This window comes from Marinomonas sp. UCMA 3892 (assembly GCF_012726345.1).
In the GTDB taxonomy this organism is placed as follows: Bacteria; Pseudomonadota; Gammaproteobacteria; order Pseudomonadales; family Marinomonadaceae; genus Marinomonas.
The window spans coordinates 57,672-173,014 of the sequence record NZ_PTXN01000002.1; the positions used below are offsets into that span (position 1 = coordinate 57,672).

The 115,343-nt window shown below is 42.5% G+C and carries 95 protein-coding genes and 1 pseudogene (2 of these 96 cut by a window edge); 39 read left to right on the top strand and 57 right to left on the bottom strand.

Going from position 1 to position 115,343, the window contains the following annotated elements:
- On the top strand, positions 1-15 hold the end of the coding sequence (locus tag B6N13_RS03240) for an isopenicillin N synthase family oxygenase (protein WP_169458480.1). The gene continues 972 nt to the left of window position 1, outside the view; 15 of the gene's 987 nt are visible here — the last part of the coding sequence; its start codon lies beyond the left edge, outside the window; its stop codon occupies positions 13-15.
- A gap of 68 nt (positions 16-83) precedes the next feature.
- Here B6N13_RS03240 and B6N13_RS03245 read toward each other — a convergent pair whose 3' ends face one another.
- Positions 84-1,484, bottom strand: a complete 1,401-nt coding sequence (locus B6N13_RS03245; protein WP_169458481.1) for a PLP-dependent aminotransferase family protein — start codon at positions 1,482-1,484, stop codon at positions 84-86.
- Between the two features lie 112 nt (positions 1,485-1,596).
- On the opposite strand from B6N13_RS03245, the gene B6N13_RS03250 reads away from it, so the two are divergent.
- Positions 1,597-2,202 (top strand): LysE family translocator, encoded by a 606-nt coding sequence (locus B6N13_RS03250; RefSeq protein WP_211172763.1) that lies wholly within the window; start codon positions 1,597-1,599, stop codon positions 2,200-2,202.
- On the opposite strand, the gene uraD is transcribed toward B6N13_RS03250, so the two are convergent.
- Entirely contained in the window at positions 2,199-2,720 is a 522-nt protein-coding gene (gene uraD, locus B6N13_RS03255; RefSeq protein WP_169458482.1) for a 2-oxo-4-hydroxy-4-carboxy-5-ureidoimidazoline decarboxylase, read from the bottom strand. The two genes, B6N13_RS03250 and uraD, sit on opposite strands and share 4 nt — an antisense overlap.
- A 194-nt stretch (positions 2,721-2,914) precedes the next feature.
- Between uraD and uraH the strand changes: the two genes are divergently transcribed.
- The 9 genes from uraH to B6N13_RS03300 all read left to right on the top strand — a co-directional run bounded on the left by uraH (position 2,915) and on the right by B6N13_RS03300 (position 12,967).
- Complete coding sequence (gene uraH, locus B6N13_RS03260; RefSeq protein WP_169458483.1) at positions 2,915-3,286, top strand: hydroxyisourate hydrolase; 372 nt, start codon at positions 2,915-2,917, stop codon at positions 3,284-3,286.
- Between the two features lie 293 nt (positions 3,287-3,579).
- On the top strand, positions 3,580-4,758 hold the full coding sequence (gene hpxO, locus B6N13_RS03265; RefSeq protein WP_169458484.1) for an FAD-dependent urate hydroxylase HpxO: 1,179 nt from the start codon (positions 3,580-3,582) through the stop codon (positions 4,756-4,758).
- Between the two features lie 185 nt (positions 4,759-4,943).
- The gene (locus B6N13_RS03270; protein ID WP_169458485.1) at positions 4,944-5,864 is read left to right on the top strand and encodes a metalloregulator ArsR/SmtB family transcription factor; all 921 of its coding nucleotides are present in this window, start codon (positions 4,944-4,946) and stop codon (positions 5,862-5,864) included.
- 299 nt (positions 5,865-6,163) lie between these two features.
- A complete protein-coding gene (locus B6N13_RS03275; protein ID WP_169458486.1) occupies positions 6,164-7,672 on the top strand; it encodes an alpha-N-arabinofuranosidase in 1,509 nt (502 codons plus the stop codon).
- Between the two features lie 43 nt (positions 7,673-7,715).
- Positions 7,716-8,816, top strand: coding sequence for a sn-glycerol-3-phosphate ABC transporter ATP-binding protein UgpC (ugpC, locus tag B6N13_RS03280; protein WP_169458487.1), 1,101 nt, complete (start codon positions 7,716-7,718; stop codon positions 8,814-8,816).
- A 1-nt stretch (position 8,817) separates the two neighbouring features.
- Positions 8,818-9,699, top strand: coding sequence for a sugar ABC transporter permease (locus B6N13_RS03285; protein WP_169458488.1), 882 nt, complete (start codon positions 8,818-8,820; stop codon positions 9,697-9,699).
- On the top strand, positions 9,696-10,541 hold the full coding sequence (locus tag B6N13_RS03290; RefSeq protein ID WP_012070404.1) for a carbohydrate ABC transporter permease: 846 nt from the start codon (positions 9,696-9,698) through the stop codon (positions 10,539-10,541). Before B6N13_RS03285 ends, B6N13_RS03290 begins: the two co-directional genes overlap by 4 nt.
- 78 nt (positions 10,542-10,619) lie before the next feature.
- Positions 10,620-11,921, top strand: a complete 1,302-nt coding sequence (locus B6N13_RS03295) for an extracellular solute-binding protein (RefSeq protein ID WP_012070405.1) — start codon at positions 10,620-10,622, stop codon at positions 11,919-11,921.
- Positions 11,922-11,983: 62 nt separating this feature from the next.
- Positions 11,984-12,967, top strand: a complete 984-nt coding sequence (locus tag B6N13_RS03300) for an aldose epimerase family protein (protein WP_169458489.1) — start codon at positions 11,984-11,986, stop codon at positions 12,965-12,967.
- Positions 12,968-13,057: 90 nt separating this feature from the next.
- On the opposite strand, the gene B6N13_RS03305 is transcribed toward B6N13_RS03300, so the two are convergent.
- From B6N13_RS03305 to B6N13_RS03360, 12 genes are all read right to left on the bottom strand, one after another.
- Positions 13,058-14,140: an ABC transporter substrate-binding protein gene (locus tag B6N13_RS03305; RefSeq protein WP_169458490.1), complete on the bottom strand. Its 1,083-nt coding sequence runs from the start codon at positions 14,138-14,140 to the stop codon at positions 13,058-13,060.
- A 214-nt stretch (positions 14,141-14,354) separates the two neighbouring features.
- The gene (locus tag B6N13_RS03310) at positions 14,355-16,322 is read right to left on the bottom strand and encodes a methyl-accepting chemotaxis protein (RefSeq protein ID WP_012070408.1); all 1,968 of its coding nucleotides are present in this window, start codon (positions 16,320-16,322) and stop codon (positions 14,355-14,357) included.
- A gap of 414 nt (positions 16,323-16,736) precedes the next feature.
- Positions 16,737-16,967, bottom strand: a complete 231-nt coding sequence (locus tag B6N13_RS03315; protein WP_012070409.1) for a hypothetical protein — start codon at positions 16,965-16,967, stop codon at positions 16,737-16,739.
- Positions 16,968-17,041: 74 nt separating this feature from the next.
- Positions 17,042-17,818, bottom strand: coding sequence for an electron transfer flavoprotein subunit beta (locus B6N13_RS03320; RefSeq protein ID WP_012070410.1), 777 nt, complete (start codon positions 17,816-17,818; stop codon positions 17,042-17,044).
- Positions 17,808-19,082, bottom strand: coding sequence for an electron transfer flavoprotein subunit alpha/FixB family protein (locus tag B6N13_RS03325; RefSeq protein WP_012070411.1), 1,275 nt, complete (start codon positions 19,080-19,082; stop codon positions 17,808-17,810). Before B6N13_RS03325 ends, B6N13_RS03320 begins: the two co-directional genes overlap by 11 nt.
- Complete coding sequence (locus B6N13_RS03330) at positions 19,082-21,007, bottom strand: (Fe-S)-binding protein (protein WP_012070412.1); 1,926 nt, start codon at positions 21,005-21,007, stop codon at positions 19,082-19,084. The genes B6N13_RS03325 and B6N13_RS03330 overlap by 1 nt, the downstream gene beginning before the upstream one ends.
- Before the next feature lie 182 nt (positions 21,008-21,189).
- Positions 21,190-23,256 carry an NADH:flavin oxidoreductase gene (locus B6N13_RS03335; RefSeq protein ID WP_012070413.1) on the bottom strand — a complete coding sequence of 689 codons (2,067 nt, stop codon included), beginning with the start codon at positions 23,254-23,256 and terminating at the stop codon, positions 21,190-21,192.
- Between the two features lie 96 nt (positions 23,257-23,352).
- Positions 23,353-23,898, bottom strand: a complete 546-nt coding sequence (locus tag B6N13_RS03340) for a DUF5943 domain-containing protein (protein WP_012070414.1) — start codon at positions 23,896-23,898, stop codon at positions 23,353-23,355.
- A gap of 65 nt (positions 23,899-23,963) precedes the next feature.
- Positions 23,964-24,941 carry a dipeptidase gene (locus tag B6N13_RS03345; protein WP_012070415.1) on the bottom strand — a complete coding sequence of 326 codons (978 nt, stop codon included), beginning with the start codon at positions 24,939-24,941 and terminating at the stop codon, positions 23,964-23,966.
- A gap of 654 nt (positions 24,942-25,595) precedes the next feature.
- Complete coding sequence (locus B6N13_RS03350) at positions 25,596-26,291, bottom strand: VC0807 family protein (RefSeq protein ID WP_012070416.1); 696 nt, start codon at positions 26,289-26,291, stop codon at positions 25,596-25,598.
- 589 nt (positions 26,292-26,880) lie between these two features.
- Complete coding sequence (gene thrS / locus B6N13_RS03355) at positions 26,881-28,068, bottom strand: threonine--tRNA ligase (RefSeq protein ID WP_169458491.1); 1,188 nt, start codon at positions 28,066-28,068, stop codon at positions 26,881-26,883.
- 274 nt (positions 28,069-28,342) lie between these two features.
- Positions 28,343-30,547: a GGDEF domain-containing protein gene (locus tag B6N13_RS03360; protein ID WP_169458492.1), complete on the bottom strand. Its 2,205-nt coding sequence runs from the start codon at positions 30,545-30,547 to the stop codon at positions 28,343-28,345.
- A 379-nt stretch (positions 30,548-30,926) separates the two neighbouring features.
- On the opposite strand from B6N13_RS03360, the gene B6N13_RS03365 reads away from it, so the two are divergent.
- From B6N13_RS03365 to B6N13_RS23290, 4 genes and pseudogenes are all read left to right on the top strand, one after another.
- Positions 30,927-31,724 carry a M48 family metallopeptidase gene (locus B6N13_RS03365; RefSeq protein WP_169458729.1) on the top strand — a complete coding sequence of 266 codons (798 nt, stop codon included), beginning with the start codon at positions 30,927-30,929 and terminating at the stop codon, positions 31,722-31,724.
- 485 nt (positions 31,725-32,209) lie between these two features.
- Positions 32,210-34,270 carry a two-component regulator propeller domain-containing protein gene (locus B6N13_RS03370; RefSeq protein WP_169458493.1) on the top strand — a complete coding sequence of 687 codons (2,061 nt, stop codon included), beginning with the start codon at positions 32,210-32,212 and terminating at the stop codon, positions 34,268-34,270.
- 12 nt (positions 34,271-34,282) lie between these two features.
- Positions 34,283-34,426: pseudogene (locus tag B6N13_RS23510) on the top strand (triple tyrosine motif-containing protein); the annotation flags it as partial.
- Between the two features lie 105 nt (positions 34,427-34,531).
- Positions 34,532-35,107, top strand: a complete 576-nt coding sequence (locus B6N13_RS23290) for a GGDEF domain-containing protein (protein WP_282434064.1) — start codon at positions 34,532-34,534, stop codon at positions 35,105-35,107.
- Between the two features lie 65 nt (positions 35,108-35,172).
- Here the strand turns inward: B6N13_RS23290 and B6N13_RS03380 are convergent, their stop codons facing one another.
- The 5 genes from B6N13_RS03380 to hmgA all read right to left on the bottom strand — a co-directional run bounded on the left by B6N13_RS03380 (position 35,173) and on the right by hmgA (position 42,963).
- The gene (locus B6N13_RS03380) at positions 35,173-37,875 is read right to left on the bottom strand and encodes a glycoside hydrolase family 2 TIM barrel-domain containing protein (protein WP_169458495.1); all 2,703 of its coding nucleotides are present in this window, start codon (positions 37,873-37,875) and stop codon (positions 35,173-35,175) included.
- A 536-nt stretch (positions 37,876-38,411) separates the two neighbouring features.
- On the bottom strand, positions 38,412-39,701 hold the full coding sequence (gene fahA / locus B6N13_RS03385; RefSeq protein ID WP_169458496.1) for a fumarylacetoacetase: 1,290 nt from the start codon (positions 39,699-39,701) through the stop codon (positions 38,412-38,414).
- 51 nt (positions 39,702-39,752) lie between these two features.
- The gene (gene maiA / locus B6N13_RS03390) at positions 39,753-40,400 is read right to left on the bottom strand and encodes a maleylacetoacetate isomerase (protein WP_169458497.1); all 648 of its coding nucleotides are present in this window, start codon (positions 40,398-40,400) and stop codon (positions 39,753-39,755) included.
- Positions 40,401-40,411: 11 nt separating this feature from the next.
- Positions 40,412-41,488 carry a 4-hydroxyphenylpyruvate dioxygenase gene (gene hppD / locus B6N13_RS03395; RefSeq protein ID WP_169458498.1) on the bottom strand — a complete coding sequence of 359 codons (1,077 nt, stop codon included), beginning with the start codon at positions 41,486-41,488 and terminating at the stop codon, positions 40,412-40,414.
- A gap of 149 nt (positions 41,489-41,637) precedes the next feature.
- Positions 41,638-42,963, bottom strand: coding sequence for a homogentisate 1,2-dioxygenase (hmgA, locus tag B6N13_RS03400; protein ID WP_169458499.1), 1,326 nt, complete (start codon positions 42,961-42,963; stop codon positions 41,638-41,640).
- Between the two features lie 211 nt (positions 42,964-43,174).
- On the opposite strand from hmgA, the gene B6N13_RS03405 reads away from it, so the two are divergent.
- Positions 43,175-43,609, top strand: a complete 435-nt coding sequence (locus B6N13_RS03405; RefSeq protein WP_169458500.1) for a MarR family winged helix-turn-helix transcriptional regulator — start codon at positions 43,175-43,177, stop codon at positions 43,607-43,609.
- An 81-nt stretch (positions 43,610-43,690) separates the two neighbouring features.
- Here B6N13_RS03405 and B6N13_RS03410 read toward each other — a convergent pair whose 3' ends face one another.
- The gene (locus B6N13_RS03410; protein WP_169458501.1) at positions 43,691-44,890 is read right to left on the bottom strand and encodes an NADH:flavin oxidoreductase/NADH oxidase family protein; all 1,200 of its coding nucleotides are present in this window, start codon (positions 44,888-44,890) and stop codon (positions 43,691-43,693) included.
- Between the two features lie 125 nt (positions 44,891-45,015).
- Between B6N13_RS03410 and B6N13_RS03415 the strand changes: the two genes are divergently transcribed.
- Positions 45,016-45,921 (top strand): LysR family transcriptional regulator, encoded by a 906-nt coding sequence (locus tag B6N13_RS03415; RefSeq protein ID WP_169458502.1) that lies wholly within the window; start codon positions 45,016-45,018, stop codon positions 45,919-45,921.
- Between the two features lie 143 nt (positions 45,922-46,064).
- Here the strand turns inward: B6N13_RS03415 and B6N13_RS03420 are convergent, their stop codons facing one another.
- A complete protein-coding gene (locus B6N13_RS03420) occupies positions 46,065-46,916 on the bottom strand; it encodes a mechanosensitive ion channel family protein (protein WP_169458503.1) in 852 nt (283 codons plus the stop codon).
- Positions 46,917-47,330: 414 nt separating this feature from the next.
- Between B6N13_RS03420 and B6N13_RS03425 the strand changes: the two genes are divergently transcribed.
- A complete protein-coding gene (locus B6N13_RS03425) occupies positions 47,331-48,206 on the top strand; it encodes an MYG1 family protein (RefSeq protein WP_169458504.1) in 876 nt (291 codons plus the stop codon).
- 134 nt (positions 48,207-48,340) lie between these two features.
- On the opposite strand, the gene B6N13_RS23515 is transcribed toward B6N13_RS03425, so the two are convergent.
- The 6 genes from B6N13_RS23515 to B6N13_RS03455 form a co-directional block, all read right to left on the bottom strand.
- Positions 48,341-49,669 (bottom strand): methyl-accepting chemotaxis protein, encoded by a 1,329-nt coding sequence (locus B6N13_RS23515; RefSeq protein ID WP_169458505.1) that lies wholly within the window; start codon positions 49,667-49,669, stop codon positions 48,341-48,343.
- A 329-nt stretch (positions 49,670-49,998) separates the two neighbouring features.
- A complete protein-coding gene (locus B6N13_RS03435; protein WP_169458506.1) occupies positions 49,999-50,151 on the bottom strand; it encodes a hypothetical protein in 153 nt (50 codons plus the stop codon).
- 81 nt (positions 50,152-50,232) lie between these two features.
- Complete coding sequence (locus B6N13_RS03440; RefSeq protein ID WP_169458507.1) at positions 50,233-50,778, bottom strand: nucleotidyltransferase family protein; 546 nt, start codon at positions 50,776-50,778, stop codon at positions 50,233-50,235.
- Positions 50,775-51,263 carry a DUF523 domain-containing protein gene (locus tag B6N13_RS03445; RefSeq protein WP_169458508.1) on the bottom strand — a complete coding sequence of 163 codons (489 nt, stop codon included), beginning with the start codon at positions 51,261-51,263 and terminating at the stop codon, positions 50,775-50,777. Before B6N13_RS03445 ends, B6N13_RS03440 begins: the two co-directional genes overlap by 4 nt.
- Before the next feature lie 61 nt (positions 51,264-51,324).
- Complete coding sequence (locus B6N13_RS03450) at positions 51,325-51,930, bottom strand: pyridoxamine 5'-phosphate oxidase family protein (protein ID WP_169458509.1); 606 nt, start codon at positions 51,928-51,930, stop codon at positions 51,325-51,327.
- Positions 51,931-52,218: 288 nt separating this feature from the next.
- Positions 52,219-55,899: a hypothetical protein gene (locus B6N13_RS03455; protein ID WP_169458510.1), complete on the bottom strand. Its 3,681-nt coding sequence runs from the start codon at positions 55,897-55,899 to the stop codon at positions 52,219-52,221.
- Between the two features lie 218 nt (positions 55,900-56,117).
- Here B6N13_RS03455 and B6N13_RS03460 point away from each other — a divergent pair, with 218 nt between their 5' ends.
- On the top strand, positions 56,118-56,330 hold the full coding sequence (locus tag B6N13_RS03460; RefSeq protein WP_169458511.1) for a hypothetical protein: 213 nt from the start codon (positions 56,118-56,120) through the stop codon (positions 56,328-56,330).
- 29 nt (positions 56,331-56,359) lie between these two features.
- Here B6N13_RS03460 and B6N13_RS03465 read toward each other — a convergent pair whose 3' ends face one another.
- Complete coding sequence (locus B6N13_RS03465) at positions 56,360-57,841, bottom strand: carboxypeptidase M32 (protein ID WP_169458512.1); 1,482 nt, start codon at positions 57,839-57,841, stop codon at positions 56,360-56,362.
- Between the two features lie 142 nt (positions 57,842-57,983).
- Between B6N13_RS03465 and B6N13_RS03470 the strand changes: the two genes are divergently transcribed.
- Complete coding sequence (locus B6N13_RS03470) at positions 57,984-58,184, top strand: addiction module protein (protein WP_169458513.1); 201 nt, start codon at positions 57,984-57,986, stop codon at positions 58,182-58,184.
- Positions 58,184-58,480 (top strand): type II toxin-antitoxin system RelE/ParE family toxin, encoded by a 297-nt coding sequence (locus B6N13_RS03475; RefSeq protein WP_169458514.1) that lies wholly within the window; start codon positions 58,184-58,186, stop codon positions 58,478-58,480. Before B6N13_RS03470 ends, B6N13_RS03475 begins: the two co-directional genes overlap by 1 nt.
- Before the next feature lie 94 nt (positions 58,481-58,574).
- Here the strand turns inward: B6N13_RS03475 and dld are convergent, their stop codons facing one another.
- From dld to B6N13_RS03490, 3 genes are all read right to left on the bottom strand, one after another.
- Positions 58,575-60,314 (bottom strand): D-lactate dehydrogenase, encoded by a 1,740-nt coding sequence (gene dld, locus B6N13_RS03480; protein WP_169458515.1) that lies wholly within the window; start codon positions 60,312-60,314, stop codon positions 58,575-58,577.
- Between the two features lie 160 nt (positions 60,315-60,474).
- Complete coding sequence (locus B6N13_RS03485; protein ID WP_012070442.1) at positions 60,475-60,903, bottom strand: BLUF domain-containing protein; 429 nt, start codon at positions 60,901-60,903, stop codon at positions 60,475-60,477.
- Positions 60,904-61,074: 171 nt separating this feature from the next.
- Entirely contained in the window at positions 61,075-61,947 is an 873-nt protein-coding gene (locus B6N13_RS03490; RefSeq protein WP_169458516.1) for an alpha/beta hydrolase, read from the bottom strand.
- Positions 61,948-62,202: 255 nt separating this feature from the next.
- On the opposite strand from B6N13_RS03490, the gene B6N13_RS03495 reads away from it, so the two are divergent.
- Positions 62,203-63,579 carry an FAD-binding oxidoreductase gene (locus B6N13_RS03495; RefSeq protein ID WP_169458517.1) on the top strand — a complete coding sequence of 459 codons (1,377 nt, stop codon included), beginning with the start codon at positions 62,203-62,205 and terminating at the stop codon, positions 63,577-63,579.
- Between the two features lie 114 nt (positions 63,580-63,693).
- Here the strand turns inward: B6N13_RS03495 and purU are convergent, their stop codons facing one another.
- From purU to B6N13_RS03525, 6 genes are all read right to left on the bottom strand, one after another.
- Positions 63,694-64,560: a formyltetrahydrofolate deformylase gene (gene purU, locus B6N13_RS03500; protein WP_012070445.1), complete on the bottom strand. Its 867-nt coding sequence runs from the start codon at positions 64,558-64,560 to the stop codon at positions 63,694-63,696.
- A gap of 107 nt (positions 64,561-64,667) precedes the next feature.
- The gene (locus B6N13_RS03505) at positions 64,668-65,321 is read right to left on the bottom strand and encodes a sarcosine oxidase subunit gamma family protein (RefSeq protein WP_012070446.1); all 654 of its coding nucleotides are present in this window, start codon (positions 65,319-65,321) and stop codon (positions 64,668-64,670) included.
- A complete protein-coding gene (locus B6N13_RS03510) occupies positions 65,314-68,331 on the bottom strand; it encodes a sarcosine oxidase subunit alpha family protein (protein WP_048814346.1) in 3,018 nt (1,005 codons plus the stop codon). The genes B6N13_RS03505 and B6N13_RS03510 overlap by 8 nt, the downstream gene beginning before the upstream one ends.
- 26 nt (positions 68,332-68,357) lie before the next feature.
- Complete coding sequence (locus B6N13_RS03515; RefSeq protein ID WP_012070448.1) at positions 68,358-68,657, bottom strand: sarcosine oxidase subunit delta; 300 nt, start codon at positions 68,655-68,657, stop codon at positions 68,358-68,360.
- A 32-nt stretch (positions 68,658-68,689) separates the two neighbouring features.
- Positions 68,690-69,943, bottom strand: a complete 1,254-nt coding sequence (locus B6N13_RS03520; RefSeq protein ID WP_012070449.1) for a sarcosine oxidase subunit beta family protein — start codon at positions 69,941-69,943, stop codon at positions 68,690-68,692.
- A 350-nt stretch (positions 69,944-70,293) separates the two neighbouring features.
- Positions 70,294-72,660: a glycoside hydrolase family 3 N-terminal domain-containing protein gene (locus tag B6N13_RS03525; RefSeq protein WP_169458518.1), complete on the bottom strand. Its 2,367-nt coding sequence runs from the start codon at positions 72,658-72,660 to the stop codon at positions 70,294-70,296.
- 633 nt (positions 72,661-73,293) lie between these two features.
- Here B6N13_RS03525 and B6N13_RS03530 point away from each other — a divergent pair.
- The 4 genes from B6N13_RS03530 (at position 73,294) to ugpC (B6N13_RS03545) (ending at position 77,601) form a co-directional block, all read left to right on the top strand.
- Complete coding sequence (locus B6N13_RS03530; protein WP_169458519.1) at positions 73,294-74,589, top strand: extracellular solute-binding protein; 1,296 nt, start codon at positions 73,294-73,296, stop codon at positions 74,587-74,589.
- 70 nt (positions 74,590-74,659) lie between these two features.
- Positions 74,660-75,607: a sugar ABC transporter permease gene (locus B6N13_RS03535; protein ID WP_012070452.1), complete on the top strand. Its 948-nt coding sequence runs from the start codon at positions 74,660-74,662 to the stop codon at positions 75,605-75,607.
- Between the two features lie 12 nt (positions 75,608-75,619).
- Positions 75,620-76,447 (top strand): carbohydrate ABC transporter permease, encoded by an 828-nt coding sequence (locus B6N13_RS03540; RefSeq protein ID WP_169458520.1) that lies wholly within the window; start codon positions 75,620-75,622, stop codon positions 76,445-76,447.
- A gap of 32 nt (positions 76,448-76,479) precedes the next feature.
- Positions 76,480-77,601: a sn-glycerol-3-phosphate ABC transporter ATP-binding protein UgpC gene (gene ugpC / locus B6N13_RS03545; protein ID WP_169458521.1), complete on the top strand. Its 1,122-nt coding sequence runs from the start codon at positions 76,480-76,482 to the stop codon at positions 77,599-77,601.
- A gap of 48 nt (positions 77,602-77,649) precedes the next feature.
- On the opposite strand, the gene B6N13_RS03550 is transcribed toward ugpC (B6N13_RS03545), so the two are convergent.
- Positions 77,650-78,072 (bottom strand): gamma-glutamylcyclotransferase family protein, encoded by a 423-nt coding sequence (locus B6N13_RS03550; RefSeq protein WP_169458522.1) that lies wholly within the window; start codon positions 78,070-78,072, stop codon positions 77,650-77,652.
- 15 nt (positions 78,073-78,087) lie between these two features.
- Positions 78,088-78,978 carry a LysR substrate-binding domain-containing protein gene (locus B6N13_RS03555; RefSeq protein ID WP_169458523.1) on the bottom strand — a complete coding sequence of 297 codons (891 nt, stop codon included), beginning with the start codon at positions 78,976-78,978 and terminating at the stop codon, positions 78,088-78,090.
- Between the two features lie 81 nt (positions 78,979-79,059).
- Here B6N13_RS03555 and B6N13_RS03560 point away from each other — a divergent pair, with 81 nt between their 5' ends.
- Entirely contained in the window at positions 79,060-79,725 is a 666-nt protein-coding gene (locus B6N13_RS03560; protein ID WP_169458524.1) for a LysE family translocator, read from the top strand.
- A gap of 104 nt (positions 79,726-79,829) precedes the next feature.
- On the opposite strand, the gene B6N13_RS03565 is transcribed toward B6N13_RS03560, so the two are convergent.
- Positions 79,830-81,035 carry an MFS transporter gene (locus tag B6N13_RS03565; RefSeq protein ID WP_169458525.1) on the bottom strand — a complete coding sequence of 402 codons (1,206 nt, stop codon included), beginning with the start codon at positions 81,033-81,035 and terminating at the stop codon, positions 79,830-79,832.
- A 110-nt stretch (positions 81,036-81,145) separates the two neighbouring features.
- Here B6N13_RS03565 and B6N13_RS03570 point away from each other — a divergent pair, with 110 nt between their 5' ends.
- The 3 genes from B6N13_RS03570 (at position 81,146) to B6N13_RS03580 (ending at position 85,279) form a co-directional block, all read left to right on the top strand.
- On the top strand, positions 81,146-82,132 hold the full coding sequence (locus B6N13_RS03570; RefSeq protein WP_012070459.1) for an AraC family transcriptional regulator: 987 nt from the start codon (positions 81,146-81,148) through the stop codon (positions 82,130-82,132).
- 143 nt (positions 82,133-82,275) lie between these two features.
- A complete protein-coding gene (locus B6N13_RS03575; protein WP_012070460.1) occupies positions 82,276-83,340 on the top strand; it encodes an FAD:protein FMN transferase in 1,065 nt (354 codons plus the stop codon).
- A 379-nt stretch (positions 83,341-83,719) separates the two neighbouring features.
- Positions 83,720-85,279 (top strand): ATP-binding cassette domain-containing protein, encoded by a 1,560-nt coding sequence (locus B6N13_RS03580; RefSeq protein ID WP_169458526.1) that lies wholly within the window; start codon positions 83,720-83,722, stop codon positions 85,277-85,279.
- A gap of 57 nt (positions 85,280-85,336) precedes the next feature.
- On the opposite strand, the gene B6N13_RS03585 is transcribed toward B6N13_RS03580, so the two are convergent.
- The 11 genes from B6N13_RS03585 to B6N13_RS03635 form a co-directional block, all read right to left on the bottom strand.
- The gene (locus B6N13_RS03585) at positions 85,337-86,959 is read right to left on the bottom strand and encodes a methyl-accepting chemotaxis protein (RefSeq protein WP_012070462.1); all 1,623 of its coding nucleotides are present in this window, start codon (positions 86,957-86,959) and stop codon (positions 85,337-85,339) included.
- Positions 86,960-87,599: 640 nt separating this feature from the next.
- Entirely contained in the window at positions 87,600-87,920 is a 321-nt protein-coding gene (locus B6N13_RS03590; RefSeq protein WP_012070463.1) for a hypothetical protein, read from the bottom strand.
- A 61-nt stretch (positions 87,921-87,981) separates the two neighbouring features.
- On the bottom strand, positions 87,982-88,671 hold the full coding sequence (locus B6N13_RS03595; protein ID WP_012070464.1) for a YafY family protein: 690 nt from the start codon (positions 88,669-88,671) through the stop codon (positions 87,982-87,984).
- A 147-nt stretch (positions 88,672-88,818) separates the two neighbouring features.
- Positions 88,819-89,166, bottom strand: a complete 348-nt coding sequence (locus B6N13_RS03600) for a DUF3024 domain-containing protein (RefSeq protein ID WP_248280220.1) — start codon at positions 89,164-89,166, stop codon at positions 88,819-88,821.
- Between the two features lie 290 nt (positions 89,167-89,456).
- On the bottom strand, positions 89,457-89,831 hold the full coding sequence (locus B6N13_RS03605; protein WP_169458528.1) for a pentapeptide repeat-containing protein: 375 nt from the start codon (positions 89,829-89,831) through the stop codon (positions 89,457-89,459).
- Positions 89,832-90,082: 251 nt separating this feature from the next.
- On the bottom strand, positions 90,083-91,258 hold the full coding sequence (gene uxuA / locus B6N13_RS03610) for a mannonate dehydratase (RefSeq protein ID WP_169458529.1): 1,176 nt from the start codon (positions 91,256-91,258) through the stop codon (positions 90,083-90,085).
- A gap of 1 nt (position 91,259) precedes the next feature.
- Positions 91,260-92,753 (bottom strand): mannitol dehydrogenase family protein, encoded by a 1,494-nt coding sequence (locus tag B6N13_RS03615; RefSeq protein WP_169458530.1) that lies wholly within the window; start codon positions 92,751-92,753, stop codon positions 91,260-91,262.
- A gap of 32 nt (positions 92,754-92,785) precedes the next feature.
- Entirely contained in the window at positions 92,786-94,192 is a 1,407-nt protein-coding gene (gene uxaC / locus B6N13_RS03620) for a glucuronate isomerase (RefSeq protein ID WP_169458531.1), read from the bottom strand.
- Between the two features lie 14 nt (positions 94,193-94,206).
- The gene (locus B6N13_RS03625; RefSeq protein WP_169458532.1) at positions 94,207-96,606 is read right to left on the bottom strand and encodes a glycoside hydrolase family 31 protein; all 2,400 of its coding nucleotides are present in this window, start codon (positions 96,604-96,606) and stop codon (positions 94,207-94,209) included.
- Between the two features lie 45 nt (positions 96,607-96,651).
- Entirely contained in the window at positions 96,652-97,950 is a 1,299-nt protein-coding gene (locus tag B6N13_RS03630; RefSeq protein ID WP_012070471.1) for a TRAP transporter large permease, read from the bottom strand.
- A gap of 80 nt (positions 97,951-98,030) precedes the next feature.
- On the bottom strand, positions 98,031-98,501 hold the full coding sequence (locus tag B6N13_RS03635; RefSeq protein ID WP_012070472.1) for a TRAP transporter small permease: 471 nt from the start codon (positions 98,499-98,501) through the stop codon (positions 98,031-98,033).
- A 208-nt stretch (positions 98,502-98,709) separates the two neighbouring features.
- On the opposite strand from B6N13_RS03635, the gene B6N13_RS03640 reads away from it, so the two are divergent.
- The 9 genes from B6N13_RS03640 to B6N13_RS03680 all read left to right on the top strand — a co-directional run bounded on the left by B6N13_RS03640 (position 98,710) and on the right by B6N13_RS03680 (position 108,887).
- Complete coding sequence (locus B6N13_RS03640) at positions 98,710-99,702, top strand: TRAP transporter substrate-binding protein (protein WP_012070473.1); 993 nt, start codon at positions 98,710-98,712, stop codon at positions 99,700-99,702.
- A gap of 135 nt (positions 99,703-99,837) precedes the next feature.
- Positions 99,838-100,614, top strand: a complete 777-nt coding sequence (locus B6N13_RS03645) for an FCD domain-containing protein (RefSeq protein ID WP_012070474.1) — start codon at positions 99,838-99,840, stop codon at positions 100,612-100,614.
- 197 nt (positions 100,615-100,811) lie between these two features.
- Positions 100,812-102,305, top strand: a complete 1,494-nt coding sequence (locus B6N13_RS03650; RefSeq protein ID WP_169458533.1) for a PAS domain S-box protein — start codon at positions 100,812-100,814, stop codon at positions 102,303-102,305.
- A gap of 14 nt (positions 102,306-102,319) precedes the next feature.
- Complete coding sequence (locus tag B6N13_RS03655; RefSeq protein ID WP_169458534.1) at positions 102,320-102,745, top strand: response regulator; 426 nt, start codon at positions 102,320-102,322, stop codon at positions 102,743-102,745.
- A gap of 13 nt (positions 102,746-102,758) precedes the next feature.
- Entirely contained in the window at positions 102,759-104,477 is a 1,719-nt protein-coding gene (locus tag B6N13_RS03660) for a GGDEF domain-containing response regulator (protein WP_012070477.1), read from the top strand.
- A 267-nt stretch (positions 104,478-104,744) separates the two neighbouring features.
- Positions 104,745-106,028: a 2-hydroxycarboxylate transporter family protein gene (locus tag B6N13_RS03665; protein ID WP_012070478.1), complete on the top strand. Its 1,284-nt coding sequence runs from the start codon at positions 104,745-104,747 to the stop codon at positions 106,026-106,028.
- Between the two features lie 139 nt (positions 106,029-106,167).
- Positions 106,168-107,766 carry a sensor histidine kinase gene (locus tag B6N13_RS03670; RefSeq protein ID WP_248280221.1) on the top strand — a complete coding sequence of 533 codons (1,599 nt, stop codon included), beginning with the start codon at positions 106,168-106,170 and terminating at the stop codon, positions 107,764-107,766.
- On the top strand, positions 107,763-108,449 hold the full coding sequence (locus tag B6N13_RS03675; protein WP_012070480.1) for a response regulator: 687 nt from the start codon (positions 107,763-107,765) through the stop codon (positions 108,447-108,449). Before B6N13_RS03670 ends, B6N13_RS03675 begins: the two co-directional genes overlap by 4 nt.
- A gap of 54 nt (positions 108,450-108,503) precedes the next feature.
- Positions 108,504-108,887 (top strand): hypothetical protein, encoded by a 384-nt coding sequence (locus tag B6N13_RS03680; protein ID WP_348981520.1) that lies wholly within the window; start codon positions 108,504-108,506, stop codon positions 108,885-108,887.
- A gap of 30 nt (positions 108,888-108,917) precedes the next feature.
- Here the strand turns inward: B6N13_RS03680 and B6N13_RS23165 are convergent, their stop codons facing one another.
- The 6 genes from B6N13_RS23165 to odhB all read right to left on the bottom strand — a co-directional run.
- Positions 108,918-109,382, bottom strand: a complete 465-nt coding sequence (locus tag B6N13_RS23165) for a hypothetical protein (RefSeq protein WP_211172764.1) — start codon at positions 109,380-109,382, stop codon at positions 108,918-108,920.
- Between the two features lie 96 nt (positions 109,383-109,478).
- A complete protein-coding gene (gene lhgO, locus B6N13_RS03690; RefSeq protein ID WP_169458536.1) occupies positions 109,479-110,702 on the bottom strand; it encodes an L-2-hydroxyglutarate oxidase in 1,224 nt (407 codons plus the stop codon).
- Between the two features lie 353 nt (positions 110,703-111,055).
- Positions 111,056-111,928 carry a succinate--CoA ligase subunit alpha gene (gene sucD, locus B6N13_RS03700; protein WP_012070484.1) on the bottom strand — a complete coding sequence of 291 codons (873 nt, stop codon included), beginning with the start codon at positions 111,926-111,928 and terminating at the stop codon, positions 111,056-111,058.
- Positions 111,929-111,930: 2 nt separating this feature from the next.
- Positions 111,931-113,097 carry an ADP-forming succinate--CoA ligase subunit beta gene (gene sucC, locus B6N13_RS03705; RefSeq protein ID WP_012070485.1) on the bottom strand — a complete coding sequence of 389 codons (1,167 nt, stop codon included), beginning with the start codon at positions 113,095-113,097 and terminating at the stop codon, positions 111,931-111,933.
- Between the two features lie 87 nt (positions 113,098-113,184).
- Positions 113,185-114,624: a dihydrolipoyl dehydrogenase gene (gene lpdA, locus B6N13_RS03710; protein ID WP_012070486.1), complete on the bottom strand. Its 1,440-nt coding sequence runs from the start codon at positions 114,622-114,624 to the stop codon at positions 113,185-113,187.
- An 85-nt stretch (positions 114,625-114,709) separates the two neighbouring features.
- On the bottom strand, positions 114,710-115,343 hold the 3' end of the coding sequence (gene odhB, locus B6N13_RS03715) for a 2-oxoglutarate dehydrogenase complex dihydrolipoyllysine-residue succinyltransferase (protein WP_169458538.1). The gene runs 893 nt beyond the window's last position; 634 of the gene's 1,527 nt are visible here — the last part of the coding sequence; the start codon falls outside the window, past its right edge; its stop codon occupies positions 114,710-114,712.

The window sequence follows — 115,343 nt, forward strand, 5'->3', positions numbered from 1 at the left end:
TTCGTCGATAAATAAGTAGAAAATATAAAAACCATCATAGTCATCCTATGATGGTTTTTTCATGTAAGTCTTGATTCAAAATATCAAATAACAATATCTTCTTGGCTGTTGAATTGTATTAAGGCATTTTCAAACTCAGAAAGCGCATTTTCAAAATCGACTCTTGAATTAAAGCCACCTAAAGACACTCTAAAAGAATTAACCGAAGGTAAGGACGCAGTAGGACAACGAAACAAATCGGCGGTTCTGACTTTGATATTTTTGGATGCCAAAAAATTATTCAGTTGGTTCACATTAATATGACTTGGTAATGTCAACCAAGCATTCAAACCGCCAGTCCGAGAGCGGAAACCATGCTTTTCAACCAATGCATGAAACGCGTCTTGCCGATAACGCATCTCACCTTCTAGAAGGGACTGATTATGTTGAAAATTTTCACTTCTTAAGAAACGAGTGGCCAATTCGAAGTTTAGCGTCGATACCATCCAACACTGACTATGAATGCTCATATTAAAGGCTTGTTGCCATTGTTTAGGAACCAAACAGAAAGCAATTCTTAAACCTCCCGCCACATATTTAGAGAGACTTGAAAGATAGAATATTCGATCTGGGGCTTGCTGCTGCGACGGCACTTTCCAATTTTCTGGTAGGCAATAATTCACATCATCTTCAATAATATAAAACTGATATTTCTCGCTTAACTTAACTATTTCCCTTAGCTGCGTTTCTGAGTACTGAATATTAGTCGGATTTTGAATATTAGGCGTAATGTACAGTACTTTTGGGCGAAACTTCTGACAGTATTCTTCTAATACCGCCAAATCCAGCCCTTCCGCCGTTAGCGGCACACTTAACGGATTAACGCCGCTGGCTTCTGCTGCTCGAAATACCCCAGGGTATGCTAGCTCTTCATGAAGAATGTAGTCATTTTCTTTGGTAAGAATTTGTAGGCAAGTATAAATCCCTTGTTGGGCACCTTGGGTGAAAGCAATGTCATCTTTATCAATTTGAATCTGCTTAGAAGCAAGCCAATCACTGAATATTTGCCGATGCTTTCGTAAGCCATTTGGCGAATAAGTCATCACCTCTTCTATTGAAACAAGATCTTGAGCTAATTCATTTAGCGCATTTTTCACCAACATTTGCTGGCCTAACATAGGCTGCATACTGGAGGCGAAATCGTATTCCTTAATGGCTGACACATCACTAGTCACAAAGGAGCTTGGAAGGTTTACATAAGTGCCTGCTCCCAACTTTGCGTTCACTAAACCTTTCTTTTCCAGCAAATCATACGCTCTGGTCACCGTACCATGAGTAATCTCAAGTTTGTCAGCTAACAACCTTTGCGCAGGCAGCTTTTGTTTATCAGGTAATTCGCCTGATTGTATGGCCTGCTCAATTATATGAGCCAATGCCTTGTATTTTGGATGCACCAAACAGGCTTGATCAAATGTATCTTTGCTAATGCCCACAATTGTACTCATAACAATAAATAAATTGCCCAAAATTGTATTCTATGTAAATCTAATTAAAGACAATACAACATAAATTGTATCAATACAATTTAAATCTAAAACTTTCTTTAAAGGAATGGAAATGATCAATAATGCCCTATTGGAAATCACCCCTGCGCTCATTCTTTTTTGCTTAATAAGCACCATAACACCAGGACCCAATAACATCCTATTAGCCAATTCAGGGGCCAATTTTGGTATTAAAAGAACACTACCTCACGTGCTTGGTATTCGCTTTGGCATGACAATACTGCATATAATGATTTTATTTGGCTTGGGTGAAATGTTTAAGCATTGGCCTTACCTTCATAAGGTGTTCACCTTTATTGCAACAAGTTACATTGTTTATATGTCTATAAAAATCGCTTGTGCAAAAATGCCTTCAGACAAAAAGAGCCTTCAACCAATGAGCATTTTACAAGCCGCATCATTTCAGGCAATTAACCCTAAGTCGTGGGCCAGCTTAATGACAGCAAGCTCTGTCTTCACATTGACTGGAGAGCTTTATTGGTCATCGGCTTTGCTATGCATCATGATGTTTAATATCGCGACGTTACCCGGCACATTCATGTGGATCACTATAGGCAAGCTTGTCTCTAAAAGACTTCAAGAACCTAAATTCCACCGTTACTTTAGTGTATCAATGGGATTATTACTGCTTGCGACCTTACCTATGATATTTATCTAAAGATCCGCCAATCTAAACCCAGCAATCTTATGCACTTCGCTCATGGCTCGGTCAAACTCAGTTTGCCAGTCATTGGGCGTTCTAGATTCAAATCCTGCAAGTATCTGCTCCTTGGTAGCGCCTTTTACGGCCATGATGAAGGGAAAACCAAACTTCTCCCGATAGGTATCGTTCAGCTGTAGAAAATGAGCTAGCTCTTCTTCAGAGCATTGATCCAACCCTGCTCCTGACTGTTCTGAGGTTGACGCATGAGTGAGTTCACCCGCTAAAGCAGCTTTGCCGGCTAGATCTGGATGAGCCCGTAGCAGTATGAGTTTTTGTTCGTCAGTACTTTGCTCTACGATGTCAGCCATGGTGGCTTTGATTTTGTCGATGCTGTCGAAATACTCGCTTGGATGCTCGACTTTTTGTCGCCACAATTCTTCTGCAACCCAAGTGGAATGCTCATAAATACTGCTAAATAAAGCGATAAAATCCGCTTCTTCCATCTGACTAATCGCAGCTAACGGATCGTGCATAATAGGACTCCAAATTCTGACGGCTCTAAAAAATTCTTATAAAAAAGATCTCTATGAATAACAAAATACGCTATACAGAAACACATGGCACAAATATTGATCTCTATGAAACAATATTTTCAGATCCATTTCACTTATAAAAAACGCTTACTGCAAAAATCAGGCAAGCTTTTACATTAGATTGAGGTAAAACAATGGGATACTTAACCACTCACATTTTAGATACAACAAAAGGCGTTGCTGCGGCTGGCGTAAAAATACACCTTTATCAGCATTCTGCAGAAGGCCAACGACAGCTCATTCATAGCACAGTGTCTAATAACGATGGCCGCTGTGATCAACCCTTGCTGCAAGCTGATAGCTTCTCTGTGGGCGTGTACGAACTGGAGTTTGCCATTGACGAGTACTTCTCTGGCTCTCTCGAAGACTCAGACAATAACAAACCTACCGCACCTAGTTTCTTAAACACGGTCGTCATTCGTTTCGGTATCAATGATGAAAACGCCCATTATCACATTCCACTACTTGTCTCGCCTTATTCTTACAGCACTTATCGTGGCAGCTAGTCTTATGTAATTAGGCTTCAGCCCAAGGCTTAATGAGCTAGAATGAAGCAAATATTACAAAATCCGCACCAAGATAAATCATTTTCTGCCCTATTGGTCAAAGAAGAAAATAAGCCTCTTTCTTCTTTGACCTATCCCCACTGATTACGTATCGCCCTAAAACAAAGGTTTCACAAACTAAAATATAGGTTCATTTGTTTCATGGCATATTTATTGCCATTTACTCCTTTAACAAGAAATTAAAAGTTCGCTAAGACAACGCGAAAACGAGCGATAGATTAAAGGGGAATCATATGAAAGCACTTATTATAGGCGCTGGTATCGGTGGCATGTCAGCGGCAGCAGCATTAAAACAACAAGGCATCGAATGTGATATTTTTGAAGCGGTAAAAGAAATCAAACCAGTTGGTGCGGCGCTTTCTATTTGGTCTAACGGCGTAAAATGCATGAACCATTTAGGTATGGGCAGCATTATGGATGAACTCGGCGGCCCGATGCACAACATGGCGTACCACGACGGTATAACCGGAAGCGTGATGACGCAGTTCAGTCTTGCCCCATTAGTTGACGCTGTTGGCGAACGCCCTTGTCCAGTGTCTCGTGCCGACCTACAAAGCCAAATGATCGATTGGTGGGGACGTGATAAAGTTCAGTTTGGCAAACGCATTGAAAAAGTCGAGCAAAGTGACACAAGTGTAACCGCGTATTTTACCGATGGTACCAGTGCTGTAGGTGATTTTATGATTGCGGCCGACGGCACACATTCTGCCGTACGTGCTGATGTCATTGGTTATCAAACCGAACGCCGCTACGCTAATTATGTGAACTGGAATGGCTTGGTAGAAATCGATGAAAGTATTGCTCCTGCCAATCAATGGACAACCTTTGTTGGCGAAGGCAAACGCGTTTCTATCATGCCTATTGCCGGTGGTCGTTTTTACTTCTTCTTTGATGTGCCATTACCAAAAGGCCTAGCAGAAGACAGAACAACGGTGATTGCCGATCTAACAGGTTATTTTGCAGGTTGGGCTGAACCCGTTCAAAAACTGATTGCAGCCATTGATCCAGAAACCACAAACCGTATCGAAATTCACGACATCGAACCATTCGATACCTTAGTAAAAGGCAATATCGCCCTACTCGGCGATGCGGCTCACAGCACAACCCCAGACATTGGCCAAGGCGGTTGCTCTGCACTCGAAGACGCCGTTGTACTTGGTCAGTGTTTCGCGGATCAATTCAAAGAGAAAGGCAAAACGGTTTCTGGTGTTATCGCTGCATTAAAAAACTACGAAGAAGCTCGTCGCTTCCGCGTCAAAGACCTAGTATTAAAAGCTCGTAAACGTTGCGATGTCACCCATGGTAAAGACATGCAAGAAACCCAAGCTTGGTACGACGAACTAAGACACGAAACAGGCGAAAACATCATTGCAGGATTGCGTACTACTATTATTGGTGGACCGTTGGCTTAATTCAAAAACTCTTTAGAAATCACTAAAAAAACATTTAAAAAAGCTATTTAAAGCTAAGGGGTGATGATCGTTTTCATGTATTAATAAAACGATCATCACTTACTTTTAGTAACAATTAATCGACAACTAAAACTTGATAAGAATCATAAATCTCGATATAAAGTCACCTTCAACTGGAGATGACGATGAGTAAAAAGTTCTTATTGCTAACCCCCGAAGATGGAGCAGATGTTCTAAAAAGCCTAGCAGCGCCTGCACGATTGGCAATATTGTCCTTGTTACATGAAAAAGGGCCGATGAATGTCAATGATATTGCCGACCTTCTTGAACTGCCCCAATCATCAACCTCCAGTCATATTAATTCCCTTGAAAGTGCCGGTTTAATTACCACCGAAAGCCAAAAAGGCCGTAAAGGCAGCCAGAAAATTTGCCGCGCGACACACGAAGAAATCGTCTTATCTTTCTGTAACACCAAACAAAATCAAAACAACGTCATCGAAGTCGCTATGCCTGTGGGCCTATATTCTGAGTTTGATGTGATGGCGCCTTGTGGTTTGTGTTCGGAATCTGGCATTGTTGGCTTCTTAGACAGTCCAGATACTTATCTTTCTCCTGATCGTATGCGTGCCAGTTTGTTGTGGTTTACCAAAGGCTATGTGGAATATCAGTTCCCCAACAATGCTCGTATTGCCGGTCAGACAGTGAAAGAGCTAGAGCTGGTAATGGAGCTGTCATCCGAAGTGCCTGGCACATCCGAAAATTGGCCTTCTGATATCCATATCTCTATCAACGGAAAAACGGCTGCGATCTGGACTGCTCCTGGCGATTACGGCGATCGTCGTGGTAAACATACACCCGATTGGTGGAAGCTTGCTGGCAGCCAATACGGCCATTTAAAAAGCTTTCGTGTCACAAAAGATGGCACTTACGTCGATGGTGTACGGGTTTCTGATATCTCTTTGAAGGATCTTGCACTGGAAGACCATAGATCCATTCGTGTGCGAATCTCTGTTCCCGATGATGCTGAACACCCTGGCGGCATCAATATTTTTGGCAAGCAATTTGGCAATTACGACCAAGATATTGTATTACGCCTTCAATCTTAATCTCACACAGCATCTTATTTTCTGATGTAAATATCAGTAAGCCTGCTCTAATAAATCAAAATTTAAAAAATCTATAATTTTCATTATCTTAGTAACTTTCCAAATACCTACCCCTTTCTTTTTTCGTTACAAATCACACTTATACATACCAATTTTGGTATTTGGTTGCACAAAAAATAAACGTCTTATTGATTGACCTCAGGTCAAACATGCTTTTAATATCCACTTATCAGATAAGAAACAAAAATTCAGATACTTAATATATCTTAATATCCTACAAAAATAAGAAAGGAGTAAGCATGCGCGCTAACGTAACCGCACATAAAGATTATGTGATTGCCAAAATAGACCCTCGCCTTTATGGCTCTTTCATCGAGCATTTAGGACGCGCTGTTTACAGCGGTATCTACGAACCAGGTCATGCAACTGCTGATGAACATGGTTTCCGTCAAGATGTTATCGAACTCATCAAAGATATCGATGTGCCCGTTACTCGCTACCCCGGTGGTAACTTCGTTTCTGCTTATAACTGGGAAGATGGCATTGGGCCAAAAGAAGATCGCCCAACTCGCCTAGATCTTGCTTGGCACACATCAGAAAGTAATGAAATTGGTATTCATGAATTCGCTGAATGGGCAGAACAAGCCGGTACAGAAATGATGCTAGCGGTGAATCTTGGCTCACGAGGTTTAGACGAAGCACGTGCTTTTCTTGAATATGTGAACCACCCTGGCGGCTCATATTGGTCTGACCTTCGCAAGCAAAACGGTCGTGAAGAACCTTGGGACGTTAAACTTTGGTGTCTGGGTAATGAAATGGATGGACCTTGGCAAATCGGACAAAAAACCGCCGCTGAATATGGTCGAGTAGCATTCGAAACCGCTAAAGCCATGCGCGCTTTCGACAAAAACATCGAGCTGGTTGTTTGTGGCTCTTCTTCCCCTAAAATGCCGACCTACCCTGAATGGGAAAGCACTGTACTAGATTACACCTACGACACAGTCGACTACATTTCACTGCATATGTATTTCGATAATCACGAAAAAAACACCGCCAATTACTTAGCCAAAGTCAGCTTGCTTGATAACTATATCGACACCATCGCAGCGGTCATTAAAGCCACTAAAGCCAAAAAACGCTCCAAACACGATGTGTATATTTCCTTTGATGAATGGAACGTCTGGTATCACTCTAATGAACAAGACAAAAAAATTCTCGGTGGCAATGACGGCTGGCCACATGCTCCAGCTTTGTTAGAAGACATTTACGACTTTGCCGATACACTACAAGTTGGCTGTATTCTGAACACCTTTATTCGCCACAGTGATGTGGTCAAAATTGGTTGTTTGGCGCAATTGGTCAACGTTATCGCGCCGATTATGACAGTCAAAGATGGACCAGCGTGGCGTCAGTCGACTTACTATCCATATTTGTATGCGTCCCAATACGGTCGTGGCACAGCACTCAACCTTGCGGTGCAATGCCAAGGCTACGATACAGAGTTCGCCAGTGATGTCTCCTATCTAGATATTTCTGCCGTGGAATCTGATAAAGATGGCGCGCTAACTTTCTTTATTGTTAACCGTCACCCAGACGAAAGCATTGAATTGGATCTGTCTCTGCAAGGATTTACACATCAGAAAGTCATTATGGATAAAGTCATGGCGGGCCATGCACTTGACGCAAAAAATGGTCCAGATGCAGAGCAAGTAGCCCCAAAAGACGGCCAAGGCGCAACAGTCAAACAGCAACAATTAACGGCAAGCATTGCTCCTATGAGCTATCGCATGATTCGACTTGGGGTGTAATACCCCAAGATTTTCCGTTTAAAACTTGCTGAGAGAGGAAACCATGTCCGCATCTATCTCTATAAAAAATATAACAAAGCGATATGACAGCGTTACCGTATTAGACGACATCAACTTACACATCGAAGACGGTGAATTTGTTGTATTCCTTGGCCCTTCTGGCTGCGGAAAATCCACCTTATTACGCATGATTGCGGGGCTGGAATCCATTACAGAAGGTTCTATCGATATTGGCGAAAAACGCATTGATACCTTACCTCCAGGTCAACGCGGCGTCGCCATGGTATTTCAGTCCTATGCGCTCTACCCTCACATGACGACTCGCCAAAACATGGCGTTTGGTCTAGAAAATGTGAAAGTCGCACAAGACGAAATTGATCGTCGTGTTAATGATGCGGCGAAAATTCTCGAAATAGATCATTTACTGGATCGTAAACCGGGACGACTTTCTGGCGGCCAGCGTCAGCGCGTCGCCATAGGTCGCGCCATTGTCAAAGAACCTAAAGCCTTCCTATTTGATGAGCCACTATCCAATTTAGACGCAGCGTTACGCGGCAGAACGCGATTGGAACTGGCACAACTCCACCAGCGTCTTGGTTCGACAATGATCTTTGTTACTCACGATCAAGTAGAAGCTATGACGCTGGCTGATCGCATTGTCATCATGCACAACCAAAAGATCGAGCAGATCGGCACACCAATGGAGATTTACCAATATCCGGCGAGTCGTTTTGTCGCGGAGTTTGTTGGCTCTCCGCCAATGTCTATGTTGCCGATTAATAGTATTGAAAATACGCCTGATGGTGTGACGGTCGAAGTCAGCGGTGCTGGCAAAGTCGTTACTGCGATTGTCCTTCCACCAGAGTTCAACGCCACAAATGCGGTTATCGGTATTCGAGCGGAAGACACCGCGGTAGTTGCCGCTGAAGAAGATGGCCTTGATCTGACCATAAAAGTGATTGAGCGTCTCGGTGATCGTACGCTTCTTTACGGTACTTTAATCGATGGCACTGACCTGATTGCTGAGGACTCAGGGCGATCAAAAGTAAAAGCTGGTGATATGGTTCGCGTATCAATTTCGCCTCAAGCTGCACATATTTTTGACGGTGATGGCCTTGCTTATCACAGTCAAATGGAGGTGTAAGATGGCAGAAAGTTATCGTCGTTCCCGTTGGACAAATGGTCTATTTGTCGTTCCCTATCTCAGTGTTTTTTTAACCTTGTTGGTCTTTCCTCTTGGTTGGGGAATTTGGCTGTCGCTCAATAAAGTTGATCTTTTTGGCGGCGAGCGCTTCATCGGCTTAAAAAACTATGCACGAGTATTAAGCGACCCAATTTTTGGCCAAGCGGTCAAAAACACGCTAATTTTCGTTGGCGTGTCCGTCCCTACCTTGGTCATTCTTGGCTTGTTTCTAGCGTTAGCCTTGAATAAAACCAGCAAAGGGTCGTCGTTCTTGAGAGGTTTGTTTTTTGCCTCTTCTATTTTGTCCGTCACCATAGTGACGCTCATCTGGCGAATCGTCTTCATTCCCAATGACGGTTTGATGTCGTTGATTTTTGAGTTTTTCGGCTGGCAACCAATTGGCTTTCTTTCAACTACAGGATGGTCGTTGTTTTCAGTGGGCGTAGCAACCGTTTGGTGGTGCATTGGTTTGCCCATGATGCTTTTCTTAGCGGCCTTACAACAGATACCGAAAGACCTTTATGAAGCAGCAGCGTTAGATAACGCTTCCCGCTGGCGAGTGCTCACTCGTATCACTCTGCCATCCATTAAGTCCACTATTATGTTGGTTGCCATCATTCAGGTAGTGATGCAATTCCAGTTGTTTGGTCAGGCACAATTGATGACCAATGGCGGTCCCGCTGGCTCATCTCGGCCAATTGTGATGTACATCTATGAAGTTGGCTTCTTACGTTGGGATATTGGTATGGGAGCTGCAGCATCACAAATCCTATTCTTAATCATTCTATGTGCCGCCATGCTTCAGTACTGGGTCAGCACTCGTAAAGAGGAGGTAGACGCATGAAAGCATTCAACTATTCGCCTGAACATTTGACCTCTAACCGTCGGCTGTTTTGGATAGCTGCTGTGCTTGGTGTGATCATGATGGCGCCAGTAGCATGGATCATAGGTTTATCTCTAAAGGACAACGCTGAATTACTCAGAGGTACTGAGGCGGTTTTTAATATGCCTTATACCTTGGTCAATTATGCCAATATTCTAGAATCCTCCAGCGTATTTGGTTGGTTTATGAACTCTATGATAGTGGCTGTTGGTCAAACGTTTGGAGTCTTGTTGCTGTCGTCGCTTGCCGGATACGCCTTTGCCAGACTTGAGTTTCCATTTCGCAAAACGCTATTCATCATTGTGTTATTCGGCCTCGCTGTACCAGAACAAGCGGTAATCATTGCTCGTCACCAGATGTTTAATTGGTTTGACCTGCATAACACCCATATTGGCTTAATATTGCCAAACTTATCATCAGCATTTGGCGTTTTCTTGATGACACAATTCTTTCGGGCCATCCCAAAAGAAATTGATGAAGCTGCCATGCTGGATAACACCTCAACCTTTCGTATCTTCTGGAAAGTATTGCTACCGCTGACGCTACCGGCACAAGCAACCTTGGGAATCTTCACTTTCTTGCAAGCTTGGAATGATTATTGGTGGCCGCTTATTTCTGCGACCAAATCCGACATGTACACACTCACCATAGGCATAGCATCGTCGCAAACGAACTTTGCACAATCCGAAGGCTTAGGTTTTCTGGGCGCACAAGCGGTGTTTGCCTCGTTGCCTGTGGTAATTGTCTACATCTTTTTTCAACGCCATATAGTTACCGCGGTATCAGGAGGAGCCGTGAAATAGCCTTCATTGAATTATTAAAAGCGTAAAAGTAGAACGAGATAGACAACAAAAATAAAAACGAACAAGGAGAAAAATATAATGAAACAGTTACTTCTCGGAACAGCAACAGCAGGTCTTTTGGCTTTATCACCGCTTGCCAGCGCTACCACGATAGAACTACAGCGCTTCTTTGGTGCTTGTGAAGCCGAATATGGTAATAACACAGATGTGTCTGCAGCGGTTGGCGAATGTGGCATCATCACCTCTCTGGTTAACAAATTCGAGGCAGACAATCCCGATATTGACGTCAATGTCACCACAGTCGAATGGCCTGGCTATGATCAACTTAATGCCCAACTAGCCTCACGATCTGCGCCAGATGTTGTCTCTATGCATTACTCGGCCATATCAGATTATCAATCCCGTGGTCTGTTAGTTCCCCTCGATAAGCTTTTAAAAGATCAGAACATTAAACCTTCAGACTTTACCGAGGCCGGCATTTCCAGTGTCACCAAGGAAGATGGCATATACGCCCTGCCCTTTGATAACTGGACTATGCTGTTTCATGTTAACAACAACCTTATGAGACAAGCAGGCTTACTCAAAAAAGATGGCACGCCTATTTTACCGACCAGCCGAGAAGAGCTATTTTCTCAAGGCAAACAGTTTCAAGAAGCAACAGGGAAACCCTATCTAATTCAGGTATCAGCTAATGAAACTGCCAGCTTTGCACGCATGTTTTATACTTTGATGATGCAACAAAACAGCACTTTTTTTGATGACCCTAGAAAAATTGACTTAACTGGCGAAGACGCCAAGAAAACACTCACCTTCATGAAAGATATGTTAAATGTCACCGCAAAAAATCTAGACTATGCCGCCGCCGTTTCAGGCTTTTCCAGTGGTGACGCAGGTATTTCTGTCAATGGAACATGGTTAATTGGGTCATATGATAACCAATCCAAAGAGAGTAATAATGCCTTGTCAGGTGGTTACAGTGTTTATCCTATCCCTCAGTTTTTTGATAAGAAAGATGTAACCTATACAGATGGGCATGGTTGGGCCGTTCCTCGCGGCAAGCGTAGTGATGAAAAAATGGCAGCCATTGGTAAATTGTTCAAATTCTTTTATGACAACAACTATCAATGGGCAAGAACGGGTCACTTACCCGTCGTAAAAGCCGTCATAAATAGCGAGCAATTCAAATCACTTCCTCATCGTAGTGATATCGCTAAAATAGCTAAAACAGGTCAAGCTTTGCCTTCAGCCGTGTTACGACAATTCGCCATCCAAGATATTCTTGGCGAAGAGTTAAGCTCTGCGGTTAATGGCGACAAATCGATAGACGATGCACTAAAAACAGCGCAATATCGGGTTAACGACTTATTAGAAAATATCTAATCTATCTATATTTCTATACTTTCGGGAGCTTCGGCTCCCGTTTATTTGAAAAGGATACCTCCGTGAATCTCGTTCCAAATTTAAACCAAGTTCAATATGTCACGCTACAAAACGCTCAACTCAAAGTGTCTATTTTGACACTGGGCGCTAGCATTCAATCCGTTTATCTAAATGGCTATGAGCATTCTTTAGTATTAGGATCGCCAAAGCTGACCGATTATCTTCAAGGAGCAAAATACTTTGGTGCGGTAGTCGGGCGAGTGGCAAACCGAACTAATAAAGGCCATGCCGTGATTGGCGGTAAAGCATATCAATTACCACCTACTCTGCCTGAAGTTCACCATTTACACGGCGGCCCAGATGGAACAGGCAGCAAAAACTGGTCAATCATCAAACAAACTAACGACATGGTTCAGCTACAAACTACACTTGCTGACGGTGAGATGGGCTATCCAGGTAACATGGTTGTGGATGTATTGTATCGTTTGCTCGATAGCACATTAGAAATGGAAATCACCGCCACCACAGACAAATTAACGATTTGCAATTTTGCGGGGCACAGCTACGTAAATCTTGACGGCAAAGGCTCTATTTTAGATCACCAACTGAGCATCCAAGCCGATCATTATTTACCTGTTGACGCTGGATTGATTCCAACAGGCGAAGTCTCACCTACGGCTGGCAGCCCGTTTGATTTTCATCAGCTTCGCACCATAGGCCGTGAAGATTATCCTGATCTAGACACCAACTTCTGCCTTTCTCTTGCCAGTAACCGCCCACTACAAACAGTCGCTACACTCAAAGCGCCAATCACTGGACTCACTCTGAATTACCAAACAACAGAACCTGGCTTACAGGTTTATGATGGACGCCACATAAATCTCGCCGCAGAATCAAATATCAACCAAGGCGCATTAACTGCCTATGCAGGTCTTGCTCTTGAAGCTCAACATTGGCCGGATGCGATTAACCAATCTCACTTCCCACCAATATTACTTGCACCAGAAGATACTTACCGACAAGTCACGCGCTATGAGTTCGTGTAATTGGTAGAAAATTAAAGGCTTACCCAAAACAAAAAGGGGGGTTCTACCTTAGATGTAGACCCCCCTTTTTCTATAGATTTGAACCCATTTTTACAACGCCAGAGTAAAAGTCCCCTCAGGAGTTACAGGTAAATACTTTTTATAAAAATCTAAATAGGCTTGTTCAGGATTCAAATCCGAGAACAAATCTGGGTACATGGCTTTTGCATAGAACTCAATCATTGCCGCATCAAAAATAGTACGACAAGCGCCATGATAAGCACCGTATAAACGATTGTTCTTTACTGCCGCAATAGAGGACCAACCTAAGCGTTTTTTATAGCCTTCCAAACGTTTACGGGCCTCTGCTCTATCAACACCCTGCCCCATCAGCATGGAGTCAGGAGTTGCGCCTGTTTCATAACCCGTAATAACTATAACATCAGGGTTAGAGGCTATCACTTGCTCTGGATTCAATTTCCCCCACCATTCAACAAATGGCGCAGAGATATTATCGCCACCAGCCATAGTGGAAATCGCGCCCCACATATTTTTGCCGAAAGTAAAGCCAAGCTCTTGCACACCAGAAGCGCCAAATTCAGTATAAACCTTAGGCACTGGCAAATTCGCATCAGCAAGACGCTTACCGATAGTTTCAACCGTTTTTCTATACTCAGCAGCAATTTGAGCAGCACGTTTTTCTTGTCCTGTAATCACACCTATTAACTCAGTGCTTTTTATATGACGTTCTAAAGTTTGTGCGTTGTAATCTACCACAATGATTTTTATGCCAGCATTTTCAAGACGCTCGATATCTGTACCTAACCCCTTATATTGCCAATCGGCCAACATTAAGACATCAGGATTCAAACTGATCACTTTTTCGACCGAAAAAGTCTGCGTATCTACTCGACCGATTGCTGGAATATCTTGTAATGATGGGCGATGTTTCACATACATTTCCCAATTAGCTGAACGAGCTTGCCAAATGTATTTAGACAGACCGACAACCTTGTCGTAGGCGGCTTCTGTACCAATTGCCATATAATCTTCAGGATAAAACCCGACAATGACTCGTTGCGCAGGCGCATTAAATGTAACTTCACGATCAAGGACATCTTTCACCGTAACTTGACCAGCCCAGCTTGCACTCACACAAAAAGTGAACAGAAGCATTACAAACGACTTAACCATACTTACACCTTAATTAGTAAACCTGTTAGTTATGATAATCGTTATCACTATATTTTAAAAACAAATTCTTAAGAATTTTCTCTTATAAGTCCAATGCATTAGTTAACAGATAAGTTGGCATCTATAGGAATCATTCAAAAAGCCTAAAAGACGAATAAAAAAGACCACTAAAAAGTGGCCTTTTATCACTAACTATATATTCATAATTTTCGGTTTATTCTGTACGGAATCGAACAACCATCGAATGCAGTTCTTTACTCAACTGATCCTGTTTCTTACAAAGATCAGCAACATCCACAGATATGCTTGAAACACGATGCGCTGCATCACTAATAGCACCAATGTTTTCGTTTACACCCTCTGTTACCGCACGTTGTTCTTCAGCAGAAGCCGCCGTTTGCATCGTCATATCACGCATTTGCTTCACAACTTCTTCAATTTGTTCAAAGGAAATAAGCGCCTTATCTGACAGACTGATAGCATTTTCAGATTCAGCTAAACTCGTCACCATAGACTCTGATGCTTGCTTGGTTCTACTAGCAAGCAGCCCCAAGATATTGCTAATTTGTTCAGTAGATTCTTGTGTACGCCCCGCAAGAGTTCGTACTTCGTCAGCAACAACAGCAAAACCTCGACCTTGTTCACCGGCGCGAGCCGCTTCAATCGCCGCGTTCAAGGCTAACAAATTAGTCTGCTCAGCAATTGCCTGTATAGTCGATAGAATCTGATTAATATTCGTGGTTTCTTTTTGCAACTCAGTAATGATTTGATTCGAATCTTTTAAACGAGCACCTAAACGATTAACACCTTCCGCACTACTTTTAAGAAGATTTTTACCCGCGATAGTAGTCTCTAAACCTTTCTCAGAAAACTGAGCAGAATTAGCGCAACTTTCTGCCGCTTCATTAGACGCAATCAACATTTGCTGTCCAGCTTCTGCGATTAGCTCAATAGACTGCAATTGATCCGTTGCGGACTGCGCCACTTCACTCGCTTTCGCTGAAGTTTCAGCGGCTATTTTATCGATCTGTATGCCTGAATGCTTAATACCAAGAATCAGTTTACGAGTCGATTCGATAAACTGATTAAACCAGTTAGATAAAACACTTGTCTCATCGTTAGTTTTAATATCAATTTTGGAGGTTAAATCCCCTTCGCCTTCAGCAAGAATACGCAAATGATCAGAAACAGACTCAATCGGGGTAATTAAACTTTTTGCCATGAAGTAAGCAACAAGACCAAAAACCACTAATAACAAGATACAAACAATGGCAGTAGTTTTTATTAATTCAACGGTACTAGAGTAAATTTCGGCTGCTGGCATTAGACCAACAAACTTCCATTTTAAGTTAGGAGAGGTATAAACATCGGCGTAATAATCTGCACCATCTAGTTTAAAGTTAATCAACCCAGAGGACGTTTGAGCAATTTTTTGATACGCATCACCCGTTACCTCACTGATTTTCTTAAAGTTATTATCTGTATGAAGCGCATCGACCAAAATAGTACCGGTATTTTCAATGACCATGATGCTGCCAGAATTACCAAGTTTTGTATTATTCGCCATCTCAGTTAGAGTTTTGATCGAAACATCAACCGCAACGACACCACCGATAGCATTACCTTTTTTATAAGTCCGTACCGCTGAAACATAAACAGCATCATCAGCTGCCCAGTAATAGGCATCACGTAAAGCAACCTTTCCAGGGGTTTCTATAGCTCTTGTATACCAAGCTCGTTGCTTAGGATGCCATTCAGCATATTCATAGGTTCCCGGCCATTCAACATAACCGTCGCTTTCATCACCCATATAAACATAAACATAATTTGAGTTGTTTTTAGCAATCGCCTCAAACATGTTAAAAACATCTGCTTCATGACCGCCATTTTGTTCAGCAATTTTACTTGGTGCCTTTCCTTGAGCTTCAAAATAGGTTGTCAATGGTTTTGCATCGGGATCAGTAATAACGGCACTGTCCGCAATAAAGCCAACAACAGATTTAATATCACTCATAAATTGATCAAAGGATTGCTCAACAGCACCTAAGGTTTGTTCACTATTTTGTGAAAAGCTTTTCAATGCTTGATTCGATGCGAGATAGGCGGTAATTGAACTGACCACTAAGACGGGTAACACGGTGGCAATTGAAAAAGCAATCAACAACTTCGTTTTGATTTTCATAGAATTTACCCAAATATTATAATAGCCATATGGAGCCAAGAAGGAATTTTTATAAATTCACCAGCTGGTCATCAACATTAACTTATATATTGAAAATGATTATTAACAACCCAAAATATCATCATTAATGACATTATTAAAAAGCCTTAACGAAATATTTTTATTTCCTTACCACTACTTTATTATCCATATAGCTAGATAAAGTACTGCATAAGAAGCGTATAAACCATAGCAAGTTTCAAAACGTAACAATTATGGAAAGAATACAGCGTAAGTCTAATTTAAAGAGATTAAACTCATGAAGAATACGGGAAATGAAAATCTCATTATGAAGTAATACAACTTAGACAAGCTTATTACTTCATAACTGAGATTTATTGATAGACATGAAGCTTATATTTCAAAAAGCCAATGTTAACTGAACGCAGCCATAACTGTAGAAACTTCGGGCAAAACAGTTGTGTTGTCCTTTTGCATTTCAATACAAAGGTCTTTTACGAACGGAGTTTGCTCAGGATACGCCTGCAACCAAGACAACACAGCAGACTGTACTTGTGCCAAACTTTGCTCTTGAGTAACAGGCGCTCCAAGCGCGATGAGTCTTTCTTTAAAATCGACTTCGTCGACCAAATCTACAATCATCATATTGCATACCTATAAACAAACAATTTGTTCTATCAACAACCAATGGGACATATAGCTTATACCTAAACGAGTACTTAGCGAACCACTTTTTCTTCTAATAAAAGATCAAAAATAGCTTGCGCTTTTTCAGCCGCTGTTTCGTCTTTCATTACTTTACCGCCACCACCAACAGGTTTTGCTGTTGCTGCCTTCATACGATCTGCAGCCGTTTTTGCTTTTACCACCTTGATGCGCTTAGGACGAGGTTTAGCGGCGCTGATTTGCCAGTGACTCGCGGCTTCATCAACTACGCTCGCTACATCCAATACTTTCAGTTGCGCTCTCAAGCCTGGTCCAAAAGCACTTTGTCGCGCTTCTTGGGCGGCATTATCGACACTTGCAATAAATGGTAGCTTTACCTTCACTGCTCGACGCTGACCACGCGGCAAAGCCAATAAAACTTCCGCTTCACCACCCTGAATACTGATAATATCAGCCACTCTTGGTACTAAAGGCCAACCCAATTGCTCAGCCAACAGATATGGCAACATACCAGACGACTCACCACCTTCGGCACGAACACCAGTTAAAACCACATCAAACTTATTTTCGTGCAAAAATGTTGTCAATACAGACAATGCATCACAATTACTCTCTTGCTCAAGCACTGTCAGAGAAGACAACCCCATACCAGCGTACTGACGCAGCACTGGCTCTTGAGCATTACCAGCATGAACCACTTTCAGCTCGTTACTCGCCAATTTAAGGCCCAACTCTACAGCTCGACCATCTTGTTCTGCTCGACGAGCACGACCGGATTGAGGATGACGTCCAACAGACACTAATGAAACAACTTTGACATTAGGCAGCATCACTCTTCTCCTCTTGATTTTTAGATAATGAATGCTCTTGAGCAAGTCTAGTCAGCTCTGCCAATATCTCTTCGCTATCAGCAATAACAGCCAAATCAGCTCGTTTCACCATGTCACAGCCTGCATCGGTATTAATAGCAATTACCTTGTCACATTGACCAATACCTTGCATATGCTGAATCGCACCAGAAATACCAACAGCAAGGTAAACCCTAGCAGTAACCCAAGTTCCCGATGCTCCCACTTGGCGCTCACGCGGCATAAAGCCATCGTCCACCGCAACACGACTTGCACCTTCAGTGGCACCAAGTGCCGCTGCAGTCGAGTGGAACTGATCCCAATTATGAATACCGTTACCCGCTGACAAAATGAACTCAGCTTCAGCCAATGGCACCGCATTTGAATCAACAGCAATTAACCCTTTATCAATAACATTAGGCGATACTTGCTTGATGCTATCAACAGAGATTGGCAATACCTGATGACGTGTTTCATCTATAGCATCACCACATTCTTCCAACAAAGTTAAAATACGCGGTGTATCACGCAAAATATCATGACTTGCAGACGCTCCTCGGCACACGGTTTGCTCAGCATTTACTTGCCAAGCTTGAGCGGCAAGACGCTCGCCCAAACGCGCGGATAAACGACAAGCCAAATCTGTTCCACCGTGAACACTGTCAGGAAACAACCAATGAACAGGTTTATATTGAGCCTCTATTTCCTGCAACGCAGTTAACCTAGCTTCAGGTGCAAAGCCGTCATATTCATCACCTTCAAGATGAATAAGGCGATCTACACCAGCTAAATCACATTGTGTTTCTTTATTTTCACCAAAGCACACCAGAGTTACTGCACCATTTTGCTTAGCAACCAGTTTATGCGCCAAGCCAAGAATATCTTTATCATGGCCAGTCAAACGACCGCCCACCATATCCGCCACGACCATAATATAAAAATCTGGATTCTCGACGATATGCAAAGGCAACAATACTTCTTTTGCTTCATTTGAGCGTTTTTTACCACCAATGGCAGCAGAAGATATGTTCGCCCTATCGATACGCTTAATACCATTTGGACCAATAAAACCAATTACATGAGGATTCTTGCGCAATAATCCAGATGGTCCTCGCACTTCAGCACTTCCTGCTTGCATCATCTCGCCGTGCAAAGGATGCAAACGGTTACGCGCTATCCATTCAGCTCTTGGGTCTCGTCGAAACAGGTTGTCTAAAGAGCTATCGTTTGATGATAAATGACTCATCAGTGTGCCTCCTCAATTAGCTGCCCCGCTAGAATTTCAGCGATGTCTTTTACGACTGGTCTAGGCTCTACAACCCCTTCCAGCATAGCAGTACATTGTTGGCAACCTACAGCGACCATATTCGCACCCGTACTCGTAACATCTTCCATACGCATATCAGCAATACGACGCTCGCCTGGAATATCGGTAATTGGTGCACCGCCACCACCGCCACAACAACGTGAGCGATAACGAGAGCGTTCCATTTCGGCTACTTCAATGCCTAAGCTAGCAAGCAATTCTCGTGGCGCTTCGTATTCACCATTGTAGCGACCAAGATAACAAGGATCATGGTACGTTACCTTGCTGCCTTGAAGAGGTTTTAAGTTAAAACGATCTTCTTTTATCAAGCGATTCAAGAATGTCGTATGGTGTAATACCTCGACCCCCTTCAGAGCATCTGAGCCAAAGTCACCGTATTCATTTTTCAGACAATGGAACGCATGTGGATCTGTCGTCACAATTGTCTTGAAGTTATATTTCGATAACGTTGCTAAATTACGTTTCGCCAAACTTTGGAAAGCCGCATCATCACCCAAACGACGAGCAACATCACCGCTATCAAGTTCTTCATCGCCTAAGATGGCTACATCCACATTGGCAGCTTTAAGTAACTTAACAAAAGAACGTAGAATCCGCTGACTGCGCATATCAAAGGCACCATCAGAGACCCAAAACAACACATCAGCCTGCTTAACATCTTTCATGACATTTAAGTTCTGATCTGCTGCCCAGTGAGTACGACTCGCTGGTGAATAACCATTTGGATTATCTGTGGCAATAATATTTTCGAGTACTTGCGCGCCCTTATTCGGTGTTTCACCTTTTTCTAGCGTCAAGAAACGGCGCATATCGACAATAGCATCAACATGTTCGATCATCATCGGGCATTCTTCTACGCAAGCACGACATGTTGTACATGACCAAAGCGTATCAGGGTTCACCAAACCATTAGTAATAATTTGATTTGGTGCGCCTTTAGCATTACCTACTTCAACGCCTGGGTAAGGACTACCAGCGTACTTTTCATCTGTGCCGCCCGCAAAACCCACTACCATATCTTGAATAAGCTTTTTAGGGTTCAATGGCTGACCCGCTGCGAAAGCAGGGCAAACAGCTTCACAACGACCACATTGTACGCAGGCATCAAAACCTAATAATTGATTCCATTTGAAATCAGTTGGTTTCGCTACACCATGCACTTCTTTGACACTCACCCCATCACCAAAGTCGACTGGCTTTAAGCCCGTTGAACGACCACCGCCAAAACGTTCAGAGCGACGGTGAAAAGCAAGGTGCAATGCTCCTGCGAAAGCATGCTTCATTGGTCCGCCCCATGTCATGCCAAATAGCATTTCACTGAGGCTCATTAAAATTAGAACAGACAATACAAGTGTAAGTACCCAACCACCCGTTCCTTCAGGAAGAATTCCTGCAGCAGGTAAAGTCAGTACAAAAAAGGTAATCGAAAACGTCAGCAAGCTTTTTGGCAAACGCATCCACGGACCTTTGGAAAGGCGTGAAGGTGGATTCAAACGACGCTTGGCTACGAATAGAGCGCCACAAAACATCATCACCAAAGCACCTAATAACGCCCAAGCAAGAATTTCACTTTTAACGCCAAATAAGTGAATAAACAGCACTAGTACCATAGCTAAGACAAAACCGCCGCCTGTTGCTACGTGAGTACGAGACATATATTTATCACGCTCTACCACATGGTGAAGATCGTGCAGATAGCGCTTTGGCATCGCCAGCAAACCAGCTAGAAAATCTACTTTTTCAGCCTGTCCTGCACGCCATAGATTAATACGACGAACCGCACCAATTGCTGCAAGCGCAAGCAAAACACCAATCAAAGTTGGAGGTAACCAATCAAGAATCATGATGAGTCCTCATCATTATAAATACATAAGGCACATAACAATATTTACAAATATATGCATTAGCGATTTCATGAGCGACATAGAGACAAGGTAAAAATGAACAAGAAAGCACAACTTAACGCTATAAATAGGCATTTCAAGTTCATTTTTAACAATGTATTTACATGCTCAGTAATCGTTCCCTACAAATCTTTGCAAAGGCGAAGGGCATCATACATGGCCGCATGAACGTTACGCTGAGACACACAGTCTCCCAAACGCCACAAGATCATGCCTTCATCAGATCCACCCGCAAGCACAGGTTGAGGCTTGATATCAAACAAGGCTTCGTTATCAATTTGACCTTTATTGCGTGAGCTTGGTTTTAACGCGTAATACAATTCCTCGTTTGGACGAATACCGTTTTCAATCACTACTTGATCTATAACGCGCTCTTCTTTCTGCGCGGTATACTCATTCTCAAGCACTGCTACCATGCTATTGCCTTCACGATACACTTTGTCTAGTAGCATATCGGATGTCATGATCACTTCTCGCTGATACAAAGAACGATAATAAGGTGGGAACGTTGTTCCACCCACACCGACGCCCGGTTTAATATCGTCAGTTACCAACTCCACTAAACAACCTTTAGAAGCTAAATAGTCAGCTACTGACATGCCAGAGAATTCACAAATTGTGTCGTAAACCAAAACATTTTTACCGGGTTCTACAGCTCCACTCAGAATATCCCAAGAAGAAACAACCAAACCTTCCGCTGCGCCCCACTCCTCGTTCTGATCGATAAATGGACGCCCACCAGTTGCCAAAATACATACATCTGGGTTGAACTCTTTAACCATCTCTTCGTTAGCTGCCGTATTTAAACGCACATCTACACCCAAGCGCTCCAATTCCATAACCAACCAACGAGTAATACCCGCTATTTGATCACGTTGAGGTGCTTTGGCAGCAATCACTAGCTGGCCACCTAGTTCTGCGGCTTTCTCAATCAAGGTCACTTTATGACCGCGTTCAGCAGCAACACGAGCCGCTTCTAATCCACCAGGACCACCACCAACAACAAGTACATTACGAATAACACCTGTGGTTTTTTCAATAATGTGAGGCAAGCCCATGTATTCACGAGATGTCGCTGCGTTCTGAATACACAACACATCCAAGCCTTGGTACTGACGGTCGATACAATAGTTTGCACCTACACATTGACGAATCTGATCAACCTGATCCATCTTGATTTTGGCAATAAAATGCGGGTCAGCCATGTGAGCACGAGTCATGCCGACAAAATCTACATAACCTGCTTCAATAATACGTTTAGCCTGGTTTGGATCTTTAATGTTTTGTGCGTGAATAACCGGCACTTTAACTACTTCTTTGATACCCGCAGCCAAATACAAGAAAGGCTCAGGCGGATAGCTCATGTTCGGAATAACGTTAGCCAAGGTATTGTGAGTATCACAACCAGAACCAACCACACCAAAGTAATCCACCATGCCAGTCGCATCGTAGTATTGAGCAATTTTCTTCATTTCTTCGTGGCCCAAGCCATCAGGATGAAATTCGTCACCCGTGATACGCATGCCCACAACAAAATCAGGTCCCACTTCAGCACGGACAGCCTTTAATACTTCCATACCAAATTTCATGCGACCTTCAAACGTTCCGCCCCATTCGTCAGTACGTTTGTTTACTCGTGGCGACCAAAACTGATCAATCATATGCTGGTGAACTGCAGAAAGTTCCACACCATCCAAACCACCTTCTTTCGCACGACGCGCAGCTTTAGCAAAGTCGCCGATAATGCGCCACATTTCTTCTACTTCAATGGTTTTACACGTTGCACGGTGAACAGGCTCACGAATACCGGAAGGAGACATTAGGTTAGGCCAGTTTTCACCATCCCAACGAGAACGACGGCCCATGTGAGAAATTTGAATCATGATCTTGCCGCCATGCTTATGAACCGCATCGGCAAGATTTTGGAAATGGGGAATAATACGATCAGTTGATAGGTTAACCGAACTCCACCAGCTTTGTGGACTATCGATAGACACTACACTGGAACCACCACAAATACACAAGCCACATCCGCCTTTGGCTTTTTCTTCGTAATATTTTACATAGCGGTCTGTTGTCATGCCGCCATCAGTGGCATACACCTCAGCGTGAGCCGTACTGACGATACGATTGCGGATAGTTAATTTATTAATATTTAGTGGCTCGAACAACGCATCATATTGGGACATAACATCCTGCCTTCTTGGAAACGACGTTTAACTTTTACTGTTGTGGTCACCACCTGCCCGTGGTGACCTCATGCATTTAAGTTTTGATTAAAAAAACTAAAGTGGAGAAACCTGGAAATACCCTACATCACAACCTTCTTCGGCTGCGCTCTGGGTTTGAATTGCCTTAGTACGAGTTGCCAATCCTTTGCTTTCTAGGATCTGATCCAACGCACCAGCAAACCAACCAGTGAACATGTAATCCACTTTACGGTTCACTTTCTTACCATGGATTTTTTCGTAGTGATAAACAAATGCAGAGTTTTCCAAACGTACTTTTGCAGTACCCTTTTCAATGTCTAACTCTTCGGTAATGAAAAAGCCCCAACCGCGTTGAGATAGGCGTTTCAAATAATGGTGCCAAATCTCCTCACCATAAATACCATGGCATTCAGACTCTTGTTCACACCAAAAATACGCTGATTTATAACCCGCTTTGTAAAGGATCTCGGCGTAACGTTCGTCACCAATCTCGTCCTCAATCCCCATGTGATTATTCACAAAGAAGTGACGAGGCACATACAACATAGGCAACGCATCCGTTGTCCAAACACCGGTTTCATCATCAACAACTATTGGCATTTCTGGTGCATGAGAACTCATATCTAATTCCTTAAATTCTTTTTAGTTAAGATCAAAGCCTGTAAATCATTACGAGCGCAGATAATTTATTCGCCCCAAACTTCTTTCAATAGGTTCACCCAATTCTCACCCATAATCTTCACTACCTGACGCTCACTAAAACCATGCTTTAGCAAAGCTTCAGTCAAGTTCGGGAAGTCGCCAACGGTACGCATACCAAGCGGATTGATAATCTCGCCAAAGCGAGTTAAACGACGGGCATAACCTTTGTCATGTGTTAGGTATTCAAAGAAATCGTAGCCGTGACCTTGGGTAAAATCAGTACCGATACCAATCGCGTCTTCACCAACGATGTTGTAGATGTATTGAATAGCTTCCACGTAATCGTCAATCGTTGCGTTAATACCAGCTTTTAGGAATGGAGCGAACATGGTGACACCGACAAAACCGCCGTTGTCGGCAATGAACTTAAGCTCTTCATCTGTACGGTTACGAGGATGTTCTTTCAAACCTGCTGGCAAACAATGGGAATACGCAACTGGCTTTTTCGATTCGATGATCACTTCTTTCGCAGTATTTGAACCAACGTGAGATAAATCACACAACATACCAACACGGTTCATTTCCGCCACGATTTCACGACCGTAACCAGATAAACCACCGTCACGTTCATAACAGCCAGTACCAACCAAGTTTTGAGTGTTGTAGCACATTTGCACAATACCAACGCCAAGGTCTTTAAAAATCTGTACATAACCAATTTGATCTTCAAACGCATGCGCATTTTGAAAGCCCATCATTACGCCAGTTTTGCCTTCGGCTTTTGCACGGTGAATATCTTTTGTCGTGTAAACCTTGGTTAACAAATCGCTATTGGCTTCGATCAGCTGATTCATCTCAACCACATTGCGAACCGTACCTTCGAAATTTTCCCAAAACGACACAGTGCAATTTGCTGCTGTCAGCTTGCCCTTTGCCATGTCTTCGAATAGCTCGCGATTCCACTTAGCACAAATCAAACCGTCAATAATAATAGACTTATCGTGTAGTTCTGCTGCGTTCATTGTTTTTCCTTACCTATCAAATGGGTAAAACATCAATGGACTCAGTGTAATTTTTAGCTACAAGTGGGAGGTGGCTGGAAACGACTAGAGGTAGACTAAAAGCGACTAACCGTCTTTGTGTTATCTATGCGGGTTCCATTCAAACGCTTTGTATTCATGGCCTTTATTCCGCCCTGCTGGGGCTGGGCTTAGTCCCTTCCCATTTATTCAAGGGGAAGGCGGAGGATGGGGTTAATTTTTGTTTCCATTCAAACACTTTGTATTTATGACCTTTATTCCGCTCTGCTGAGCGTGTAACTTTTTGCTAGCGCCCAAAAGGCAACCAAAAATTCGCTTTAAGATCTTTAATGCCTGATTTTCTTTATAGCCGCATAATTGTTACCTACGCTCGTTATATCGTAAGGCATAGATTATTTTTGGTGTTTTTAGAAAGGCTATTTTTAACTGACTCTGAAACTCCATAAAGTCGCGCAACGCTGTTGCGTCGAACTAACTTCATCGGGATTTCAAGCGCAGAAGGTACGGATGGTTGGGGTCAGATCAAGAAATAGTTTTCTTTGATGAGCTAAAAGAACCAAAAACACCTATAGATCAGCGAAAGTTGCCGATAATATTTAGCCTATTTTTGCTCTGACCCCGACCTTATGGACGGTGCTATTTCTTAACGATTAATTCTTCTAGTTTCAATCCTGTGGCTTTTTGGATGCTGCGCCATAGGTAATAAAAAATAGCCATTAACATGATCATGGAAGGGATGGCGATCATTGGGTAGCTGTATAGTGTCATCTGTCCTAGCTCTTCGTTAAACGCTTCGGTTCCCGCAGGGCTGGTGACGATCCATTTCGCCAAGATGTAATTCATCGTCGCAGAAAAAGCAAAAGAGCCTGCGATAAAATACGTGGCTTTCATAAGTCGTTTTTCGAACATTTCTGTGCTGTTGTTCTCTTCTAATTTTTGTTTAATGGTGTCCACATCCATAATCGCGGCATTGAAGAACATGGCTCGCACCAAAGGGTAAGGCGTAAAAGTCGACACCAATACACCAATACCGATAATTGCAGGAATAGCGGCCTCTTTAATCGCCAACCATTTATTATCCAATTCAAATAAACCAATGCTGCCTGTCAGCAATACACTCACCAAACCTAACAAGGCAATGAAGTTGAACTTTCGATACTTCACTAACTCAAAAAGCCCCCAACCAAGAGGAAACGCTAACGCAGCAATCAAACCGCCACTAGTGCCTAACTTATCTTCACCACTTAACTTCATCAAAATCACAGATGGCAAAATGACACTAACAATAAGGTCTATCATCGGACGCGGTTTGTGCTCGGGAGTGTTGCTCATAATTTCTGGTTCCAAGTTTAATTCAAATGCTAATGGCGGCTATCATAAAGGAAAAATACGCAAGGAAGTGAATAGACCATTATTTTTTCTAAAAGTGCCAGAGGTTTTGTGGATTTCATCCAGATTTGGTTCCATTCGAATGCTTTGTATTCCCGACCTTTATTCCGCCCCGCTGGGCGTGTAACTTTTGCCAAACGATGCAAAACATCCCCTTAAAAGAAAAGCAAAAAATCTTTTATCGGGCTATCGCCCAAACGTCTCATATGCTTTAGTTTACGGAACCTTTAGCAAGACGACTTATATCGTAAGGCATAGATTGTTTTTGCTGTTTTTAGGAGGGGTATTTTTAACTGACTCTGAAACTCCGTAGGTCGCGCAATAGGGATTGCGTCGAATGAACTTTCTAGAGGATTTAAGGGCATAATCGCAATCTATAGTAGAACGCCTTTCTTCAATTATAAAAAAGCTAATTTTTTGTGTTCTTATCCATTTGCCTACCTCCTTCGTTTACCAATATTAACCAATAACGAAAAAGGCCGCCAATTGCTTGGCGGCCTATCTGGTTTCGCTGGTCATAATTTGCTCCTTTTTATCTTAAATTTTGTTTGGCTTTGAGGAAGGAGATCAGTTCTTCCTGGTTGATCATTTCAATGTGTTTGCCTCTGCGGATTGTGAGTTTTCCCGCTTGGGCTTCTTGCTCGCCTATTATGATGATGTTGGGAATTTTCAGTTCGAAACTGCGTTTAATTTTACGCCCAACCGAGTGATCACCAAATTCACATGAGACATTGATGCCTTGTTGCTCTAGCTCTGCTCTTAGCTGATTGGCGTAATCTAAAACAGAATCGTTAACTGAAACTAATGCCACGGGTTGCGGGTGAATCCATTCAGGTAGTACACCTTGTGAGACTTCGAGCAATATACCAATCCAGCGTTCAATCGAGCCATAAACAGCTTGATGTAGAATAATAGGTTGCTCCGCTTTGCCCTGTTCATTGTCGAATTCTAATTCGAAACGATCTGGTAAGTTGAAGTCCAGTTGTATTGTTCCACATTGCCAAATTCGTCCCACGGCATCTTGTAATGCCAGCTCAATTTTTGGCCCGTAAAACGCGCCCTCTCCAACTTGAATGTCGAAGGGAACATTTTCTGCCTGACAGGCTTCTTTAAGTATGTCTTCCGCACGTCGCCACGATGCATCGTCACCTAATGCTTTCTCTGGTTGAGTAGAAATTTTGACTTCTAGCGCCTGATAGCCGTAGTCGTTATAAATTTGTTTTGCCCGTTGAAGAAACTGGCCAACTTCCTGCTTCACCTGTGACCAAGCACAAAAAACATGAGCATCATCTTGAGTAAACTGACGAAGCCTTAGACAACCATTTAATGAACCGGATGATTCGTTACGATGCACTAGACCAAATTCAAATAGCTTCAGTGGCAAGTCCCGATAGCTGTGTACGCCACGTTTATACATCAGTATATGAGCAGGACAAGACATAGGTTTTAAAGCGTATTCTTGGTCGCCATTTTGCTCGCCCCCAAAGAACATATCTTGAGCATACATATCCATATGACCAGATATGTGCCATAGCTCTTTTTTCATTAACTGAGGTGTACGCACTTCTTTAAAGCCATATTGACGATAACAGCGTCGCATGTGTTCTTGTATATTTTGAAACAAATGCCAGCCATTTGGATGCCAAAATAGCATTCCTGGTGCTTGTTGTTCTGAATGGAATAAATCGAGTTGTTCCGCAAGTTCGCGATGAGTTTTCATACCTTTCTCCTAATGAAAGATTTTTAGTGAAATACTCTGAGCGAACAACAAGATATAGACATAAAAAAAGCCCTCTAGCGATTCGCTCAGAGGGCTTTTTTTATCAAATAGCAGCTACCCTCCAAACAACCTTATGGTCGTGGTGGTAGAGGTGCTGTATTGAAAAAAACTTAATAAAGGGTACATGGGAATATTTTTATCACCTAATACCTTTTTAGACAACTGGTAAATAGTAAAACCTGTCTTTAATTCAATTGTATGCAAATGGCTCGATCTACTTTTCCGTCACCCGAATACAGTTGCGGCCACTTTCTTTGGCTTGGTACAAGGCAGAGTCTGTTTGTTGAAATAATTGTCGCGGATCTGAAATTAGTTCTGGCCAGCTTGAGATACCAATAGAGATGGTAATGTTTTCCAGCAAATGCCCTTCGTACTCTATTTGTGTTTTTTCAACAGCAGCCCTTAATTCTTCGGCTTTTCGTAAGCAATCTTCTCTTTTGACTCTAGGCATAACAACGACAAACTCTTCGCCACCCAAACGACAAACAATATTGCCTTCATAGAAAAAGCGACTCAGTAAGCTAGCAAGGGTTTTCAGTGCTTCGTCACCAGCAGGGTGACCATAAGTGTCGTTGAAGGTTTTAAAGTAATCGATATCACAAATCAGTAGCGATAACGGTTCTTGGTTTTGTTCAGCCGCTGTAATTTCATGTTCCATAACCTCAGAGAAAAAACGGCGATTTTTTAAACCCGTAAGCTCATCTTCATAGGAAAAGCGTTGCAGTTCCTCGCGTAAAGCAATATTCGCTAAGGTAATGTTTATTTTTTCTATCGCTCGCTTTAACAGCTTCATAAAGTGCGCTATAGGATAACCATTTAGTCCCCCTGTTGCTTGAACTTGCAGCAGAGCAACATAACGAACAGAACCCTGCTGATTAACAACTCTAAATGGAAAAACGCCCTGCTCGTTATTAAACTTAGCCTTGGTAAAAGCGGCATTTTCAGTAGGTGTAGAGTCAATGATTTGCCCCCAGCTGTGAACATTTCGCCATTCACCTGTAACCGCAATGCTAAATACACCGGAAAAAGGTGCACAAAGGGCTTCAATGCTATTGGCTATCTTTTCAATCCCCACTTCTAGTGTGTGGCAGCTTTCTAGTTCAAAAATAATATCACTAACAATTTCAATCTTTTCCTGCTGAAATAACAGTCCATTTGCGCGAAGTGCTTCTTGCTTTGCCATGATACTAAGCTGCTCGGTACGCTCAATGACTTTAGATTCTAATGATATATTCAGCTTCGCTAACCGGCGTTGAGTCGACAGATAATGGTTAAAAGACAAGCCAATGATCGCTACAGAAAATAGCAGCGCGCCACTAGAAACAGGAACAGAGCTCCATGATATCCAATTATGTGCAACCGCCATATCAAGCATCATGACAGAGCAAAAACCAAAGTAAGCCAGAATAAGTAATTTTTGTTCCAGACGAACGCTGTTAAACACCAAGAGAACAGAGCCTACCAATAAGAGTGACGTCACGATAAACATGCCATCAAATGCAGGATAAAGCTGGGTTAGATGAATGAGACCAAACACACTTCCAATTGCCGCTAACAACAAAAATACAACATGAGCGCGCCATAACCACTGAAAATGACGAACCTCTAGACCGGCACCTGACAACCACTCAGCCAACAACATAAACATCGGAATCGGCAATAAAAAATACGCATACGCACCAATATAGTTCCACAGTAAAGGTTGATCCCATATAAGCTTCATAGCCGGGATGTCTCCCAATACTAACCCCGCGGCAGCAAGAGAAAAGAGACACACATTGAGAAATTGGCGACGCTGACCTTTTAACATGGCAAAAATAGCGGCCATCAAAGCGATAAATATCGTCACACCAGCGACAATAAAGCCTTGTAATGACTCTTCGATAATTTGTTTCAGGGCATCAACTCGCTCGGTAAGCTTTCGCTCTCCCCAAAAGCCAATACTGATATAATCTGAATACACCCGAAAATAGAGTGTTTGTCCTGCGAAATCCTCAGGAAGAGTAATCATATGCCAGGGCCAACCAGCAAATAGCCCCACGCCATTCTGGTCTAATTGACCATGTTTATAAATAAGTTCGCCTTCCAAATATACTTCAGCCAATAAATCGATACTGGAGGCATAAAATACAGGGTCTCTAAAGGCGTCTTGTGGCAGCGTTATACGAAACCAAACATTCTTGTGTTCACCACGAACCGGTGGATCGGCGGGAAAAGCAATGGGTTGCCAATCGGCTAGGCTATTTTGTTGCGTCCATAAGGGCACACCGTCTGAATTAAACGGTGAGTCTCCCCACGCATATTCCCAGCCGCTATCTAAATTCACATCCTGCGCAGATACGTTTGCCGACAAGCACAATAATGCGGCAGCAAAAAACAACGAAATAAAATAAAAACATACAGTCTGTAATTGCTTCAAGATATCACTCAACTAAAGCTTATATTAAGGGAACGAAATGCATTTTATGCATCTCAATACTTCAGTCACTTTCCTTTCATTAACATATGCTCTTCCCCTTGAGCATATTAATATCCTAACTCAAAGTAGATATTGGTATTGTAAAGAATCGTTTACAATTCTAAGTGAGTCTTCAATAAAGCAGCAGAACAATTTAAAACGCATTTTAAGAACGTCATGTTAGATCCTACATGACGCTATCCACTACTTGTCCTAGTCCTGACAAAACCTTTAATAAACTAAATCCCATATCTATTTGCTTCTAACAAAAACCCTTCTCTATAATGACATCCATATCCAACAGTCCAGCAGTTTTCAAGGCGGTTTTACGATGATGTTTATGAAGGTTTCTTTTAAGGTAGCACTAGCGGCGGCGTTGGTTGTAATGGTGGGTTGTAGTTCTTCGCCGACAGGTCGTAAGCAGTTTGCAGTATTACCTGATAGTCAGATGAACGAGATGGGAGTTCAGTCTTTTACAGAAATGAAGAAGGAAACGCCTGCGTCATCAGATGCAAAGCTACGCGCACAGGTACAATGTGTAGCGGATACACTTATTGCGGTGTTACCAGATAAATACCGTAATCAAGACTGGGAAGTGGTGTTGTTTAACGATGAGCAGGTGAATGCGTTTGCTCTACCAGGTTATAAGGTAGGTGTTTATACTGGCTTATTAAAAGTAGCGGACAATCAATCCCAGCTGGCAGCGGTAGTGGGTCACGAGTTAGCCCATGTAATTGCTCGTCATGGTAATGAACGCGTATCCACTCAATTAGCCACCAGCCAAGCGTTAGCACTGGGGTATCAATTAAGCGGCGAAGAATCACCTGAGAAGATTGCAATCTTCCAAGCATTGGGACTAGGAGCGCAAGTAGGTATCATTTTGCCTTTCAGCCGCTCTCATGAATCTGAGGCTGATGTGCTTGGTTTAGAATATATGGCAAAAGCAGGCTTTGATCCACGAGAAAGTGTCCAGTTGTGGCGTAATATGAGTGCTGGCGGCGAGAGTAAAACACCGGAGCTGTTGTCGACTCATCCATCAAACTCTCATCGTATTCAAAACTTACAAGCCAATTTACCAAAAAACCTGCCAATTTATGAGAACTTGGTTGCACAGAATAAAGAGGCAAAGTGTTACTAAGACTTAAATCTGGTTAAGAAACTAGATTTCATCAGAGACAAGTTACAGCGTAAAATTCAACTTGTCTCTGTGAGTCAGCTTACCGAAAAGCTAATCTAGTTTCCTATTCTCTAGTTGCCCTTTCCTGCAATAATCAAACAACTTCCACTGCTATTTTCTTTGCTGTCCATTCTAGATATTAACCATAAGCAAAATTTATTAACCATCACCTAATACAAGCTCTGTAATATTTCATCAATTAGCTATAATTTCCACGAAGTTTTAAGCTATAACCAGCATTTCATTAACATTTAGAAACATTTTACTCAAAATCTTTATGATAGTATTCGGCCAATTTACTAAGACTGATTATCATCTAGCCTTGGTGTCCAATTTTTATTAAAACTCGCAAACCAATATATTGTGCATATCGCTATTTAGAGATGTTTTGATAGTGAATAACAATCAGGCTCGATGTTATTAATCTGTATAAGTATGAGGGAAAAATGACGCTTATCTATTCGCATAGAACAACGCCATTGTGGTTAGGAATTATGTTGTTATGCGCTTTAAATGTGGCTCATGCGAACACCTCAACTCCTCTTTCAGATTATTTCAAAGACACTTGGTCTACTCATGAAGGCCTTCCACACAACAGCATTAATGCCATCGCGCAAACTTCTGATGGTTATATATGGTTTGCAACTTGGGAAGGTGTTGCCCGTTACAATGGTCGTGATTTTCGTTTTTATGAACGCTCGGATAAAACGGGGATTTTAGATTCTGGCATCCGGACTCTTGTATCAGATGCTAATAATGGTTTGTGGATTGCGGGAGTAAGAGGCGGTATTACCTATCGCCAAGGTAATCAGTGGCAGCCACAATTTGCTGCGGCAAGCATGGTAAATAACGTACTCAAAGACAGTTCCGGCGGCCTTTGGATAGCCGTTGAAGGGTTGGGCGTATTTCATCGGCCAAAGCCACATGTTGAAAATGGTGCCATTGAAGAAGCTTGGGTATTACAGAACATTAGTGCTTACCGCTTACTTGAAGACAGTAACGGTCGAATTTGGGCGACAACTGAAGAAGGTTTATATCATCTAAATGGGCAAGACAAACAAGATATATTAACTAAGTTTAATCTACCAAAGTTACATGTTTATTCCATTCTGGAAACTCACGACAAGCGTCTATTAGTGGCCACTGAACAAGGCGCTTTTATTTTAGAAGATAATAGAGCCAGCATTGTACATCCTAGTTTGGCAGGTGAAGCCATTAGCACTCTAATGGAAGATGACGAAAACAACCTGTGGTTAGGTACTATCAAAAATGGCTTAATAAAGGTCAGCAATAGCCATATAGAACGACTAAATACTCATTCTGGTTTGCCAAATAACCGTGTGTTATCCATATTACAGGACTTCGAAGGCAGCATTTGGATTGGCACTAATGGCGGTTTAGTGCGTCTGCGCAAAGCGCCTTTTACTACTTGGGCTAAGAGCCGCAATCTAGTAGGCGATTATGTTCGCAGCGTTATCGACATCGATTCAGATACTGTACTGGTTGGCTCAAGTGAAGGCCTTAGCCTTATTCATAACAATATCGCCCGCAATGCGCTTGCTAATAATAGCGCCCCTATTTCTGTTCTTAGCTTTACTAAACAGCGTGATGGTGGCATTTGGGTAGGTACTTATCTTAATGGCCTAATGCTCTGGAAAGATCAACAATTAACCCCTCAATTTGATCACCGGAATGGATTGCCTAGCGATGAAGTCAGATCCATTTTAGAGGACAGTCACGGCAACTTATGGATTGGGACAACCAATGGCCTTGTGCAACGAAATGCCGCTGGCCAACAGCACATTTTCACTCGCAATAATGGCTTACCTGACAATTACATTATGGCATTGGCGGAAGATGACCGAGGTCAAATTTGGGTAGGAACTGGGGTGGGTGTTGCCAAACTAACATCCAGTGGTTTTGAAATTATTCCCATTAATAACCTCGAAGAGGCTGAATATGCTTTTGGCTTCTGGATGGAAGAAGGTTATGTCTGGATTGCTACAGACCGCGGCTTAATTAGATATAACCAACAAGATGGTCAGCTAGGCCTAGTTGGGCGGCGCTCAGGCTTGCCCATCGACAAACTATTCCAAGTAGTTTACGACGGTACCAATGGATTTTGGCTAACCAGTAATCGTGGCATTTGGCGAGTCGACTATCATGAGGCTCATGCTGTGGCTGATGGCCGCCGAAGTGAGATTGCGTTTGAGCATTTTTCAGAAAGTGATGGATTAGCAAGTGCTCAAGCAAATGGCGGCTCGAACCCTGCAGCGGTTGCTATGGACAATGGCAAGCTATGGTTTGCCACTTCAAAAGGTGTTGCCATGATAGACAGCTCCACTATCTCGCAAAAAAACACAACACGCTTACCTCTCACCATTGAATCTATAGTGGCAGACGGATTTGAACTATCTGCCAACCAACAAAACATATTACCTGCAGGAACAAATAGAGTGGTATTTAACTATGCAGGACTCGGATACATCATGTCATCCCGTATTTAATACCGTACAAGGCTAGTGGGTTTTGAAGATAACTGGGCTTCTAGGGGCAAAAATACCATTGCTGAATATACAAATTTAGCGCCTGGGAAATACAAATTTCTGGTCAGTGCGCGTTATCCTTATAGTGATTGGAATAATGCCGACCAGGTTTATGAATTCACTATTTTACCGCACTTCTGGCAGCGCATTGAGATACAAGTCGGCTTCGCGCTTTTGGTACTGATCATTCTTGCTGGCAGCATAAAATGGCGCGTACAACGATTGCAAAAAAGTGAGCTAAAGCTAAAAGCTCTTGTCGAAAAGCAAACCTATGCATTACGTCAGCAATCGGAAGATTTTCAGCGTCAAGCCAATGAAGATAAGTTGACTGGTTTACCAAATCGACGTGCTTTTGATAAATGGTTAAGCGAGAAGTTTATTCAAGCCAAGCAGCAACATACACCACTTGCTTTGATCATTATGGATATTGATCACTTCAAAAAAATCAATGATCACTACTCTCATCTGATTGGAGATAAAGCCATTAAAGCGCTCGCCAAACAATTGCTGCAGCTTGCTGATCATCAGATACATGCAGCTCGCTGGGGGGGTGAAGAGTTCACCTTGATGATTAAAGATATGAATGATGCAAATGTGGCTGCTTATTGCGAAAACCTCCGCAACAGCATTGAAACTTATGACTACAGCGATATCGCCGCCGATTTAACCATGACTGTCAGCATGGGCGTAGCGTTTTCTCATCAAGTAGAGAACTACCAAGATTTACTTCGCCTCGCCGACCAAGCCTTATATCGAGCCAAAGAACAAGGCCGTAATCGAGTTGAAATTTGGCAGTAAGTAGATTAAGAAGATAAAAAAACAAAAGCCAAGACATTGTGAATACAAGCCTCGGCTTTTGCATGTTATTTATTTAAGATTGGCGTAACTTCGATAGCAGATACGAATGCATCACCTTGAACTGGTACAAATTTAAGATTTAAAAGCCCCTCTACCACTTCAATTTCTGCAGAATAGTACTCAGCGATTAGGTTTTCGCCAGATTCTGACTTTGACGCGTTCACTTCAACAATTTTGCGGCCATTTGCTTCTACAGTAAATCGCGACGTTATGTCATCCGAAGGAGCAACCGTCAGTAAGACGACTTTATAGTGGCCATTGCTTAATGGCAGCTCATAATGAAAGCTCCCTCGACGGTATGTAGTAGCCAAATCACGATCTGCAGTCTGATTTATCTCGGGCTTCACTGGCGGACGTCCCCAGCCACCTAATTTATCAAACGATGCAGCTTCGCCACCATAAAAAAAGTTATCTGAGCCAAAAGAATGCTCTTGTGTTGATGCGGCAACTAATGCGCCAGCATCAATAAAGTAGCTGTTACTCTGGCTTTTATTTAACTGCCAATGCGTTTCATCCTGAACTGAAGATTGCTTGCCAACGCCTTTAGCTACGACCGTGTTATCGCCTACTTTAAGACTAACATTTGGCCACACGCAAATTTTTAATGAGCAATCGGCTTTAACTCCTAAAGATTTACCATTCAACCACAATTCAGTTTGATCAAGATTGGAATAAACTTTAACGTCGGTAATCTGATAGTGGCGCTGCGAGTAACGACTTGAGGTGACATGCACCATAGGCTTAGTCGTCCAGTTCGCTTGATAAAAGTAGTACGCGTCTTTTTTTATCGCTCTATCATAGGTAATCAGCCCTTTGGTGTTGATATCATGTGAATCCCCTTCTGTTCGCACCGTGGTCGCAAAATCAAATGCATTCCAGATCCAGCTAGCAAATAGGTACGGTTTACTCTCGATCACACGCCAATTCTCTTCATGCACATAAGACATGTATTCTTCAGGTTGGTGGTGTCCTCTAGAGTCGACCGGAGCACCTAAGTAATTATCTGTGTGTAAGGACACTGCGCCACCTGCGCCATATTCACTTACCGATATTGGTAAATTTGGATATTGCACATGCAATGCATCTAAGTGCGGCCCAAAATCATCAACGTCCCCATAATACCAGCCATAATAACGATTAAGCCCAACCGTATCAGCCACTGGCGATGTTTTGGGAATATCGATATCTTTGACTTCCTCTCTGGCTTCACAGCAATTAGCAAGGGTTGAGGCTCTGCTAGGATCCAACTGTTTTACCATGTCCGCCAGAGACTTCAAAACAGGAATAGGATCAGGAGTATTACCTCGAGTAGCCCCCAGAAACGCAGGAACGACCGCACCAAAATCCACTTCATTCGCCACTCCCCAAAAAGCGACAGATGCGTGATTAAAATTTTGCTTGATCATTTCTTTTAACTGCAACTCTGCATTGACCAATAATCCGTCATTTGCCACTTTATGATCTTTGCCATACGTCCAACTTGTCACTAAAGGAATTTCATCCCAAAGAATCAAACCATATTTATCGGCTAATTCATGTACAGGCTGGCCATGAGGATAATGAGCAAGGCGCAATGTATTGGCCCCCATTTCCACCAACAAATCCACATCCTGTTTGACATCCTCTGGACTCACGGCCCAACCAAGCCCCTCTTTATCTTGGTGATAAGCAACACCCTGTAAACGCAGTGGCTTGCCATTGAGAATAAAACCTTTGTCGGGAGATATCACAATATTACGCAACCCATATTTTTGCTCGAGTGTATCGAGAACCTGATTATTTGACCCACGAATTTCTGTTCGCAGAGTATATAAATAAGGATTTTCTTGTCCTTGCCATAAAGTAGGGTTAGCAACATCTAAGTTCTGTTTTAACGTCGCTAATGCTTTAGGTTCAAGTGTTAACGCTTGTTCTGCCTGATCCACAGTTTTACCCTTGGCATCTACAAGTTGAGAAATAACTCGTATCTTTTTAGACTGCTCAGCGTCATTTTTTACTCGGCTGCTCACTGTCACCTGCGCTTTTTCTGTCTTAATTAAGTCGGTGGTGGCATACACACCAGGTCCACCATAGTCCAGCATGTCTAAATGCACTGGATCGGTGAATACCAGCCTTACGGGACGATAAAGGCCACCGTGGACAAAAAAGTCACCAGCAATGGGCAAAGTATCGGCAGTTGATGAATCTGCGGTGGGTTTCGTATTGTCCGTTTTTACAACAAGCACATTGTTTTGATCCCAATACAGAGCCTGAGTCGCATCAAAACGAAAACGAGTAAAACCTCCTCGGTGCTCACCAAGGTACACTCCATTTAGCCACACTTCAGCTACTCGGCTCGCTGCATCAAATTCTAACCATGCTTGTTGTTTTGCATTCGTAGAAGAAACATTAAAATTTAATCGATACCAACCAATACCATATTGCTTGTTGATATTGTTTTTAGTGTTAATGTGAGACGTGGTGTCATTCTGGTAATAACCCACGTTGTTCCATGTATGTGGAACACTGATTGTTTGCCATACACTATCATCAAAATCTTTTTGTAAAAACGCATCTGTTTTATCCCCTTCAGAAAAAAGAAATTTCCAGCCCGTATCCAATATTAATTGTTCACGAGGGGATGAAGCTGAGGCGCTTATCGAAAAAATTGAAAATATAAACACTGCAACAGCTAAGACGATTCGATTAATTATTTTTGTAATTTCCATGTCATTATCTCATTCGGCAATTAGGGGAAAATCATTTATAAGCCGGATAAGGCTTTAATCACCTCTAATAGTATTTTCGAAACTTCCTTCCACTCTAAATAAATTTTAGAAGGATATTAATAGTCACTATTATAAAATCGTTTTACGAAGCGAGATTTTTGACGGAAGGAGCTTGATATTTGATTCTGACAAATACCAATAAAAGAAGACGGAAAATTTAGTAAACAGAGATATTTTTTCATTATTTTTCTCAACATTAATGGAGCAACATTGAGGAATGTGTCATGAAATCATCTATTCGTTCCACACTCCCCATCCATCTTTCCATGCTAATGTATTTTTAATAGGGATACATATCGAATAAATTAATACCATGTATTACTGATATTGAATCATGAGAATCGCAGTGCCATCTAGGCTTACTACGATTCTCATGCAGTTTTTATAACTTATAACACTCCATGCTTTTTATACCCGCCATGAAGACAAGTACTCTTTATCGATCACAAATAAAAACGAAAGTAAAAGCTAGGCGATCAAGGCTTGTTGCCAGCCTTAACTAGGTTATCCACCTGCCCTAGGCCAATTCTTAGTTGATCGTCTCCACAGTAACCTTTCAGAATAATTCGGTCACCATCTTCAACAAAGGTACGTTGCTCGCCATTACTTAAGGTGATGGGGGTCTTCCCACCTTCAGTGAGCTCAAGAAGTGAACCTGATTCATCAAGATCTGGACCGGACAGAGTACCACTGCCAAATAAGTCTCCCGGCTTGAGATCACAACCATTCACTGTATGGTGAGCCACCATTTGTGCAATGGTCCAATAAGAATCTTTGAAGTTACTTTTGGAAAGGCGTTCAGCTGGCTGGCTGTCCGCTCGCATTTTGGCCGTTTCTATCCAAACCTCTAGCTTGATATCTATTGCGCCCTTGGCTCTATTCGCTTTAGAGTCTAAATAATCAAGCGGTTGAGGGTCTTCAGCATCTCGCGTCCAATCACAGCGGTAAGGCTCCAGTGCCGCCATCGGAACGACCCAAGGACTTAGACTAGAAAAGAAGTTTTTCGATAATAATGGCCCTAAAGGTTGATATTCCCATGCTTGAATATCACGAGCAGACCAGTCGTTAAACATGGACACACCGAACACATGCTGTTCAGCGTCGGCCATTGAGATAGGCGTTCCTAACTGGCTGCCTTTGCCGATAAAAATACCCAGCTCTAATTCATAATCAAGACGTTTACAAAGTTCTAATACTGGACGCTCGGCGTCAGGTGCTTTTAACTGCCCTGCCGGACGCTTGAAGGCTTCGCCCGATATACGTATGGAAGACGCTCGCCCATGGTAGCCAATCGGTATCCATTTGTAGTTTGGCAACAGCGGATTATCTGGGCGAAACAATGACCCAACTCGTGTGGCATGATGCACAGACGTATAAAAATCTGTGTAGTCACCAATTTGGCAAGGCAAATGAAAAGCAACCTCTGACTGAGGAATCAAGCAAGCCTCTACTTTGGATTGGTAAGCGCTATTGCTGAACAGTTCGATCAAACGAAGACGCAGCGCATGCCATTGTGTATGACCTAGCCCCATCAATTGATTCAGAGCATTTTGTTTGACCGCCTCACGCAAACACGGATCTAATTCAGCAAATAATCCCACTTCTTCAAGTGCGCTCAAATTGGCGATTTTGTCGCCAATGCCGACGCCAATATGGTGTATTTGATCAGCACTGGAAAAGACCGCATAAGGCAAGTTCGCTAAGGGAAATTCGCAACCTGCAATGTTAGCGCTCGGCAACCAGCTGTTAATGCGATTGGTATTCACAGAACATCTCCTTGAGGTGACTTTGTTTAGTATTTATCATGTTTAACCCACTTACAGTTGTGCATCAGCTTGGGCTTCTGGCACAGCTTGCTTAAATGCTTCTAGCTGAAGACAGTTGGCTTCGATACGACACAATTTGGGATAGATTGTTAAGTCCACGTTAAAACGACGAGCGTTATACAGTTGAGGAATCAGACAGATATCCGCAAGCGATGGCATGTTGCCATAACAAAAACCGTCATCTTCGACCATTAATTCCAATGCGCCCAAGCCTTCGCTCACCCAATGCTGATACCAACTATTAACCGCATCGTCGTCTAAACCCACACTAGTACGAAGGTATTTAAGAACGCGTAAGTTGTTAATCGGGTGGATTTCACAGGCAATCGCTTGCGCCATCGCACGGACTTTGGCGCGCGCAAAAGGCGCTGCGGGAAGCAAAGGCGTATCAGGATGGCAATCATTGATGTATTCAATAATCGCTAAAGATTGCGTTAGCACGCCCTTATCATCTTGCCAACTCGGCACCAAGCCTTGTGCATTTAACGACTTATAGTGAGAGGAATGCTGCTCACCGCCGCCGTTAACCAAGTGAACGAAAGCGGTGTCATAAGATAACCCCTTTAAAGCAAGCGCAATTCTGACTCGATAGGCTGCAGAAGAGCGCCAATAAGAATAAAGCGTACCAACGTTTTCCATTACTTCATCCTTTACGCATTAGTTTCGATGACACCACGAGCTACTTGATCGCGCTCTATGGATTCAAACAAAGCTTTAAAGTTGCCTTCCCCAAAACCGTCATCGCCTTTGCGTTGGATAAACTCAAAAAACACTGGACCCAACTGATTGGTAGAGAATATTTGCAGCAGTAATCGTGGCGCACCATCGATAGTGCCATCCAGCAAAATGCCGCGCGTTTTTAGCTCATCGACCTTTTCACCATGACCAGGAAGGCGTTCTTCCAGCATGTCGTAATAGGTCTCCGGTGGTGCCGTCATCAGCTGAATACCACTGGCACGCAAGGAATCAACACTGGCCATTAAATTATCTGTGCGCAAAGCAATATGCTGAATGCCCTCGCCATTAAATGACATCAGAAACTCTTCAATTTGACCTGAGCCACCAGCTGCTTCTTCATTTAACGGAATACGAATTTTCCCATCGGGAGCCGTCATCGCTCGTGACGTTAAACCAGTATATTCGCCCTTGATATCGAAGTAGCGAATCTCACGAAAGTTAAATAAGGTTTCATAGAAGCGTCCCCAATAGGCCATACGACCTCGGTAGACATTGTGAGTCAGATGATCGATCTCATAAAAGCCATGACCCACGGGCTTTTTATCGACATCTGGCAGGAGCTCGAAATCAATGTCATAGATGGATAAACCATCGTCATAACGGTCGATCAGGTAAATAGGTGCGCCACCAATCCCCTTGATAGCAGGCAATCTAAGCTCCATAGGACCAGTCGGAATATCCATTGGTTTAGCACCTTTAGACAGAACATACTCGTAGGCTTTGTGGGCATTTTTAACACGAAACCCCATGCCTGCCGCGGCATTGCCGTGTTCCTGACCAAAGTAATAGGCTTCACTGCCTTTTTCTTTATTTAAGATAAAGTTAATGCCGCCTTGACGATAAAGCTCGACATCTTTCGAACGATGCTTCGCTACTAATTCAAACCCCATTAGCTGAAACACTTCCGCTATTTTCTCTGGGTTGGGGCCTGCAAACTCTACAAATTCAAAACCATCTAATCCAACTGGGTTTTCAAATAAATCTGCCATTTCTGTATTCCTATTTATCGTTATATTTGGAAAATAATGTATTTAAAAGGCAATGATTTTAAGCCTCTAAAGGCGGCGGAATAGCAATCCCCCGCACACTTCGAGACCAGTGGAGTGCAATGGATAATTGTAGACGCCCAGCGCAAAGATTACCCATTGTGGCTGTCCGTACTTTTGTTATCCGGTACGTTGAACTCTTTAATAATTTGGCTAGCTGGTTGAATGTCTTTCCAACAGTCCACATAGTCTTTTTGACGTTCGTCGGCGTTAGCTGCAAAGTGGGTAATTCGCTGGGGCGCACTGGTTTCAAACATAAACGCCAGTGTTCCAGATAATTTATGGGGAGACAATTCTGACACCGATGCTTTTGAAAACGCATCATAATCAGGGCCATGTGGCGAGCCAGCATTATGAAGACTAGCACCACCAGGCAAAAAGCCATTCGGTTTGGCGTCGTACGTACCGTAAATTAATCCCATAAACTCAGCCATAACATTACGATGATACCAAGGTGGACGAAAGGTATTTTCAGCCACCAGCCAACGATCACCAAATACCACCACGTCTATGTTTGCCACACCGGCAGTTTGGCTTGGTGACGTCAGAACCGTAAAGATCGAAGGATCAGGATGATCATAGCTTATCGAGCCAAGAGTATTAAAGCGTCTCAAATCATATCGATAAGGAGCATGATTTCCATGCCAACCGAGCACATCAAATGGCGAATGTTCAAGGGTGAAGTCACGAAAGCGCCCTTCTCTTTTTTCAATCACCCACGTTGTTGTTTGTTGCTCTACAAAGCTCGCCGTTGGATATTCAAAGTCACGTTCATTCGCCAAACCATTCGCGCCTATGGCGCCACGATTAGGCAATTCAAAAGGCGAACCATAATTTTCTAACAAGTAAATTTGGGTGATATTTTCAGTGCTTAATTCAACAAATGCAGAACGTGGAATAACACCAAGCGAGCCAACACCTATTTCCAAAACGCCAAACTCTGTGCGCAAGCTAATAGACGAACTGATCGGCATAACCAACATTTCTGCATCATGGTTTTGTAATACAGGCTGTTGCTGCTCATGCAATGTAGCAATACTCGCTGACATACCAATTTGCGAGTTTGCAGACCCTGCGATAGTTAAGGTGCGAACAGACTCAACCCAATGCCCTTCTACGGTCGCTAATGGATTCCATCTAAGCGGATCAAAGGCAATTTGCGTATTGCTATCGTCTGATCGAGATACCCAGTTAACGAACTCAACCAAGTCTCCGTCAGCTCGATGCGCAACACTGGGTCTAATGCGGTACATCCAGCTACGTAGATTGTGTCCTTGGGGTGCCGTAAATGCAGAGCCACTTATCTGTTCTGCATATAAACCAAATGCGCAGCGCTGAGGACTGTTCTGTCCAATAGGCAAAACACCCGCTAACGCCTCGGTCGAATGATAGTTTCTAAAGCCGCTGAGATAAGACATGACTTAAGCCGAAATAGTAAGTGAAAATCTATATAATCATTTCAAATGAAACGAGTCAACTCATTTCATTTGAAATGATTAGCCACTTTTGTGGCCAATCTTTTTTATAGGTTGCTAGCTAATAAAGCTTTAAACTATGTTCCAACATGGCGAATTGGCAGACACATACCCTATATTTTTCGGTATTTAGAGAGCTTAAAAAGGTAAGTAAATGTTTGATCTAAATAATTTTATTCCATATCGCCTTAATCAGGCCGCTCAGCAAACGTCCGAAGCCTTGGCTCGTAAATATAGAAATCAATATGGATTAACCGTTCCTGAATGGCGCGTGCTGGCTCACTTAGGTAAATATGACAAGCTCTCAGTAAGAGATTTGGAAAAAGCCATCGGCTTAGATAGAGTCGCGGCCTCTCGGGCGGGAACAAGCCTGTGTAGCAAAGGCTGGGTACAAAAAATTGTCAATGAACAAGACCGTCGCTTAGTCGAGTTTTCCTTGACCGACGTCGGCCGAGAACATTACGGAAAAGTTGTCGTACTCGCCACTTCCACAGAAGAATTACTGCTAAAGACACTAAGTAAATCTGACCAAAAAAAGCTGTTAGTACTGCTTTGCAAAGTAGAAGAAACCGCTAGAAAAATCACCTAGCAACATTGAATATTGACCAAAACTCTGGCAATGACAATCTTATTCATATCACTTCAAAAAACATTTTAATCAATCTTTTTATTATTGAAATTTAGCAAGCCATACATTAATTCGTCCTCTATCGCGAGTGTCATAAGCTTGAATAGCGGATGCGAGATCCAGTTCAAACTCGCTTTCCTTGTCATTAGCTATCGCTGCTAAGGCCATGGAATACCATGCTGTAACACCTCCCGGAAGCGACGATGTAAACCTTGGGAACTTAGGAAGGCGGTCTATACCATGTAGCCAATCTTGAGCTAGTCTTGGTTCGAGGATAAACGCCCTTCCTAATCCAACAAAATCGACACTATTTGATGACAGAGCATTGAATACCTGTGCGCGAGTTTTAAAACCACCAGTAACAGCTAGAGGAATAGTCGTCATACTCCTAGCTTTGATGGCAAAATCGACAAAATATGGACCACTTGAGGCCTTATCGGAACTTGATGTCGCTCCAGGAAAATAAGATCCGCCACTTAGCTCTATCAAATCAATACTCGTCTGATCCAAAATATGCACGACTTCTAAAGCCTCTTCCTGCGTTAACCCGCCTTCTAGTTGATCAGAAGAATTAATCTTGATGCCAATAGGAAAAGTACGCCCGACTGTTAACCGAACTTTATTAATTATTTCTACAATAATTCGACTACGGGCTTCGATAGAACCACCGTACTGGTCTGTTCGGCGGTTAAAAAGCGGTGACAAAAATTGACTAAGTAAAAATCCGTGACCCGCATGAATTTGTACACCAGTAAATCCTGTATCTCTGGCAATTTCGGCCGCTTTGGCATATTTATCTGGTAACAGAGACACGTCGTGTTCTGACATACCTAAGCATTCAAATTCACCAATTTTAAGGGCTGATGGGCCTTTAACTTGGTTAAGTGGTTGATAGGCAAGCGCCCCTGCATGACCTAGTTGGGCCCATATATGAGCATTTTTCACAGAGGCTCGGGAAGTTAATAGTTGTAGCGCTTTATGGTTTGAATGGCTGCCTAACACAAGATTCCCAGGTGCTTCTGGGTACTTAGGATCGACTTGCACTTCTCCAATAATTGACAGCCCCACTTCCCCATCAGCCCACCGCTCATAAAGACGTACTTGGCTATCGGTTGGGTTACCTTCGCCATCAGCAAGTGAATCTGACATCGCGGATTTTATAAGGCGGTTTTTTATAATCGCTCCACATGGGAGCGTCAACGGAGTATTCAATAGATCGTTACTACCTAATATTTGTGCCATACCTGCCTCTCTAAGTGAAAGTGTTTAGATTCCGCGCTAGCTCGCGGTGGTAGAGACATTATGGGCAATTGCTATTAAACTAAAAACACACCAATTACTTAATCTCTATTAAATATTAGTTAACAATGAATCTATCAGATCTAAGCTTATTTCTTCGAATTGCCGAAACTGGCAGCTTGACGGAAACGGCAAAACAGTTAAATATCACAACGGCAGGAGTCAGCTCTGCACTGAAAAGATTAGAAAAGCAATTAGATGTGCAGCTGTTTATTAGAAGTACCAGACAATTAAGGATCACCCCGCAAGGTGAGCAGTTTTTGTTTCACTGTCGTCAAGCACTCAATAGCTTAGAACAAGGACGTCTTTCAGCACATCAAACGCAAGGTAAAGTAACAGGAAAACTCAGATTGTCTGTATCTTCGGATTTAGGTCGTAATACCCTTTTGCCTTGGATAGATGAACTACTTGAAGAACATCCGCTGCTGTCCATTGATCTGACTGTGGGTGATTCCATTTCTGATTTTTTTCTAGAGCAAGTAGATATCGCCTTACGTTACGGAAAACCTGAAGATTCATCCATGGTGTCATTTCATATCGCAACGGTAAAACGAATCACTTGCACATCTCCTGATTATGTATTGGCGCATGGAGAACCCACCACGCCAGAGCAACTCGCTACCCATAATTGTTTGCTGTACCGCCGAGCTGGTCGCATTTTCGATCAATGGAATTACGCGAACCATGAAAATACCTACAGAATAAAAGTAGAGAGCAATAGAATCAGTAATGATACAGACATTGTGAAGCGATGGGCTGTTGCAGGAAAAGGCATTGCATACCGTTCTTTGATCGATATTCATTCCGAACTAAATAACGGGCAACTTGTTCAACTACTGTCGGATTATGAATCACCAGAGGTTGAACTGCATTTGATTTGCCCAAGTAGAAAACAAGTGAACCCTGCTGTAATGGCTCTTAGAGAACGACTTAGAAACAAACTAACAAACATAAAGTCTTCATCACTAGGATAAAGTTCAGAGGCAAATGAAAAGTGCTTCATTATATTGAAGCACTACAAGACATTGAAAAGATTTAAAATCAGTTAGTTATTGTCTAGGCACTTAAACAAACTAACATATTACCTTGCTTCCAATAGCTTAGATTCAAGGCTCTTTTATAACTTCTCTTTCAAAGCAGGTGTGCTCGGCTCACTAACAAGATGTAGCGTGCGCTGAGGAAATGGGATCGTCAAGCCTGCCGCTTCAATCGACTCTTTAACTCGTTTGTTTAAATCCCAGTAAGTCGGCCAATAGTCATCCGTTTTTGCCCACGCTCTAAGCTGAATATTCACCGAGCTGTCCATCATAGACACTACCATTGCCTGAGGAACAGGGTCGACCAAGAGACGAGATTCACCTTCCGCCACTTGCCTAAGCACAGATAAACCTACATCAATAGAATCCGAATAAGATATGCCGACCACAATGTCCATTCGTCTCTTACCATTACGCGTAAAGTTCTTAATATTGTTTCCCCACAACACACTATTGGGAGAAGCGATATATAATCCATCGACCGTTTCAAACACGCAGGTAAATAAATTTATTTCTTTTACCGTTCCTTGCGTAGAGCCAAACTCAATAAAGTCACCCGCTTTAAAAGGCCTTAATATCAGCAACATGATCCCTGCGGCAATGTTGCTTAAGGTATCCTTCAAAGCTAAGCCAATTGCCAAACCAGCCGCACCAACCAAGGCAATAAGACTGGCAGTATTGACACCAAAGATATCTAAAATAAACACACCACCAATAATATAAACCGCATAACTGGCAACGGTTGAAAATATAGGTGTCAAGGTCGCATCCAGCTTATTAAGCTTAGAATTCGTATTCAGGATGGCCTTTCTTACCGCTTTTGCGATAAACGAGCTAGCTATCAATATAACAATGGCCAATACAATCCGATAACCAAGCGTAATAATGGTATTAGAATGATTTTGCCAAAATTGAACGAATAACTCTTCCATAGACTTCTCTTCTGCGTGTAATACTTAAGCAATGATATTTGACAATACCTAAAACGGACAGGGGCGTTCATGTCTAAGCCCGTTAACAGAACCTGCCCTATAAACCACGATTAGGAGACAAAAATCAGTTACCCCAAACATGACTGAAAGGCCGATACAATAAGGCTTGTAGGAATCATATTCCTATTTTTTCAGCTTAACAATAAGCGCAGAGCAAGCAAAACAACACCTAGACTATCTTTACCCTTTCCCGACAAATTCAGTGGTTCCACACTATTCTTATTGTCTTTTACACAAGCTTGTCTTAGCTACTGTTGAAACGAAAGGTGTCACCCACCATGAAAAGCCAGTAGAATGCCGCTTTTAGTACCTATGCGCTGCTAAGTGACATAACATCAATAAAAGAGATCTAGAATGCCCGAACAAACTCCAGTAATCGCAACGCACAATGGCAACTTTCACGCAGACGACGTATTTGCTGTCGCGGCACTAAAACATATTTTTTCTTCGATAGAATTAATTCGCACACGTGACTTAGACGTTATCGCCAAAGCCGACATGGTGTTAGACGTAGGCGGCATTTACGATGCCGACACCAATCGCTTTGATCACCACCAAAAAGGCGGGGCAGGTGCACGTGAAAACGGCATTCCGTTTTCCTCTTTTGGCTTAGTTTGGCAAAAGTACGGAGTCGAGATCTGCGGTGGCAATGAAGAAATCGCAAGCTCATTAGATAAAAACCTCGTTTCCGCCATCGACGCAATAGATTGCGGACACGTAGAAGGCGTGCAAACAGGCATTAGCTTGAGCCAAACCATCTCCATGTTTAACCCAACATGGCAAGAAGAAAGCGACTTTGATGCCTGCTTCGACGAAGCCGTTGCCTTTGCTTCACGTATTTTGACTCGATTCATCGCCGCAGCAAGTGGTGGCGTAAACGCCAAAGCCATTGTTGCTGATGCGATAAAAAAAGCCGCAGACCCAAGAGTCATTGTCTTAGAACAATACACACCATGGAAAACCACCGTCCTTAGGCTATCGAAAGAAGCCTTATTCATGGTTTACCCATCTCAGACTGGACAATGGCGTATTCAAACTGTTCCTGTTGAGCTTGGTTCCTTTGAAGACCGCAAAAAACTCCCTGCGCCTTGGGCCGGATTGTCTGACAAAGAACTTCAAGACGTGACAGGTTTAGACGACGCTATGTTCTGTCATAACGGCTTGTTTATCGCAGGCTGTGCGTCATTTGAAAACACCATGAAAATGGCTGAAATGGCGTTGGCTGATTAAGCGTTGCCAATGTTTTGCGACGTGAAAGGCATCATAAAATAGAGAACAAAGAATTGTGCGGAATGGGTTTCTTGGTTTGCGTTCCACTTAGCAAAGTAAGGGAAGCACATTCCGTGTGCTTTCTAGGAGAGAATCTAGCTGTTCGTTACATCGGTAATTTCAATTAGGTTTTCTTCTTTCTTGATGGTGTCCACAATTAAACCGTCTATTTTTCTAATGTTGGCGAGCTGAACTTGAAGCTTCAATGACAGCTCATTCACTTCATTAGCAGAAATAGACGTCTCTTCCGCAGACGCGGCCGTAGAATGAATCACTTCATCAACTTCAGACATGCCCTGATTGATCTGACTCAACCCAGCGGCTTGGCTTTGGGATGCGTTATCTATCTCTCCAATGGTTTCTGAAATAGTCGACACGTGTTTAACAATCTCGCTCAACGCGTCCACGCATTTTTGAGAAATCTCATTGCCCTTCTCAACATTGGCTACAGAAGATTGAATATATTGTGCGGATTCGCTCGCGGCTTTCGTACTGCGCTCTGCTAATGCTCTGACTTCATCGGCCACAACGGCAAAACCACGTCCCATTTCCCCAGCACGAGCCGCTTCAATAGAAGCATTCAATGCCAGTAAGTTAGTCTGAGAGGCAATATCATCAATCACACTGATAATTTCACTAATGGCTTCGCTTGAGCGATTAATCTCTTGCATCGCTTGCTCAAGGTCTCGTATTTCATTGGTCGCCATATGAGCTGCACGCTCAGCTTCAGACGAGACTGAACAGGCTTTTGCTGCACGGCTGGCATTTTCGTTGGCTTGATTAAGGATAGCGTTCACAGCATTGCCAATTTGAGTAATAGAAGCCGCTTGACGGTTTGATCCTTCTGTTAAAGCTTGACTGGCAACATTGAGTTCATTCGCACCTGTTGTTAAGCTTGCACTGATGTTATCGACATCGCTGTATACCGATTTAAGCGCCACTTTTTCAGACACTTCTTGCACGTATTCAACATGACCTATATCTTTGCCGTTTAGTCCCTGAATATAAAAAGTATCTACACGGAAGTCTTTACCCCACTGATTAAAGAAAGTAGTCGGCTTGTCTTTTCTTAAACAGTTCACGCCACATCCATCAGTGTTACAAATATTTGCTCCCCAGTTTGAACAATGCATTCCGAGCACATCTGCACGCTTTACTCCTAACGGATCAGTTGCAGCGCGATTAACAAAGGTCCACTTCATATCCAGGTCAGTAACAGAAAGTGGGTTTGGAATGGTATCGAGAATCTGCTCATAAAAATTGAATTGCTCTTTTGCTAAATTCTCTATCTTTATCAGACAACCTAACAAAACTACCAATGCGACAACTAAAACCAGCATATATAAGTTTTCTTTCGCAAACAGCGAAGCAACGAGTATTGAAGCAATAACGATACCTAGTGCCAAACGGTAATACTTTTTCATAGTCTTTCCTCTATGGCCTACTCTAATGGTTATAGACTTAGTATTAATCTACATTTTAATTGCCAACTAATAAGCTGTATTTTGGATGCTAATTAGTAAGAAAGAGTAACGATCATCACTGCTTAAGTGAGTTAAGTAACCTTTCGATACATTTGTAGACAACGGCCGAGCTGGCAGCAGAAGAATGTATTGTGGTAACGGAGGGATAATCGAAATGGAAAACTGACATGGTCAAAAACGACCAATAGAATATGGCCGCTTTTGGGGCATGGTTCATGACGGTAATTGGCGTACAGGTGATCATAACAATGATCACGTACAGATTGTTTCTACCCCTTGTTCACACTGCCTTTATTTGATCTTTCATTTCTCTTCTGTTTCTTACGGTTATTTTTCTCAGTGACAATCTTGATGGCTTCATCCTTGGTTAAATGGGGATGCTTAGCGATCAACTCTTCCACTTTGGTATCAAATGCGGTCATTTATAAATCTCTTGTATTGAAGTACGAACAGGGTCGGTATTTTAACTCAGGAAGGATAGAGAAGATAACAATTCTTAGCAGTTAGGAAACCACTTTGAGGTTCGGCCACAAATCACACCACTCTTTTTCTAATACTCTTTCCTTAAAGTCGTTAGGTTTCGGGCGTTTGCTGTTTAACGTAATCGTATGATTAAAATTTGCTTCTAAACCAAAAGGAGCAACCAACCTCACCCCTTTTCCCTTAACAAAAGTAGCACCGACAGCTGTCTCCACTTCCACCCAATAGCTCATAGAATCCGCAGTCGACACATAAGGCTGATCATTGTTACGAACATGCATCCTTGCTTGATTCTTAACTGACCAAGGAAAACAGCTTACCGCCTTAAGCCTTGCTTCATAATCAAGATCAGCATTTTCATCAATTACAGCAGAATCAAAGTAAATGAGATCGATGTCGTTTAATGGCGTTAAAACCTCTTTGTTATGAAGCTTATCCCAGATCAAGTTCCTAACAAATCCAGCGGCCAAACACCAATCATTCAGACCAAGTGTTGAAGCGAGTTCAAGTGCTTCCATTCGGTCACTATCAGATTCAATCCATTCAATGACTTGATCGCTAAACTTCATGTATCTGTCTCTAATAGGCTTCGCAGTTCCGCTATCGTATGCTGGCTATATACTTTGATACCGTTACGCTCTAACAAGGTAGCAGTTACACCTGCGCCATCGATTTTATTTCCTTTAAATGTACCATCGTATATTTTTGAACTGCCACATGAAGGGCTTCCTTCTGCAAGCACGGCATAATCTATTTGTTGCTTTTGGCAGAGTTCCAAAGCCTTCTTGGCGCCACTGACAAATTGAGTCGTAACATCAACGCCATCATTCCCAACAACCTTTGCAGAGCCGTCAAGAACATCAATACCTCTTCCTTTGATTATTTCAGCAGGTGCTCTTGGAGTTGGTAGACCAGCAGACACTTCAGGGCAAAAAACCACCAGCTCTGCATTTGACCTAAGCCAAGAAAAATCAGACTCAAGGATGGATAAACAGCTCGCGTTGTATCTCACCTTATTGCCGACCAAACACGAACTAACCAGTACTTTTACCACTAGAACTCCTGTATAAAACTAAAAAGTGACAGAGAATAATACAAAGGGCTAAAAATAAAAATCATAAATCTCGTTTGTATCGAGCAATCATATCTTCTTGTGCTTCGGGATCATCCTTTATTGATAGCTGATCATTAATCATCGCTCCCATCGTAGGAAAATCCGCCCTATCTATTTGCGCCTTTAAAGACCAAAGTTCAGAGCGCATTAACGCTTTAGCACAATGTAAAAACACTTCTTTGATGGTGATCTCAATACAGGTTTTGGGTGGGTTTCTGTCGTCAGAAAACAGGTTTAAATATTCAGGTGAGGTTGAAATACGAGCAAGCCCGTTAATTCGAAGCGTTTCATCAACACCTGGAATCAAAAACAAACACCCGATTTGCCCCGTTTCAATGATATTAACAAGGCTATCAAGCCGATTGTTTCCTTTCCCATCGGGCAAAATAATGCAGTTGTCATTGATTATTTTCACGAATCCCGGATTTCCTCCACGAGGGGAACAATCAACAGAGCCGGATTTTGCGTAGGTCGAAATTGTCACAAACGGAGAATGCGCGAGAAAGTTACTGGATTGACGCTCTAAGGAAGGCAACAGCTTATCTTTAGCGCGTCCTTTTGGATAACCATAAAGTTCTCTGAGCTGCTCTTCGGAATCAAGATACATAAAATCTCCTTATAGTTAGCGCTTAATCTCGGATACCGGAACAGAGTAAAAATAAAAAGCCATACTATTCTTGTTTGGTATTTTTTGCTGTTGTCTGAATGAGGTGTGTTTGTTTGGTTTTACTCTGGGATTGATTGTCAATCAGCCGACACCTCAGCGGTCGGCTGAATTTGATTGTTATGAGGTATTCAGATGAAAAAACGCTCTAATATCTTAATTTTTCATCCACCCCTAATATCTTTATCTTCGCATCTTGCTAAAAGCAGATATTAACTCAATCAAAATCAATTAATTGAGTGTTCGCCTGCACACGCTATATTTTGCATCACTAATCATGTCATTGGCTGTTTTACTTAAGCTCATATATTGCTCTAAGACTGTCACATCCTCTCTTGATCCCTTATGAACTAATGCACTAATAACTAAATCTAGTGCTTTTTCTGTCTTGCTAACGTCAAGCCATTCAATAAGCACTTCAAGAATATCTCTCCATAAAACACCAGTCTTAATATAATCATCGATCCAGAAATCGATCCAGTACCCCCGACTAAACTCAACCATTTCATCTAATTCATTCGTTACTTGACTTTTACTCCATAAACCTTGCCTGTAGTTTTTCGGGTATTTTTCATCAAGATACTTACGTCTTAGATCAAACCATCCTCTCTCGTTGCACGCTTCCCATAGTGAGAAAATACAATTATCGGACATATAATCCAGATATGGGATCAAAGAAATAATCTGCTTTTTCTTAGTAACTCCAGACCTACCTTTAACTTTTATTCCATAGTTCATGCTCAAATACTCTAGCATTTTTCGAGTATCAGAACTTTCTTCTATGGTTCGATTCGCAGATTTTAAACAATCAGTTGTTGCATGATAGAGTGCGACTTGAACATATTGAGGGCTATAGCGCAGGTGATCCCAATGCTTTAATAGCATGCTTTCGGATTTTCTTTCCGGCAAGGTCATCATTAGTTCAGATATAATCCAGTCAGAATTGATACTATTAGTATATTCAAGGGAAACTATTCCCTTTCTTTCTTCTAAATAGTCATCGAGCGCCTGCAACAATTCTTCCGACCAAACATATCTAGCATATTGCCACCAATATCTGGTATCTTCACGTGATAATTTGTCAATCAGATAAGGGATAGCCAAATGATCCCTTCGTTTTAACCTTTCGGCTAACATGCAGTCTTTCAGATTATCTAACTTTACATCCTCGCATAAAATGGCATTATCTTCTGGCTCTTTTGCCGTAGCCCAAATTAAAAATGCCTGAATTCTAATATGCTTATCTTTACTATCGTCTCTCCACAAATCCAAAAGCAGTTTCCTAGTAGGTACTGACATTTTACGGGCACCACCTTCATATAGCCTCTCCCAATCTTGTACTGCGGTAAGAACGAAAGGAGAAAAGCTATCGCTCCCCTCTAGTCTGCGTCGTATATCGGCCAACTCCTCTACCACAAACCTAACAGCTTTATGATGATCCATACCGTGAAGCATATATGTAATGGGCCAACGTAACTCTTCTCTTTCAGCATGCTGAATAAAATAATCGATTGCCTTATCTGGAGTCCACTTTCCAAATGCCCACCTTAAATCATGAGAGGCCAAGCCTCCCCTAGGAGATGGCATATTGTCATTCTTATCATCAGGCATTTCTGCCCACGCTTTCATTACCGGATCAAGCATTTCTTCAGACTGATCACACCAACACTGTGCAAATGCCCAAAGATAGTCGTCAAGATGCTCTTCTCTATCTTTATCCGATGACCAGCACGCTAAAACACCAATTGAAAGTAGTTCATCCCCTACATGTCCAGCTAAACGCAGAGCACCAGAACGTATAGCTTTATTTATATCACCTCTTTCAAGTAATTGATTAAGTGAAGCAACTAAGGTCTTCCCATACTTATATTTCGCATGTTCTATCTGGACATCTCGCCATGGAGCCCCCATTCCGGGTTTTAAACTTATACATAGCTCAACCCCTCCTGATATATCTCCATTTCTTAGCCGTGCCAGCTGGCCATTCATAATATTTTCGGGAAACTTTCTGACGATGTCCGAGATCCCAGGTGAATCTGTTTCACTTAAAACATAAAGCGCGTGCCAACGTGTATGTCTAAATGCTATTGAATGATTACTTTCATCAAGTACCCACTTGTTAATTTCCTTAAGAAAACAACTCTTTCTATCTTCTGATTGATGAGACGACCATTTCAATGCAAAGAAAAGAGAGAGGGGGTTTTCCTGATAAATAATATTAATAGTATTTTCATCGTACTCGATGTCAGAAAGTGCCCGACCAATCAATTCAGAGTAAAAAGGATCGGAAAGAATATCTTGTTCCAGCTGACCGGAACTCAACTTTAGCTTAATATAATCCGACAACAGAAAATCTCTTACTCTATCATGTCTAAATAATATCGTCTGATCATCAAGATCACTGCTATAACTTATGACCGATCGTTGTTTTGCCAGAATGTTAATGGCCTTGATGCTATCATTACCCATTTCGCTCCAACTCTTTAAATTGGACCAAGTAATCTCAAATTGTTTATGCCTTAACATACATCCTGCTAAGTTTCGCAAAGAATCTCGATATTCTGAAGCTATATTTATTGAGTTATCATCTGCCTCTGCTTTTAATAGTACGTTGTTTATATATGATCTAATCACAAACTCAGGGTCAGGGGACTCTCCAATATCCTGAAGATCTATCAAAAGCGGGTCATACCCTAAAGCTTTTGCGATTTCTTGTGATTTTAGCTTTGATATTTCAGTTCCACATAGTTTTGCCTTTTCTATGACGGCATTTTCTCCTTCCTGAACGCTATATTTATTAGCAAGGACAAAGTAGGCCTGAGCATCCTTCTTCCGGTTTTCGTCTAGCAGCGCTGTATGCTTAGGCCATACAGGGCAGAGAATATGGAAATTAGACTCTGAGTTCTTATCCATATTTTTTGCCCAAGCAATAACTTTTTCAATCAAGTCATTTGGTCGGATCGAACGATTAACGTCCTCAATAACAATTATCATCGGACAATTACTAGAACAGAATGTTAAAGCTGATAGGCTTTTTTGATCTAATGTAGGATGTAGTTTTTTAAGAGACTGATATATAGCCTGATCCAAAGTCATTGCATCAGTTAAAATGGCATGCGACATAATTATACCGACACCACCCTCTACAATATGTTTATTAAGGTACTTAAAACAAGCTACAGACTTACCATTACCTGACTCACCAACAACCAAAGATAGAGGTCTCTTCGACGACATGTCAATATCACTATCTAAGCCTCGACGAACCCACAGGTCTTGGCAACCTCGAAACATGAGGGGTGCATTTTCATTAAGGCTTTTTTTGGACAACTCCTTTAATAGTTCGAGCGAAAGCAGTTCCTGCTCTGCCCCTAAATATTCTTTTCTTAACCACTGTCCCACCGGGTCAGTATCAAGAAAGTGAGCAATACGAGATGCTGGCCATAAATCAATATTGATCCCAGATGTTCTTGCAATAGCCTCAGCTTCTCGAACCAATTCCTGTGATGGATCTGATGTAACAGTAAGAACTAGAGTACCAATTAAGTTAGGGGTTCTTATACGCTCTTCTTCATAGACGGCTATAGTTTTCAATATATCACCAGGGCCTTCCTGTTTAGCTTCCGGCTTTCTACGCTTAACCTTAGACGGATCATGCAACCACTTTTTTTCTAACTTATCCCTGCCTCCCGTCGTATGATGTACAGATATCATATGAGGCTGCCGATTGGATTTATTGAATGTTATTCCATCAATCGGACCTTTAACGGTTTTTCCGTCAGTGTTCACACCTGTGTGAACGAGTGACTCATATATAGGGTTGGCTTCTCTCAATACAGAAGTGGCAAGACGCTCAAATAAACCAGTGTCCGTGATCTCGGCAAGTGCTTTTAATGTTGAGGCATGAGCCATATCTTTTCCAATCCCTTGATTTAGATTCCTATGTCTTGCCTTCACTATTTTTTACTAAGCAAAACATGGAATATCACTCTTTTAAATTTAGATCGTTTGAGCCTACTATTTTTGATTTCGTGTCAATATCGCCTAAGCAATCCATGCTAATTAATCCATTACGATAAACTGACAATACAATGAAAGCGTAGTTAAAACCATAAGACTTTTGTGGGATTGTGAAGATTAGAACCCCATCTTCCGTCTTCCCCTTGAAGAAAGGGGAAGAGACTTGGCAGCTATATTCAATGAGTTATGCATTTACGAATAACAACGAGGAGCAAAGCAAACACCAAGAGCGAGGTCAAACGACAGTGTCGAGCGGTGGTGTTTGGTTTGCTCCAAGCGCCGATGTGGAAGTCAGGGTCAAAGCCTTCCCCTTGGCTCTTTAGTTCAAGTAAAAGGGGAAGGCACAGTCCGACTATAAGTACCGCCCTTCTAGGTGTTTTCTAAAATGTGCGGCGTTTAGCGTCTCGCCAGTTGCGCGTTTGACGAGTTCATCTGTGGTGTGGAGGGAGGCTTGTGACCAGATGTTGTCGCTTAGCCATTGGAAGATTGGGTTTAGATCGCCACTTTGAATAGCGGCGTCGAAATCGACCTTTTGTATCATGGTGGCTTTGTATTGGGCGGCGTACATGGCACCTAGTGTGTAGCTTGGGAAATATCCAAATGCGCCATCTGTCCAGTGGATGTCTTGCATACAACCGTTTTTGTAGTTGTCTTTGGTGGAGATGCCAAGGGCGGCTTTCATTTTCTCATCCCACAATGCCGGTACGTCGGTGTGTTCTATCACGCCGTTGATCAGGTCACGCTCGATCTCGTAACGCATGATGACATGAGCAGGATACGTGAGTTCATCGGCGTCGACACGAATGAAACCTTTTTCTACTTGGGTGTAGATTTTGTAGAGGTTGTCTTCGGCAAACACAGGGTCGTGGTGTGCGTTGAAGGCTTCGGCAGAGAGTCGTGATAAGTGGGAAATAAACGGCTTGCTGCGCCCTATTTGCATTTCAAAGAAGAGCGACTGAGATTCATGAATGCCCATGGAGCGGGCTTCGCCAACAGGTAATCCAGCAAAGGCTTTTGGCAAGCCTTGTTCGTAACGGGCGTGCCCTGTTTCGTGAACGATGCCCATTAAGGCTTGTACAAAGTCTTTTTCATCGTAGCGCGTGGTAATGCGCACATCGGTTGGTACGCCGCCACAAAATGGGTGAACACTTTGGTCTAGTCGACCACGATCAAAGTCGAATTGCAGAAGCTTCATGACTTCTAAGCCAAGGGCTTTTTGAGTCGCGGTGGAAAAAGTGCCTGATGGCAATATGATGGATTCCGCTTTCTGTTTTTCCAGTACGTTTTCAATCAGTTCTGGTAACCAGGTTTTAACATCGGTAAACAAAGTATTAAGCGACGCAGTTGTGGTGCCCGGTTCGTATTTGTCGAGCATGGCGTCATAAGGCGTAAGACCTAATGCTTCGCCACGGGTTTTCGCTTCTTCACGAGATAAGGCAACGACGTCTTTCCAGTTATTCTCGAAGCCTGTCCAATCGTTTTCTTGACGCTGGGAGCGCCACGCATGTTCGCATTTAGAACCCGCGATGGATTGCGCCTGTACTAGGTCTTCTGGAACGACAGTAGCTTGCTGCCATTGGCGTTTCATCTCGCGTAGGCTGGCTTGTTGTTCTGTGCTTAAGGATTCTTGTTCAGCGTTACCAAACCATTCTTCTAGTTGGGGTTGTGTCGATAGTCGATGAATGTGAACCGATAATTCCGCCATGGCGTTGGAACGGGCTTCGCTGCCGCCCGATGGCATGTTTGCCGCTGCATCCCAGCCCAGCATGGCTTGAGCGTGGTTAAAGTGGCTGAGTGTTTGGTAGTGTGACGTTAACTTGTCGTAGTTGGACATGGTCGTTTTCATCCTATGTAACAGTTGTTCTGTGTGTAAGATTGATATAAATGGGTGATAGCGAGGTAAAATTTGTCATCAGTTACATTTAGTCTAAATCGTTTTATACTTCTTAGACATGAAATATTGCTAGGTGACGAAGATGAAACTAAATGATTTAACTGCGAGCGAAAAAGTGACACTAGCTCAGCAGCTTTGGGACTCTGTCGCAAGTGATCAAGATGCCATAAAGCTCACTACAACCCAAAAAAATGAATTAGACAATAGACTGGCACAATTTGAATTAGATCAAAATGTCGGCTCAGATTGGGACACAATAAAATCTAAAATATTAGGCTCATAATGCAATATAAAGTAAGGATACGCCCAGAGGTCGAGGATGACCTGAAAGAAGCTTACTCATACTTCGAACATTGCAAAGCAGGACTTGGCACTGAATTTATGCTTTGTATTGAGGATACGTTGTTAAAAATTTCCACTCATCCAAAACAATACCCGATTGCTCACAAGACACTTCATAGGGCTTTAATAAATAAATTTCCATACGGTATTTTCTATACTATTCAGCAAAATATGGTTGTTATTTTTGCTGTCATGCATTGCGCTCGTGATCCCCAAAAATGGATGTTGAGAAGCTAAACTAAAGATTTAAACTCATAACCTATCAACTAAAAAGCCGAGACATTTTTAAAAGAAACGTCTCGGCTTTTTGCATTTACTCTTGTTCTAACGCTTATTTATGACAACCACAGCCTGTGTGTTCGCCACTCAGTTCTTGCCAGTTTTTCAATTTACTGGTGCCACCGATGCCTGAGTTGAAGCTGTTGGTTGGGTCAGTTTTTTGGTAAAACTCACGCAATGCTGGTTTCGCAACATATTCATGGCCCACGTTATGCTCTGCTGGGTATTCTGCACCGCGAGCGTCGTAGCTGGATAGAATTTGCTTCTTCACCGCTTTGGCGTCAACGCCTTTTTTCATGATGTAGTTTTGGTGCATGACGTGACAGAAGAAATGGCCGTAGTACATTTTCACCGCGACTTTGTCTTCGATGTCTTGTGGTAGTTCTTCGAACCAATCACGCTCGTTGCGTGGGAACGCCACGTCAATGGTCATGATAGAACCCAATTTTTTCTTATTCATTATATGAAGACGAGTTAATGCTCCGCCGGTCACAAAGCGATGCAAGATGGCTTGGTCTGCTTCACGTTTAGTACAAGCAAAGTAATCGCCTTCATTGTCTTTAAAGAAGTTGTCTAAGTAAGCTTGTGCTTCTGCAACACCGTCATTGCTGGTTTCCACGATCCAATGGTGTTCGTATTTTTCACGGAAATCTTCCATGCGTTTTGGCAAATGATTCGGGAAAAGCTGACTCGCGTATTGCATCATGATGTCGGAGAATTTAGACGGCATGAATTTCAGTTTGCCAGCCCAACGATCGACCGTGCGCTTAAGGGCAAACATTTTTGGGATGTATTTTGTACCAAGTTTATCGATCACCAAGTAGCTGTCTTTGCCATATTTTTTACTGATGTCATAGCTGCTGTTATGCATATATTCGCCAGACACAGGCAGGTTTTTAAAGGTAGACAACATATCACGGCGCATTTGTTCCATCACCGCAGGATCATTGGTACCAATGTAGAAAACTTGATACTTTTCAGGAATCGGAAAGGTATCGATACGCACGGCAAATACCGCCAATTTACCCGCGCAACCTGATGCTTCGTATAAACGACGAGGGTCGTTATTGAAACGTGATGGGGTGTCGGCATCGACGTCTCGAATACGCTCATGGTATTCGTTATCAGAGCCACGTTTATCTGGGAATTGAATGTCTTTTTCTTGGTACTTTTTGTTTTGCAGGTTGGTCAGAATTTCTTCTGGATCACTTCCTAGCTCAATGCCTAAGTTGTTCACCAATTGCAATTCGCCGTCTTGTGTAACTTGGGCAAACAAAGACATTTCTGTATACGCTGGGCCACGTTGCACCAAGGCACCACCAGAGTTGTTACACACACCACCTACGATAGAGGCACCGATACAAGAAGAGCCAATAACAGAATGCGGTTCACGACCATAAGGTTTCAGCGTGTCTTCTAAGCCAAACAGAGTACTACCCGCAAAACCGACGATTTGTTTGCCTTGATCAAGCAGCTGAATATCGTCGATGCGCATGGTGCTAATGATAACGATAGGACGATCATAGTCCGCGCCGTTTGGTGTTGAACCACCAGTTAAGCCAGTATTAGCCGCTTGCATAATGACAATTACATCGGCTTTTACACAGGCTTGCAGACATTTCCAGATTTCAACCAGACTACCAGGACGAACAACCGCATAGGCCTTGCCACCACCAAGACGAAAACCCTGACTATAAGGTTTGGTCTTATCTTCATCTGTTAAGGTATATTGATTTCCTACAATGGCCTTTAATTCAGCGGCCAAATCTAAGTTGAAACTGGTATCCGTCATATTAAGCTACTTCACAACGTATCGGGGAAAGGGGCGAACATACTAAACCGATCAACCAGTAAAAAAAACTCCAGCAAAACAATTAGGAATCGTGTTCATAAGCAATGCTTATGCAAGAGAAGAGTTACATCAATATTGAAGCTTAGATTTCTTTAAAATCTCATTGTGATTCCGCCCGTTTTATCTCGTCCCTTATATCTAATAACAGCGACCTCGCACTTTCGCCATTCATGTTATATGGATCAAAACTGATACTTTTTGTATGCTGATAAAATAGTTCACGAAGACTTTCTGTATTTTGTAAATAGCCCATATTCCAGCCATCAAATTCCCTGTGGGGAATTTCTTGATAATCAATTATTTCAGGCTTTTTATGGCGCGGATCAGTCGCGATTTTATGATAAATCTGATTCACATCTTGGCGCGTTCCCTCTAAGCATTGAAGAAAGAACTGCCGATTAAAAGACAGTAAACCAGTCACATTAAGAGCTTTATTTTTGACTCGCGCGACCTTAAGAATGCGGGCAATGTCATCAACCTCAAATTTTTCGGTAATGGTACTGGTATAAATTAGTCGAACTAAATCCACATTAAACCCTTCTATACTGGATGCATTTCATAGGTCACTTACATTCAGATTATATTTTTCGTGTAAAAAAATAATGTGGAGTTTCGTAATTTTTATATGTGTTTGCTTAACTGATTAATGACCATTAAAAGATTTAAAAGCCATCTTCACTAAGCAAAATGTCAGTACTCTTTAATCTTCCACTGTTACGGCATTTGCTCCATGACGCTGAAAGAATTCATCAACATCATCTACAATAGGCGCTTTGCTTTTCAAAAACCAAACCAGGCTAGCCACCATGTCGGCATGACCAACACCTTGGTAAATTTTGCTCTCAACTGCACCCTGCTCAAGGTTAATTTTCGTAATCAGTTTATCCATATTGCTTTTGCCAACGATGGTATCGTCTGCGCCCCAAAGCAATAGCATTGGCGGCTCTTTGCCATCAATGAATGTCGTTACCTGCATATTTGGGTAGTTTTCTGGTGGACCAAACATGTCCATATAATCTTCTTCATAAGGTACAAAATCATACGGCCCAGATAAACCAGCAAAGGCGTTTATAATGGATGGCGTTAGGCTTTCGGCTTGCAAGTAATGTTTGTCCGCTGTGACCATTGCGCCAATGTGCGCACCAGCAGAATGCCCTGCAACAAATAAACGCTTAGGGTCGCCTTGGTATTGGGCAATATGGCGATACGTCCAAGCAATCGCCTTGGCGCCATCTTCAACAAAGGTCGGAAATTTTACCTGTGGGTATTTGCTGTAATCGGCAATCACTGTGATGTAGCCTTTTTTCGCAAAAGCTTCACCGACAAAGGGATACATGTCTTTTGATCCATCTTTCCAGCTACCACCATAAAAAAAGACAACAACAGGAAGTGATTGATCAGAAGAATGAGGAGGAACATAAATATCTAGCTTTTGCCAAGGCTCTGATCCATAAGCAATATCATTTGTCGTTTCGGTATCACTAAAGGTATTGGGTAAATTGGCAACGCCTAACCCAACTTTTGTACAGGCAACGAGTAACAAAGAACTCAGCGCCACACATACTTTTTTCATCTTCAAAATTGGCCTCTTGAATGTCTAAAAATGAATACGTCAAAGTGTGATACGTAACATATAGATAAATAGACCAAAATTTATAACTAGATTAATGTCATGAACTCAAAAACAGCGCATTTTTACTTTGAAAATAGTCATACCATACTTTCATAATGTAGACTCTAAACACAAAAATATAAGCCAAATATATAAAGTGGCGATTACAGCTCCACTCAAACAACAATAATTACTGACTAACTTTAGGTACTATTAATGAACGATATCATCACGCAACTAACGGATGCACTTGGGGAAAAAACGGTTATCACTGGCTCCTCAATTAGTGAAAAATACAAAACGGATTGGAGCGGCGTGAAGGGTTTATTGCCTATTGCGGTTATTAGAGCCTCTTCAACTGAAGACGTGGCCAGCACGTTAAAAATCTGTAATGACAACAAACAGCCTGTCGTAATCCAAGGCGGTATGACTGGCATTAGTGCTGGCGCCGTACCGCAAAACAATGAAATTGCCATTTCATTAGAAAGAATGTCTGGCGTGATCGAAATTGATAAAGATTCTATGACCATAACCGCTCACGCAGGAACCCCCTTACAAGTTCTACAAGAAGCCGCAGAAGAAGTCGGTTTATGCTTGCCTTTAGATATGGGCTCTCGTGGTACTTGTACCGCAGGTGGTGTGGTTTCCACTAATGCGGGTGGTAATCAAGTCATTCGCTACGGTTCAACCCGTGCCTTAGTACTCGGCCTAGAAGCGGTTCTTCCAAATGGCACTATTATTAGCTCTCTCAATAAAATGCTAAAAAATAACGCCGGATTTGATCTAAAACACCTATTTATTGGTTCGGAAGGCACATTAGGAATAGTCACAAAAGTCGTGATGAGACTTTACCCAAAGGCTAACTCGGTACAAACCGCCCTTTGCGCCCTCTCTAATTTTTCCGATGTCTTAGCCTTGCTGAAGAAAAGCTATTCCTCATTAGGTGATGGTGTTACTTCATTTGAGGTGATGTGGGCAAATTATTTTGACGAAGTCATTGATACAGTTGAACAGGCAGCCAGCCCATTTCAACAAAGCTATCCTTTTTACGCCCTGATTGAATACCAAGGCCAAGATCACCAGCAGGATAATGAAAAGTTCTCCTCTGTATTATTCGAAACAATGGAATCAGGTTTAGTGGCAGATGCCGTCATTGCTCAATCCGCCAAACAGACGGCTTCCTTCTGGCAAATTCGTGACGGAATTGGCGAGTTACTTGCCACTATGGGTCCGGTAGTTAATACCGATATCAGTGTGCCAATCAGCCAGATGAAAAACTTCGTAGAACAACTTGAATCGTCGCTCTACGAAGCATTCCCAACCATTAAATTACGTATTTTTGGCCACATTGGTGACAGCAACCTACACCTATGTGCTGGAACTGGTTTAGCAGAAGACCTTGATGCCATATCGGCAAATATCATGAATATGACAGGTCAATTTAAAGGCTCCGTTTCCGCAGAACATGGCATAGGTGTATTGAAGAAAAAGTACTTACATTATTCAAGAACACCAGAAGAAATCGAACTGATGCGAGCTCTAAAAAACACCATGGATCCGAATAAAATTTTAAATGCTGGTAGAGTTATTTAACCTCTCTAATTGACCTCTATATCTCCAGGTATTTTAGAACGGGGCAAAAAGACAAAAAAAAGCGGCTCCCCCGAGCCGCTTTTTTGTTAGCCAACTTGTTTATAGATAAACAAATTAACCACCAAACACAACGGTACGCTTTCCGTTTAGAAACACACGTTTTTCAACGTGACACTTCACAGCATTAAACAAAGTAACGCGTTCAATATCTTGGCCTTTGGCAATCAGATCTTCGGCGTAGTGAGCATGGTTCACCACTTGAATACCTTGGGAAATAATCGGACCTTCATCCAAGTCATTATTAACATAGTGAGCGGTCGCACCAACCATTTTCACGCCTTTTTCCCACGCTTGATGATAAGGTCTAGCACCTTTAAAACCTGGTAATAAAGAGTGATGAATATTGATTGCACGGCCATCCAAGTATTCACACATGCTTGGAGAAAGTACTTGCATGTAGCGAGCTAAAACAACCAGCTCAGTATCGTATTGCTCGATCAATTCTCGGACTTGCGCTTCTTGCTCTAACTTAGTGTCAGCAGTAATTGGCAAATGGTAATAAGGAATACCATGCCATTTCGCAAGATCTTCTAAATCAGGATGATTTGAAATAATCACAGTAACATCGATATTCAACTGGCCAGTACGAAATCGATACAATAAATCATTCAAACAGTGATCGTATTTCGACACCATGATCGCCACTTTGGGCTTGTGGTTTGGTGCAGTTAATGACCAATCCATCGAAAACTCAGCAGCGCGTTCTGCGAACTCAGCTTTAAACACGTCTTCATTGAAATCAGCATGTTGTGGCAAAAATTCTATGCGAATAAAAAAACGACCAGACTCTCGGTCATCAAAGGAGTGAATTTCATCAACATAGTTACCGGCTTGCGCCATGTATCGAGTTACTACGTCGACCGTTCCGATGATGCTTGGGCAGCTAGCGGTAAAAATCCAAGGCGCAGTTTTTGATTTCATAAAATAGTCTCTTATTGTCTTAAGCTTTTATGTCACGAAAAAGGCCGACCACTAATTAGTGGTCAACCAAAACCGTGAAATAACACAAGTGAGTCAATGAAAATGAATTAGGCTTTTACTACTAAACCGTATTCACGACTGGCATCTTGAATCCACAACCATAAATAATCAGCAAAGCTACGGCGCACAACCAATTCAAATTTGTCGTCTGCGAGACGACATATCGTAGCACCACTTTTTGCAAATACCGTAGACACGACTTTACCAACTGGGAATTCACTAGGGTGTAAATCCACTGGTGTAGACTTTTTCAGCATATCAACAACATGGCTGCCAGACACATCAAAGATCGTTGTGCCACCACTGATGTTCACTAATGCATAATGACCTATAAGCTTTTCTTGGAAACGCGTTTCCAATTCAAAGGCTTTTTCACCAGCAACAATAATGAGCCATTCATCTGGAGACATCCAGCGTACTGAAACCGCATCCGTCGTTACTGAAGTCAATGGCTCCATTGGCAAAGCGACACCCAATAAAGACTCAATAAGTGATAGTTGCTCAGCCGAAGGAGCGCAACGTAATGTTAGCAACCCCTTCAATTTACGCTCATGAAAATGCACGCCACCTTGTTGCGGCCCTTTCTTAGCAATGCTAGCAAGATCAGAGTGATGCAGAGGGCTTTCACCTACAATAGCGCCAGTTGGAAGCTGATTTGTTACCAACTTCCCTTCCATTGCTTCTACTGTGACATCAGACATTTTGACGCTCCCCTTTTGGATCTAAGAATACTGGGCTGCAAATTTCAGCTTCAATAACACGGCCATCAGCTAATGGGTAGAAGACTCTCTCACCCATTTTATCTAGGCCGCCTTTAACAAACCCCATTGCCACAGAACGATTCAAGTTCGCACTCCAGTAACTTGACGTCACATGGCCAACCATTGGCATTGGAATGGGTGCTTTCGGATCAAGTACACCTTGCGCACCTTCTGGCAGCACCGCTTTAGGGTCTAGCGTTTTCAAACCAACAAGCTGTTTGCGATTCTCACGAACGCAATCTTCACGTTGCATACCACGCTTACCAATAAAGCTAAACGGTTTCTGCATAGACACAGCCCAAGACATACCTAGGTCAAACGGATGTACAGAACCATCAGTATCTTGACCTGCAATAATGAAACCTTTTTCAGCTCGCAGTATGTGCATGGTTTCCGTGCCATATGGCGTCAGATTAAACTCTGCACCTTTTTCAAACAATGCTTTCCATACATGCAAACCATAGTTAGCTTGTACGTTGATTTCAAAAGATAATTCACCAGTAAAGGAAATACGGAACACTCGGGCTGGCACGCCAGCAACCGTCATAGGTTTCCAATCCATAAAGGCCATATTTTCTTTTGATACATCAGAATCAGTCAGTTTTTCTAACAACTTACGGCTATTTGGGCCAGAAATTGTCATAGTTGACCAATGATCTGTCACACTGTTGAAATACACTTCTAGTTCAGGCCATTCGGTTTGATGATAAATCTCTAACCAAGACAACACACGTGCAGCACCGCCAGACGTGGTCGTCATCAAGAAATGATTCTCCGCCAAGCAAGATGTCACACCGTCATCGAATACCATGCCGTCTTCGCCACACATCAAGCCATAACGACATTTACCTACTGGTAATTTCGCCCACGCATTGGTGTAAACACGACCAAGGAATTCACGAGCATCTTTACCTTGGATATCAATTTTACCCAAGGTAGAAGCATCCAATATCCCTACAGACTTACGAGTCGCTAAACATTCACGATCCAATGCTTGCTGCATCGTCTCGTTGCCTTTAGGGTAATACCAAGCACGCTTCCATTGACCCACATCTTCAAACTTCGCGCCGTGCTCAACATGCCAAGCATGCATTGCTGTATAACGCTCAGGATCAAACAAAGCACCACAGTCACGTCCAGCGATAGCACCAAACGTTACTGGCGTATAGTTAGGACGGAAAATAGTCGTACCTGTTTGCGGTATCGTTTGATTGAGCATTTTTGCCGCAATCGCCATACCGTTGATATTACCTAGTTTACCTTGATCCGTACCAAAGCCCATTGCCGTGTAGCGTTTAACGTGCTCGATAGACTCGAAGCCTTCACGACAAGCCAACTCAATGCCAGATGCGGTTACGTCGTTTTGATAATCAACGAACTGCTTAGGTGCTTTTGATGTTGGTTTTGTGTGTGGAATATGGAACAAAGCCATCGCTTTGCCCTCTTCAATTACTTCGGTTTCTGGCAATACCACATCTGACTTAGCGAGTCCCAACTGAGACAAAGCATCAGATGCAGCTTTTACACCTTCAGACAGAGCTTGTGCGGTAGAAAACGCACCATTAATCGCACCTGCAGTTAATTGCTTCTGATAGGTAGCACCCGGAGTGAAACCTAGAATCTCTTCATTCCAAACAGGACGTGCTCCAGTGTGACAAGACAAGTGAATAACCGGACTCCAGCCACCAGAAGTTGCAACTGTGTCAGCCGCCATCTTAATGATAGGACCCACAACCGCATCACCCGCGTCGTTCAATGGTGCAATAGACACACCTGATACGCGCTTACTGCCATGTGCCTCAATGACACCAGAACCAACAATGATACTGATACCACGGTCACGCGCTGCATCCACAAAGGTTCCGTGTGGATTTTTACGAGAATCGACAATCGCAACCACGTTGCGGCCTGCATCATGCCAATCTAGCGCAGTACGGTAAGCGTTGTCGTTAGACGTCATTAGTACTAAGTTTTTACCAGGAACAACACCGTAACGGTTGATGTAAGTCGATACAGCATTTGCCACCATGCAACCAGGCACATCGTTGTTACCATATACTAAAGGACGTTCATGGGCTCCCGTAGCCAAAACAACCCACTTAGCACGAACACGGTGGTAGCGCTGAGCCACTTGGCCATTAGGAGCACGGTCTGCAAACTGGTCAGTACAATGCTGTTGAATGGTTAAGAAGTTATGATCGTGATAACCGTTCACCTGAGAATTCGGTAACATCAACACATCGTCGTATGTAGACAATTCTTTGACAACGTCTGCAACCCACTCTGCAGCAGGCTTACCACCTAACAATTCTTTGCTACTTAGTAAGCTACCACCAAATTCATTTTGCTCATCCGCGATAATCACTCGAGCGCCCGCACGCGCAGCGGTTAACGCTGCAGCCAAACCAGCAGGGCCAGCACCGACAATGATGACATCACAGTGTTGATTCATCTTGTCATAAATATCAGGATCATTTTCTTTTGGTGCGCGACCAAGGCCTGCAGCTTTACGAATATAAGACTCGTACGTTTCCCACATGGATTTTGGGTACATGAAAGTTTTGTAGTAGAAGCCCGGAGGCATCATTTTCCCACCAACTTTACCAACCAACCCCATCAGGTCATTATCCACACTCGGCCAACCATTAGTGGACCCTGCCACTAAACCGCTATAAAGCGATTGTTGAGTCGCGCGCACGTTAGGAATTTGCGTTGCCTCAGTCGATCCTATTTGCATGATCGCATTTGGCTCTTCCGCACCCGCAGCAACGATGCCGCGAGGACGGCTATATTTAAAGCTTCGGCCGATAATATCGACACCATTAGCTAACAAAGCAGACGCTAGGGTGTCACCCTCGAAGCCTGTGTATTTTTTACCATTGTAGGTAAAAGCCAGTACTTTGGAGCGATCGATACGGCCGCCATCTTGAAGACGATTCTTTTGAGTCATACTCTTTTCAGTCATTATGGCGATCCTTACTTACTCTGAATTGCGTTAGCCACGACAGTTGGCTTCTCGCCAACCTTGTAGACTTCTTTTATTTCGTAAGTTTGAGTGTCACGAGTAATGTTGAAATACTTACGGCAACCTGCCGCATGTACCCAAAGCTCGTGATGTATGCCTCGTGGGTTAGCACGAAAATACATGAACTCACCCCATTCTTTATCCGTACAAGCATCAGGATCTAGTGGTCGTGCTATATGCGACTGTCCTGCCGCGTGAAATTCCTCTTCCTCACGGTATTCGCAACAATGCGGGCAATAAATATGAAACATGGTAACTCTCTCCTTATTCGGTATTAGCCCGTTTAGTGTGCTACGCCAGCCGCGCCGTGTTCATCAACAAGCGCGCCGTTATGGAAACGGAACATAGAAAAAGGTTTCGCTAATGGATGCATTTCACCCTTCGCCAAAGACGCAGCAAAAACATGACCAGAACCAGGTGTTGCTTTAAAGCCACCCGTACCCCAACCACAGTTGAAATACAGATTCTTCACAGGTGTTTCACTGATAATCGGACAAGCATCTGGACACGTATCAACGATACCGCCCCATTGACGATTCATGCGAACACGACTAAACACTGGGAACATTTCAACAATTGCTTGAATAGTATGTTCGATAGTGGAATAAGAACCTCGCTGGCCATAGCCATTGTAGCCATCAATACCAGCACCAATAACCAAATCCCCTTTGTCCGATTGCGACGCATAACCATGTACTTGGTTAGACATAACAACCGTATCTAGAATCGGTTTAATTGGTTCGGATACTAGAGCCTGTAAAGGGTGAGACTCTAATGGCAGCTCAAAGCCCCCCATCTTAGCCAATACACTGGAATTACCAGCAACAACACAGCCCACTTTATCAGCGCGAATTTCGCCGTAACGAGCAGTGCGTACACCGACAACAGTACCGTCTTCAATGATCAAATCTTCAACTTCAGTCTGTTGAATCAAATCCACACCATGAGCATCTGCACCACGGGCAAAGCCCCAAGCAACAGCATCATGACGAGCAACACCTGCACGTGGCTGCCAAGAAGCCCCCATCACTGGGTAACGCGCGCGGTCAGAACAATCCAACACTGGGACGATTTCTTGCACTTGCTTCGCGTCCAATACTTCGCCATCAATACCATTTAAACGGTTGGCATTCACACGACGTTCAATGTCGCGCATGTCTTGCAAAGTATGACCAAGGTTCAAACAGCCACGCTGGGAAAACATCACGTTGTAGTTCAAATCCTGTGACAGACCTTCCCACAATTTCATTGCATGTTCGTAAAGGTGAGCTGCTTCGTCCCACAGGTAATTGGAGCGTACGATTGTGGTGTTTCGAGCAGTATTACCACCGCCCAAGAAACCTTTTTCAATCACAGCGACATTGGTAACACCAAACTCTTTCGCCAAGTAATACGCTGTTGCTAGACCATGACCGCCACCGCCGACAATGATCACATCGTATTTCTTTTTCGGGGTTGGATTACGCCACACCCGCTGCCAATTCTCGTGATGGCTAAAACTGTGCTTTAACAACCCAAAGCCTGAATAATGCTGCATCAGATCAGCTCCCTTACATAAATAATCGACTAAACGATTCGTGACGTGGATAAAAAGGTTGCAGCGCTTTGGTCAACCAAGGCGCCATATATTAAGCATTCACCGTGATAATAGAGATAAAGATTTCCAGCCTAATGCTTGGATGCGTCCAGCGAATGACAATTTACGACAGAGATGATGGCGACATTGGATATGGCGCTATAAAGGAGAGAAAAAAAGCAAAAATTTTGCCCGTTTTAAAAACGATATATTGGCGTAAGCAGCTGAAAACTATAGAGAGAACGATAAGGAGTTGCCTATATAAGGCACGCACACTGTGTGCCCACCTCACATAGGTTTTTATGAAGTAATTAATGTCGTTTATAGTAAGAATGACAAATCATATTCCAGTATTGCGGCAACACTTTATTAGTTCCAATCACGTCTACTGTTTTTGTGAATAAGATATTGGTGGCAGATTTACCTATCATAATATCGAACTCACCTGATTCAACCATCCTTTGATGAGCTGAATTGGTAAAGTTCAGCATATCGACAGGTAGCTCAAATACGACAGTAGTGGAAGCGCCAGCAGGCAAATCAACCCGTTGAAAGCCTTTTAATTCACGAATCGGCCGAACCAAAGAACACAACTTATCTTTCACATAAAGTTGAACTACCTCACAGCCAGATCGATTGCCAATATTTTCAAGCTCAACTGTCACCCTGATCACGCCATTTTCAATCGATACTTGCTGGTTTTCAATCTGCATATTTTTATAGGCAAACTCCGTATATGTCAGGCCGTAGCCAAAGTTATATTTCGATCCAAAATGATAGGCGATGGGCGTTCCACCACTTTTAAGTTTATGGTTATAAAAATAAGGTACTGCGCCAGCATTTTTAGGAATCGATAATGTTAATCGTCCAGATGGCGACTGTTTACCGACAATAATATCCGCAATCGCCCTTGCACCCTCTTGTCCCGGTGCCCAACCGAATAACACCGCAGCGGCCTTTTCTTCGGCACCATTTAAATTGTATGGCCTTCCACCAGTCACTAAAATAATCACTGGTTTACCTGTGGCAATTGCTTCGTCAATTAACTGCTGTTGCACGCCTGGCAAATTTAAACTGTCGGTATCAGAGCCTTCGCCCACGGTTCCTGTCTGGAACAAACCAGCAAGATCCCCCACACAAACAATCGCCACATCCGCTTGCTCGACTGTTTCAATCGCTTGTTTAATTTGGCTGGTATCTTTAGACACGGGCGATGTCATGGTTTGATTCATCGCCAAATCGACATCACCAGGAAACACCGGAGCGTTGCTATGGCGCTCGGTTAAAATATCGCAACCTTTGCTGTATAGAACTTGCGAAAATTCATTCTGCAGCGCTTCTAAAATAGTCGAGCACACCTTACTACTGTCATCTACGCTGCTCAAAATGAGATGCACCGGAAAACTATAGCCACCAAGCAAGGCTAATTGGTCATTCGCTGTTGGGCCGATGACGGCAATTTTTTGTTGACTATTTAAAGGTAAGCCAGCGTTGTTTTCTAACATCACGACCGATTGTAAAGCGACTTGATAGGCAAGCTCTGTGGCTTTTTCACTTTGCAGTTCAATGGGAGACTCATCGCAATATGGATGCTCAAACAAACCCATTTCAAATTTTACTTTCAAGATTCGAGCGACTATCTCATCGATTTTCTGCTCATCAATCAGCCCTCTTTGCAGTGCTGAGGTTAACTGACTGGAACAAGCATCATCTGGCAATTCAATGTCTAATCCTGCATTGAACGCCAATGCCGCCGCTTCCGCGTTATCCGCCGCAATGCCATGATGACTCGCCAATAACTCAACACCACCATAATCCGCCACAATCAAGCCATCAAAGCCCCATTGATTACGCAGCACTTCGGTTAATAAATGGTATGAGGCATGGCAAGCCTCATTATCTATATCGTGATATGCCGGCATCAACGAACCTGCTTTGCCAAGTTTTATCGCCATTTCAAAAGGCAGCAGAAAGGTGTCATTTAGTTCTTTAAAACCCAAATGTACAGGAGCATGGTTACGTGCGCCTTCGCTAAAAGAATGACCGACATAATGTTTTAACGTAGCAAGAAGGTCGCGCTTTTCGCCTTGTAGACCTTTAACGTACTCTGTCGCTAACACACCAACATGATAAGGATCTTCACCAAGCGTTTCCTCTGTTCTGCCCCAGCGCACATCTCGAGATACATCGAGAACTGGCGCTAACCCGTGATGAGCTCCGACCAGACGAGTCTGCTCACCAATCACTTGCGCTACCTGATAAATAAGTTGTGGATTCCAAGTGTGGCCATAGTTAAGGGAGGAAGGAAACAGAGTCGAGCCTTTCGCCATCAGCCCCACTAAACACTCTTCGTGTGACATAGCGGGAATACCCAAGCGTGTTTCTTCGACGAGATACTTTTGCAATTGATTTAACGCTTTGACGCCATCATTGGGACTAATGACTTGTGTACCCAACGGACGAGTAATTTGGCCTAAACCATGTTTTAGACGATCTTGAATGGGTTTACGCTCCCCTTGAGCACCCATCTCAAAATCGCGGTCTTGATGGTTTCCATCTGGCGCTAGGATCAACCATTGTGCGCCAAGCTGAGCAATTTTTTCTTCTAACGTCATGCGCGCTAGCAAATCATCCACTCGCTGCTGCACGGTAAAACTTGAGTTTTTATAAACTTCCATATAACGAATACCTTAATAAGCAAAACATGAAATCTATTTATATTTATAATCATAACGCTACTTTATAGAGCCAAGCGCTGCTCTTTCTCATTCTATAGATGGTACTCTATAGCTAGCAGTTAATTACTAGGTTAATTAGACTTTTTCCCACAAGACCATCAAAATTAATATTATGTAATATCTCAAATCCGCTACGATATTTCACATGAACACGTCAGGCTACGTCTTCAAACGTCATCGCTTTAAAACGATCCTCAAATCAAGCTTCTACAGCAAGCCATCATCGTAACCCAGAAAAATAAAAACGATAAAAATCATAAACTTAAATAAAAATAGATCATTATCTAAAACGAGTTTTTATAAGATATAAAGCTCAACAAGCAAATAAATGAACTTGATTATCAAATTTCATAATTGAGCAAAGAAGGATATACAGCAATGATCAAGCCATTAAAATCTTGTGCGGAATGAATGTCATGATCAAATCGTTTAAAAACGACTTAATAAACTGAATTTAAAAAGATTTTAAGATGAATATAAGATCATTGATTATTCAACCAAAACATTACTAACAATTTGTTTTAAAATATAAGAAAAGCACGATCACATTTATAATAAAAAAGGACGTTCTTTATGTGTTACCAAAATAACAACAAGACTCATGGTCTTAAAAGTAACTGGAAAAAAATCTTTTACCCAGTCGCCATCGCAGCATCTTTAACCTCTTCATTCTCTTGGGCTGACACCACGATCCGTATGCTTCACCTTGAAGCTGATCCGAAAGTCGTCGCCATTTGGCAGCAAGTGGCAAATGACTATGAAAAAGCCAATCCAGGTCAACATGTCAAATTGGAATATTTAGAAAACGAGGCCTTCAAACAGAAGCTGCCAACACTTCTTCAATCCGATCAGCGTCCTGACATTTTCTACAGTTGGGGTGGCGGAAACTTTCAAACTCGCGTTGATGCGGGATTATTGAAAGATGTCACCAAAGAAATGAAAGACATTAAACCTAGGTTCTCAGAAGCCAGCTTTAATGCGTTTAATTACAAAGGAAAACAGTACGGCCTTCCTTACATGGTTAGCCAAGTCGGCTTTTGGTACAACAAAAGCTTATTCCAAAAAGCAGGTGTCGATGCCGATAAAATCGTTACTTGGGATGACTTCCTAGGCGCAATCAAAAAATTCCAAGCGGCAGGCATTACACCGATCACAACAGCAGGTGGTGATAAATGGCCCGTGCAGTTTTATTGGGCACTGCTGACTATGCGCCAAGCTGGCCAACAAGGCATTCAAGATGCCATCGACAAAAAAGGCGATGGCTTTGCAGGCGAAGACTTCGTCAAAGCGGGGGAAGAGCTAAAACGTTTAGCCGATTTAAAACCTTTCCAACCAGGTTTTTTAGCCGCTTCTTTTGGTGATTCCTCTGGTAACTTTGGTGATGGCAAAGCCGCTATGCAGCTAATGGGAGATTGGAACTACTTATTCCAAGCTCAACAGTCTATTACAGGCAAAGGCGTGGGCGATAACAATTTAGGCTGGATGAACTTCCCCGCCTTAAAAAATGGTAAAGGCAAAGCAACCGACACGCTGGGAGGCATTGCTGGTTGGGTACTTACCTCTGAAGCAAGCCCTGAATCCGTTCAATGGTTAAAGTATTTTTCTAATATCGACATGCAAAAGCACCTAGCCAAAATCAATATGATTATTCCCGTAGTGAAAGGTGCAGATGCTGCTATTGAAAACCCATTTAAAAAGCGTATTGCACAAAACATCGCCAACTCTACTTGGCATCAATTGTTTTATGATCAAGCATTTGGCGCAAACGTAGGTAGTGTCGTGAACGACATTTCCGTTGGTATTGTTGGTAACTCGCTCACTCCTGAAGAAGCCGCAGAGCAAGTACAAGAAGCGTGGGAGTTTGAATAACGCTGAATAAGCATTAATCGATCCATACAGCCAACTTAGGTTGGCTGTTCTCACTTTCACGAGGCTTGCTATGAGTAATGATGTAACCACTATTGGAAAGCGCTCCAGTACTTCTTCAAACCAAAATGTCTCACGTTGGTTTAAAAAAAATAATCACGGTAACCGCTTACTGACATTGGTATTGTTTTTACCACCAGCTTTATTGCTGTTTACTATTTTTGTTATTTTGCCCATTGGTGAAGCGGGTTATTACAGCCTATTCCGCTGGAATGGCTATGGTGAACCAAGTCAGTGGGTAGAATTCAGCAATTATGTTCGTCTGTTTAAGCACGGTGCTTTTGACACTGCCGTATGGAATACCTTTAAGATCATTCTTATTTCTTTGGTTATTCAGTTACCTTTGGCACTGATTATTGCTTTGTCTATTTATAAAAAAAGCTGGGCCAATAGCCTATTCCGCCTGATTTTCTTTTTGCCCTATATTTTAGCAGAAGTGGCTGCGGGTCTTATTTGGCGTTTTGTTTTTGATGGCGATTACGGCGTGATGGCGAAATTTACCGAGGCGCTTAATACCGATACTTGGTACATATTGGCGGATAAAAACTGGGCGTTTGTGGCTATTCTTGTGGTGCTTGTTTGGAAATATTTTGGCTTCCATATGATGATTTACATCGCGGCTTTGCAAGGCGTTCCTAAAGACCTTATCGAAGCGAGCAAGTTAGATGGCGCAAGCCGTTTTCAGGCGATTTGGTATGTGAAAATCCCGCTCATTATGTCGGGCATCACGATATCCATCTTTTTCAGTATTCTAGGGGCACTACAAACCTTCGATCTCATTATGCCTCTCACCGGTGGTGGACCATCTAATAGCACTCATACCTTGGTTTCTTATCTATATACATTTGGTATTACCAGAATGAATGTTGGCTTTGGTAGTGCGGTGGGTGTGGTGTTGTTTATTTGCTGTGTGATTTTTGCCTTCACCTATCAAAGCACCATTATGAAAGACAAAAAATAAAAGGAACGCCCTATGTTAGCAATGCGAAGAATATCTTGGGGGAAATACATCTTCCTAATCTTGGTCGCTGGCTTTGTATTAGTCCCTATGTTTGCCACTGTGCTCGGTGGGTTCAAAAGCTTAGGCGAATTACGCACCAACCCATTTGGCTTACCAGTTGTTTGGGAGTTTGAGTATTACGCACAAGTTTTTGCCGATGGCTCTATTTGGTTGCTAATGAAAAACTCACTGATTATTGCGTTTTTCTCGGTACTACTGACCATTATCATCGGCACCATGACCGCGTTTACCTTTTCCCATATTAAGTTCGCGGGTTATAAATATATCTATAACTACTTCTTAATTGGCATGATGTTTCCTGCGGCCGCGGCGATACTTCCTTTGTTCCTAAAGATCCGTGATCTCGGTCTATTGGATAGTTTATCTGGCGTCGTTATTCCCCAAGTGGCATTCGGGTTAGGCTTCAGCATTTTGTTGTTCCGCACCTTTTTCGAACAGCTGCCAGCTGAGCTGTTTGATGCCGCTCGCGTCGATGGCTGTAGTTACATCAAATTTTATTGGCATGTGATTCTGCCTCTCTCTACCCCCATTCTTGCCACCGTTGGCGTCTTTGTCTTGGTGGCAAGCTGGAACAATTACTTGCTGCCTTTGTTGGTATTGAACACAGAACAACAATACCCATGGACGCTAGGTATCATGCAATATCGTGGCGAATATGGCATCGAATGGAACCGAATCTTGGCCTATGTCACTGTGACCATTAGCCCTGCCATCGTATTTTTCTTGTTTGCTCAAAAATACATTGTCGAAGGTTTAACGGGCGGAGCGGTAAAAGGCTAATCCAATTACATAGAATAATAAGGAAGAATGTTGTGGCTTCTGTTGAATTTAAACATGTTGAAAAAGTCTATTCAGGTGATGTACATACCGTTAAAGACTTTAATCTAAAAATTAATGACGGTGAGTTTATTGTCTTCCTTGGCCCATCTGGCTGTGGAAAGTCGACCACCTTAAGAATGCTCGCTGGACTAGAAGACATCTCTGGTGGTGAAATTCTTATCAATAATAAAGTCGTCAATGAGCTAGAACCCATCGAACGTGACATCGCCATGGTGTTCCAAAGCTACGCGCTTTATCCGCACATGTCGGTTTATCAAAATATTGCCTTTGCCTTAAAACTGGCTGGAATGAGCAAAGCTGACATCGATGAAAAAGTTCGTCCCGTTGCTGACATGTTGCAATTAACTCCTTTACTGGACCGCAAACCCAAAGCGCTTTCTGGTGGCCAACGTCAGCGCGTGGCAATGGGACGTGCCATGGTACGAACCCCAGAAGTGTTTTTATTCGACGAGCCGCTTTCTAATTTAGATGCAAAACTACGAAACTCCATGCGAGCGGAAATTAAAGCACTGCATAAGAAAATGAAGAAAACCACCATTTATGTGACACACGATCAGGTGGAAGCCATGACGCTGGCAGATCGTATCGTGATATTGCGTGATGGCAAAGTCGAGCAAGTAGGCACGCCTAGAGAGATTTATCACTCCCCTGCCAATAAGTTTGTCGCCGGTTTTATTGGCAGCCCAGCAATGAACTTCATTCCAGTGGCTTTAAACAAACAAGAAGGCTGGCAGGTGGATCTTGCAGGACAAACATTACCCTTGCTGGGTGACGTTGACGACCATCAATCCAGTGCTAACGCGACCTTGGGGATTCGCCCTTGTGATATTCATATCACGCCAGATTTACTTAGTAATCCGTTGGTCATCAAAGGCAAGGTGGAGAATTTAGAATTGCTTGGCTCAACGATCCAGCTGACAAGTCGCTTGGGTGAGAGCCAAATCACCGTTGAAGCCCCATCCAGTCATATAGTCAATGAAGATGATGAAGCCAACTTTTATATTGATGAGTCACGTCTTCACATGTTCAACGACCAATCTGGGCTGTCTATTTACAAACCCAAAGGCAAACCTGAATCGGTTGTCAGTCAATAAAAGCTCAACATCGTTGGGCAAGCTCCCTGATGGGCTTGTCCAACGTGATTAAATGGCACTTCGGCTTCGGTATAGGGCAGCATGTTCGAGACAATATTCCCCGGCTAGTTCTTGCATCACCTGAACGTCTTGTAACATTTCGGGTGGTTTCCCGTACGCTAACACGGTAATTTCGTCGCCGGATTCCAAGCAAACAACAGGCAGGCTAACTTTACGATAACCATCTATCGCCGTAATTCTTTCCAATGTGTCCATCTCGGCTAAAACGTCATCGGTCACTTCAAACACCTGTCCTTTCACAGGATGCCCTTCGCCTTCCTGCAACACCAACCAAGGCGAACACCGCTCGCCTACCAGATATAAGGGGTAACATGCTTTGGTTGCAAAATCCCCACGGTAACGAATGCCTTTATTCGTTTTAAAATTAGGAAAACCTTCCTTCAAAGTTCCAAATACAAACACTTTAGGCATCTAGTTTGCTCCTTTTTAGCGAGTAATTTGCCCTATTAACCAATTAACAAATACTTCAATTCTCGGATCTTTCTTCGGGTCATCCAATGTTAAAATCGCATAATCATATCCTGTAGATTGCATACCTAATGGTGCAATAAGCCGTTGCGTCTTTAAGTCATCTTCTACGAGTGGGATAGATCCAATTGCCATACCTAGTTGTTCTTGTGCGGCCTGCAAAGCATAAAAGAAATGATCAAAATACTGCTCATTTTTTGGAGCCAGATTTTCCATTCCATTAGCCTGTTTCCAGTCATTCCATGCATTGGGCCGAGTACGACTGTGTAACCAACTAGCCTTGTTTACATCTTTCTCAACACCATCCCAATAAACTTGAGAGCAAACAGGACCGGATGATTCAGCACAAAGTGTCGTTACTTGATAATCTTCATGGAAACCAAAGTCCATGCGTCGAATCGCAATATCACAATTTTCCGATAAAAGATCAATCGGACCACCCGCCATCCGTAGGTCTATATTCAGTTCTGGACACAATTCCCGAAAAGTACCCAAGCGAGGCATTAACCAACGCATGGCTAAACTGGGTTCGCACGACACAGTAAGAAATGGCGATGAGCTATCATGACGGTGGATTTCTTCCACTGTATGACTCAGTGCATCTAACGTTTCCGATGTGGTTTTTAACAATCTTTGCCCAGCTGACGTGAGATACACTCGTCGATTACGCCGAACAAATAACTGCACACCAATACGGTCTTCTATTTGCGCAACTGCTCGACTAATCGCACCGTGAGTTAAATGAAGCTCTTGGGCTGCACGAGAGAAACTTTGATGCCGTGCAGCCGCTTCGAAAGCGGTCAAAGCACCTAGAGGAGGCAATCGCCTTTTTGTGTGATTATTACTCACAATATACTCCACTTTCTTTCGATTTTATTTGTTTATTCGCGAGTTCATACTCTTATTATTCACACATTAGAGTATCTTCCTATGTTAAATATCAATCAATTTGAATTGTATTCTGTGGTCATCATTACATTATTGGCCGTTATAAGCCCTGGACCAGACTTTGCCATGGTCTCGAGAATTTCCTTACTACAAGGACGAAGAGAAGGCATTTTAAGCGCTTTAGGGATTAGCGCCGCGATCAGCGTACATTTGACTTATACTCTATTGGGATTGGGCATTGTTTTTGCCAACAATGTTTGGGTTTTAAATACGCTACGATATCTGGGGGCAATGTATTTAATTTGGTTGGGCATTTCCGCCCTATGGCCGGATATAAAAGCACTTTTTTCTAGAACAAAATTTAACCAGCCAACGGAGCCATTAAAAAGTGAAAATCCTTATCAAAATGAACTAAGCAGAAACAGCTCAGCTTTTTGGTCTGGTTTTGCTTGCAACGCACTCAACCCAAAAACCATGTTATTTATCGTTTCTTTATTTAGCCAAGTAATTTCTACAGATACCTCTTTACTGATGGAGCTGGGTTACGGTGCTTACATCGCTTTAGCGCATCTTGTTTGGTTCGCGTTAGTGGCCTGTTTATTAACATCAGCAAGAATTCAACAAAAAGTTCTGGTCTTTAAAGTATGGATCGAAAGAGTCACTGGTGTCCTAATGACAACGCTTGGTTTACGGTTATTAATTAACTGACTCTTTACGGCAACGCGCATTGAGTCGCCAATATCGAATGGATAAAAATCCCCCCGCTCATGATGAAATAATCGGGGGGATTTAAGTCATTAGAGAGAGGATATTTAAACGCTTTGCGTAACTTTTACTGGATCAGTTCGCAAACCAAACGTGACAATAATGGCTGCTGCCAAAAGAATCAAAGCGGCGATTGTAAAGACACCAAGCGCACCACTAACATCAAAAACAAGCCCACCTGCTGCTGCACCGGTAGCAATACCAACCTGAATAGCTGCAACCAGAAGCCCACCACCACTTTCAGCTTCATCAGGAACGCTGCGTGTAATCCAAGTCGACCAAGCAACTGGTACACCACCAAACGCCATTCCCCAGATAGCCACCAATATAGCCGTTGGTGCAACAGCGCCCTGGATACTGACCATACCAATTCCAGCCAAGCCAATGATCAGCGGCATAAGCGTAAGGGTTAGGCGCAGTGATCGCGCAATCAAGGCTCCGGCTATATAAGTACCAATGAAATTAGCAACACCAAAACCCAATAAAATACCCGAAATACCAGCAGTTGCGACACCTGTCACATTTTCAAGAAACGGCCGAACGTAGGTAAATAAAGCGAAATGCCCCGTAAAAATAAGCACCAGCATTAACAGGCCGAATTTCATTCGAGGGCGATTCATCACCGCGATCAGGGTACCTAATGTTGCTCGACCACGCGGTTGCATTCTCGGCAAAGTAGCAAACTGGACAGCAAGGACCAGAACACCAAGCAAGGCTACCAACAGGAAAACATTACGCCAGCCGATAGTACCACCAAGATAACTGCCGAGCGGAGCGGCAAATATAGTCGCAGCCGAAACGCCGCTAAACAGAATAGCTAACGCACGAGGAATGTCTTTGTCAGGAACCAGCCGCATAACAATGGCTGCAGCCATGGTCCAAAAACCACCAAGTGCAATACCAAGCAGCACACGACCAGCTAACAACAGAAAGAAATTCGGTGCGAGAGCAACCAGAATATTCGAGATAATTAACAGTACTGAAAATCCCAGTAAAACATAACGGCGATCCATGCTGCGGGTAACAGTAGCGGTCAAAAGGCTGGCAAATACCGCAAGAATAGCGGTAGCCGAAACGGCTTGGCCTGCCATCCCTTCAGTAATTGAAAGATCGGAAGCCATTGGTGTTAAAAGGCTAGCTGGCAGAAACTCCGCCGTAACTAGCCCAAAAACACCTAACGTCATGGCTATTACTGCCCCCCAAGCTGGTACGTCTTGTACCTGCGCCGGAGACGCATTTACTGTATTCGTCATCGAAAGTCCTCTTGAAATGAATGTTTGTATATTGCGTGCAGAATAATATGGACAGACCAGACGATATATACCAATATATCCTAAATTCATACCATATCGTCCGGAGAGCTATGCAACAGTCCTCGACAAACAAGATCACCAATGAAGCCCGACACGACATGATGAACGAACTTCTGTCTGGCGTACGCCTTAAGGGCCTTGAATACAGACGAGTCGAAATTTCCGCTCCATTTGGCCTGCAATTTGGAGAGGAATCAGATAAAAGATTGGCGTACTTTCATTTCATTGGACAGGGTTCAGCATTTTTACGAACTCGAAGCGGAGCTGTACACCAGCTTGCATGCGGTGATGCAGTATTGATGCCTTGCGCGGGAACCCATGATCTTTATAGCGAAGATGGTGTGCCGCTAGTCAGTATTAATGCCTTTGAAAAAGTGCAATTATGTGATGCTACGTCGGAAATAAGCGCTTGTAACGCTGAAATATGCCGTTCGAAGGACAATTTTATTTTCAGTTGCGCCATGGAATTCGACTTAGGTTGGCTTCATCCGTTAGCTCATTTGAAGCCAGAAGTAATGCATATTGAAACGGTACCCGATTATGATCCACAAATTCCCGCCATACTTGATGTGATGACCAAGGAATTGAAGGCTAAACGACCAGGATATAGCGTAATTTTGACACGACTTGCCGATGTCGTGGCTGCGGCTATTTTACGTCGTTGGGTAGAGATTGGATGCAATGTATGCGGCTGGGTTGAAGCAATGCGCGACCCGAAACTCGCACAGGTTTTATCTGCTCTGCATCATGAACCTGGACGACAATGGTCGGTGGCAGATATGGCGTCAGAAATGGGGGTATCACGATCCGTCTTTGCTGAACGCTTTACCGAATTAACCCATTCCACACCACAGCAATATTTAGGCAACCTACGCATGCGCCTAGCAAGTCAGTGGATCAGCCAAGATAACCTGTCACTTGACGAAATTGCCGATCGACTTGGCTATGGCTCTGCCGCTTCATTTAGTCGAGCCTTCAAACGAATGACAGGAATATCGCCCGGTGCAGTAAGAAGTGGCCTTCTTCCAGAACTTTAAGAGCCAAAGATATATATCCGTTTGTAGTGAAGCAAAAAATTTAGCAAAAATGCACATTAGTGTGGATGCTAGGCAGTTTGATAGAGTTGATCATAATCCACTGGTAAACTTGCTGAAATTACTTTTCATAAGGCTTAAATACTATGTCTACTGCAATAAAATCAGGCTTGAATGTGACCAAGATAACGGGATTTAGCACGCTATTGATGACGACTTTCTTAGTGGGTTGCAGTGAACCACCAGAACTCCAAACGGTTGAAGGTTACGCTCAAGGCACAACCTATCAAATTAGCTTTTGGTCCGAAGAAGAAGTACCTGTTACCGAGGTACAAGCGGCATTTAATGATACGCTTGCCCAAATAGACAAAGAGCTTTCTACCTACCGTCCCGATTCATTTATTTCAGAATTTAACCGCAGTCCTTCTGTCGGCTGGCAACCAGTCTCTCAAGACTTTGTTGATTTAGTTAAAATTGCCCAAGACATACATGCAAAATCGGAAGGTTGTTACGATCCGACTATTGGGCCTTTGTTCGATTTATGGGGTTTTAAAACTGACAAGCTTCATGTGCCAACGCAAGAAGAATTAACAGCTCTAAAATCTGAGCTTGGAATCAATAAGATCGAGGTAGACGAAGAGAATTTACGTGTACGTAAAACGCGCCCTTTTTTACAGCTTGATTTTTCCTCTATGGGCGAAGGTTACACCATTGGCAAGTTAAGCCATGTTTTAGAATCCAAAGGCTACGACAATTATATGGTGCAATTTGGTGGCGATATGAAGATCAAAGGACATAAGCCAAATGGAGACAAATGGCGAGTGGCCATTCAAAGCCCAATTCCTTCTGCCGAAGGTGGCCCAAAAGTCTATCAAGTTATTACTGTCAAAGATGAAGACGGCGTTACGCTAGACACATCAGGAACTTATAACCGTCACTTTGATGATAACGGTGTTGAATATTCTCACATCATCAACCCAAGCACAGGCAAACCAATTACTCATAATCTTATATCGGCTTCTGTGTTTGGCACCGATCCAAGAGTTAGCGATGCATGGGCAACAACCATGTTGTGCCTAGGCCCTGTAGAAGGCGCAAAAATTGCCAAGAATGAAAACCTAGACGTATTCTTCATCGAAAGAAAGAACGACAAATTAATCAACTCCAGCAGCGACGCTTTGCTTAAAACAAACCGGGTGAAATTTGACTAATAAGTTACTTGGCTAAAATAAAAGACCGAGTAGCGCCTGCTACTCGTTTTTTTTATGAAATACTTGTCTCTCTATACAGCTGAAATAAATAATTTACAGATAAAAATGAAACTGTCTAGGGAATAACTTTGTTTACATGTCGCTTTAAGCATGCGGCCTTATTATCAATAATATAAATTCTTGCCATTTATGAATAAACAACGAACCTATAATAATAGGTACCACCAACTTGTTTTTCTTGTCTTAGCGCTCTAGTATTATTTTATCCTATCACTTGCAGAGGAGCATATCGCGCCGTGAACAACTAAGCCTTTTTTTCATAGATATTTTATATGTTGAATTAAGGTGAGGAAGTCGTCGACTTCCCAGTGAGCGTGTTATGCTGGTTGTTTCTAATCTATCTTATATATTGCCTAATGGCGATGCTCTATTCTCCCATTTATCTTTTAGCTGCTCTGGCGGCGCCACTGCGATTATCGGCCGTAATGGTGTGGGCAAATCTACACTATTAGAATGCATTGCCCAGCAGCAACGTGATACGACTATCACAGGTACCTGCTGCCTATTTCGCCAATCAATTAATGATAATTACTCTGATATCCCGCGAGTAATCGATGCTTTGCATTTAGGCGAATATTACGATGCGCTTAGACGCGTAGAACATGGTAAGCCTCTAGATACAGATATCGATTTACTCGAGCAACACTGGAATGTGGTCGAGCAAGCCCAAGAAAGCCTCATGAAGGCGAATCTAGCACTTGAATTAGACCAACCCATACTTTCACTCAGTGGTGGTCAACGTACAAAAGTTCAGCTGATTGGGCTGTTACAACAACAGCCTGATGTATTACTACTCGATGAGCCAAGCAACCATCTGGATAAACAAAGTACCCAGTGGTTGATTCAACAATTGCAAGAAACGCCTAGCACTGTCCTACTAGTCAGTCATGATGCCATGTTACTAAACAGCCTTGATAGATTCTTAGTACTCAATGAGACTGGCATCCATCCTTATCATATGGACTTTAACAGCCTTCGCGCACAACTTAAAAAAAAGCATCATGACTCAATAAAAGCCATAGGCCAAGCCAAAGCTAAACTCAAAAAAGAACAACGTGAGCAGCAAATTCGTGAACAAAAATCTCAACAACGCCTGCGCCAAGGTGAAGCAGAACGCACCTCTGGCAGCCAATCAAAATTACTTCTAGATCGTAGAAAGAACAAAGCCCAAGAGCAACGTGGTGCACAAGCTAGAATGGCAGAACAACGTAGTCTTATCTTGAAAAAGGAGCTCCAACAACAGCAATGCCAGCAAATAAAAACATCGACACTCAATTTGCACCTATCTAGCCAAAATAAAGGCCAACGTCGGGTACTTGATCTCATTGATGCGGTACTTCCCTTTGGAGATAAAACCCCATTAAGCATCTTCTTAGATCGTGGAGAACGCTTGCGCATTGATGGCCCAAACGGTAGTGGCAAATCTACTTTAATACAATGTATTCAAGGTCTGAAAACTTTAGAGTCTGGCGAGCTCAATCGTCATGTCGATACCCTGTATCTTGATCAGCATTTAAGCCTACTGGATCAATTCACCTCACCTTTTGCACTCTTAAAAAGTCAAGCTACGCATCTTGATGACAGTACGATCCGAACTTTTCTTGGCAGTATTGGATTGCGCAGCGATCATGTTTTCTTACCTTGTTCAGCTCTAAGCGGTGGCGAGCGTATGAAAGTTGCATTACTACTCATCAGCCAGCTACCTAGCGAAGGGATACTGATACTCGATGAAACAGACAATCACCTAGATATTGATAGCCAAGACCAACTCGCAGCAACCCTAGACAATTATCAAGGTGCACTGATCTTCGTAACACATCAGGATAAATGGATAAGAGCGGATAAAATCGTAGCTCTCAAAAATAAAAAGACCGAATAGCGCCTGCTACTCGGTCTTTTATCAGCTTGTGTGAATCGCTATTTAATAGCTAAAACTTTATAGCTTAAAACGATTCGTTAACCCACTTAGGTTCTCTGCAAGTCGGGCAAGATCTAAACTCGCTGCACTGGATTGATTTGCTCCAGCAACCGCTTCATTCGCAATATCACGAATAGCTAACAAGTTTTTATCTACTTCTCGTGCAACAAGAGCTTGTTCTTCGGCAGAACTTGCAATAGCAATGTTTTGGTCATTAATTCGAGAAACAGATTCTGCAATAGATTTAAGCGCTTCCCCAGACAAATTAGCAATCTCCAATGTGGCGTTGGCTTTTTCATGGCTGCGCTGCATTGAACTTACAGTAAGATCCGTTCCGCTTTGCACAGATTGAATCATGACTTCAATATCTTTTGTCGACTCTTGAGTACGATGTGCTAATGCACGTACTTCATCTGCCACAACAGCAAAACCTCGACCTGTTTCGCCAGCACGAGCCGCTTCAATCGCTGCGTTCAGTGCCAATAAGTTCGTTTGGTCTGCGATACCACGAATTACATCTAGCACCGAACCAATGCTGCTAACTTGCCCTGCTAGATCATTAACGCCTTGAGTTGTAGTCTTCAACTCAGTCAATAAAGACTGAATGGTTTTTATGGTTTGTTGAACTTGATCACGACCTAATTCAGCGCGCTCATCTGCAGTATCAGAATCTTTTGAAGTGGCGACGGCATTACGCGCTACATCTTCCACGGCTGATGTCATTTCGGTAACAGCAGAAACAGCTAACTCTAATTGCTCGTTCTGATGATGCATGTCTTGAGTCGATTTTTCCGTGACGACACTTAACTCTTCTGATGTTGAAGCCAATTGAGTCGCGGCATCTTGGATTTCATTTACCGTTTTAGAAAGCTGCTCAACCGTTTTATTAAAATGACCCGCTAATATACCTAATTCATTACGAGAAACATTTTCTAGACGGATGCTCAAATCACCACTTGATAAGCGAGTCATTGCATTTTGAATATAGGCGACTTGCTGAGTCAATGTGCGCGTAATATAAAATGCAATAATAAGGGCGGCAGCAATAATAATTACGGCGACTATACTAAGCATAGAAGTAGACTCTTGATAAACAACATCACCGTTATCACTCGCAGACTTAGCGCCTTTGCTACTTATAGCAGAAAGTCTATCTAGAAAGGATGAGTACTCATTATACTTTTTAAGCGATTCAGTAAGAAAAAGAGAACGCGCAGCATCATCTTCATCTTGTCTTGAAAGGGTAAAAACTTTATTTTCAATACTTAAATAGTCTTTATAGCTCGCTTCAAATTGTTTTAATAACTTTATTTCTTCATTATTATCAGACACTAATGCACTGAACTCTCTGATTGTCTGTTCAATACCAATCTTTTGCTCTTCTATTACCTTTTCTAATCTTACCTTTTCCTCAGATGTATTATAAAGAATATGAACAGCTTCAGAATTACGTAAATCTGCGGTTTGAGTGTTAATACTTTCAATCAGCTTAACCGATGGAAGCCAGTCTTCTGAAATAATAGTAGATTGATCATTAATGTTACTCATACGAGTAAAAGAAAAAACAAGAACGACAATCAGGCCAAAAATAATCAACCCGTAACTAGAAAAAAGCAACACACTTAATTTAACATTTTTCATAAAATATTTATTACATCTCCATTACAAAATAGTTTCTTTAACATTAAACTCATACAAAAACGCACCAAAATAGAGCGTCAAATATTTTATGTACAAGACCATCTTATACATAAAATCGATGCATAATAGCGCCTACTTATTTTGTATTCAATAAATTAAGCTATTTAAATGCACCGTCAAAAAACCGATAAAAAAGGAAGAATCAAGCACAAGATTTAAATGTTAAAAATGAAAGGGGATATCTAATTTATATACAGGCATTCCATTTGGTTATTAGAATTTATAGCTCGATTCTAAACCATGAGCCTCTTATTGATCTTTTGCTCGGGTTAGATTCAAGTGACCAGATTTGACGTTTTTGTGATTTCTCGAAAGTTTAGCCATCATACTCTGGTCAGATTTAAATAAGAATTTCTTGATTTTAAGAAAAGGAAAAAGCTATTAGAAGCAACATGTTCTGCAACATAAACTAAATCATTATCAATGCAGATGCCCTTGAACTTGTGCATAGAATAGTGCCGTTCATGAAGGCACTATTCTATTTTTGATTTACCACAAAATTTACTTACCAATCATAGCAAGCCCACAGAAAACAAAAAAAACGGAGCGGTTGGTCTTCTGTGAGCCCTTGGCTAGGCTTTTAGTTAATTCTCGCCCAGAACGTCATATTTACTGATTCTTTATCAAGAAGTTCTAAGTATTCTAACGCCACCTTGTTTCTCAGCCACTGCTGGCAATACTCCTCGGCTTTTTCCTGCGAACTAGCAATCGCTACATCGGCATAGACACCATCCGTTCCACGAACCAGAAAATGAAGAATCAGCTCCTCTTGCAGACTAAGAAATTCGGCTTCTACTTGATGTGACAGTTCTACTAATCTGGTTTCTGTTACGCCTTCTTTAAGCCTAAAGGTCGCAAATTCCATACCGCCAATATTATCAATGTTGTTATTCTTTATCATGTCAGTGCCTCAGTTATGAATTAAGCATCAACTCTAAGGCTTCACTACTGACAGCATTGTGTCAGTCAGCTTTCGTATTTTTAAATTCAATGTATGCTGACAAAGAAACATCTTCTGGCAAAGCACTCGCAGCGTCACAAGAATTTAATCTGGTTATACGGTCCAACCTAAAGTCTCTGTAGTCACCACGCAGCTTACACCAACCACCTAATGTCCATCGGCCACCCCAATAAAATAGCCCTAGAGGAAATACAACTCTCGATGTCACGATTTCTGAAAGTGAGTTGTAACCGATACTGAGCCAACATCCTGTTTCTATAGCTGAATGTATTTCCTCCCATACCTGATATGTTTCGGATGCACTGTGTCTTACCGGCATCCTAATCACTCGATCTTCGCTGGAAATCATCTTTGATTTTTTAGGCAATGCTGCCTCAATCTTTGACAATAAAGAATGTGCCGAAGCAGCAAATTTCTTTCCAGTCAGAGACGCCGTAAAACTTACGCCGGCAATCAACGCCTCTAGCTCAATTGGCGTCAATTGTAAGGGAGGTAACTCGAACCCCTCTAACAACCGATACCCGACACCAGGCTCGCCATAAACGGGGATTCCAGATAAAGACAAGTCATCAACATAACGATAAATAGTTCTTTCTGACACCATCAACTTTTGGGCCAGCTGCTTAGCTGTAATGGGTTGATGCTTACGCAGAATATTAGTCAACTGAAAAAGCCTGTCTGATTTTCGCACTTCCCCCCCTTTTTTTTCAACTGACCTAATGTCTATCCACAGGGGCTAGTCTGTTTCAAACTCCGTGAATTAACGTAAAGCCCCTGGCGTAATTAGCACGATAATCGGTGATATTACTGAACTGTTCTGATAAGTGAATAGAAAAAATTACCCAAAGAAGCAAGAGTGTTCATCCTCACTTACGATTTGCAAAAAGTCTTCTATCCTACTCACTTCGGGGTTTGAATCGTATCTATGCCATTTCAGACCTTGTTGCATCCAAAATACCTTCCAATGGCCTTTAGTTTTCACAAAGGTAGCTTTCGCAACAGGCGTTTCAATTTTTGAGTCTACCGCCTTCCAATGAGGGCGAATTTCAAATAACTCTACGCTTTGGCCGGATATACGATATCCTATATCGACTTGATGTCTAAGATGGGCAGGAGGTCGATTCTTAGCTAAATACTTCTCTAACTCAGATTCTGTACGTTTTATCTCAAATTCACTTATTGCCATAGTGTTCTTAGTATCCTGTTTTGCAGATTTTTTAAACCATTGATCTTTGGTGACTTTGTACAAACAATCATTTTAAGAGGATGGCCAACCAAAATAATCCTCTAGTTTTTGCACTATATCCCAAAACTAGAGACATTTTAATCCTCGATACATTCTCGGTATTAATTAGCGGATATTTGCTGAATCAGTTGCCAAGATAACGTTACGCTTTTGCGAATTGCAAGCGCCTCTCCTCTTCTCTCTATGCTCCAAACTAGCCCTAATTGTTTCCAGAGCCGTCAATCAGCATCCTATCCAATATTTTTCCGCTCATAGGCTTCAAATAAATCACTAACAAGCACACCATTAATTTTCATACCAAGTAAATTTGCATTACTTATCTCGGTATTTTCAAGGTTTAAGTTTGTGAAAGAGGTATTTGACATATTAACATTATTAAATTTTGAACAACTCAAATTGATATTTTCGTAAGTACTATGAGAAAGATTAACATCATCAAACGCACATGCCTCTAAATTTGAATCAGAAAATTTAGCATTCTTTAACTCCACCCAAAATTTCGAATCGGATAGGTTTACACAATCAAATTGAGTACCACTCATATCTGATTTTGAAAATATAAACCCTTTATACTCTGAGTTTGGAAATGGATTATTGTCCGACATAAATACCTCCTAATATGCCAAAATATTTTTTGCATTCTATCTTACAGACTTATAATCCATGAATAGTAAGAGTCTTTTTAATAAAATGCTTTAGTCATAAACTGTTATCTCGATAATAATGTGTTTTTTATTTTTTACAAAAAATAATGATCAAAATATTGGCCGAAAAAAATGCCCTCTGTCCCGCATTGGCACAGAAGGCATTTTTGCATTCAAGCTAGATAACTCTTTAGATTTAGTAATTCACTAGGTTAAAGCGTGCTTTTTAAACCCAGCTCTAAACCACGAACTTCTGCCAAACCTTTCATTCGACCTAGTTTTGAGTAACCCGGTTTTGAATTCTTTTCTAGGTCATTAAGAATTTGATGGCCGTGGTCTGGTCGCATTGGGATCAGGCTCGGAGCGTTGTTGTCATTACGTTTCTTCTCTTCTACAAGAAGCGCACGAACCACACCAACCATGTCTACGTCACCACCTAGGTGAGACGCTTCATGGAAGCTACCCGCTACTTCTTCGCGCTTGGTTGATCTTAAGTGAGTGAAGAAAATGTTCGAACCAAAGCGTTGCACCATATCAACCAAGTCGTTATCTGCACGAACACCGTAAGAACCAGTACAAAGAGTAATACCGTTTACAGGGCTTGGCACAGCACCAAGCAACCATTCGATGTCGTCTTTAACAGAGACAACACGAGGCAAGCCCAGAATCGGACGTGGTGGATCATCTGGGTGAATCGCTAAGCGTAAGCCCCCCTGCTCCGCGGCTGGTACAATCTCTTCTAAGAAAAGTTTAAGGTGCTCGCGAAGTTTGTCTTTGTCGATGCCAGCGTATTCATCCAATTTTTCGCGGAATTGTTCTATGGTGTAGCTTTCTTCGGACCCAGGAAGGCCAGCGATGATGTTCGCGACTAAGCGGTCTTTATCTTCCGCTTTTAGGCTCTCTAAGAAGGTTTTCGCTTGCGCTTTTTCTTCATCACTGTATTCAGATTCTGCGCCTTTACGCTCTAGAATGTATAACTCAAACGCAGCAAAAGCCGTTTGGTCAAAACGCAATGCACGAGAGCCATCTGGCAATTCATAATCCAAATCTGTGCGAGTCCAATCCAATACTGGCATGAAGTTGTAGCACACGGTATCTATGCCACATTCCGCCAAGTTAAGCAGAGTTTGCTTATAGTTTTGAATGTACTCTTGGTAATTGCCCGTACGCTTTTTAATATCTTCGTGTACTGGTACGCTTTCTACCACAGACCAACGCAGTGTATGAGCTTCTATCATGGCTTTACGGGCTTTAATCGCTTCTACTGGCCACACTTCGCCATTAGGAATCTCATGTAAAGCAGTTACAACACCAGTAGCCCCAGTTTGACGAATATCCGTCAAGGTTGTTTCATCATTTGGTCCAAACCAACGCCAAGTATGTTCCATTTTATCCTCCGAAATTCGCTGTGTTGTTATTTAATAGTCTGTTGTTGAATGACAGACATTCAGTAACACCGCTTGAAATAAGTAATTGATATGCACTCAGCACAGCACTAGAAAACATCTCGCTTTGACTGAGTTTTGTAGAAAAAATATCGTTCAGTTTGAAGGCTTCACGAACCAAGCTTTCAGGATCAGAACAACGACCATGAAGCTCTCTTAACGCCTGTGCCATTGGGTCATCAACCTTATGTTGATTGCCTTCAAGATCTTCACCGCGCACATAAAATAGCCATGCTGCCACACCTAATGCTGTCGCATTTAGGTCGCCCTGTTTTGCATCGTTCGCCAAACGCTCTTGCGCACCATTTAACCAGCGCTGAGGAATTTTCTGAGAGCCATCCATCGCAATTTGCGACAATTGATGCTGCAAACTGTCATTGGCAAAACGACTGATTAAGCTCTCAATGTATTCATGAACCTTTACTTCTTCTGGTAAATCCAGCGTTGGAGCTGCTTCAACGCTCATATAGTGACGAATCAAGGCGGCGAACTTTTCATCCGCCACTGCTTGCGCCACGGTTTTGTATTTGGCTGCCAACCCAACATAAGCGAGCAATGAGTGGCTGCCGTTTAACAAGCGCAGTTTCATGGTTTCAAACGGGTGAACGTCTTTTACCATTTGCACGCCGTCGCGCTCCCAATCTGGTCGACCTTGCGGGAAGTTATCTTCTACAACCCATTGGCTAAAGGCTTCACACATCACAGCATTTTGATCGTGACAATTAAGCTCCTTTTGCAATCGCTCGCGGGAATCATCCGACATGGCAGGCACAATTCTGTCCACCATGGAACTTGGAAATGCCACGGTGTCTTCAATCCATTGAGCAAACTCTGCTGAACGATGCGCTGCCAACTCACATACCGCTCGACGCGTTAAACTGCCGTTATTCGGCATGTTGTCACAAGACAAGATGGTAAACGGCGGTAGACCCAAGTCTTTTCTGCGGTACAAGGCTTCAACAAGAATCCCCGGCGCGGTTTTAGGCGCTGTAGGATTTTCAATATCGTGCTGAATACTTGGATCATCTTGGCGCAATGTCTTATCAGCCGGTGCTAGGTAGTAGCCTTTTTCGGTCACGGTTAAAGTGACAATTTTGGTCTTTGGTGACACAAGCTTTTCAAATAAAGGCTCTTTGTCTGCCCCAGCAAATAAGGCATCGCGAATCGCGTTGATTTCACGCAATTCCACATTTTGGCTGTCTTGGTATTCCGCAATATGATAGCGACAGCCATTGGCTTTAAGCTCGTCAACCAGTTGGCTATTCGAGCGAATATTCACGGCACAAATCCCCCACTCTCCGCCTTGGTTGCGATTCAGATTTTTTTCGATATAAACGGCTTGATGCGCACGATGAAAAGCGCCCAAGCCAATATGAACAATGCCAACATCCACCTTTTCTGGTGCGTATAAGGTATTTGTTGTTTTTATGCTAATCATGATGATTCCTTATAGTTTTAGAGACCAGTACCTTAAAAACCAAAGTACTTCTTGGCGTTTCCAGCACAAATCCCTTTTACCATCTCGCCTAATAACGCCATGTCTGCTGGGGCTTCACCACGCTCAACCCAGCCACCAATCATTTCGCACAACAAGCGGCGGAAATACTCATGACGGGTGTAAGATAGGAAGCTACGGGAGTCCGTTAACATGCCGACAAATTGGCTTAACAAGCCCATTTGCGCCACGCTGGTTAGTTGACGTTGCATGCCGTCTAACTGATCGTTAAACCACCAGCCAGAACCGAATTGCACCTTGCCTGCCACGCCGCCACCTTGGAAGTTACCCGCCATAGTTGCCAACATTTCGTTATGCATTGGGTTTAGGCAGTAAAGGATGGTTTTCGGTAACTCGTCACTTTGATCTAAGGTATTCAAGAAACCAGACAAAGGTTCCGCAAAAGCACGATCGTCCATGGAATCAAAACCAGAATCACCACCAATCAGTTTAAACATTCTGGAGGAGTTATTACGGCGCGCACCAATGTGCAGTTGCATCACCCAACCTTTCTTGGCGTATTGCTTACCCAGCCAAACTTGAACTGCACTGGAAAACTGTGCGATCTCAAGTTCGGTTAAAGCTTGTTCACTTATTCGCTTCGTTAGAATGGCATCTAAATCAGTTTCACTTGGCTCACTAGCAAAACGCATGATTTCAATGCCGTGGTCGGCACTGCGGCAACCATGAGCATCGAACACTTCAAGGCGCTGAGCCAAAGCTGCGATCAAATCACTAAAACGAGTGATATTGATGTCAGCCGCTTTACCGAGTTTATTTAAGTAATCTTTGAAGCCAACATGGTCGACTTTAAAGGCACGATCCGGGCGCCAACTTGGCGTGACAGCAATATCGAAACTATTGTCATTAGCGATAAATTTATGATGTTCTAGACTATCCGCTGGATCGTCTGTGGTTCCGACCATTTTCACCTTCATTTGCTGCATGATGCCACGTGCTGAAAACTCGGGTTGCTGCAACATTTCATTGCATTGATCCCAAATAGCATCCGCCGTTTTAGGAGAAAACAATACATCCGTAATGCCAAAAGGACGGCGCAGTTCTAAATGCGTCCAATGGTAAAGTGGGTTGCCAATACACTGAGGCACGGTTTTCGCCCAAGCTTGGTATTTTTCTTTAAAGCTTGCATTCCCAGTCACTAGGCGTTCTTCAATACCTGCAGTACGCATGGCACGCCATTTATAGTGATCGCCCTCTAACCAGATTTCACCAAGGTCGGTGAAACGGCGATTTTCTGCGATTTCTTGCGGGCTTAAATGGCAATGGTAATCATAGATTGGCTGATCGGCTGCATACTCATGATATAAGCGCTTCGCGGTTTCTGTGGTCAGCAAAAAATCTTCTGTCATAAAGTTTTTCATATCATTCCCTCAGCTTATTTAAGGCTACTTAGTGCGATAAGTTGAGAACGCTCAACACGCTTGCCGTTCACATAGAAAGGACGTTGCTCATTGTCTGGCAGAACAAAACTCACTTCTTTGTAAGCTGGCTGCCATTCACCTTCTCGTGAAATATTGAGATCAATTCGTTCAAGATCAGATTTCAACGTTATGTTCAGCAACAGATACTTGCCATCTAAATAGCCAGTTGAAAGCCCATCATCATCAAACACGGATAAGTCACGCTGACCTGCCCCTTTAAATGGGAAAACAAGGAACTGCCGTTGGGTGTCTTTTTCAGCATCAACATGGGCAATACGGCTGCTAGTAGGAATCACACTGCCTGCACGAGCAAGCAAAGGAATCTCTTCTAGCGCGGCTGGCAAGGAAATGTCTTGTCCACCGGCATACCAAGTCTTACGGTGGAAGTCGTACCAGCCTTCGCCATTGTCAGGCAAATACACGGGGCGAGTTCGTTGACCTTGCTCTACGACAGACGCTACCAATAAGTCTTTACCCAATAAGAAGTCGTCGCTTTCTTCATAGGTACGAGCATCAGCTTCATGGTCCAAGAAAGTCGGACGCAACATAGGTTCATGATCTTTGTGCGCCTGCCAAAGTAGATCGTACAAATACGGCATCAGACGGTAACGCAATGTCATGGCTTCACGAATGATTGGCGTTGCTTCTGGGTACATCCAAGGTTCGTTAACCGTTTTGTCATCATTCCAAGAATGGATAGTAAAACGTGGGTGCATGACGCCATTTTGTACCCAGCGAACAAAGAGTTCTGGGTCTGGACGATCACCAGAGAAACCACCGACATCGTGACCAAGGTTGTACAAACCAGAAAGGCTCATTCCCACGCCCATACGAGTGTTGTAACGCAGGGTTTGCCAGTTGGTACGGTTATCACCACTCCAAGTTTGCACATAGCGTTGCATGCCAGGACAACCAGAACGCGAGATCAAATAAGGTCGCAAGTTAGGTGCAAATTCGGTTTGGGCTTCATAAGAAGCGCGCATCATTAACAACGGTTGCAATGGACGAATCAGCTTAATTGGCGTCGATTTACCAAAGCCAACACAACGAGCGTTACCATCCCAAACTTCGTATTCGTTATTGTCATTCCAAGTGGAATCGATGCCCTTTTCAAGCAATTGCTCAGTGACATTTTGTTTCCACCACTGGATGGTATTCGGGTTGGTAAAATCTAGATGTGAGCCAGAATCATCCCAAAACTGAGAAGATTCAGGCGCATCAAACTCTGAGTCTTGAATGAATAGATTTTGTGAGGCCACTTCATCAAAACGCGGGTGGTCTTGCAGCAAACACGGCTTGATATTGGCTGCCAGTTTAAGACCGGCTTGATGAAAGTCCTCACTCAATTTAAGCGGGTTTGGTACCTTACTGGTGTTCCAATTAAACACATAACGCTTATTGCCAATCGAGGTATAACCAGAAGAAAGCTGGAAAGAGTCGCAAGGCATGCTGTGATTGTCACAATGCTTAATAAAATCACCTAGTTGCTCTTGAGCGTTTTCAGCATCCGTATAAAGCATGGTGGAGCCACTATAACCAAGGCTCCATTTTGGACCAAAAATGGTTCGCCCCGTCAAATTCACATAGGTTTTCGTAACATCTAGAACTTTTTCGCCATACATGAAGTAGAAATCTAGATCCCCCTCATCAGCATGATAGCTACGGTAGTAACCATGATAATTGTCTAGCTCGTTACCCAAATCAAACCAACTGGTTGACAAGTTATCGTAGAAAATACCGAAACTCGCTTGCTCGGTTTTCGTAATATAAAAAGGAATGTGTTTGTACAATGGATCGGTGTTTTTGGCATCGTACCCCATCGCATCGATATTACGCATTTGATAGCGCGAACCGTGGCGATTTAAGTCTCCAGTTTTCTCACCTAACCCGTAATACTTCTCTGACAAATCTCGAGCCATGTAATGATGAATATCATTAGACTGCACACCCAGCATATACGCACCACTGTGGCGGTCCGCAGCAAGATAATGCCATTCACCGGCAGCATCAGCGTATTCCCACGTCAATTTCAACGGTTTTGACAAAGTGACTCGAAGAGAAGACGTAGCAATGCTCAACTGATCATCTTGCTCTGACAGTTTAAAGTCAGGGCAGGAGAACCCTTCTGTGCTCATGCGGTCGCGGCCTTGCCAGTTCATTTCACTGCCATTTAGGCTGTCATTAGGGGAAATGCACCAACTGTTTTCAAGTTGCAAGGTTTTGTTCTTTTTCAACAAAACGCGAATCACGTTGGACTCTAATACAAAAAAGTGCAAAACGTGACGATCATCACATTCAATGTCTACACGGTTATTTTCAACGCCAAGAAGCTTCCAATTTTTGATCGGCTTCATAAATATCTATCTCCAAATATCATTAAAATCTGCAAGCTTCTAGTACTAGTAACCAAGCAAAAGAGACGGTAAAAACAAGGTGATTTCTGGAATGAAAGTCACAGCCAACAGCGCCAATAACAACAATCCAAATATTGGTAATAACGGCTTAATAACTTGGTCGATTTTCACACCACTTACCGAGCAACCAACAAACAAAGCACTACCCACAGGAGGAGTACAAATACCGATACATAAGTTGAAGGTTAGAATGATGCCGAAATGAACCGGATCTATCCCCAATTCCAAAGCAATCGGTAAAAAGATAGGGGTAAAGATTAATAATGCTGGCGTCATATCCATGAAGATACCGACGATAAGCAGAATTAAATTGATAATTAACAAAATGATAATTGGGTTATCAGACAAGGCGAGTAAAGCATCACTTACCGCATAAGGAATATCAGCATTGGCCATCGCCCATGCCATTGACATGGAAGCGCCAATTAATAGCATGATCATCGACGCCGTCATCACAGAACCAAGTATGATATTTGGCATGTCCTTTAGGCTAACTTCGCGATAAATAAGCGCTAACAAAAAGGAATATACAACGGCAACTGCAGAGGCTTCCGTGGCAGTAAATACACCACCGATAATACCACCCATTATGACAACAATAAGACCTAAGCTCGGCAATGCTCTCAGTGTAATCACGCCTGCTTGGCTTAAAGACACTTTTTCTGAAACTGGGTAGTTTTTCTTCTTCGCTACGATGGCAACCGCCAACATAACACAAGCGCCCATTAACAGACCTGGCAAGTAACCGCCTAAAAACAAGGCGCTGATAGAAGTACCACCAGAAATGAGGGAATACACAATCAAAGCATTACTTGGCGGAATCAACAAACCAGCCGGGCTAGAGGTAATATTGACGGCGGTTGAAAATACTGGGTCGTAGCCACTCTTTTTCTGCAATGGAGCCATAGTGCCACCCACCGCTGCTGCTGCAGCTACAGCCGAGCCAGAAATAGAACCAAACAGCATGTTGGCAATCACGTTTACATGCCCAAGAGAACCTGGCAAGCGCCCAGCAAGCAGCTTAGAAAACTCTATAAGCCGAAGTGCCAATCCCCCCCGATTCATGATGTTTCCTGCCAAAATAAAAAAAGGAATGGCTAATAAAGTAAAACTATCCATTCCTGAGGCAAGTTTTTGCGAAACAACCGACAGTGAAGCATCAAAAGGCAACGATACCATGATGGATAACAACGAGGAGATCGCAATGGAAAAGGAAATCGGTACACCAAGTACCAACATAGTGAAAAAACTACCGAATAAAACGAGCGCAACTAACCATTCCACGTTTTTTATCCTTATTATTAGAATTTTAAACCACTAAACAAGGTAACGAGTAGGCGTTACTGTCTAGCATGTAGAGATATTTAATCTTGAGTTGGAGCAAAAAGATCTCGTAATAAATAAAGAATCATGCAAGCACCGCTTATCGGGATAGCTGAATATACCCAGCCCATTTCAAGCCCCAAAACCGGAGAAACCTGCCCATTACTGAGTGTTTTCATCACTAATGAACCGCCGCCAAACAGCATAATCACAACAGCAAAAAACAAACCGATTGAGGTAATTAGTATTTGCAGAAAGACTTGTTTTCGCCCTTCTAATGTTTGCGATAAGAAATCCATCGCCAAATGTTTTTTCTTCCCTAAAGTAAATGCAGCACCGAGTAAACCAACCCAAATAAAAAGAAATCGAGCCAATTCATCCGTCGACGTGCTAGGTGCACCCAATACATAACGAGAGAACACTTGCCAGACCACACAAACAACGAGAGACACCATCAAAACGATACAAACCGTTGATAAGACGCGGTCTACCACATGAATAAATTTCGCCATTTTCCACCTCCAGAAGGGATAAAAAGCCCACAATAGCTTTCACCAATCGACGACATATTGAACCAAACATAGATTTTGGTCAACTAACTTAACTAGATTGGTTGACCAAATTTAATATGCATGCAATTATGCAAATTCATAACAACGCACCTTGTTTATCCGACAATGTTAAAAATAATATAAAAATACCAAAACGGAGATTTACAGAATGTTAAATATCAAAAAAACCAAGCTGCATGTTGCCTCAGCACTACTATTAGGTAGCTTGATGGGCGCTTCATCAATGAGTTTCGCTGACACACTAAAACTGAGTCATAATGGCGACACTAAGTCTCCAGTTCACAAAGCACTAAAGTTTTTTGCTGATGAAGTAAAAGATAAGACAGATGGGGAACTTAAAGTACGAGTTTACCCAAATGGACAATTGGGCACCCAACGCGAGTCTTTAGAGTTGTTGCAAAGCGGCGCGCTAGATATGGCTAAGTCAAATGCCAGTGAACTTGAGTCCTTCGACCCTGCTTATGGCGCTTTCAACATTCCTTATATCTTTAGAGATCGCGAACACTTCTACCGCGCACTAGAAAGCAAAGATGTTGGCCAGAAAATTTTAAGTTCTTCTGCAAAATATGGCTTTGTTGGTGTCGCTTATTTTGATGCAGGCTCACGAAACTTCTACGCCTCAAAACCAATACACTCTCCAGCCGATTTAAAAGGCATGAAAATTCGTGTTCAACCAAGCCCAAGTGCAATTAAAATGATGGAACTAATGGGCGCATCCCCTACCCCACTTCCATTTGGTGAATTGTATACTGCTCTTCAACAGCGCGTTGTCGATGGTGCCGAAAACAATATTGGTGCCGTAACAACTTACCGCCATGGTGAAGTAGCTAAATACTACACTCGCGATGGTCATGCGATGATTCCTGATGTCTTGGTTATTAGTACCAAAACTTGGGATGGCCTATCAGATAAAAACAAAGCAGCCGTTCTAGAAGCAGGTAAAGATGCCACAGCGTATATGAAAAAAATCTGGGGTGAGTACACTGAAGAAGAACTTAAAAAAGCGACTAAAATGGGTGTAGAAGTTATTGATGTTGATAAAGACCCTTTCATCAAAGCCGTAGCGCCAATGTTTCAAGAAGCAGAGCAAAATCCTGTTATCGCTCCTTATGTTAAGGCAATAAAAGCACTCGACAAATAAGTTAAATCAAGCGACTCTTATCTTGGTGCTATTGTTATAGCAGCAAATAAGAGTCGCTCATTATTTGAACGTTTCTTTTTTAAACACATCTGTCTCTAATATTTTCATTGAATTGGCTAAATAAAGTAGAAAGCTATGATAAATACTCTTGTAAAACCAAAGCGCCTATACCAAGAGGTGGGACTTAAGTTATACGAGGAACTTAGGCAAGGCCAATATAAGGTAGGAGATCGTTTACCTCCGGAACGTGATATTGCTGAGCAATTAGGCGTGAGCAGAACCTTACTTCGTGAAGCATTAATCATGCTTGAACTAATGGAAATTGTCGAAGTCCGCAAAGGCAGTGGTATTTATCTTCTAAAGCAACCTACCAGCATTAAATCATCTGACAAATTTGAAGAGTCCCTAGATAAAGATGATGTTGGCCCCTTTGAAATGATGCAAGCAAGGCAATTGCTGGAAAGTCATGTAGCGGAATTTGCAGCCACTCAAGCAACAAAAAAAGACATCATCAAAATGCGTGATGCTTTGGAGCTCGAAAAACAAAACATTGATACGGCCGATCAAAATCATGCTGCCGACAAACTGTTTCATTTGGCTATTGCCGAAGCAACGCAAAACAGTGTATTGGTCGATCTCGTTGAAAACTTATGGGAAAGACGTGAAAACAGCCCAATGTGGAAACAGCTACATTCACACATTACAGATCAAGCCTATCGAAAAAAATGGCTAGTTGACCATGAAAATATTCTTCTTGCGATCCAACAAAAGAAACCGGATATAGCACGAATGGCCATGTGGCGACACCTAGAAAACGTTAAAGATACTCTTATGTTATTATCTGAACATCAAGATCCTAATTTTGACGGTTATCTATTTAGCACTAACCCTGTACAGCTCCCCTGCAGCTAACATTCAACAATTTCAATTATCCCTTATTACATGACATTAAGTGGCAATAAGGGATGCAGCCTCATTTCAATAAAGCATTTCACTCCATGACATTGTCATAGATACTATTTTTAACAAATCTCATCAATCGGTTAATTGCCGTTTTTATATTCCTAGACTATCTATAATAAGAGTCTTTTCTTAAATTGGAATGCATGATGGATCATACTAACGCCTCAGATTATAAGAAACCAATAAAGAACAATCAGTTGGTTGATAATAGCTTTTTTCAGCAATTAGTCACTTGTTTACCAATGGGTGCTATGGTCGTCAATACCGAAGCGGTAATCCTATTCGTCAATGATTCCCTTTCAGACATACTTGGCTATACAAAAAAAGAGTTGATTGGTGCAGACATCGATTTTCTTCTCCCCAACCAATTTCAGGCTAACCACAAAAAGCTCATGATGCAGTTCTTTAGCCAGCCTCGTAAACGTCAAATGGGCGTCGGACAAGCCCTTCATGCACGGAAAAAAAATGGCGACCATATCCCTATTGAAATTGGCTTGAACCCAATAGAACAAGAAGGTCAGACTTTTGTCTTGGCAACATTAATTGACCTTACAACAAGGCAACGTGCAAGCAATATGTTCCAACGGTCAATACAGGATGCACCTCATGGCGTATTACTCATTGATGCTGAAGGGATTATTCGATTAACAAATATCGCTCTATGCCAATCTTTTGGTTATGACTCTGATGAGCTAATCAATCAATCGATGGACATGCTTTTACCGCAACGCTATCGCAAGCACCATAATCATTTACGCGACACTTTCCATCAAAATCCAACACCAAGAATGATGGGAGTTGGTCGAGACCTTACCGCACTACACAAAGACGGCCGCGAGTTCCCTGTTGAAATCGGGCTCAGCCCATTTGAAGATGAAGAAGGCAATGAAATGGTACTGGTTTCATTATTAGATATTACCAAGCGCAAACGCTTAGAACAGGAACTGCGTGAAACCAATACCAATTTAGAAGAGTTTACTTATGTTGCGTCCCATGACTTACGCTCCCCATTAAGAGGCATTGCTGATTTACTAGAATGGGTTAAAGAAGATCTCGGAGAAACGCCCTTACCCGATGTAACACGCAACCTTGAGCGCATCAGTGTTCGAATCCAACGTATGGAACAGTTAATAGACAATTTATTAACTTACGCGAGGGCTGGAAAAGTTGAATCCAACACACAAAATATTAATGTACATTCACTGTTTGATTCTGTTTTCGAATTACTAGAGGTGCCAGAAGGAATCACAATAACTCGTGATATCCAAATCGATAACTTCACATCTGTGCTCACGCCGCTTGAAACGGTTATGCGCAATTTGATTAGTAATGCCATTAAACATCATGATCAAGAAAAAGGATCTATTACCATAGGCTGTGTTGCCGAAAACAACCTTTGTCATTTTACTATCTGTGATGATGGTCCTGGCATTCCAGAAGCCGCATTTTCTCGTATTTTCCGATTATTCCAAACGGTCACATCCAGTGAACGCAGTGGCACTGGAATTGGCTTATCGGTCAGTCGTCGACTGGTGGAAACCCATGGTGGACGCATCAGTGTGGAAGCAAATCAACATCAACGAGGGGTGACATTTCATGTTTGGTGGCCTAGATTTTTAAGGAAAGACACACATCACTAAGAGGAAAGATACTCATGATTAAAGAGTTAAGTGTACTCGTTGTTGAAGATGATGATGTAGCCGCAGAGTCAATAACGCGCAGCCTAAAAAAGGTAGCGCCAGAGATAAATATTGTCTATGCAGAACACGGCAAAGTTGCCATTGAAATACTTGAAAACAAACACCCAAGTAGAGCGTTAACCACCCCGTATGTGGTTTTATTAGATTTGAATATGCCAGTTATGAATGGCTTTGAGTTTCTAGAGTATGTTCGTGACAGCTCAAGCCTGCAAGACACGGTGATTTTTATACTTACTACATCGAATGATGATAATGATCGTTCACGAGCGTACGATAATAACGTAGCTGGCTACATGGTCAAATCTGCAGTTGGACCTCAATTTGCCAAACTGGCTGCTTTAATGGACGCCTATCGAAATGCTGTTGAGCCAAATCACTAAGTCTGGAGATATCATGGAAGTATTAGATACCAATGAAGGTCATGCCCTAAAACTATTAATTGTCGACGATGATGATGTTGATCGCGAACGTTTGCGTAGAATGCTTTCTAAATCCGATATAGAAACCAGCATTTCAGAAGCCTCTACCATTGAAGACTCTATGGATTTCCTCAGTAACGACGATTACGACTGCGTCATCGTTGATTATCGTTTGGGGCTAAACTCTGGGCTCACTCTACTAAATAGCATACGCACAACGATGGACCGGCACTGTGCTGTAATCATGGTCACAGGTTTAGGAGATGAAGAAGTAGCCGCTGAAGCAATGCGGCTCGGCGCCAGTGATTACCTACTAAAAAGCCAATTACAAAGCCCTCAACTCATACGAGCCATTATTAGCTCTATCCATCGGGCTGAGTTAGAAAAAAAACTCCATGACATGGCCCATTATGACAACTTAACAGGCCTAGCAAGTCGACCTTTACTACTTGAAAATTTACAGCAAATTATAATAAATAAAGAAGCCGCGGCTGTCGCATTTCTTGATTTAGATAACTTCAAACCAGTAAACGATAATTACGGTCATGATACGGGGGATTATGTACTCGTCACCATTGCCAACCGACTAAAACAGATACTCCGTAAAAGCGATACACTTGCTCGTATTGGCGGTGATGAATTTGTTTTATTATTAAGAGATGTTTCTTGTCGAGATGAGTGTGATGGCTTTCTAAATCGCCTTATTGAACTAGTCAACACTCCCATTGCATTGACAGAATTTGAATGTCAGGTTCAAGTATCAGCAAGTATCGGAGTCGCTCTGGTTTCTAATGACAGTTTAGAAGCAGACACTATTTTGCGCAGGGCAGATCAAACCATGTACCAAGCAAAAAACATGGGAAGAAATAACATCATATTTTTTGATCCTGAAGAGGAGCGCCGCCAATACGCCCGACGTGCTATGTTACAAGCAGCAGAACGAGGTATTAAACTCGATGAATTCGAGCTTTACTATCAACCTCAAGTCGACATGCAGGAACATCAACTAATTGGTGTAGAAGCACTTATTCGCTGGAACCATCCTACAATGGGATTTCTTTACCCTGGCGATTTCACTGAAGTACTAGAGCATCCTAATACAGGAGTTTTAATTGGTGAGTGGGTGCTACAAGAAGCACTACGCCAGCACAGTATTTGGCAAAAAAATGATTTAGTCATTAGCGTCAACATTGCACCAGCTCATCTTCTGAGCAAAAATTTTGTACACCGACTAGAGCAATTACTCAAAAGCATCCCTAACTTCAACCCAAACTTACTGGAAATTGAAATACTAGAGACCGTTTCAATTTCCGATATTCTTAATGCTGTTGAGGTTGTGAAAGCGTGTTGTAAATTAGGTATTCATGTTGCGCTAGACGACTTTGGTACAGGATATTCATCTCTTAATTATTTGAAGCAGCTTCCACTAAACACCTTAAAAATTGATAGAAGTTTTATTCAAAACATTTTATCTGATCCTGAAGATCGCGCTATCGTCGCGTGCATTGTCGCGCTAAGTAAAGCCTTCAACTACAAGCTAATTGCTGAAGGCGTTGAATCACTAGAACATGAACAAGCACTTATTGAGATAGGCTGCCTATGCGGGCAAGGGTACTTTATTGCCAAACCAATGACCGCTGATAACATGACAGCTTGGATTCGATACTATAACCAAAAACACAACATCCATTAGACTAGTTAGAACATCCCCACTTAATACGCATTTTCGAGTCATTTCACGCCGTTTTTCCTCCACGAATAACGGCGCTTTAATTACTTATCATCAACTCGATCATGACAAAACAAACAGCTAATTGTGCAAAATTACACCAACATCAGCATTACAAAAGTTTCAAAACCAGTTTTTAGTTTCATTAAAGGAAAAGTAACTTCCGCTTATAACGAAGGTTGGTAGACTGCTGCGAATAATCAAAACAAGCAGAAAAAAAGAGAGTTTATAATGATCACTAATGATGTCATGTCGCCGCAAGACCAACGCACCAGTAAAGTTATATTAGCTATTGCCGCCATCACTATTTTATTAGCCACCTTTGCGGGCATGATGCCCGGCGGAATGATAGGTGCTTTAGGAATTATGGTTATTGTTGGTTTTATCCTTAATTATATTGGGGACAGAACACCAATTATTAACCAATTTTTTGGTGGTGGCGCCATCGTGGTTATTTTTGGTTCTGCATACCTATTTCATAGCGGCTTATTCCCTTCTAGCGCAGAAAGCAATGTCACAACATTCATGAAAAGTGGTGGCTTCTTATCTTTTTATGTTGCCAGCCTAGTCACCGGTTCTATATTTGGTATGGACACTCAAACCCTTAAGAAAGCGGCACTGAAGTACATCCCTGTTATTTTAGGATCGGCTTTCTTTGCTTGTATCTTCACAGGTCTAGTTGGCATGCTGGTTAGCAAAAGCTTCTATGATTCCGTTATGCTGATCGCCCTACCAATTATGGGCGGCGGCATGGGAGCTGGCGCCGTACCGTTAGTTGAAATTATGTCTGGTAAGACTGGCATGAGTGCTGAATCATTAATGTCTCAAATGGTTCCAGCTCTGGCTATTGGTAACGCTATTGCCATTGTTATGGCCGGCTTGCTACACAAACTTGGTCAAGTAGCACCAAGCCTAACTGGCAATGGACAGCTAATCCGGGGGCAAAAATCGATCGAGGAAGAAAGCGAAAAAGCATCTTCTCTAAATATCACAACTCTAGGCATTGGCGCTTTGCTTGCAGTCAGCATGTATTTCCTTGGCACTCTACTATCCAATTACATCAGCATGCATACCTACGCTCTCATGATCCTATCTATCGCGATCATCAAAGTGTCTGGCATCATGCCAAAAGCATTAGAGCAAGCTGCGTTCTCTTGGTATAAATTTGTTGTTGGTAACCTAACACCTGCATTGTTAGTCGGTATCGGTGTTGCTTATACCGATCTAAACCAAATTCTTGACGCCTTATCTCCTATGTATTTCTTGCTTGTGTTAATCACAGTGCTTGGTGCGGTGTTTGGCGCTGGCTTGATTGGCTGGTTGATGGGCTTCTACCCTATCGAAGCAGCTATCACTGGTGGTCTTTGCATGGCAAACATGGGTGGCACAGGTGACGTTGCTGTTCTTGCTGCTAGTAAGCGCATGGAACTAATGCCTTTTGCACAGATATCCTCTCGAATTGGCGGTGCATTCATGTTAATTCTTGCGACTCTAGTGGTTCAAGCTATCGCTTAATAGTGCAAACGACTGGTTACCTACAATCAATCTTCAAACAAAAGGGGAAAGTCCATGATGGCTTTCCCCTTTTGTTTAGCCCCTTCGCTGTATAATGTATAATCACAAACCTTATTTTTTCATCAGTAATGAAGCGCAAATGACACTCAAGTCTTATCTCGCCTTAATCACAATTTCGACTATTACCATTATTGTGTTAGCAGTTGGTGTGGTGCTAGGTTATTCCCTGCAAAAAACCTATCTAGATAGTATTAGCCAACGAGGCATAGAATTAGGCCGTGTCATCGCACACAATGAAAAAGTGATTCAAGCCGTAGAATTAAGCAATCAAGGCAAAACAAGCGACATTCAAACTTACATAGAAACTCTTCGTGCTCAAACCGATGCCTCTTATATTGTTGTTGTTAATAAAGACTCTATTCGCTTAAGCCACCCAGAACCAGAAAAAGTGGGTAAACACTTTGTCGGTGATGATATACACCAAGCTCTAAACCAAGGTAAAGATTACACAAAAGTTGCCGTTGGTACGCTAGGACAAGCGATTCGAAATTCAGTCACCATCCGAAAAGATGGTCAAATTATTGGGGCCATAAGTATTGGTTATTTATCCCAGCCCACCAGCGAATTAATCTTCAAGCATTTGCAAGAAGCAGGACTACTAGTCGGCTTTGTTTATCTTCTTGGTGTTGTTATTGCTGTTTTTTTGATTCTAAAACTTAAACGGACTTTTTTAAGCTTAGAACCGGAAGAAATTGTTCAAAAATTCAAAGAGCATGAACTTATTTTAGACAGCATTCGAGATGGTATTGTGGCTATTGACCATGAGCAAAACATTACTGCAATTAACAGTATGGCAATTGAATGGTTAACCATGAATGTGCTCAGCGCATCGCAAGTTGTTAGCAAACCATTAAGCGAACAATCACAAAGCCTTTCTCACTTTGCATTAGAAGCCAAAGGACAAATAACACAAAACCGATTTAATTTAGGTAAGCTAGAATTCATTGCAACCCTGTACCCTATTAAAGGAAAAAAGGGCGAGGTAGGTTACGTTATTGTATTTTTTCCTGATCATGGGGAAAAATCACTAGAACAAGAACTAACAGCAACAAAAAACTATGCCGACTTGTTACGCGCTAAAACTCACGAATATTCCAACCACTTAAATGTATTATCCGGCATGTTACAAGCGGAACGTTATGAGGATGCCATCGAGTTTCTTCAGGAAGAAAGTGACGGCGATCAAATCGTACTAAGACAAATTATTAAAACTATTGAAAACAGTGCTGTGGCAGGACTAATTTTCGCCAAGTACAATAAGGCCAAAGACTTAAAAGTCGATATGCTGATCGAAAGCGATTGCCAGCTTGGTCGATACCCCTCAAAAACCAATGAAGCATTGGTCACACTAGTAGGAAACCTAATAGACAATGCCTTGCTGGCCGCTTGGAGCAACAGATTACTTACACCACCATTTGTTAAGCTGTATATTAGTGACCGAAATGCCCACATCATGATTCAAATCGAAGACAGCGGTGCTGGTGTAGATGAGAAACTGGAAAGCCGAATACTGGACTTTGGTGTCAGCAGCAAACACAACACTGAACAACATGGTATTGGGCTTTATTTAGTCAAAAAAGTTGTCGATCAATATCACGGCAGCCTTGATTGGGAACGCAGTGAGATTAATACCACTGTGTTTAGTATTTACTTAGACAAACGAGCGCTAACAAGATGAATCGCATTCCGGTCATGATTGTGGAAGATGATCTACGTGCTAGCTACGTATTAGAAAACACCATCAACCAACATACAGACTTTTATGTCGCCGCCGCTTGCGAAAGCCAGCTAGAAGCAGAGCTAAAAGCAGAGGCTTTTGACCCCGAACTCATTATGGTCGATATTTCCCTACCTGATGGGAGCGGTATTGATCTAATAAAATCATTAAAAAGCAAAGGCATCAAAGCCGCTTTCATAATGACTACCGCGGAAAGAGAGACGACCACTATCGAAAAAGCTATTCAGCTTGGCGTGATGGATTACCTGGTAAAACCCATTAGAATGTCCCGCGTGTTACAGGCCCTTGACGATTATTTAGACTTCAAAAAACGCCTTACCAAAAATGATAAAATTGATCAGCAAGATATAGACGCCCTATTTAGAAAAAGCGCGTCACTCGATGGTAGCCGAAAAACACCTAAAGGTATTGATGAAAATACCTTAGATAAACTCACCCAATATCTAGAAACCATAAACAATGACAGTCCATTCACTGCAGAAGACATTGGTGAAGCAATCAATCTTAGCCGCATTACCGCCAGACGCTATCTTGAGTACTTAGAAGCCCAAGGCCAAGTAAGCATGACCCTAGATTACAAAACCGGTGGCAGACCAAAGCAACGCTATACTAAGATGGTTTAATTAGTGGTGATTCAACTAATTCATTTTTTTAGGCAACTTTTCCGGCGTAAAGCCGTGCCCAAAAAGGTTATTTTTATTGGCATAGATTATCTGTGCTTTTCCTTGTCGAAATCCTTGCTCGACAACAACAAATACGCAGAACAACCTATTGAGATTATCGCGTTTATTGACGATGAGCCTTGGAATAATCGCACTCAAGTTCACGGCGTAACCGTCTTTTCACCAAGCGAAATATCTGCGCTAGTTCTAAAGCATAAGATTGATTTGATTATACAAATACACGGGGAATCTATCAGTATTGCAGAAAACATTTGGGTAGGTATTTTAAAAACTAAGGCAAGTCTAGTTACACTAGAACAAACTCAAGACTTGGCTACTATACAAAACCTAGTATATCAAGCCTGTGCCAATTCAAATAACACAAAGTCATCAAACTAAAAGATCCATTTTTTAGTTTGATGACTTCTATTAATAAGCTAGAGCGAGACGCTCATTCGGCATACTGATTGCTGTTTTAAGTGACTGAACAGAAGACATTGCCACTACATTTAATTGATCTGAGTAAACATCACTCGGCAGTTTAATATCATTACGCTGTGCCATCACAGTTTTAAACTTCTCAACATCTATTGAATCTGGACCATTCTTGATCGAATTCAACTCATCCTCCGTCAAGCTTGCCATGCCGCCACCTGGCAGATAAATAGCACCTGTAATGAAATCGACACCAAACGCCACGACACCAGGAACAAAGAAAAACAACAGTCCAATAGCATCTAATGCAGCAACACCTACATCGATTTGACCATTTGTTTGACCACGACGCTCTGGGTAAAGCAAAGTACCACACGCTGTCACTTGGGTAATAAGCAGCGCAGCTGCAATGCCTCGCGCCAAATGAGTAAAGCCTAGATTTTTCTTTAAACCAGTCATACTTATTCCTTATTAGTGATTGTTACGATTACCACTCTATATCGAAACACTTATAAAGCACAAACTAAGCCACCTTTATTTCACAATGCTTTCGCCCTAAACAGATGAAATTTGCTCGTTGAGCTTATCAACAATATAGCCTCCAATAGGAAATGCACTAGTAGCAGCTGGAGATGGTGCATTGCAGACATGTAGTGTTCTTGCGCTATTAGCAAATAGAAAGTCATGCACCAAACTACCGTCATTCATAACAGCTTGCGCTCGAATTCCAGCAGGATAAGCTTGCAGGTCATCTAAAGAAACAAGATCACAATACTTTCGGACTTGAGCTAAATAGCCGGGCTTATACCAAGAGTTTTTTGTCTCTACCAACCCAGTTCGCCAATGACTTTTTAATAGCTTCCAGAAACCTGGAAAACGTACCATATCGAAAATGTCACGCAAATCAATATTGATCCGGCCGTACCCTTCTCGCTTCCATCCCTGCACTGCATTAGGCCCAACCGTCACTGAACCATCAATCATTCGAGTAAGGTGCACACCTAAAAATGGCAAATCTGGATCAGGAATCGGGTAAATTAGATGATTAACAATCTGATTGTGTTTCGCCGGTAATTGATAATACTCACCACGAAAAGGAATGATCTGAAAATCGGTTGGGATATTCAGCATTTTAGTTAAACGATCAGCCATAAGACCACCACAGCTCACAAGATAAGATGTATGAACAACATCGTTATTCAGTGTGATCGCAACACGTTCATGACTTTCATCTAAACCCATCACTTCGGTACATAAACGCAGTTCTCCACCTTTCTCCACAAAAAGCTCAGCCAGCTTTTGACAAATTTTCTGATAACTAACAATCCCGGTGGAAGGAACAAACAAGGCAGCAACCCCCTTCACATTTGGCTCACGCTCTTTTAGCTGAGCTTGGTCTAACTTGTGCACTTCCAGGCCATTATCCTGACAACGCAAGTACAAGGCTTCCATACGCTCTTCTTCAAGCGCATTCGTCGCAACCAACAACTTACCGCATTCGTCGAACTCAATATCATGCTGGAGACAAAAAGCCTTAGTCGCTTTTGCTCCACGCTGACAAAAGTCAGCCTTAAGACTACCTGGCGCATAATACACACCCGCATGAATGACCCCAGAATTGTGCCCTGTTTGATGCACCCCTACTTCGGATTCTTTTTCGACCAATAAAATGCGATATTTAGGATAACGCTGAAGCAACTGCCACGCAGTAGATAGACCAACAATACCTGCACCAATGACAGTAATGTCATAAATTGATTTTTTTAATTCATTACTCATCACCCAATCCTTTTTATTTTTTTAAAAAACACCTGTCTAAACTCAGGCCAGAAACAAGTTATAGAAACAACCTTAACTTAAATGAAATTTCTTTAAAAAGCCTGATCTATCTTTTTCATACCAATCAATACATTGCCGACAAACACACATCTTGTCTTTTTGCTCTGAAGAAAGCAGCGCTAACATTTCCCTAGGAACGATGATATTAAAGCACCAACAAGGTTCAATATTGGCAACACCGCATGCATTATCACTCAAACAAAAGGGACACATCATAATTGACACCTATGTAGGCAAAAAAAATCCCTGCCGGAGCAGGGATTTTATAATCAGTCACACTTTAGAAAAACGACTTACCAGCCAGTGATTTCTTTAAGTGCAGAACCGATGTCCGCTAGAGAGCGAACAGTTTTAACACCAGCGTCTTGTAGAGCTGCGAATTTCTCATCAGCTGTACCTTTACCACCAGAAATGATCGCACCAGCGTGACCCATACGCTTACCAGCAGGTGCAGTTACACCAGCAATGTAAGAAACAACAGGTTTAGTCACGTTTGCTTTGATGTAAGCAGCCGCTTCTTCTTCAGCAGTACCACCAATTTCACCGATCATAACAATCGCTTCAGTTTGTGGATCGTTTTGGAACATTTCCAATACGTCGATGAAGTTAGTACCAGGGATTGGGTCACCACCGATACCTACGCAAGTAGATTGACCGAAACCAGCGTCAGTAGTTTGCTTAACAGCTTCATAAGTCAAAGTACCAGAACGAGATACGATACCTACTTTACCTGGCATGTGGATGTGACCAGGCATGATACCGATCTTACATTCACCTGGTGTGATAACACCTGGGCAGTTAGGGCCGATTAGACGTACGCCTAGCTCGTCACATTTAACTTTACAGTCAAGCATATCAAGAGTCGGAACACCTTCAGTGATACAAACGATTAGTTTGATACCAGAATTTGCCGCTTCAAGGATAGAATCTTTGCAGAAAGGAGCTGGAACATAGATAACAGACGCTTCCGCACCTGTTTGTTCAACGGCTTCTTTAACAGTGTTAAAAACTGGTAGACCTAGGTGAGTTTGACCACCTTTACCAGGAGTAACACCACCAACCATTTTCGTTCCGTATGCAATCGCTTGCTCAGAGTGGAACGTACCTTGTCCGCCAGTGAAACCCTGACAGATTACTTTAGTATCTTTATTAATTAAAACAGACATTATTATTTGCCCTCCGCAGCTTTAACAACTTGTTCAGCCGCGTCTTTTAGACTTGTTGCAGCGATGATGTCTAGACCAGAATTTGCAAGAACTTCACGGCCTTTCTCTGCGTTAGTACCTTCAAGACGAACAACAACAGGCACGTTAACGCCTACTTGCTCTACCGCACCGATAATACCTTCAGCGATCATATCGCAACGTACAATACCACCGAAGATGTTAACCAATACCGCTTTAACATTGCTGTCAGAAAGGATGATTTTGAATGCTTCAGCAACACGTTCTTTAGTCGCACCGCCACCTACGTCTAGGAAGTTAGCAGGTTTGCCGCCGTGTAGGTTAACGATGTCCATAGTACCCATTGCTAGGCCGGCACCGTTTACCATGCAGCCAACGTTTCCGTCTAGAGCTACATAGTTAAGTTCCCATTTAGCTGCATGCGCTTCACGCTCATCTTCTTGAGATGGATCGTGAAACTCTTGCATTTTCTTCTGACGGTAAACAGCGTTGCTGTCGATACCAATTTTGCCATCTAGACAGTGAAGATTACCTTCATCAGTGATTACTAGAGGGTTGATTTCAAGAAGTGCGAAATCGTAATCGTGGAACATTTGAGACAAACCAAGGAACACTTTAGTGAATTGCTTGATTTGAGTTGGGTTAAGACCCAATTTAAATGCCAATTCACGAGCTTGGTAAGGTTGAGCGCCAACTAAAGGATCAATGATCGCTTTGTGAATAAGTTCTGGAGTTTCTTCAGCAACTTTCTCAATTTCAACACCGCCCTCTGTAGACGCCATGAAAACAACGCGACGGGTTGAACGGTCAACTACTGCACCTAGGTACAATTCGTTTGCAATGTCAGTGCATGATTCAACAAGAATCTTAGCAACAGGCTGACCATTTGCATCTGTTTGATAAGTAACAAGATTCTTACCTAACCAATTTTGTGTGAAAGCTGCAACTTCTTCATAAGAATCAACAAGTTTTACACCACCTGCTTTACCGCGACCACCAGCGTGAACCTGAGCTTTAACAACCCACTTGTTACCACCAATTTTCTTTGCCGCTTCAACTGCCGCTTCAGGCGTGTCTACTGCGTATCCTGTAGATACTGGCAGGCCGTATTCAGCAAAAAGCTGTTTAGCCTGATATTCATGTAAGTTCATTTGATTCTTCCGCTCATCTGAATGATTGACATAAGCTCTGTCCGCTAAGACAGAAATTGCCGGCTCAAAGCCGGCAAATCTAATTTATTAACGCTTTTTACGGTTTGCGATATGGATCGCGTGGTTATCTACCGCTAGCGCTGCTTCATGAACTGCTTCACTTACTGTTGGGTGAGCAAAGACAGTCAAAGCAATATCTTCTGCTGTAGAACCGAATTCCATTGCAATAACTGCTTGTGCAATCAGATCAGCCGCATGACCACCAATAATATGGCAACCTAGAATACGGTCAGTCTCTTCACAAGCAATCATTTTAACGAAACCATCAGTGTCGTTAGCCGCCATAGCACGACCAGACGCTGCAAATGGGAATTTACCCACTTTATATTTAACACCCTCTGCTTTTAACTCTTGCTCATTTTTACCAACCCAAGCTAATTCTGGGTGAGTATAAATAACAGATGGAATGCAGTCATAATTCATTTGTGCTTTATGGCCAGCGATAATATCTGCAACCATCACACCTTCTTCTGACGCTTTGTGAGCCAACATAGGGCCACGTACAATATCACCAATAGCGTATACACCAGGTACTGAAGTACGACATTGCTCATCAACAAAGACAAAACCGCGTTCATCCAGTTTCACACCAGAGTCTTCAGAGAAACAACCTTGAGTGAATGGCTTACGACCAACAGCAACAATCAACTTGTCAAATGTTTGCTTCTGCTCTTCACCTTTTGCATCAAGGTAAGTTACTTCAACTTCTTCACCATTGATTTGGCTGCCAGTAACACGAGCACCAAGACGAATATCAAGATGCTGCTTCTTGAAGATCTTAGCCGCTTCTTTTGCAAGATCTTGGTCGCAAAGACTTAGGAAAGAATCTTGCGCTTCAAGCACAACAACTTCAGAACCTAAACGAGCCCATACAGAACCAAGCTCTAGACCGATAACGCCAGCACCAATTACGCCAAGACGTTTTGGTACAGCACGGAAATCAAGAGCACCTTCGTTATCAACGATGATATCGCCAGTACGAGGAGCCGGTGGAATGTTAACTGGCACAGAACCCGTTGCTAAAATAACGTTTTCTGTTTCAAGAACTGTTACCGTTCCGTCATGCGCAGTGAATTCTACTTTTTTATTCGCTAGAACTTTACCAAAGCCTTCAAAGCTAGTTACGCCATTTGCTTTGAAAAGACCAGTGATACCACTTGTCAATTGATCTACGATTTTGTCTTTACGATCAACCATAGTATCAACATTCATAGCAACATCTTTCATACTAATACCATGAACGCCAAAAGCGTCTTTTGCGTCATGGTATTTTTGTGAAGAATCTAACAAAGCTTTAGAAGGAATACAGCCAACGTTCAAACAAGTTCCGCCAAGGCGCGGCTTGCTATCTTTGTCTAACCATTTTTCGATACAGGCTGTTTTCAAACCTAACTGAGCAGCTCGGATAGCGGCTACATAACCGCCAGGGCCGCCACCAATTACAACAACATCAAATTTATCAGACATAAGAGGTCCCATTTTTCAGTCAAGCTGAGCAGCACATACAGTGCCACTCAGCATTCAATTCATACAAAATATTTGGTACGAATACTTAGATTTCAAGTAAAAGACGTGCTGGGTCTTCAAGCAAGTCTTTGATCGTTACCAAGAATTGTACGGCTTCTTTGCCATCAATCATACGGTGATCATAAGACAAGGCCAAATACATCATTGGCTGAATCACAACTTGACCATTCACAGCCATTGGGCGCTCTTGGATTTTGTGCATACCCAAGATACCTGTTTGTGGTGGATTAATGATTGGAGTAGATAGCAAAGAACCGAAAGTACCACCATTAGTAATAGTGAAAGTACCACCTTGCATGTCATCCATACCTAGCTTGCCATCACGACCACGAAGTGCGAAGTCCATGATTGCTGACTCGATATCCGCAAGACCCATTGCTTCAGTGTTACGAAGAACAGGAACCATCAAACCACGATCAGTAGAAACAGCAACACCGATATCTTGGTAGCCATGGTAAACCATGTCGTTGCCATCGATAGATGCGTTTACAGCAGGGAAACGCTTAAGCGCTTCAGTTGCTGCTTTCACGAAGAAAGACATGAAACCAAGTTTAGTACCGTTATGAGCTTTCATGAACTCATCTTTGTACTTTTTACGAAGTTCCATGATTGGCCCCATGTTCACTTCGTTGTAAGTCGTCAATAGAGCTGCAGTTTGC

What these genes read in the sequence shown, in the direction of transcription:
- B6N13_RS03245 (WP_169458481.1), bottom strand. Translation starts at nt 1,484, where the DNA reads ATGAGTACAATTGTGGGCATTAGCAAAGATACATTTGATCAAGCCTGT.
- B6N13_RS03250 (WP_211172763.1), top strand. Translation starts at nt 1,597, where the DNA reads ATGATCAATAATGCCCTATTGGAAATCACCCCTGCGCTCATTCTTTTT.
- uraD (WP_169458482.1), bottom strand. Translation starts at nt 2,720, where the DNA reads ATGCACGATCCGTTAGCTGCGATTAGTCAGATGGAAGAAGCGGATTTT.
- uraH (WP_169458483.1), top strand. Translation starts at nt 2,915, where the DNA reads ATGGGATACTTAACCACTCACATTTTAGATACAACAAAAGGCGTTGCT.
- hpxO (WP_169458484.1), top strand. Translation starts at nt 3,580, where the DNA reads ATGAAAGCACTTATTATAGGCGCTGGTATCGGTGGCATGTCAGCGGCA.
- B6N13_RS03270 (WP_169458485.1), top strand. Translation starts at nt 4,944, where the DNA reads ATGAGTAAAAAGTTCTTATTGCTAACCCCCGAAGATGGAGCAGATGTT.
- B6N13_RS03275 (WP_169458486.1), top strand. Translation starts at nt 6,164, where the DNA reads ATGCGCGCTAACGTAACCGCACATAAAGATTATGTGATTGCCAAAATA.
- ugpC (WP_169458487.1), top strand. Translation starts at nt 7,716, where the DNA reads ATGTCCGCATCTATCTCTATAAAAAATATAACAAAGCGATATGACAGC.
- B6N13_RS03285 (WP_169458488.1), top strand. Translation starts at nt 8,818, where the DNA reads ATGGCAGAAAGTTATCGTCGTTCCCGTTGGACAAATGGTCTATTTGTC.
- B6N13_RS03290 (WP_012070404.1), top strand. Translation starts at nt 9,696, where the DNA reads ATGAAAGCATTCAACTATTCGCCTGAACATTTGACCTCTAACCGTCGG.
- B6N13_RS03295 (WP_012070405.1), top strand. Translation starts at nt 10,620, where the DNA reads ATGAAACAGTTACTTCTCGGAACAGCAACAGCAGGTCTTTTGGCTTTA.
- B6N13_RS03305 (WP_169458490.1), bottom strand. Translation starts at nt 14,140, where the DNA reads ATGGTTAAGTCGTTTGTAATGCTTCTGTTCACTTTTTGTGTGAGTGCA.
- B6N13_RS03310 (WP_012070408.1), bottom strand. Translation starts at nt 16,322, where the DNA reads ATGAAAATCAAAACGAAGTTGTTGATTGCTTTTTCAATTGCCACCGTG.
- B6N13_RS03315 (WP_012070409.1), bottom strand. Translation starts at nt 16,967, where the DNA reads ATGATGATTGTAGATTTGGTCGACGAAGTCGATTTTAAAGAAAGACTC.
- B6N13_RS03320 (WP_012070410.1), bottom strand. Translation starts at nt 17,818, where the DNA reads ATGCTGCCTAATGTCAAAGTTGTTTCATTAGTGTCTGTTGGACGTCAT.
- B6N13_RS03325 (WP_012070411.1), bottom strand. Translation starts at nt 19,082, where the DNA reads ATGAGTCATTTATCATCAAACGATAGCTCTTTAGACAACCTGTTTCGA.
- B6N13_RS03330 (WP_012070412.1), bottom strand. Translation starts at nt 21,007, where the DNA reads ATGATTCTTGATTGGTTACCTCCAACTTTGATTGGTGTTTTGCTTGCG.
- B6N13_RS03335 (WP_012070413.1), bottom strand. Translation starts at nt 23,256, where the DNA reads ATGTCCCAATATGATGCGTTGTTCGAGCCACTAAATATTAATAAATTA.
- B6N13_RS03340 (WP_012070414.1), bottom strand. Translation starts at nt 23,898, where the DNA reads ATGAGTTCTCATGCACCAGAAATGCCAATAGTTGTTGATGATGAAACC.
- B6N13_RS03345 (WP_012070415.1), bottom strand. Translation starts at nt 24,941, where the DNA reads ATGAACGCAGCAGAACTACACGATAAGTCTATTATTATTGACGGTTTG.
- B6N13_RS03350 (WP_012070416.1), bottom strand. Translation starts at nt 26,291, where the DNA reads ATGAGCAACACTCCCGAGCACAAACCGCGTCCGATGATAGACCTTATT.
- thrS (WP_169458491.1), bottom strand. Translation starts at nt 28,068, where the DNA reads ATGAAAACTCATCGCGAACTTGCGGAACAACTCGATTTATTCCATTCA.
- B6N13_RS03365 (WP_169458729.1), top strand. Translation starts at nt 30,927, where the DNA reads ATGAAGGTTTCTTTTAAGGTAGCACTAGCGGCGGCGTTGGTTGTAATG.
- B6N13_RS03370 (WP_169458493.1), top strand. Translation starts at nt 32,210, where the DNA reads ATGACGCTTATCTATTCGCATAGAACAACGCCATTGTGGTTAGGAATT.
- B6N13_RS03380 (WP_169458495.1), bottom strand. Translation starts at nt 37,875, where the DNA reads ATGGAAATTACAAAAATAATTAATCGAATCGTCTTAGCTGTTGCAGTG.
- maiA (WP_169458497.1), bottom strand. Translation starts at nt 40,400, where the DNA reads ATGGAAAACGTTGGTACGCTTTATTCTTATTGGCGCTCTTCTGCAGCC.
- hppD (WP_169458498.1), bottom strand. Translation starts at nt 41,488, where the DNA reads ATGGCAGATTTATTTGAAAACCCAGTTGGATTAGATGGTTTTGAATTT.
- hmgA (WP_169458499.1), bottom strand. Translation starts at nt 42,963, where the DNA reads ATGTCTTATCTCAGCGGCTTTAGAAACTATCATTCGACCGAGGCGTTA.
- B6N13_RS03405 (WP_169458500.1), top strand. Translation starts at nt 43,175, where the DNA reads ATGTTTGATCTAAATAATTTTATTCCATATCGCCTTAATCAGGCCGCT.
- B6N13_RS03410 (WP_169458501.1), bottom strand. Translation starts at nt 44,890, where the DNA reads ATGGCACAAATATTAGGTAGTAACGATCTATTGAATACTCCGTTGACG.
- B6N13_RS03415 (WP_169458502.1), top strand. Translation starts at nt 45,016, where the DNA reads ATGAATCTATCAGATCTAAGCTTATTTCTTCGAATTGCCGAAACTGGC.
- B6N13_RS03420 (WP_169458503.1), bottom strand. Translation starts at nt 46,916, where the DNA reads ATGGAAGAGTTATTCGTTCAATTTTGGCAAAATCATTCTAATACCATT.
- B6N13_RS03425 (WP_169458504.1), top strand. Translation starts at nt 47,331, where the DNA reads ATGCCCGAACAAACTCCAGTAATCGCAACGCACAATGGCAACTTTCAC.
- B6N13_RS23515 (WP_169458505.1), bottom strand. Translation starts at nt 49,669, where the DNA reads ATGAAAAAGTATTACCGTTTGGCACTAGGTATCGTTATTGCTTCAATA.
- B6N13_RS03435 (WP_169458506.1), bottom strand. Translation starts at nt 50,151, where the DNA reads ATGACCGCATTTGATACCAAAGTGGAAGAGTTGATCGCTAAGCATCCC.
- B6N13_RS03440 (WP_169458507.1), bottom strand. Translation starts at nt 50,778, where the DNA reads ATGAAGTTTAGCGATCAAGTCATTGAATGGATTGAATCTGATAGTGAC.
- B6N13_RS03450 (WP_169458509.1), bottom strand. Translation starts at nt 51,930, where the DNA reads ATGTATCTTGATTCCGAAGAGCAGCTCAGAGAACTTTATGGTTATCCA.
- B6N13_RS03455 (WP_169458510.1), bottom strand. Translation starts at nt 55,899, where the DNA reads ATGGCTCATGCCTCAACATTAAAAGCACTTGCCGAGATCACGGACACT.
- B6N13_RS03465 (WP_169458512.1), bottom strand. Translation starts at nt 57,841, where the DNA reads ATGTCCAACTACGACAAGTTAACGTCACACTACCAAACACTCAGCCAC.
- B6N13_RS03470 (WP_169458513.1), top strand. Translation starts at nt 57,984, where the DNA reads ATGAAACTAAATGATTTAACTGCGAGCGAAAAAGTGACACTAGCTCAG.
- B6N13_RS03475 (WP_169458514.1), top strand. Translation starts at nt 58,184, where the DNA reads ATGCAATATAAAGTAAGGATACGCCCAGAGGTCGAGGATGACCTGAAA.
- dld (WP_169458515.1), bottom strand. Translation starts at nt 60,314, where the DNA reads ATGACGGATACCAGTTTCAACTTAGATTTGGCCGCTGAATTAAAGGCC.
- B6N13_RS03490 (WP_169458516.1), bottom strand. Translation starts at nt 61,947, where the DNA reads ATGAAAAAAGTATGTGTGGCGCTGAGTTCTTTGTTACTCGTTGCCTGT.
- B6N13_RS03495 (WP_169458517.1), top strand. Translation starts at nt 62,203, where the DNA reads ATGAACGATATCATCACGCAACTAACGGATGCACTTGGGGAAAAAACG.
- purU (WP_012070445.1), bottom strand. Translation starts at nt 64,560, where the DNA reads ATGAAATCAAAAACTGCGCCTTGGATTTTTACCGCTAGCTGCCCAAGC.
- B6N13_RS03505 (WP_012070446.1), bottom strand. Translation starts at nt 65,321, where the DNA reads ATGTCTGATGTCACAGTAGAAGCAATGGAAGGGAAGTTGGTAACAAAT.
- B6N13_RS03510 (WP_048814346.1), bottom strand. Translation starts at nt 68,331, where the DNA reads ATGACTCAAAAGAATCGTCTTCAAGATGGCGGCCGTATCGATCGCTCC.
- B6N13_RS03515 (WP_012070448.1), bottom strand. Translation starts at nt 68,657, where the DNA reads ATGTTTCATATTTATTGCCCGCATTGTTGCGAATACCGTGAGGAAGAG.
- B6N13_RS03520 (WP_012070449.1), bottom strand. Translation starts at nt 69,943, where the DNA reads ATGCAGCATTATTCAGGCTTTGGGTTGTTAAAGCACAGTTTTAGCCAT.
- B6N13_RS03525 (WP_169458518.1), bottom strand. Translation starts at nt 72,660, where the DNA reads ATGGAAGTTTATAAAAACTCAAGTTTTACCGTGCAGCAGCGAGTGGAT.
- B6N13_RS03530 (WP_169458519.1), top strand. Translation starts at nt 73,294, where the DNA reads ATGTGTTACCAAAATAACAACAAGACTCATGGTCTTAAAAGTAACTGG.
- B6N13_RS03535 (WP_012070452.1), top strand. Translation starts at nt 74,660, where the DNA reads ATGAGTAATGATGTAACCACTATTGGAAAGCGCTCCAGTACTTCTTCA.
- B6N13_RS03540 (WP_169458520.1), top strand. Translation starts at nt 75,620, where the DNA reads ATGTTAGCAATGCGAAGAATATCTTGGGGGAAATACATCTTCCTAATC.
- B6N13_RS03550 (WP_169458522.1), bottom strand. Translation starts at nt 78,072, where the DNA reads ATGCCTAAAGTGTTTGTATTTGGAACTTTGAAGGAAGGTTTTCCTAAT.
- B6N13_RS03560 (WP_169458524.1), top strand. Translation starts at nt 79,060, where the DNA reads ATGTTAAATATCAATCAATTTGAATTGTATTCTGTGGTCATCATTACA.
- B6N13_RS03565 (WP_169458525.1), bottom strand. Translation starts at nt 81,035, where the DNA reads ATGACGAATACAGTAAATGCGTCTCCGGCGCAGGTACAAGACGTACCA.
- B6N13_RS03570 (WP_012070459.1), top strand. Translation starts at nt 81,146, where the DNA reads ATGCAACAGTCCTCGACAAACAAGATCACCAATGAAGCCCGACACGAC.
- B6N13_RS03575 (WP_012070460.1), top strand. Translation starts at nt 82,276, where the DNA reads ATGTCTACTGCAATAAAATCAGGCTTGAATGTGACCAAGATAACGGGA.
- B6N13_RS03580 (WP_169458526.1), top strand. Translation starts at nt 83,720, where the DNA reads ATGCTGGTTGTTTCTAATCTATCTTATATATTGCCTAATGGCGATGCT.
- B6N13_RS03585 (WP_012070462.1), bottom strand. Translation starts at nt 86,959, where the DNA reads ATGAAAAATGTTAAATTAAGTGTGTTGCTTTTTTCTAGTTACGGGTTG.
- B6N13_RS03590 (WP_012070463.1), bottom strand. Translation starts at nt 87,920, where the DNA reads ATGATAAAGAATAACAACATTGATAATATTGGCGGTATGGAATTTGCG.
- B6N13_RS03600 (WP_248280220.1), bottom strand. Translation starts at nt 89,166, where the DNA reads ATGGCAATAAGTGAATTTGAGATAAAACGTACAGAATCTGAGTTAGAG.
- B6N13_RS03605 (WP_169458528.1), bottom strand. Translation starts at nt 89,831, where the DNA reads ATGTCGGACAATAATCCATTTCCAAACTCAGAGTATAAAGGGTTTATA.
- uxuA (WP_169458529.1), bottom strand. Translation starts at nt 91,258, where the DNA reads ATGGAACATACTTGGCGTTGGTTTGGACCAAATGATGAAACAACCTTG.
- B6N13_RS03615 (WP_169458530.1), bottom strand. Translation starts at nt 92,753, where the DNA reads ATGATTAGCATAAAAACAACAAATACCTTATACGCACCAGAAAAGGTG.
- uxaC (WP_169458531.1), bottom strand. Translation starts at nt 94,192, where the DNA reads ATGAAAAACTTTATGACAGAAGATTTTTTGCTGACCACAGAAACCGCG.
- B6N13_RS03625 (WP_169458532.1), bottom strand. Translation starts at nt 96,606, where the DNA reads ATGAAGCCGATCAAAAATTGGAAGCTTCTTGGCGTTGAAAATAACCGT.
- B6N13_RS03635 (WP_012070472.1), bottom strand. Translation starts at nt 98,501, where the DNA reads ATGGCGAAATTTATTCATGTGGTAGACCGCGTCTTATCAACGGTTTGT.
- B6N13_RS03640 (WP_012070473.1), top strand. Translation starts at nt 98,710, where the DNA reads ATGTTAAATATCAAAAAAACCAAGCTGCATGTTGCCTCAGCACTACTA.
- B6N13_RS03645 (WP_012070474.1), top strand. Translation starts at nt 99,838, where the DNA reads ATGATAAATACTCTTGTAAAACCAAAGCGCCTATACCAAGAGGTGGGA.
- B6N13_RS03650 (WP_169458533.1), top strand. Translation starts at nt 100,812, where the DNA reads ATGGATCATACTAACGCCTCAGATTATAAGAAACCAATAAAGAACAAT.
- B6N13_RS03655 (WP_169458534.1), top strand. Translation starts at nt 102,320, where the DNA reads ATGATTAAAGAGTTAAGTGTACTCGTTGTTGAAGATGATGATGTAGCC.
- B6N13_RS03660 (WP_012070477.1), top strand. Translation starts at nt 102,759, where the DNA reads ATGGAAGTATTAGATACCAATGAAGGTCATGCCCTAAAACTATTAATT.
- B6N13_RS03665 (WP_012070478.1), top strand. Translation starts at nt 104,745, where the DNA reads ATGATCACTAATGATGTCATGTCGCCGCAAGACCAACGCACCAGTAAA.
- B6N13_RS03670 (WP_248280221.1), top strand. Translation starts at nt 106,168, where the DNA reads ATGACACTCAAGTCTTATCTCGCCTTAATCACAATTTCGACTATTACC.
- B6N13_RS03675 (WP_012070480.1), top strand. Translation starts at nt 107,763, where the DNA reads ATGAATCGCATTCCGGTCATGATTGTGGAAGATGATCTACGTGCTAGC.
- B6N13_RS23165 (WP_211172764.1), bottom strand. Translation starts at nt 109,382, where the DNA reads ATGACTGGTTTAAAGAAAAATCTAGGCTTTACTCATTTGGCGCGAGGC.
- lhgO (WP_169458536.1), bottom strand. Translation starts at nt 110,702, where the DNA reads ATGAGTAATGAATTAAAAAAATCAATTTATGACATTACTGTCATTGGT.
- sucD (WP_012070484.1), bottom strand. Translation starts at nt 111,928, where the DNA reads ATGTCTGTTTTAATTAATAAAGATACTAAAGTAATCTGTCAGGGTTTC.
- sucC (WP_012070485.1), bottom strand. Translation starts at nt 113,097, where the DNA reads ATGAACTTACATGAATATCAGGCTAAACAGCTTTTTGCTGAATACGGC.
- lpdA (WP_012070486.1), bottom strand. Translation starts at nt 114,624, where the DNA reads ATGTCTGATAAATTTGATGTTGTTGTAATTGGTGGCGGCCCTGGCGGT.